Source organism: Gammaproteobacteria bacterium (assembly GCA_028819075.1).
In the GTDB taxonomy this organism is placed as follows: domain Bacteria; phylum Gemmatimonadota; class Gemmatimonadetes; order Longimicrobiales; family Gaopeijiaceae; genus BD2-11.
On the sequence record JAPPMM010000047.1, the window covers coordinates 1 to 115,343 of the forward strand.

Annotated in this window: 78 protein-coding genes (1 of these 78 running past the window's edge); 38 read left to right on the plus strand and 40 right to left on the minus strand. The window is 66.7% G+C overall.

Annotation, left to right across the window (positions count from 1 at the left end):
- The first annotated feature begins 525 nt into the window (after nucleotides 1-525).
- The 3 genes from OXU32_12480 (at nucleotide 526) to OXU32_12490 (ending at nucleotide 2,996) form a co-directional block, all read left to right on the plus strand.
- Nucleotides 526-1,185, plus strand: a complete 660-nt coding sequence (locus OXU32_12480; GenBank protein MDE0074764.1) for a peroxiredoxin family protein — start codon at nucleotides 526-528, stop codon at nucleotides 1,183-1,185.
- Between the two features lie 214 nt (nucleotides 1,186-1,399).
- A complete protein-coding gene (locus OXU32_12485; GenBank protein ID MDE0074765.1) occupies nucleotides 1,400-1,714 on the plus strand; it encodes a helix-turn-helix transcriptional regulator in 315 nt (104 codons plus the stop codon).
- Complete coding sequence (locus tag OXU32_12490) at nucleotides 1,707-2,996, plus strand: type II toxin-antitoxin system HipA family toxin (GenBank protein ID MDE0074766.1); 1,290 nt, start codon at nucleotides 1,707-1,709, stop codon at nucleotides 2,994-2,996. The genes OXU32_12485 and OXU32_12490 overlap by 8 nt, the downstream gene beginning before the upstream one ends.
- A 2-nt stretch (nucleotides 2,997-2,998) precedes the next feature.
- On the opposite strand, the gene OXU32_12495 is transcribed toward OXU32_12490, so the two are convergent.
- From OXU32_12495 to OXU32_12515, 5 genes are all read right to left on the minus strand, one after another.
- The gene (locus OXU32_12495) at nucleotides 2,999-5,263 is read right to left on the minus strand and encodes a pitrilysin family protein (GenBank protein MDE0074767.1); all 2,265 of its coding nucleotides are present in this window, start codon (nucleotides 5,261-5,263) and stop codon (nucleotides 2,999-3,001) included.
- Between the two features lie 5 nt (nucleotides 5,264-5,268).
- Nucleotides 5,269-6,150 (minus strand): dienelactone hydrolase family protein, encoded by an 882-nt coding sequence (locus OXU32_12500; GenBank protein ID MDE0074768.1) that lies wholly within the window; start codon nucleotides 6,148-6,150, stop codon nucleotides 5,269-5,271.
- 76 nt (nucleotides 6,151-6,226) lie between these two features.
- The gene (locus tag OXU32_12505; GenBank protein ID MDE0074769.1) at nucleotides 6,227-6,802 is read right to left on the minus strand and encodes a hypothetical protein; all 576 of its coding nucleotides are present in this window, start codon (nucleotides 6,800-6,802) and stop codon (nucleotides 6,227-6,229) included.
- A gap of 32 nt (nucleotides 6,803-6,834) precedes the next feature.
- Nucleotides 6,835-7,587, minus strand: coding sequence for a class II aldolase/adducin family protein (locus OXU32_12510; protein MDE0074770.1), 753 nt, complete (start codon nucleotides 7,585-7,587; stop codon nucleotides 6,835-6,837).
- A 44-nt stretch (nucleotides 7,588-7,631) separates the two neighbouring features.
- A complete protein-coding gene (locus OXU32_12515; protein ID MDE0074771.1) occupies nucleotides 7,632-8,099 on the minus strand; it encodes a DUF1640 domain-containing protein in 468 nt (155 codons plus the stop codon).
- A 218-nt stretch (nucleotides 8,100-8,317) separates the two neighbouring features.
- Here OXU32_12515 and OXU32_12520 point away from each other — a divergent pair, with 218 nt between their 5' ends.
- Entirely contained in the window at nucleotides 8,318-9,178 is an 861-nt protein-coding gene (locus OXU32_12520) for a creatininase family protein (protein MDE0074772.1), read from the plus strand.
- Nucleotides 9,179-9,293: 115 nt separating this feature from the next.
- Complete coding sequence (locus OXU32_12525) at nucleotides 9,294-12,557, plus strand: sialidase (GenBank protein ID MDE0074773.1); 3,264 nt, start codon at nucleotides 9,294-9,296, stop codon at nucleotides 12,555-12,557.
- 23 nt (nucleotides 12,558-12,580) lie between these two features.
- Here the strand turns inward: OXU32_12525 and OXU32_12530 are convergent, their stop codons facing one another.
- Nucleotides 12,581-13,378 (minus strand): HNH endonuclease, encoded by a 798-nt coding sequence (locus OXU32_12530; GenBank protein MDE0074774.1) that lies wholly within the window; start codon nucleotides 13,376-13,378, stop codon nucleotides 12,581-12,583.
- Between the two features lie 330 nt (nucleotides 13,379-13,708).
- Here OXU32_12530 and OXU32_12535 point away from each other — a divergent pair, with 330 nt between their 5' ends.
- The 3 genes from OXU32_12535 to OXU32_12545 are packed head-to-tail and all read left to right on the plus strand — an operon-like array spanning nucleotide 13,709 to nucleotide 17,345.
- Complete coding sequence (locus OXU32_12535) at nucleotides 13,709-14,539, plus strand: peptidylprolyl isomerase (protein ID MDE0074775.1); 831 nt, start codon at nucleotides 13,709-13,711, stop codon at nucleotides 14,537-14,539.
- A complete protein-coding gene (locus tag OXU32_12540) occupies nucleotides 14,536-15,618 on the plus strand; it encodes a HupE/UreJ family protein (protein MDE0074776.1) in 1,083 nt (360 codons plus the stop codon). Before OXU32_12535 ends, OXU32_12540 begins: the two co-directional genes overlap by 4 nt.
- Nucleotides 15,619-15,635: 17 nt before the next feature.
- A complete protein-coding gene (locus OXU32_12545) occupies nucleotides 15,636-17,345 on the plus strand; it encodes an amidohydrolase family protein (GenBank protein ID MDE0074777.1) in 1,710 nt (569 codons plus the stop codon).
- Between the two features lie 4 nt (nucleotides 17,346-17,349).
- On the opposite strand, the gene OXU32_12550 is transcribed toward OXU32_12545, so the two are convergent.
- Complete coding sequence (locus OXU32_12550; GenBank protein ID MDE0074778.1) at nucleotides 17,350-18,816, minus strand: CapA family protein; 1,467 nt, start codon at nucleotides 18,814-18,816, stop codon at nucleotides 17,350-17,352.
- Between the two features lie 155 nt (nucleotides 18,817-18,971).
- Here OXU32_12550 and OXU32_12555 point away from each other — a divergent pair, with 155 nt between their 5' ends.
- The 5 genes from OXU32_12555 to OXU32_12575 all read left to right on the plus strand — a co-directional run bounded on the left by OXU32_12555 (nucleotide 18,972) and on the right by OXU32_12575 (nucleotide 28,400).
- Entirely contained in the window at nucleotides 18,972-19,499 is a 528-nt protein-coding gene (locus OXU32_12555; GenBank protein ID MDE0074779.1) for a hypothetical protein, read from the plus strand.
- A 270-nt stretch (nucleotides 19,500-19,769) separates the two neighbouring features.
- Nucleotides 19,770-22,808, plus strand: a complete 3,039-nt coding sequence (locus OXU32_12560) for a SusC/RagA family TonB-linked outer membrane protein (protein MDE0074780.1) — start codon at nucleotides 19,770-19,772, stop codon at nucleotides 22,806-22,808.
- A 9-nt stretch (nucleotides 22,809-22,817) separates the two neighbouring features.
- Complete coding sequence (locus tag OXU32_12565; GenBank protein MDE0074781.1) at nucleotides 22,818-24,065, plus strand: hypothetical protein; 1,248 nt, start codon at nucleotides 22,818-22,820, stop codon at nucleotides 24,063-24,065.
- Nucleotides 24,066-24,128: 63 nt separating this feature from the next.
- Nucleotides 24,129-26,234, plus strand: coding sequence for a S9 family peptidase (locus OXU32_12570; GenBank protein ID MDE0074782.1), 2,106 nt, complete (start codon nucleotides 24,129-24,131; stop codon nucleotides 26,232-26,234).
- Nucleotides 26,235-26,327: 93 nt separating this feature from the next.
- Nucleotides 26,328-28,400: a S9 family peptidase gene (locus OXU32_12575; protein MDE0074783.1), complete on the plus strand. Its 2,073-nt coding sequence runs from the start codon at nucleotides 26,328-26,330 to the stop codon at nucleotides 28,398-28,400.
- Here OXU32_12575 and OXU32_12580 read toward each other — a convergent pair.
- Entirely contained in the window at nucleotides 28,360-31,455 is a 3,096-nt protein-coding gene (locus OXU32_12580) for a hypothetical protein (protein MDE0074784.1), read from the minus strand. The genes OXU32_12575 and OXU32_12580 overlap by 41 nt on opposite strands.
- Before the next feature lie 154 nt (nucleotides 31,456-31,609).
- On the opposite strand from OXU32_12580, the gene OXU32_12585 reads away from it, so the two are divergent.
- On the plus strand, nucleotides 31,610-31,993 hold the full coding sequence (locus OXU32_12585) for a hypothetical protein (protein ID MDE0074785.1): 384 nt from the start codon (nucleotides 31,610-31,612) through the stop codon (nucleotides 31,991-31,993).
- A complete protein-coding gene (locus tag OXU32_12590; GenBank protein MDE0074786.1) occupies nucleotides 31,990-33,138 on the plus strand; it encodes a DUF3179 domain-containing protein in 1,149 nt (382 codons plus the stop codon). The genes OXU32_12585 and OXU32_12590 overlap by 4 nt, the downstream gene beginning before the upstream one ends.
- 93 nt (nucleotides 33,139-33,231) lie before the next feature.
- Here OXU32_12590 and OXU32_12595 read toward each other — a convergent pair whose 3' ends face one another.
- From OXU32_12595 to OXU32_12605, 3 genes are all read right to left on the minus strand, one after another.
- A complete protein-coding gene (locus tag OXU32_12595; protein ID MDE0074787.1) occupies nucleotides 33,232-34,701 on the minus strand; it encodes a SusD/RagB family nutrient-binding outer membrane lipoprotein in 1,470 nt (489 codons plus the stop codon).
- A gap of 70 nt (nucleotides 34,702-34,771) precedes the next feature.
- Entirely contained in the window at nucleotides 34,772-37,981 is a 3,210-nt protein-coding gene (locus tag OXU32_12600; GenBank protein MDE0074788.1) for a SusC/RagA family TonB-linked outer membrane protein, read from the minus strand.
- 38 nt (nucleotides 37,982-38,019) lie between these two features.
- Nucleotides 38,020-38,613, minus strand: a complete 594-nt coding sequence (locus OXU32_12605; GenBank protein MDE0074789.1) for a hypothetical protein — start codon at nucleotides 38,611-38,613, stop codon at nucleotides 38,020-38,022.
- A gap of 207 nt (nucleotides 38,614-38,820) precedes the next feature.
- Here OXU32_12605 and OXU32_12610 point away from each other — a divergent pair, with 207 nt between their 5' ends.
- The 3 genes from OXU32_12610 (at nucleotide 38,821) to OXU32_12620 (ending at nucleotide 44,223) form a co-directional block, all read left to right on the plus strand.
- On the plus strand, nucleotides 38,821-41,157 hold the full coding sequence (locus OXU32_12610) for a DUF5916 domain-containing protein (GenBank protein MDE0074790.1): 2,337 nt from the start codon (nucleotides 38,821-38,823) through the stop codon (nucleotides 41,155-41,157).
- Nucleotides 41,158-41,277: 120 nt separating this feature from the next.
- Complete coding sequence (locus tag OXU32_12615; protein MDE0074791.1) at nucleotides 41,278-42,528, plus strand: cytochrome-c peroxidase; 1,251 nt, start codon at nucleotides 41,278-41,280, stop codon at nucleotides 42,526-42,528.
- Nucleotides 42,529-42,639: 111 nt separating this feature from the next.
- The gene (locus OXU32_12620) at nucleotides 42,640-44,223 is read left to right on the plus strand and encodes an amidohydrolase family protein (GenBank protein MDE0074792.1); all 1,584 of its coding nucleotides are present in this window, start codon (nucleotides 42,640-42,642) and stop codon (nucleotides 44,221-44,223) included.
- Between the two features lie 47 nt (nucleotides 44,224-44,270).
- Here OXU32_12620 and OXU32_12625 read toward each other — a convergent pair whose 3' ends face one another.
- On the minus strand, nucleotides 44,271-45,164 hold the full coding sequence (locus OXU32_12625) for a dienelactone hydrolase family protein (protein ID MDE0074793.1): 894 nt from the start codon (nucleotides 45,162-45,164) through the stop codon (nucleotides 44,271-44,273).
- A gap of 756 nt (nucleotides 45,165-45,920) precedes the next feature.
- On the opposite strand from OXU32_12625, the gene OXU32_12630 reads away from it, so the two are divergent.
- Complete coding sequence (locus OXU32_12630; GenBank protein ID MDE0074794.1) at nucleotides 45,921-47,582, plus strand: DUF222 domain-containing protein; 1,662 nt, start codon at nucleotides 45,921-45,923, stop codon at nucleotides 47,580-47,582.
- Nucleotides 47,583-47,704: 122 nt separating this feature from the next.
- Here OXU32_12630 and OXU32_12635 read toward each other — a convergent pair whose 3' ends face one another.
- The 4 genes from OXU32_12635 to OXU32_12650 all read right to left on the minus strand — a co-directional run bounded on the left by OXU32_12635 (nucleotide 47,705) and on the right by OXU32_12650 (nucleotide 55,688).
- The gene (locus OXU32_12635) at nucleotides 47,705-50,584 is read right to left on the minus strand and encodes a TonB-dependent receptor (protein ID MDE0074795.1); all 2,880 of its coding nucleotides are present in this window, start codon (nucleotides 50,582-50,584) and stop codon (nucleotides 47,705-47,707) included.
- A 2-nt stretch (nucleotides 50,585-50,586) separates the two neighbouring features.
- Nucleotides 50,587-51,957 (minus strand): ABC transporter substrate-binding protein, encoded by a 1,371-nt coding sequence (locus OXU32_12640; GenBank protein MDE0074796.1) that lies wholly within the window; start codon nucleotides 51,955-51,957, stop codon nucleotides 50,587-50,589.
- 370 nt (nucleotides 51,958-52,327) lie between these two features.
- Complete coding sequence (locus tag OXU32_12645) at nucleotides 52,328-53,218, minus strand: hypothetical protein (GenBank protein ID MDE0074797.1); 891 nt, start codon at nucleotides 53,216-53,218, stop codon at nucleotides 52,328-52,330.
- Between the two features lie 229 nt (nucleotides 53,219-53,447).
- Nucleotides 53,448-55,688, minus strand: coding sequence for a S9 family peptidase (locus OXU32_12650; protein ID MDE0074798.1), 2,241 nt, complete (start codon nucleotides 55,686-55,688; stop codon nucleotides 53,448-53,450).
- Nucleotides 55,689-55,861: 173 nt separating this feature from the next.
- On the opposite strand from OXU32_12650, the gene OXU32_12655 reads away from it, so the two are divergent.
- Nucleotides 55,862-56,308 carry a hypothetical protein gene (locus OXU32_12655; GenBank protein ID MDE0074799.1) on the plus strand — a complete coding sequence of 149 codons (447 nt, stop codon included), beginning with the start codon at nucleotides 55,862-55,864 and terminating at the stop codon, nucleotides 56,306-56,308.
- Between the two features lie 19 nt (nucleotides 56,309-56,327).
- On the opposite strand, the gene OXU32_12660 is transcribed toward OXU32_12655, so the two are convergent.
- From OXU32_12660 to OXU32_12680, 5 genes are all read right to left on the minus strand, one after another.
- A complete protein-coding gene (locus tag OXU32_12660; protein MDE0074800.1) occupies nucleotides 56,328-57,875 on the minus strand; it encodes a hypothetical protein in 1,548 nt (515 codons plus the stop codon).
- Between the two features lie 73 nt (nucleotides 57,876-57,948).
- Nucleotides 57,949-61,239: a SusC/RagA family TonB-linked outer membrane protein gene (locus OXU32_12665; GenBank protein ID MDE0074801.1), complete on the minus strand. Its 3,291-nt coding sequence runs from the start codon at nucleotides 61,237-61,239 to the stop codon at nucleotides 57,949-57,951.
- A 232-nt stretch (nucleotides 61,240-61,471) separates the two neighbouring features.
- A complete protein-coding gene (locus OXU32_12670) occupies nucleotides 61,472-62,431 on the minus strand; it encodes a TonB-dependent receptor plug domain-containing protein (protein ID MDE0074802.1) in 960 nt (319 codons plus the stop codon).
- 13 nt (nucleotides 62,432-62,444) lie between these two features.
- Nucleotides 62,445-63,080 carry an outer membrane beta-barrel protein gene (locus OXU32_12675; protein ID MDE0074803.1) on the minus strand — a complete coding sequence of 212 codons (636 nt, stop codon included), beginning with the start codon at nucleotides 63,078-63,080 and terminating at the stop codon, nucleotides 62,445-62,447.
- Between the two features lie 158 nt (nucleotides 63,081-63,238).
- Nucleotides 63,239-64,660, minus strand: a complete 1,422-nt coding sequence (locus OXU32_12680) for a CapA family protein (GenBank protein ID MDE0074804.1) — start codon at nucleotides 64,658-64,660, stop codon at nucleotides 63,239-63,241.
- A gap of 181 nt (nucleotides 64,661-64,841) precedes the next feature.
- On the opposite strand from OXU32_12680, the gene OXU32_12685 reads away from it, so the two are divergent.
- From OXU32_12685 to OXU32_12705, 5 genes are all read left to right on the plus strand, one after another.
- Nucleotides 64,842-65,189 carry a hypothetical protein gene (locus OXU32_12685; protein ID MDE0074805.1) on the plus strand — a complete coding sequence of 116 codons (348 nt, stop codon included), beginning with the start codon at nucleotides 64,842-64,844 and terminating at the stop codon, nucleotides 65,187-65,189.
- Nucleotides 65,190-65,201: 12 nt separating this feature from the next.
- Nucleotides 65,202-65,789 (plus strand): toxin-antitoxin system HicB family antitoxin, encoded by a 588-nt coding sequence (locus OXU32_12690; GenBank protein MDE0074806.1) that lies wholly within the window; start codon nucleotides 65,202-65,204, stop codon nucleotides 65,787-65,789.
- Nucleotides 65,789-66,202 carry a HEPN domain-containing protein gene (locus OXU32_12695; protein ID MDE0074807.1) on the plus strand — a complete coding sequence of 138 codons (414 nt, stop codon included), beginning with the start codon at nucleotides 65,789-65,791 and terminating at the stop codon, nucleotides 66,200-66,202. Before OXU32_12690 ends, OXU32_12695 begins: the two co-directional genes overlap by 1 nt.
- A 195-nt stretch (nucleotides 66,203-66,397) precedes the next feature.
- A complete protein-coding gene (locus OXU32_12700; GenBank protein ID MDE0074808.1) occupies nucleotides 66,398-66,805 on the plus strand; it encodes a hypothetical protein in 408 nt (135 codons plus the stop codon).
- Between the two features lie 3 nt (nucleotides 66,806-66,808).
- The gene (locus OXU32_12705) at nucleotides 66,809-67,312 is read left to right on the plus strand and encodes a sigma-70 family RNA polymerase sigma factor (protein MDE0074809.1); all 504 of its coding nucleotides are present in this window, start codon (nucleotides 66,809-66,811) and stop codon (nucleotides 67,310-67,312) included.
- Between the two features lie 483 nt (nucleotides 67,313-67,795).
- On the opposite strand, the gene OXU32_12710 is transcribed toward OXU32_12705, so the two are convergent.
- Nucleotides 67,796-69,214: a Xaa-Pro peptidase family protein gene (locus OXU32_12710; GenBank protein MDE0074810.1), complete on the minus strand. Its 1,419-nt coding sequence runs from the start codon at nucleotides 69,212-69,214 to the stop codon at nucleotides 67,796-67,798.
- A gap of 110 nt (nucleotides 69,215-69,324) precedes the next feature.
- Between OXU32_12710 and OXU32_12715 the strand changes: the two genes are divergently transcribed.
- The gene (locus OXU32_12715) at nucleotides 69,325-72,690 is read left to right on the plus strand and encodes a glycosyl hydrolase (protein ID MDE0074811.1); all 3,366 of its coding nucleotides are present in this window, start codon (nucleotides 69,325-69,327) and stop codon (nucleotides 72,688-72,690) included.
- A gap of 7 nt (nucleotides 72,691-72,697) precedes the next feature.
- On the opposite strand, the gene OXU32_12720 is transcribed toward OXU32_12715, so the two are convergent.
- The 7 genes from OXU32_12720 to OXU32_12750 all read right to left on the minus strand — a co-directional run bounded on the left by OXU32_12720 (nucleotide 72,698) and on the right by OXU32_12750 (nucleotide 80,610).
- Nucleotides 72,698-74,344, minus strand: coding sequence for a SulP family inorganic anion transporter (locus OXU32_12720; GenBank protein ID MDE0074812.1), 1,647 nt, complete (start codon nucleotides 74,342-74,344; stop codon nucleotides 72,698-72,700).
- Nucleotides 74,341-76,155 carry a DNA helicase RecQ gene (gene recQ, locus OXU32_12725; GenBank protein ID MDE0074813.1) on the minus strand — a complete coding sequence of 605 codons (1,815 nt, stop codon included), beginning with the start codon at nucleotides 76,153-76,155 and terminating at the stop codon, nucleotides 74,341-74,343. The genes OXU32_12720 and recQ overlap by 4 nt, the downstream gene beginning before the upstream one ends.
- 41 nt (nucleotides 76,156-76,196) lie before the next feature.
- Nucleotides 76,197-76,583, minus strand: a complete 387-nt coding sequence (locus tag OXU32_12730; GenBank protein ID MDE0074814.1) for a type II toxin-antitoxin system VapC family toxin — start codon at nucleotides 76,581-76,583, stop codon at nucleotides 76,197-76,199.
- 6 nt (nucleotides 76,584-76,589) lie between these two features.
- Entirely contained in the window at nucleotides 76,590-76,823 is a 234-nt protein-coding gene (locus tag OXU32_12735; protein MDE0074815.1) for a type II toxin-antitoxin system Phd/YefM family antitoxin, read from the minus strand.
- A gap of 64 nt (nucleotides 76,824-76,887) precedes the next feature.
- Nucleotides 76,888-78,456: an amidase family protein gene (locus tag OXU32_12740; protein MDE0074816.1), complete on the minus strand. Its 1,569-nt coding sequence runs from the start codon at nucleotides 78,454-78,456 to the stop codon at nucleotides 76,888-76,890.
- Complete coding sequence (locus OXU32_12745; protein ID MDE0074817.1) at nucleotides 78,456-79,424, minus strand: Gfo/Idh/MocA family oxidoreductase; 969 nt, start codon at nucleotides 79,422-79,424, stop codon at nucleotides 78,456-78,458. Before OXU32_12745 ends, OXU32_12740 begins: the two co-directional genes overlap by 1 nt.
- Before the next feature lie 7 nt (nucleotides 79,425-79,431).
- Nucleotides 79,432-80,610 carry a RidA family protein gene (locus tag OXU32_12750; GenBank protein MDE0074818.1) on the minus strand — a complete coding sequence of 393 codons (1,179 nt, stop codon included), beginning with the start codon at nucleotides 80,608-80,610 and terminating at the stop codon, nucleotides 79,432-79,434.
- A gap of 333 nt (nucleotides 80,611-80,943) precedes the next feature.
- Between OXU32_12750 and OXU32_12755 the strand changes: the two genes are divergently transcribed.
- Nucleotides 80,944-82,314, plus strand: a complete 1,371-nt coding sequence (locus OXU32_12755) for an Npt1/Npt2 family nucleotide transporter (GenBank protein MDE0074819.1) — start codon at nucleotides 80,944-80,946, stop codon at nucleotides 82,312-82,314.
- 32 nt (nucleotides 82,315-82,346) lie between these two features.
- Here the strand turns inward: OXU32_12755 and OXU32_12760 are convergent, their stop codons facing one another.
- Nucleotides 82,347-83,441 (minus strand): NAD(P)/FAD-dependent oxidoreductase, encoded by a 1,095-nt coding sequence (locus OXU32_12760; GenBank protein MDE0074820.1) that lies wholly within the window; start codon nucleotides 83,439-83,441, stop codon nucleotides 82,347-82,349.
- Nucleotides 83,442-83,589: 148 nt separating this feature from the next.
- Here OXU32_12760 and OXU32_12765 point away from each other — a divergent pair, with 148 nt between their 5' ends.
- Nucleotides 83,590-86,130 carry a prolyl oligopeptidase family serine peptidase gene (locus OXU32_12765; GenBank protein MDE0074821.1) on the plus strand — a complete coding sequence of 847 codons (2,541 nt, stop codon included), beginning with the start codon at nucleotides 83,590-83,592 and terminating at the stop codon, nucleotides 86,128-86,130.
- Nucleotides 86,131-86,249: 119 nt separating this feature from the next.
- Nucleotides 86,250-88,010, plus strand: coding sequence for a purine/pyrimidine permease (locus OXU32_12770; protein MDE0074822.1), 1,761 nt, complete (start codon nucleotides 86,250-86,252; stop codon nucleotides 88,008-88,010).
- 35 nt (nucleotides 88,011-88,045) lie between these two features.
- Here the strand turns inward: OXU32_12770 and OXU32_12775 are convergent, their stop codons facing one another.
- A complete protein-coding gene (locus tag OXU32_12775) occupies nucleotides 88,046-89,023 on the minus strand; it encodes a transporter (protein ID MDE0074823.1) in 978 nt (325 codons plus the stop codon).
- A 75-nt stretch (nucleotides 89,024-89,098) separates the two neighbouring features.
- On the opposite strand from OXU32_12775, the gene OXU32_12780 reads away from it, so the two are divergent.
- The gene (locus OXU32_12780; GenBank protein ID MDE0074824.1) at nucleotides 89,099-90,142 is read left to right on the plus strand and encodes a class I SAM-dependent methyltransferase; all 1,044 of its coding nucleotides are present in this window, start codon (nucleotides 89,099-89,101) and stop codon (nucleotides 90,140-90,142) included.
- On the opposite strand, the gene OXU32_12785 is transcribed toward OXU32_12780, so the two are convergent.
- Complete coding sequence (locus OXU32_12785) at nucleotides 90,139-93,321, minus strand: efflux RND transporter permease subunit (protein ID MDE0074825.1); 3,183 nt, start codon at nucleotides 93,319-93,321, stop codon at nucleotides 90,139-90,141. The two genes, OXU32_12780 and OXU32_12785, sit on opposite strands and share 4 nt — an antisense overlap.
- 255 nt (nucleotides 93,322-93,576) lie before the next feature.
- Here OXU32_12785 and OXU32_12790 point away from each other — a divergent pair, with 255 nt between their 5' ends.
- Both OXU32_12790 and OXU32_12795 read left to right on the plus strand, forming a co-directional pair.
- Nucleotides 93,577-95,604: a cytochrome P450 gene (locus OXU32_12790; protein ID MDE0074826.1), complete on the plus strand. Its 2,028-nt coding sequence runs from the start codon at nucleotides 93,577-93,579 to the stop codon at nucleotides 95,602-95,604.
- Nucleotides 95,588-96,619, plus strand: coding sequence for a spondin domain-containing protein (locus tag OXU32_12795; GenBank protein ID MDE0074827.1), 1,032 nt, complete (start codon nucleotides 95,588-95,590; stop codon nucleotides 96,617-96,619). Before OXU32_12790 ends, OXU32_12795 begins: the two co-directional genes overlap by 17 nt.
- A gap of 419 nt (nucleotides 96,620-97,038) precedes the next feature.
- Here the strand turns inward: OXU32_12795 and OXU32_12800 are convergent, their stop codons facing one another.
- The 3 genes from OXU32_12800 to OXU32_12810 are packed head-to-tail and all read right to left on the minus strand — an operon-like array spanning nucleotide 97,039 to nucleotide 99,552.
- Complete coding sequence (locus OXU32_12800; GenBank protein MDE0074828.1) at nucleotides 97,039-98,250, minus strand: oxygenase MpaB family protein; 1,212 nt, start codon at nucleotides 98,248-98,250, stop codon at nucleotides 97,039-97,041.
- Between the two features lie 25 nt (nucleotides 98,251-98,275).
- A complete protein-coding gene (locus tag OXU32_12805) occupies nucleotides 98,276-98,443 on the minus strand; it encodes a hypothetical protein (protein MDE0074829.1) in 168 nt (55 codons plus the stop codon).
- Nucleotides 98,440-99,552, minus strand: coding sequence for a Rieske 2Fe-2S domain-containing protein (locus OXU32_12810; GenBank protein ID MDE0074830.1), 1,113 nt, complete (start codon nucleotides 99,550-99,552; stop codon nucleotides 98,440-98,442). The genes OXU32_12805 and OXU32_12810 overlap by 4 nt, the downstream gene beginning before the upstream one ends.
- 307 nt (nucleotides 99,553-99,859) lie before the next feature.
- Between OXU32_12810 and OXU32_12815 the strand changes: the two genes are divergently transcribed.
- Nucleotides 99,860-101,527 (plus strand): amidase, encoded by a 1,668-nt coding sequence (locus OXU32_12815; protein ID MDE0074831.1) that lies wholly within the window; start codon nucleotides 99,860-99,862, stop codon nucleotides 101,525-101,527.
- Between the two features lie 236 nt (nucleotides 101,528-101,763).
- Here the strand turns inward: OXU32_12815 and OXU32_12820 are convergent, their stop codons facing one another.
- The gene (locus tag OXU32_12820) at nucleotides 101,764-102,042 is read right to left on the minus strand and encodes a type II toxin-antitoxin system prevent-host-death family antitoxin (protein MDE0074832.1); all 279 of its coding nucleotides are present in this window, start codon (nucleotides 102,040-102,042) and stop codon (nucleotides 101,764-101,766) included.
- A gap of 173 nt (nucleotides 102,043-102,215) precedes the next feature.
- Here OXU32_12820 and OXU32_12825 point away from each other — a divergent pair, with 173 nt between their 5' ends.
- From OXU32_12825 to OXU32_12835, 3 genes are read left to right on the plus strand one after another with little or no spacing between them, the layout of a single operon-like run.
- On the plus strand, nucleotides 102,216-103,064 hold the full coding sequence (locus OXU32_12825; GenBank protein MDE0074833.1) for an ABC transporter ATP-binding protein: 849 nt from the start codon (nucleotides 102,216-102,218) through the stop codon (nucleotides 103,062-103,064).
- Nucleotides 103,061-103,900: an ABC transporter permease gene (locus tag OXU32_12830; GenBank protein MDE0074834.1), complete on the plus strand. Its 840-nt coding sequence runs from the start codon at nucleotides 103,061-103,063 to the stop codon at nucleotides 103,898-103,900. Before OXU32_12825 ends, OXU32_12830 begins: the two co-directional genes overlap by 4 nt.
- Complete coding sequence (locus OXU32_12835; protein ID MDE0074835.1) at nucleotides 103,897-105,717, plus strand: CIA30 family protein; 1,821 nt, start codon at nucleotides 103,897-103,899, stop codon at nucleotides 105,715-105,717. Before OXU32_12830 ends, OXU32_12835 begins: the two co-directional genes overlap by 4 nt.
- A 77-nt stretch (nucleotides 105,718-105,794) precedes the next feature.
- On the opposite strand, the gene OXU32_12840 is transcribed toward OXU32_12835, so the two are convergent.
- From OXU32_12840 to OXU32_12850, 3 genes are all read right to left on the minus strand, one after another.
- Nucleotides 105,795-106,181, minus strand: a complete 387-nt coding sequence (locus OXU32_12840; protein MDE0074836.1) for a hypothetical protein — start codon at nucleotides 106,179-106,181, stop codon at nucleotides 105,795-105,797.
- 507 nt (nucleotides 106,182-106,688) lie between these two features.
- The gene (locus OXU32_12845) at nucleotides 106,689-110,780 is read right to left on the minus strand and encodes a hypothetical protein (protein ID MDE0074837.1); all 4,092 of its coding nucleotides are present in this window, start codon (nucleotides 110,778-110,780) and stop codon (nucleotides 106,689-106,691) included.
- Nucleotides 110,777-111,931 (minus strand): ATP-binding protein, encoded by a 1,155-nt coding sequence (locus OXU32_12850; GenBank protein MDE0074838.1) that lies wholly within the window; start codon nucleotides 111,929-111,931, stop codon nucleotides 110,777-110,779. The genes OXU32_12845 and OXU32_12850 overlap by 4 nt, the downstream gene beginning before the upstream one ends.
- On the opposite strand from OXU32_12850, the gene OXU32_12855 reads away from it, so the two are divergent.
- On the plus strand, nucleotides 111,923-112,978 hold the full coding sequence (locus tag OXU32_12855) for a class I SAM-dependent methyltransferase (GenBank protein MDE0074839.1): 1,056 nt from the start codon (nucleotides 111,923-111,925) through the stop codon (nucleotides 112,976-112,978). The two genes, OXU32_12850 and OXU32_12855, sit on opposite strands and share 9 nt — an antisense overlap.
- Nucleotides 112,979-112,994: 16 nt before the next feature.
- On the opposite strand, the gene OXU32_12860 is transcribed toward OXU32_12855, so the two are convergent.
- Nucleotides 112,995-113,519: a hypothetical protein gene (locus OXU32_12860; protein ID MDE0074840.1), complete on the minus strand. Its 525-nt coding sequence runs from the start codon at nucleotides 113,517-113,519 to the stop codon at nucleotides 112,995-112,997.
- A 762-nt stretch (nucleotides 113,520-114,281) separates the two neighbouring features.
- On the opposite strand from OXU32_12860, the gene OXU32_12865 reads away from it, so the two are divergent.
- Nucleotides 114,282-115,343 carry the beginning of a DrmE family protein gene (locus OXU32_12865; protein ID MDE0074841.1) on the plus strand. Its footprint extends 1,500 nt past the window's final position, so 1,062 of the gene's 2,562 nt are visible here — the first part of the coding sequence; the start codon lies at nucleotides 114,282-114,284; the stop codon falls past the right edge of the window.

The window sequence follows — 115,343 nt, forward strand, 5'->3', positions numbered from 1 at the left end:
CCATCATCGGTGAATTGTGAGGCTGTCGGGAGGGGGCGTCCATTCCATCACATCTTACCTCGCCGCTGTGTTGTCCGTGAAGCCGAACTACGACCTCGATCTGGCCTTGACTCTGGAGTTCCTCGGAGGCCCTTTGCAATCAGACGAGGTGGATGGCCTGCTACGCTATGCTGGACCCACCTCGGTAACCTTCGGTCCAGATGGAGAGGTCGTGGGTTTCGAGTTGGATGCATTCTCGGACAACTTTCTTCATGCTGACAGGAGTGCAGGGTCAGGATCAGCCCTCCGGGCAACCGTGACGACGGCAGGATTCCCGCCAATCGACCCCGATCTTACAGCCATATGGACACGATGGAGTCAGTTCTCGTCGAACGGCGAGGACGGCAGATCGTGCAGCCCTGATTGAACTTACATGTTTCCTTGCCGTTATTCGTCTCCCCTTGACTCCGCCGTAACGTCAGGCTTTATTCGACGCGATTGCAGCCCGCTGCGGCTTCGCGCCGCACCCATCCCCGGAGGAAGATGATGTCGCGACGTACTGGAATCGCGATCGCAACAGCCGTGGTGCTGCTGGGCGGCTACTACCTGCTGGCCGACCGCGAGGGCGCCGCGCCGACCTCGCCCGGGAGCGCGCCCGACGACGCCGGCCAAACGGCCGACCTGGGCCCCGCCGACGGCCGCGACCTGCCCGGCCAGGACACCGGCCGGGTGGCGGTCGGCGATGCCGCCCCCGATTTCTCGCTGCTCGCCTACTCGGGCGACGTGATCACCCTCTCGGACTTCCGCGGACAGCAGAACGTCATTCTCGCCTTCTACCGGGGCCACTGGTGACCGTGGTGCGCCGGTCAGCTCGGGGAGCTGAGTGAACTGCTGGACGTCGACCAGGAAGCGGACGCCGAGATCCTTGCCATTTCCGTGGATGAACGCCCGGAACAGCAGATGATGATCGACCGGGTGGCCGCCGAACAGGACCGCACCCTCGACTACCACATCCTCGCCGATCCGGACCACGCGGTGATCGACCGCTACGGCCTGTTCAACGCGGACAGCCGGCGCCCGGTCCCCCACCCCGCCGTCTACGTCATCGACATGGAGGGCGTCGTGCGCTGGAAGTTCATCGAGGTCGACTACCGCATCCGTCCCAGCAACGAGGACGTGATGGCGGCGCTGGCGAAGATCGGCTGAAGGGGATCACCGCGCTCGGGCAGGCTTGGGCAGAAGGCGTTTCGGGGCTCCGGGGGATCGGTTGGACGGCATCGCGGGATCCGCAGTGCAGGTGTCATAACACGACGAGTATGGCGGGGTATCTGTGTAGTTCAATTTTGTACGTCATATCTGGCGTCGTGGACAAGCAGGCTGCCATGGCCTATCTTCGATGTGTTGAAAGGAGGTCGTCGCCATGCCTGCGATCGTTGCTACAAGCCGCACGCCCGACGTCCTGCGTGAGTTGGGCGCGCGCCTGAAGACGCTCCGGCTCCAGCAGAATCTGCGCGTCCAGGACCTGGCTGCCGATTCGGGCGTTAGCCCGCGCACCATCGACCGCCTCGAAGCCGGGCACAGCGTCGGCACCGAGAACCTGATTCGCGTCATGCGCGGACTGGGTCGCCTCCAGTCCTTCGAGGCGTTCGTTCCGGTGCCCGAAGTGTCCCCGTACGAGATCGCGAGGCTGAGGGGCAAGGTGCGCCAGCGCGCGTCGAGGCGTGTTCGTGACTGACTATGCGGTTGCGCGGGTCCGATTATGGGGGCGGGATGTCGGCATTCTGGGAGAGTCCTCGACCGGCCGTGTCACCTTCGAGTACGACCCGGATTTTCGTCGATCAGGGCTCGACATTTCCCCCCTCCACCTGCCACTGAACCGACGCGGTCCCGTCTCGTTTCTGGAGCTTGCCCGCAAGCCCGCCTTCATCGGTCTTCCAGGCGTGTTCGCCGACGCTCTGCCGGACCGATTCGGCAACGCCATCATCCGTCGCTATTTCGCGGACCGTGGACGCTCGGGAGATGCCATGTCACCGCTCCAGCGACTCCTCTACATCGGAAGCCGGTCGATGGGAGCTCTTGAATTCCATCCTGCGCTAGATCCGGGAGAGAGCACGGAGGAAGCCCTCGAGCTGCGCGCCCTGGTCGATCAGGCGCGGCGCGTCATCGAAGGAGACGTGTCGGTAGCTGTTCCGGAGATCATGCAAATCGGGGGCAGCGCGGGCGGTGCCCGTCCGAAGGCGCTCGTTCTCTGGAATCGGTCGACCAACCGCATCCGCTCGGGATTCGCTCGTCCCGACCCCGGCGATGAGCCATGGCTCATCAAGTTCGATGGGGTTACGCGGGACTCGGCGGGACAGGGCATGCGCAGCGAAAGGCAACCCGGCCCCTGGGGCCGCATCGAATACGCATACTCGCGCATGGCGACGAAGGCGGGCATCCACATGGCCGAGACCCACCTTCTACGGGACGGCAACTTCGCTCACTTCATGACCCGCCGCTTCGACCGTGTGGCAGGAAGGGCAGGCGAGTCCAGGCTCCACTTCCACAGCCTCGGCGGGCTTCAGCACATCGACTTCAACGACCAGTACGTGTTCAGCTACGAGGGCTACCTCGATTCCATCCGTGCCCTCGGTCTGGGGCAGGAGTCGGTGAACGAGGCCTACCGGCGGATGGTCTTCAACGTGGCGACCGTGAACTTCGACGACCACGTGAAGAACTTCGGGTTCCTGATGGACCCCGGAGGCCGCTGGCGGCTGGCGCCCGTCTACGACGTTACTTACGCCGAGAACGAGGCGTGGACGCGGCAACATCAGATGTCCGTCAACGACAAGTTCCGCCGCATCACGCGGAGCGATCTGCTGCAGGTGGGAAGGAACTACGATCTGCCGGAAGACGGGAGCGCGGTCATCGACCAAGTCGTCGATTCATTGAGCCGCTGGCAGGATTTCGCGTCAGCGGCCGGGGTGCCCGACCGTATGGTGGAGCACCTGGGGTGCAGGTTTGAACGGTTCCGGTAAGCTCACCCGTCCTCTCCGAGCAGCTCCCGCATCTCCTCCTCCGTAAGGCCGATGCTGTCGAAGTCGATGTCCTCCCCGGGGTCGGCGGGACCGGGAGGAGGAGGGGGCGTGGAGCCGCGGGCGACTGACCCGGATGTGACGCCGGGTGCCGTGACGGCGCGCGTGGTTCGGGATGGCGTTGCTGCCGGTGCTGGCCTGGGCGCCGTGGCCTCGGGCGCGGCCTGAGTTCCTGTCGCCGCCTCGTCGGCCTTCCTCGACTGCCTGCGCTTCTTCAGCGGGCGCTGTGAGATCGGCCTGCCCAACCACGAACCCAGCACCTCGGCCAGTTCCGTCGTGTCTCGGCTACGGAAGAAGTAGCTTCGTCCGTTGACGGGACGCAGGTGGATGCCAGGGCCGATCAGCCCGAACGCTAGCGGAGGGCTCCGCAGGATCCCGCGGCTCAGCCAGGCGCCGAAGCCGCGCTCCAGCACAATCTCCTCGATGTCATCGGCCTTGAGGATGCGCGAGCGCCACGCGCGCGACTTGATGCGGATGTGGTCCTCGAAGATGAGCAGCTTGCGCGGGGGCCACGCTGCCAGGATTGCGGAGCCGGCGAGCAGGATGACGAAGACGCCGCCGATCCCGGCATGTTGGATCACGTAGTCATCGACGGGCAGGAGCCAGCGGTCCAACCCCAAGCCGATCCCTGCCGCGGCGATGCGTCCCAGAGCGAGCGTGACCGCGATCAACCCGAGCGCGTACGCGGTTCGCAGCACCACCGGCAGCCGGAAATGAGCGACGTAGCGGATGTCCTTCATCCGGACAGGCCTGGTCAGCGCCCACGCGACCAACTTCAGCGTGATCCAGACCAGAACGGCCACCGCCAGCACGGCCATCCCCTGGCTGACCGGCTGCGGTCGCGACACCGACAGGACCTGGCGAGACGCGTCGAAGGCGCGCGCGGAAAAAGACGCGACCTGGCTCTGGCTCAGATTCTGGTAGAAAGAGAGGACGTCGGGAAAGTCGGTGAAGGTGGCCGGGTCGTAGAAGACCTGGCGGGTCCAGGCGTTCAGGGCGTCCGCGGTCTGATTTGCGCCGCGCAGCCGTTCGATCACGGCGGCACGATCCGCTTCGAACTCGGCCGTGGCGAGCGAGCCCGAACGCAGGTATTCGATCTCCTCTTCGATGATCGCGCTGGCGAAGTCGAAGTCGTCTTCGTCGATGCGGCTGCTCACCTGCAGATACGCCGCCGGCCCGCGCATCACCAGGTTGGCGCTCGCGCCGTACACGGCCTTGCGCTCGCCGTAGCGCAGGCGCTGGTTGAGCCGGCGGTTGAGCAGGTCGCGGACGAACATCGCCGTCAGCAGCTCGTCGGAGCTGGCGTAGAAGAGCTTGTGGCGCGACTGGTAGCCGGCCGTCGACTGGAATCCCCACCGGTACATGGACCGCACGCGCCCCGGGTCCTCGGCTGTGGTCGCCCACCGCTCCGCCGGCCGCGCGGGGATCGACCCGAAGGTGCGCCGGGCGCGTTCGAGCGCGTCGTCCCGGTCGAGGTCGCCGACGATCGTGACGGTCATGACCGCGGGCGAGTAGTACTGGTCGTAGAAGCCGCGCAGATCCTCCGGGGTGATGCCCTGCAGGCTCCGCCACATGTCCGGAAAGGGGGCGCGCAGCCGTTCGACGCCGAACTCGCGCTCCCAGAAGTCGGGGAACGCGAGCCACCCCGGGTTGAACGCGGCCACGAGGTGATCGAAGAGCTCGCGCGGGCGGGCGCGGATCTCGTTCTCGACCGGCTGCCGCCCGCGGTCCACCACGGCCGGGTCCATCTCGTGCGGGGAGAGGATGCCGGCCAGCCACTCGATGGCGAACAGCCCGTGCTCCTGGCCGATGGTCACGTAGTACCAGGTGCGGTCGCGGTAGGTGAAGCCGTTGCGCCGCCCGCCGATCCCTTCCACCGCGTCCTTGATCTCCTGCTCGGTGCGGCCGTCGTGGTCGGAGAAGAGCATGTGCTCGGTGAAGTGGGCGAGCTGCTCCTTGCCCGGCGGATCCGCGTCGGAACCCACCGGCACCCCCACGCTCACTGAGACGTTGGGCGCGCCGGGAAGCTGCTTGAACCAGACCTTGACGCCGTTGGAGAGGAAGTGGGTCTCGAAGCCGGCAAAAGGGTTGGAGGGTGCGGCCTGTTGGGCCTCGACCCCCGCGCCAGGCAGCACGGCCAACGCCAGGAGGACGACAGGCGGACCGGACCGCGACAGGCCGGCGAGAAGCCGGGCCGGCCGTAGCCGCACCGGCATCAGCCCGCGAGCGTGCGCTCGAGGTAGGCCTTGAGCCGGTCCCATGCATCCTGCGCGGGAGCTGTGCGCAGGTCGGGATCATCGTCCACGCGCAGCCAGAAGCCATGGTTGACCGCGTCGTAGATGTGGACGTCGTTCTCGATACCCTGGGCGCGCAGCGCGTCCACGAACTGGTTCACCTGGTCGGGCGGGGGGCCGGTGTCCATCTCCGCGAAGGTGCCGTACACCTCGTGGTCGATCGCCGCCAGCACCTCCGGATCGGTGACCAGCCGCCCGTAGAAGATCGCGGTGGCGTCGTGATGCTCGCCCCCCAGCGCGTAGCTGAGCGCGATGCCGCCGCCGAAACACCACCCCATGGTGCCGACAGCTCCGGTTACGTCGCCGCGCGCGCGCAGGAAGTTCACGGCCTCGTTCAGGTTGGCGATGACGGCGTTCGGATCGGCGTTCGCCTCCGCGATCAGCGCCATGTTCTCGTCGGGATTGGAGCCGGTCCGGCCCTGGAAGAGATCCGCGGCGAGCGCCACGTACCCTTCGTCGGCCATGGCGTCGGCGACCTGCCGCACCCGGTCCACCAGCCCGTTCCATTCGTGGATCAGCACCAGCGCGGGAAAGGGGCCCTCCCCTTCGGGCACGGCAAGGTACCCGCGTGTGGCCTCGTCTCCCGCGACGTAGTGCACGCCCTCTCCGCGCGGCGCGGGCGCGGTGCCGAGGATCGCGGCCGGGAGGCCGGCATCATCCGCGGAGCCCATCTCGATGCGGACCTCCATCCCGCCGGAACCATCGGAGCCCGCGCCGCCGTCCGACGCGGGCGCGCAGGCAAGGAGTGAGAAGAGGAGGCTGAAGCCGAGGACGCGTGACGGATGGAGCGTGACGGAGTTCATCTTCCCTCCCTGGGGATATGACTGCGGGGCGGCCGGCAGGAATCGAAACCACGGTAAGGCGCAGCCGTCGACGACGTTATCGAGGCTCGGCGCGCTCTCCCCTGTACTCCACGTGAAGCCGCGGCGTTCGTTCGTTCACGCGAATCCACATGCGAACTTCGTCATACGGCGGGTCCGGGTTTCCGAATCCCATGCGCCATTCTTCCCGATGATAGTTGTAGACGAAGTACTCGCAGTCGGACTCGTAGACGGGCCGGTGCGCGTTCCTGCGCGAGGGCAGCTCGCCCTGCCGCTCGAGGCCGGGATAGGTGCGCTGGATATCGCGGCTCAGGAGATCCCAGATGGTCTGGCAGCTCTCGAGCGGCATCACCATCACGTAGGCGCCTTCGACCAGCTCGCCGGTATCGGGATGGAAGTAGTAGCCGGCGAGGGCCTGGCGACCCAGGAGCCGGGCTTCCGTCGAGTAGATGCGAAGCCCTTCGCGTTCGCCCACCTGCTCGTTGCCGGCAAGCTCGGGGATGTCCTCGACCCGGCTGCCCCAGGGGTTTCCCCGGAAGCCATCGACGATGGGTTCCTGAGCGGCGGCGGGAAGCGCGACCGCGGTCAGGACCACGACGAGAACGATGCGACGCATGGTGTAGGGCATGTTCACAAAGCTAGCGCGTTAACCGCGGTCCCGTCGAATCACTCGGCGTAGTCCTGGCCCTCCGCGTCCAGAACTTCCTTCATTCCTTCGAGATAGCCGGCTTCGCCCCAGGACTCGATGGATAGTTCGGCGTTGTGTTTCGCGGCCGCGATCGGGATCGGGCGCAGCTTCCGGCCCGCCTGCAACACGAGCAGTTCGTTCATGCAGGCGCGCTCCAGCTGATAGAGCCAGAGCATCGTCTTTTCGATGGTGTCCCCGACGACGAGCACGCCATGGTTCGCGAGAAAGAGCACCCGCTTGTCGCCGAGGGCTTCGGCCATGCGCCCGCCCTCGTCGGATTCGGTGACCAGCCCCTCGTATCCGAAGTAGGCGCAGTTCCCGTGGAATACGCCCGCGTTCTGGCTTCCGCGCTCATCGAACCTCCACCCGTCGATGGAGGCAAGCGCGGTGCTGTACGGCCCATGCACGTGCAGCGCGCACACGATATCGGGCCGCGCGCGCTGGATGGGAGCGTGGATCGCCCACGCGCTCACGTTGAGCCGCCCTTCCCTGCCGAACGGCGTGCCCTCCGGGCCCACCTCGACGAGGCTGCTCGCCGTCACGCGCGAAAAATGCGTCTGCCCGGGCGTGATGAACAGGTGTCCGGGTCTGCCCGGGACCTTGCAGCTGAAGTGGTTCCAGGTGCCCTCGTGCATGTTCTCGTGCACCACGATGCGGTGCACGGCGGCAAAGTCGACGCGCGTTCGGCGGATCGCGATCTCGTCGATGCCGGCCTGTGCCGCCGAGCCCATCTCAGTCGCCGACGATGCCGGCGCGACAGAGTCCGTGCCGACAATCAAAAGACCAGCGTCTCCAGCGCGACGAGGATTCCCAGCGCCAGGCTCACGATGCCACCCAGCTTGATCGTCATGCGGTGTTCGAGCGCGCGCATGTCGGATCGCAGGGACTCCTCCATCCGCTGCATGTCCCCCCGGAGCGACTTCTCCATCTGCTCCATATCCCCCCGGAGCGCCGCTTCCGTCTGCTCCAGGTCCCCGCGAACCCCGGTGATCTCCGCCCGCAGCGACGCCTCGGTCTGCTCCAGGTCCCCGCGCAAAGACGCCAGGTCCCCGCGCAGCGACGCTTCCAACTGCCGCATTTCACGACGTAGCGCCTCTTCGGTTTCCTTCACATGGCGCTTGGTGGCCAGGCTCTCGTCCACACACTGCGCGAAGGTGTCCACGAGCACGCGAGCCTGATCCTCGCTGAAGCCCGCTTCCTGCCGCAGTCTGGTGGCTGCGCTGAGCGTGTCGAAAGCGATCATGGTCTCCCTAATGTTGTCGCTTGCTGCCGCAATTGCCAGAACGCGGCCCCAAGGCGAGATCGGCGAGCAATGGGCGATTCGCAATCTGGCAGTCCATTCCCGGCGTACAAATGGCTGAATGGGACCATTCCGCCGACCGGTCTTGCCGGTACGCTTCCGCGCGCGCATGGTCATGACATGCCCGTCACGCAGCCGTTGTTCCGCCCTGGAGGCTTGTCATGAGAACATCATCGCTCACCACGTTCGCGCTCGCCTTCGCCGTATCTCTCGCGGCAGCTCCCGCACCGGCCGCCGCGCAGGGAGAGAACATGGTCGACATGATGGAGTTCGAGCGCCCCATCGCGGCTCTCGACAACATCTGGATCGAAGAATTGACCATGCTCGAGGTCCGGGACGCGCTGCGCGAGGGCACCAATACCGCTCTCATTCTGACCGGCGGCATCGAGGAGAACGGGCCCTACCTCACCACCGGCAAGCACAACCACGTGCTGCGGGTCATGGGTGACGCGATCGCGCGCCGACTCGGCAACACCCTGGTCGCGCCCATCGTCACCATCGAGCCGGGCAACCCCGAGACCGCCAGTTCGCCCGGCGGAATCCGCTTCTCGCAGGAGACCTACCAGGCGGTGCTGCGCGACATGGCGGTCAGCCTCAAGGCCCAGGGGTTCACGCGCATCTTCATGCTGGGCGACAGCGGGGGGAACCAGCGTGGCCTGGCCGCGGTGGCCACGGAGCTCTCGCAAAGATGGGCGGACGAAAATGTCGTGATCGCCCACATCCGCGAGTACTACAACTACGGCGACGTGCTGACCTATCAGCGCGAGGAACTCGGGATCGACGAGGATCCCCGGCTTGAAGGCCTCCACGACGACTACTACATCACGTCGATCATCATGAACGACGATCCGCAGCATGTGCGGCTCCAGCAACGCATCGCGGCCGACAAGGCGTCGATCAACGGCATCAGCATCCTGCCAGCCGAGCGGACGATCGAGCACGGCAGGAGGCTGATCGAGTTCCGCACCGATGCGACCGTGGAGGCGATTCACAGGGTGCTGATGGCGGCTCGCGGTGGGTGAAGTCTGCCATTATGGCAGAGTTTTCGGTGTTGGCCGCCTCAGAAGCCTTCATCTTCTGACATTTTGGCAGACTTTTCGCGATTCTCGGTGCTTCCAATCCGGTGGAGCCAGGACCATGACCGTATCCCGTAAGACCGCATCCATGGGCGTTTTCCGCATGATCGCGCCCGCCGCCGCAGTTGGCTTCGCGCTGGTCGCACTCCTCGCGCTCCCGACAGTCCCGCTCTCCGCCCAGGAGGTCCCGGAAGAACATCTGAGCGGCCTCCGCTTCCGCCACATCGGCCCGGTGGGCAACCGGCTCGCGTCGGTGGTGGGAGTGCCCGGCAACCGGAGTATCTACTTCGCGGGAGCGGCCAGCGGCGGCATCTGGCGAACCGAGGACGCAGGGCTCAACTGGGAACCGGTGTTCGACGACCAGCCCGTGCACTCCATCGGCGCGCTCGCGGTGGCGCCCAGCGACCACGCCATCGTGTGGGCGGGGACGGGCGAGTCGTCCATCCGGTCGAACGTCTCCATCGGCAACGGCATGTGGAAGTCCACCGACGGCGGCGACTCGTGGGCGCACGTGGGGCTGGAAGGGACGGGGCGGGTCGGCCGCATCCTCATCCATCCCGCCGATCCGGACATCGTCTACGTCGCCGCGCTGGGGCACGCGTACCAGCCGTCCGAGGATCGGGGCGTGTACCGCACCCTCGACGGGGGCGAGAGCTGGGAGCGGGTGCTGTTCGTCGACCCGGGGGCGGGCGCATACGAAATGGTGATGGACCCGAACAACCCGCGGAAGATCGTGGCCAGCATGTGGGACCTGGACCTCAAGACCTGGAAGCGGGACAGCGGGGGCCCCGCGAGCGGCATCCACGTGACCATGGACGGGGGCGACACCTGGCGCGAGATCGAGGGCAACGGCCTCCCCACGCGCCGCATCGGCAAGATCGGGCTCTGCATGTCGGCGTCCGATTCCGACCGCATCTACGCCCTTATCGAGACGGGAGACGGGGTGCCCATCGACGGCGAGGATACCGACTCGGGCGAACTCTGGAGCACGAGCGACGGGGGTGACAGCTGGCGCCTTGCCTCATACAGCCATGACCTCGCCACGCGCCAGGCCTATTACACGCGCTGCGGCGTGGCGCCCGACGACCGCGACGAGGTCTACTTCCTGTCGTCCAGCTACAGCGTGAGCCGGAACGGCGGCGAGACCCACGAGACCACCAACTTCCTCTTCGCCGGGGACGCGCCCGGATGGGACCATCACGACATCTGGAGCGACCCACTGAACGCCGACCGGATCGCAGTCGCCCACGACGGCGGATTCTCGGTCAGCGAGAACCGGGGACGCTCCTGGTTCCGGGTGCAGTTGCCGATCGCGCAGATGTACCACGTGACCGCCGACAACGCGATCCCGTACAACGTGCTCGGCAACCGCCAGGACGGTCCTTCATTCCGGGGCCCCTCCAACTCGCGCATGGGCGGGCTCTTCTCGAACGGGCGCATCCCGCGCGGCGAGTGGCGCGGCGTGGGCGGTGGCGAGAGCGGATTCGCGACCCCCGATCCGCGCGATCCCAACATCGTGTGGTCGAGTGCGTCCGGTGCCGGAGCCGCGGGCGGGATCGTGGTGCGCCACGATGTCGCCAGGGGACAGTTCCGCGACGTCGAGGTATGGCCCATGTCCACATTGGGATGGCCGGCGGAGGACATGCGCTTCCGCTTCCAGTGGACCTTCCCGCTGCTGCTCTCGCCGCATGATCCCAACACCCTCTACGTCACCAGCCAGCACGTCCATCGCACCCGCAACAACGGGCAGAGCTGGGAGGTGATCAGCCCGGACCTCTCCACCAACAACAAGTCCCGGCAGACCATCTCCGGAGGACTGACCCCGGACAACATCGGCGTGGAGTTCTGCTGCGTGATCTACGCCTTCGACGAATCGCCGGTGGAGGCGGGCGTCCTGTGGGCGGGCACCAACGACGGGCTCATGCAGGTGAGCCGCGACAACGGAGCCAGCTGGACCAACGTGACCGAAAACATCCCCGATCTGCCCCCCGACGGCGTTGTGCGCAGCATCGACGCCTCGCGCTGGGACGCGGGACGCGCCTACATCACCATCGAGCACCACCAGGTGGGCGACTTCGAGGCGCGCGCCTACCGCACCGACGACTTCGGTGAGAGCTGGACGCGGATCACCGACGGGGTCGATAACTATCCCGTCGACTATACGCGGTATCTGCTGGAGGACGCGGTGCGCCCGGGGCTGCTCTACCTGGGAACCGAGAGCTCGCTCTACATCAGCTACGACGACGGCGACAGCTGGCAGCGCTTCATGCCGGGCCTGCCGCCGACGCCGTACTACGGCATCTTCCAGCAGGAGCACTTCAACGACCTGGTGATCGGGACGTACGGGCGCGGCTACTGGATCCTGGACGACCTGGGGCCGGTGCAGCAACTGACCGACGAGGTGTCCGCGTCGTCCGCGCACCTCTTCGAGCCGCGCAACGCCTACCGCTTCCGCCCCGTGACCGAGCCCGCGACCATGCTGGACGACTGGTCCGACGGCGAGAACCCTGAGGGCGAGGCCCCGCTGACCTACTGGCTGGGCGAGGGCGCCGGCACGGTGCAGCTCCGCATCGACGATAGCGCGGGAGAGGAAGTCACGACCCTGGACGGCACCAGCAGCGCGGGCTTCAACCGCGTGTGGTGGGACCTGACCGGCGACGGGCCCACCGAGATCCGCCTGCGCACGAAGCCGCTGTATTCGGACTGGTTCCCGATGCCGGACGAGGGCTATCGCGTGGGCGGTGGGGGCTTCGGTGGGGGCGGCGGGCCGCTCCAGCCGCCGGGCACCTACATGGTGACTCTGCTCGTCGACGATGAAGAGATGGGCAGCCAGACGCTGACCGTGTTGAAGGATCCCAACTCGGAAGGGTCGCTCGCCGACATCGCGGCGCAGACCGAGCTGGTGCGGGAGATCATGGCCGACCGCAACCGCGCAGCGGACATGGTGAACCGCATCGAGCTATTGCGCCGCCAGATCTACGACCTGCGGCCGGTTCTGGAGGAGGAAGAGGGCGCGGAGGATCTGATCGAGGCCGGGGAAGCGCTGGACGCCGCCCTCATAGAGGTGGAGCACGAGCTGATCCAGCTGATCGACACCGGGAGCGACGGGGTGCGCTGGCCATCGAAGATCGTGGGGAGGCTGCGTTACCTGCAGGGAGCGGTCGCGACGGCGGACTTCCGGCCGACGGACCAGCACGCGGAGGTGTCGCAGGTGCTGAGGGTGCAGCTGGGGGAGGTGGAGGAGGCGCTTCAGGAGGTGTTGGCAGAGGACCTGGAGAACTTCAACAGGATGCTGCAGCAGAGGATCGGGAGGGTGATTACGTGAGTTGATGCCGTTGGCCTGCCGGCTTAACCGCGGAACCGGTTCTGGTTGTGCCACTCCAGGTAGTCCCGACCTGGCCGATGCTTGGCGCGGGTAGGAACCCACAACCCCTTCCCATGCAGCTTGTAGTAGTTCTCGCCGTCATCGAAGTCGGTGTGGATGTGTTTGCTGACTTCGAAGTGGTGGTCCGGCGTGACGGTCACGTAACCTGCGTCGAAGAGCCTGTGCACATCGGACCGAAGCAGCATTCCGTTCTGGATGTAGTTCTCCGGGACCTCGCTGAAAGGCTGGATGTGGGCCGCGTCGAGAGCCGGAAGCGCCTTCTCGCGCGTTAGTGCGCACTGGCGCTCGTATACGTCGGTGACGACGCTTCGGAAGATCCCCTGTCCCACTCGATGCCTCACCGGCACGGGATCGGCATAGCCTCCCGGGAGATCCAGCCAGCCTTCGGGCTTCGGTTCCGCCACGATGGTTCCGTGGAGGCGATCGGTCACCTGCCTCCATAGCTCGCGCCCGATGCCGGTCCGCAAGTCGTATCCCTTCCCCCGCTGAATGCTTGGAGCCCAATCGGTGGGCTGGCGAAACCAGTCCTTCTCATCCCAGAAGAAAGGTTCAGCCAGGAGGATGCACCCGATCACGTAGTTCGATGACCGCGGACGATCCCTGCGGAGATGAGCGGTGCGGTGCCGAACCGCGTCAAGGCTCGGAGCACCGTTCTTCTCCCCGAACGCCTGCCATGCCAAGCCGATCGGGAGTTCGGTGTAGTGCTCGAAGAACCCGCCGCCGGCGATCACGTTGTGCGGGCTCTTCAGCTTGAACAGCAACGGTTGGCCTCGAGTGAGCACGCGGAAGTGACCACCCCAAGGCTTCGGAGTCCAGAAGTTGACTTCGTCTACCTGCTCGCGACGAGAAAGCCCTCTGAGGTGATCGAACCAATTCTTGTCCGTGACAGCTGCGTATGCGTTCAAGGCTGAGTCGTCGGTCGCCGTGGCGGAAGCCTCAAGAGCCGGGGATGGCGTAGTTGTAGCAATCTACGCGTCTCAGGCTCATCCCGCCCCGCCGTTTGTCCGGCCCATCCCCACCCCCGTAACTTGCTCGTATGCCCGTTGGAATCCTGCCGGCCTCGATGCACGCGGCCGGCGAGGTGGATGCGCATGGCTGAACCGATATCCGCAACGCCCCTCTTCCGCCGCATCCTGCGCGAGCCGACATCCCACTTCGTGCTGCTGGCGGCAGTGCTGTTCGGCGCGAACGCGGCGCTCGAGTCGTGGCGCGGCAACGTCATCACGATCGATCGCGTGCAGATCGAGGTCCGGATCGCGGAACTGGAAGCGCTGCGCGGCGCTCCGCTTAGCCCGGAGGAGCGGCAGCTCGTCGAGGATGCGTACATCGACGAGCAGGTTCTCGTGCGCGAGGCTCTCGACATGGGGCTCGAAGCCGATCGCCGGATCGACGACATCCTGGTGCAGAAGATGCTTCACGTCCTGAGCGGGGACGTCATCCAGCCCACGGAAGACGAGCTCAGGGATTTCTACGAGGCGAACCGGACGAGCTACACGCCCGAGCCGACACTCACCATCGAGGAGGTCGTCATTGCCGCGGGCTTGGGGGCGGCTGGAGACCTGGTGGGTCGGCTGCAGGCCGGCGTTTCCGCCCAGGAGCTCGCCGACAATACCGACGTGCGAGCGTCCGTGTTGCGCCAAGTGACCGGCGGCGACCTGAGGAGGCTGTTCGGGCCTGTGACGGCCGAACTCATCCTCAGTGCGAACACCGAAGGCTGGATCGGGCCTCACGAGACGGTTCGCGGCCAGCACTGGTTCCGGATCGTCGAGCGCGCCACTCCAGAGCTTCCGCCCCTCGAAAGCGTGCGCGAGAGAGTACGTCTCGACTGGGTCGCCGATCAGGAAGCCGCGCGGCTCGACCAGGCGGTCGGGGGGCTGCGCGAGCGCTACAACATCGTCATCGACGAGCCGGAGGGACGATGACGAAAGCCGTTGGCCTCGCGGCGGTCCTTGCGCTCATCGTCGCGTCCTCGACGCCGGCGCCCGGCTATGAGGCGGACTTCACGCGGACGACCGCGCCGCGCCCTGCCGCGGCCACCGCCCCTGCCCCCCTCCCCACCCACGACGTGGACGTGACCTCGGTCGCCCGCGTCTACCTGGACCAGATCGGCGATGCCCGGTACGTATTCTCCATCGTCGATACCCAGGTGTCGCCCATCATCGACCTGCGCGGGGTGCTGCCGGAGCGCTGCACGCCGATTGGCTCGGAGGACGCGGGCGTGCTCGTGAGCGCGGGCTTCGCGTTCGAATGCGCCTCCGAACTGACGTTCGACGACAGCCTGGAGCTGCCCTGGTCGCTGGCCGGCGTGGTCGCGCTCGTGCGCTGGAGCGACGGCTCCCAGGCGTCGGCCTACTTCCGCGGCGATGGCCGCTCGGTCCCCATCCGGCTGGCGGATCTGCGCGCGGGAGGCGGGACGACCGGCCGACTCGCGGGCACGTACTTCATTCTCGGGGGGGAGCACATCCTCTTCGGGATCGATCACCTGCTTTTCGTGCTGGGACTGCTCCTGCTCGTTGGGGGATTCTGGTCGCTGGTCAAGACCATCACCTCCTTCACCTTGGCGCACAGCATCACGCTGGGGCTGGCGGTGCTCGGCTACGTGCCCGTGGATCGCGCACCGGTCGAAGCCGCGATCGCCCTCTCCATCGTGCTGCTGGCCCGCGAGATCGTGGTCGGGCGCCAGGGCCAAGAGAGCCTCGTGCACCGGTATCCGTGGCTGGTGGCCTTCGTTTTCGGGCTGCTGCACGGGCTGGGATTCGCCGGCGCTCTCGGCGAGATCGGGCTCAGGTCCAGCGACGTTCCGGTCGCCCTTCTCTTCTTCAACCTGGGCGTCGAGGCGGGACAGCTCGCGTTCGTCGTGGCGCTGATCGCGCTGGCGAAGATCGCTGGACGGGCAAAACGCTTCGCTGTGCAACGGGTCGAGCCCGCCCTCGGATATGCCCTGGGCGCCTTCGCCACCTTCTGGTTCCTGGATCGCCTTCCGGCGCTATGGGGTGCGTAACGATATCGGAGGAAACCATGCGTCGCTTGCTGACTGGCCTCTTCGTGCTCTCGCTGTTCGCGCCCGTCTCGCGCCTACAGGCGCAGGAGTCCTCATTCGACGTGCTCATCACCGGGGCTCAGGTCCTGGACGGCACGGGAAACCCGTGGATCTACGCCGATGTCGGCATCCGGGACGGGATGATCGCGGCCGTGGGCGACCTGGCCGACGCGCCGGCCGAGCGGGTCATCGACGCCCGCGGCAAGGTGGTGGCGCCCGGCTTCATCGACCTTCATTCGCACGGCGCTGGAGGTCTGGCGGCGCCGGACGAGCGCCGCCGCGCCGCCGCCAACCTGGTCACCCAGGGCGTGACTACCGTCGTCATCAACCAGGACGGCCGCAGCCCGGTGGACATCGGTGCGCAGAGGTCGCTGCTGCAGGACCTGCGCATCGGTCCCAACGCGATCCTCATGGTGGGCCACAACTCGATTCGCGCGGAGGCCATGGGCGACGACTACCAGCGTCTCGCGACGCCCGCGGAAGTGCAGCGCATGCGGGACCTCGCGCGCGCAGGGATGGAAGCGGGGGCCTTCGGGATGTCGGCGGGCCTCGAATACGTCCCCGGCCGCTGGAGCAATACCGACGAGGTCGTCGCGGTCGTGGAGGAGATCGTGCCGTACGGCGGCGTCTTCATCGAGCATGAGCGCAGCAGCGGCACCTCGCCGATGTGGTGGAGGCCGAGTCAGGACGAGCCCGGGCCTCCCACCATGCTCAACTCCATCCAGGAGACGATCGAAATCGGCGAGCGCACCGGGGCCACGGTGGTGGCGACCCACATCAAGGCCCGGGGCGCCAACTACTGGGGCTCGAGCGGCGCCATCATCGCGGCCATCCGCCGGGCCCGGGACCGGGGCGTCGCCATCTTCGCAGACCAGTACCCTTACGCGACCAGCGGGAGCGACGGCAACGTTAGCCTGATTCCGGAATGGGCCGTGGGCGCCGACGATGAGCCGCCGGGCGGTGGTCCGGGCGCGACGCCCGATTACACGGAAGCCTTGCGCGCGACCCTGGCCGATCCCGAGCGCGCCCGCATGCTCAGGCAGGACATCGCCTACGAGACGGAGTTCCGGGGCGGCGCGGAGAACATCGTGGTCTTCGACTACCCGGATCGCACGCTGATCGGCAAGAGCGTCGCCGAGATCGCGGACGAGCGCGGGATCTCAACCGTCGAGACCGCAATCCAGCTCCAGCTCGAGGGAATGCGTGACCGGCGCGGCGGCGGGCGTCTGCGCAGCTTCTCGTTCTCCGAGGAGGACATCGAGAACTTCTCCGCGCAGCCCTGGGTGGCAACTGCCTCCGACGGCGGCATCTCACTGCCCGAGGACGGACCGGCCATCCACGCCCGCTACTACGGCACCTTCCCGCGCAAGATCAGGCAATACGCCCTCGACCGCGGCGTCCTGTCCGTCGAGAACGCCATCCGCTCCATGACCACGCTGCCCGCCCAGATCCTGGGGTTCCGTAACCGGGGCCAGGTGCGGGAAGGCTTCGTGGCCGACGTGGTCGTCCTCGACCTCGAGCAGGTCCGCGACATGGCCACCTTCACCAATCCGCACCAGTACGCGACCGGAATCGACTACGTGCTCGTCAATGGCAGCTTCGTCGTGGACGAGGGCGCGCCCACAGGGATGCTCCCCGGAATCGTGATCACGCCCACCGAGGGAAGAAGGCCGCCCGCGACGGACTGAGGCGCTACCGCCGACCCGAACTATCCGTCCTCAACGCCCCCGGCCCGCGGATCACGCCCTCATCTCCAACCACCTCGATTTCCGTGCCGAACGGGTCCGAGAGCGCGGCCAGGAGCGTCAGGATCCGTTGCGCGTCCTCGCCCGAGGCCGCCACCGGCCGGCCACGCTGCGGGCGCGGCAGTCCGTACCCCAGGACCGTCGGCACCAGTCGGATTTCGTAGAGCTCTCCGTCGCGAAAGTCCGAAACCGCCACGACTCCGTCCCACCAGTAGTCCGCCGCGGGACGCCCGCCTCCTGACGCCACTTCCCTGCCATCGTAGAAATCGGACGGCAGCCCCCTGAACTCGTCCACGTCATAGCGGGCATAGTTGTCCCAGGGCTGGAACGGCGGGGTCTCGTTCTGGAACAGGAAGTCGTCCAGGGAATAGAAGATCGGCTTTTCCTGATAGATCTCGATGCCGCGCAGCACGTGCGGACCGTGCGCGTAGAAGGCATCGGCCCCGGCATCGATGGTGGCCCGGGCGAACGTCACCAGCGCGTCCGCGGGCACATAGCTGCCCTCGTTGCATTCGTCCTGATAGAGGCCCAGGCAGCCCGGCTGGTCTCCGGCCCGGCTCGGAATGTAGTTGTTGCCACCCCCCTGGTGGGTGTGGCTGGTCACCACCACCCAGTTGGCCTGCCGGCGCGCATCGCGGACCGTCGCCAGCAGCTCCTCCAGATCGCCCTCGTGCGGGGTCGTGATGGTGCGGTAGCCATCGCCGGGTTCGAAGTTGCCCTCGATGCCCCCTACCTGGGCGCGCGCTTCGTCCAGGCTCTCGTAGACGTCGCGTGGCACCGTGTACGTGGTCTCGAAGCGCATCGGCGCGAGGCCGGGCCGCCCGCGCATGTCCGGACGCTGGTGGCCGGCTCTCATGTGCTCGGAGAAGCTCGACGACACGGCGATGAGCGCCACCCGGCCATCCATCGTTTCCAGGTAGGCAGGGGCCCTGGCGAGCGCGAGATTCTCGCCCGAGCCGGCGACCTTGATTCCGGCCGCGGCAAGCGCACGCTGAGTCGAGCGCATCCCGCCCGCGCCCCAGTCCATGGTGTGGTTGTTGGCGAGCCCCAGCATGTCCAGGCCGATCCAGGCCAGATCCTTCGCCAGGTCCGGATGCCCCGCCATGTACGTGCCCCCGCTCTGGGCTGAAGGAATGATGTCGGGACCGTACTCGTGCAGCAGCATCTCCATGTTGCCGAGGCCCACGGTACTCCCGCCGATCACGTCCCTCAGCTTCAGAAACTCGGGCTCGTCGTAGGGCATCAGCGCCCGCGTGATGATCAGGTCCCCCACCATCGCCATGGTGATCTCCCCTTCCCCATCGCGATGCTGGGCCTCGGCGGGTAAGGCCGTCAGCAGGGGCGAAAGGAAGAGCGAGACGCCGAGAGCCCGGCGGGCAAGAATTCCGGTTCGGGTTGCAGTCGATCCGCGCATGTTTACCTCCTGCCGCAGGGAAGATCTGACTTGCAACAGTGAGATTACGCCGCGACGGGATAGGGGGGCAAGCGGGTTGGCGGCGGGCTTACGATGGCAGCGTTAGCCACGGGTTCGGGCTGGCATGGCCGCCACGCGGAGGCTAGGCTTTCCCGATGGCCTCGCAGATTCTGAAGTGCGCGAGTTTGCCGGCACTGCTGGTGCTGCTTGCCGGCTGTTTCAGCTACGCTCCCCTGGCTTCCGTCCCGCCGCCGGGAACCGACGTCCGGGTTCGTTTGACCGTCGCGGGCGCCCTCCGTCTCGACGACCTCGATATGACGGCCGAGCGGGAGTACGAAGGGGAGCTCGTCTCCGTGAGCGAGCGTGAGATCATTCTATCCGTCGCTCGGGTAACCAACGCTGCCGGCATCGGCGGGGGCCGCGTCCTTCAGGACCACATGGCGTTCCTGCGGGATGAGATTGAACGCGTCGAGGCGCGGCGGGTGTCCGTCTGGCGCACCAGCCTCCTTACCACCGCCCTGGCTACCGCGCTCGGCATGCTGATCCACCAAGCCATTGGTTCGGGAGGAGAGGAAAACGCCCCGTCTCCCACCAACCCCGGAACAATCGGCGCTGTGAGCCCTCCGGCGTTGGGACCCTTGCCGGACGCGATTCCACGACGCGGTGTTGTGACACCCGTCTGATCTGCGACAGGTACGCGGTTCACGCGGCCGCGCTCGCAACATTCCACGCGCAGAATCGCGGTTGACGGGGGCGGATTCCGACCGCGACGGCACTTCCGGAAAGGCCCGGATCTGGTCAACGATTCCGGAAAGGTCTTCATCCTTGCCGATGAAGATGGTAGCTTGTAGGATTTAACCTGATCGTCCGGGAGACCCGCTGTAACAGCTCAGGCTTTTTTGGCGCCTTCCACCACGGCACCCGCCGTTCCCCATCCCTCGGACGGAGGTTGGATGATGTCTTTCACTCGTTGTACTCGTCCGTTTTCTTCTTCAGCGGCAGGCTCCGTCCTGCTCTTCTTGGCGCTGGCTGGTCCGGTCCAGGCGCAAGAGGGCAGGATCACCGGACGCGTCACTGCAGCCGGCACGTCACTACCTCTCCCTGGCGTCCAGGTACACCTCCCGGGCACAGGACGGGGAACGCTGACGAACGCCAGCGGAACCTTCGTCATCATCAACGTTCCCGTCGGTGAAGTGACGGTCCGCGCCGAGAGGATCGGATACCATACCGGGGAACAGACCGTCACCGTCGTACTTGACGAGACCGCCATTCTCGACTTCGAGCTGACCGTGTCAGCGATCGGACTGGATGAGATCGTTGTGACCGGTACGGCCGGTCAGAGTCTGCGACGGTCCCAACCGGCGCAGGTGTCGGTCGTCGATGCCGCGGAAGCGATCGAGCTGGCTCCGATCAACAGCGTCTCCGAGGTTCTCCAGTCGCGGATCCCGGGAGTGTCCGTAACGCACGGATCGGGTGTCTCCGGCTCGTCACAGAAGATTCGAATACGGGGCTCCTCCTCGATATCCCTCTCCAACGAGCCGCTCATTTTCATCGACGGGATTCGTGCCAACGGCACGATCGAATCGGTGAACCGGCCGGGGGAAGGCTCCGGCAGCGGCACCGGAACGGGAGGACAGGCAACCAGCAGGCTGAATGACCTCAACCCCGAGGACATCCAGAGCATCGAGGTGGTGAAGGGACCGGCAGCCGCAACGCTCTACGGGGCGGACGCTTCCGCGGGCGTGATTCAGATCATCACGAAGCGCGGGTCGGCCGGCGGTTTCCGGCAGACGCTCACGGCGGAATACGACGCCATCTCCCATGACAACTTCACACCGCCTTCCAATTGGGGCGTGTGCGCTCAGACTCACATCGACCGTGGCGCCACGCTCTGCCAGGGAGTGCCCGTCGGCACCGTGGTCTCGGACAATCCGCTTGAGCGGTACGGCGCTTTCAGCACCGGCAACCACAAGTCCCTGAGCTGGTCCGGAAGAGGGGGAACGGACACGGGAGACTTCACATACTATCTCTCCCTCTTCGCCTCGGGCGAGGACGGCACCCTCCCTGCCAGCGACTGGGACAAGCGGTCGGGCCGCGTCAATGTCACGTGGACCCCGCACCCGGTCCTGACGCTGAACGCCGGCTATACACTGCTGACCACGTACAGCCGGCAGCCCGACAACAACCATAGCCTTTACGGGATGGTGACCAACGCGCTCCTGGGTTCCCCCCTGACGGTGGGCACGGAACCGAACGACGGTTGGCTTGGTCCCCGCCAGGTCGACGCCATCGCGGCCATCAAGAACGAGGTCGATGTCGTCCGGCACATGCCCACGCTCGAGCTCGGCTTCCAGCCTTTCGACTGGCTTTCGAATCGGCTGATCGTGGGCGGCGACTACACGGCGAACGAGAAGGTTCGCCACATCCCCAGGACCGATCAGAATCTGTATCGATCCACCCACAATCCCGGGCTGGTGCGTGAGACGCGCAGAAGCCTCCAGTATGTCACCCTGGACTACATCACGAACGCGACGTTCCGCTTCGGCGGAGCCAGCCAGTGGTCGACCAACGGAGCAGTCGGGGTCCAGGTGGTCGACATCCGGGACGACTTCCTGTGGGGTGACGGCCTGGGCCTCGCCACCAACTCCGCCAGCGTGGTTTCCGCCGCTGCCGAGAGCGCCGGGGGACAGCGCTTCCTGCGGGAGAGGTCGCTCGGGTACATCGGGCAGGGGGAGGTCGGTTACCAGGATCGGCTGTTCTTCCAGGTCGGCATGCGCGTCGACCGGAACTCTTCCTTCGGCGAGGAAGTGGGTGCCGTCTACCTGCCGAAGGCCGGAGCTTCGTGGGTTGTTTCGGAGGAACCGTTCTTCGGAGGCGGCCTGGGCTTCATAAACACACTCCGCCTGCGCGCGGCGTATGGAGCAACGGGACGTGCGCCGCCACCGGGAGCTACGCTGGAGACACTGGATCCGGTTCCGTACGCCACCAGGGCCGGAAATGTCGAAGTGGGGCTCGGTCTGCTGAACCCGGGCAAGCTCGAGCTGAGACCCGAGCGGGGAACGGAATTCGAAGCCGGTGTGGATGCAAGCTTTCTGGACGACCGACTGGGGATCGAACTCACCTATTTCAACAAGGTGACGAAGGATCTCCTCCTTCGCAGGGAACTCCCGCCCTCGGTCGGATTCAGGGAAGACCCCTTCGACAACGTCGGCGAGGTGCACAACCGCGGTCTCGAAGCCCTCGTGAATGCCCAGGTGATCACCACACCCGACTTCTCCTGGGACGTGACCCTGTCCGCCAGTACCCTCACCAATGAGCTCGTCGATCTGGGAGATCTTCCCGCCTTCGGGCAGTTCGAGCGCTTCGTCGAAGGGCGTCCCCTCTCGTCGTTCTTCTCGCCGAAGATTCGCCGAATCGATGTGGCAGGCAACCAGGTCATCGTTTCGGACACGCTGGAGTTCATCGGCGGGAAGTTCCCGGGGCACGAGGGCAGCATCGCCTCTACCATGACGATCTTCGGCGATCTTCGTGTAGCCGCGCAGCTGGATTGGAAGGGCGACTACTACATGAACAACAACCAGCGGCGGTACCGCGAAATCCAGCTTGCCCGGGCTCGGGCAGCGTTCGACCCGAACTATCTCCCGCCTGAGGAGCAGCTCCGCCGCTTCGGCCCGTTCGTGAACGAGTCGGGACAGGAAGTGAACAAGGCGGAGGTCCGCGAGGCCTGGTACGAGAAGGCGGACTTCCTCCGGTTCCGGGAACTCGCGCTGGTGTATGCCCTCCCTGCGCAACTTGCAGGCCAACTCGGGGCCGATCGTGCGACGATCACCCTTTCGGCACGCAACCTTGCCCTGTGGACCGACTACAGCGGGCACTCTCCCGAAGCCATCTCCGGCCCTGCCAGAGACCTCGGAGAGGGATTCCAGGTCTATGACTTCTTCAACGTGCCCCCGGCACGCCGCTACGGCATAAGGGTGAATCTCGGATTCTGAGGGGGAACCATGAGAACCATGATAGAGAATGGAACGCGAGGCCTGGCCACGATCGCACTTGTGGTCGTCGGCCTGGGACTTTCCGGGTGTGATGACTTTCTGACGGTCCCCAACCCCAACGCGGTAATTGCCGGGGAAATAGACCCGGTGAGTGACGCTCGTGCGCTGGCGTTGTCCACCCAGCAGAACTTCAAGCAGGCATGGGGAGACTTCATCGTGGAGGGTGGATGGTTCACCGGAGAGATCCTCAGCGCCGACATCAACGCGCCGGGCAATCTCTGGGCCACGCGTGTCGTAGATCAGACGCTCTCCAGTGAGTTCCCGGAACTCGCCCAGGCGATAGCTCTCGGAGCCCGAGTTTCCGAGCAGCTCGAGGGAACGGAGGTAGCCGGCAGCATCCACGCGGCGAGAGCCGCGTTGTTCACGGGCTGGTCCTTCCTGGCCATGGCGGAATTCTATTGCCAGGGAGCAGTGGGCGGCGGGCCTGCTCTCAGCACGGCGCAGATGCTCGAGTCGGCCGCCGATCGCTTTTCTCACGCCATCGACATCAGCAGGGGACTTGGGCCCGGGGAGGCCCAGGACTTCGTCAATGCCGGTCTCGTCGGACGAGCTCGGGCCAACCTTCAGCTCGGGCGCGCGGGCGAGGCCAGCGCGGACGCCGGTCAGGTAGCGCAAGGGTTCGTGTATAACCTCACCTTCGTGGACGACATCGCCAATCGCACGCGCCTGTCGAACCGGGTGTGGGATCGCACCTTCGGACAGTCGGTCGTCTCGGTGCACCCCGACTTTCGCGACCTGGACGATCCTCGCGTAACCGTGATTCCGCCGGAAGTAAACAGGCATGTTCCCATGGATGGGCAGACCGAGATCTTCAGCCCGGGGAAATACACGAGCTACAACGATCCCATCCGGCTCGCGTCCAGGCTCGAAGCCGACTACATCGCGGCGCATGCGCAGGGGAATGCAGCCCAGTTGAGCCTGGTGCAGGCGCGGCGCGAAGCCAACGGCCAGCCGCCGTACGACGGTCCAATGGACGATCAGAGCGTCTTCATCGAGTTCATGGACCAGTACTCACTGGACTTCTATCTCGAAGGGAAGCGGATGCTCTATTTCCGCACCGACCCCTTTGTCCTGCGAGGAGTCCAGTCTCCCGGGACGCCGTATCACAAGGTCGGATATGAGCCGTACTCCGCCACGACGTGCTGGCCGTTGCCGTTCAAGGAGCTCGCGAACAATCCGAACTTCCAGGGAGGGTAGGTTCCCGCGCTGAGCCCATCAAGAAACGTGAACGGGAAAACACCCCCTTCCGAGGAGCGCACCATGCGTACGGCGCAAGCAGGCATCGCCACAACCATTCTCCTTTGTGTGCTCATCCCGGCACCCGCGGGAGCGCAGACACGAGGCGTCGAGCCAGCGGACTACTACCGGATGACTTTCCCGGGTGATGTCGCAGTCTCCCCTGCGGGTGACCTCGTGGCCTTCGTGGCCACGACGATCCTGGAGGAGGAAAACCGGCGGCACCGGGAAATCTGGATACAGCGTCTGGAGGAGGGACAACCGGTCGGAGGTCCCCGCCGGTTCAGCGACCCCACCCGGGAATCCTCTTCGCCAAGCTGGTCTCCGGACGGCACTGTAATCAGCTTCCAGTCCGAGCGCGGTGACGAGCGCAGCTCGACCTGGTTCGTGCCCGTGACCGCCCCTGGCGGCGAGGCTTATCGAATCGATGGAGTCAATGGCCCGCCGACCTGGTCACCCGACGGACAGTGGATCGCGTACACATGGACGGAGGACCAGGAGGACGAGAACGGGCGCGCAGGGTGGATCGCTCCGAACGCGATCACCACCACTCTTGATCGTGAACGGTTCGACGGGCGGGTGATCACCCACTTTCACTACAAGAGCGACGGCATCCTGCCGTTGCAGGCCGACCCCCCTTCCACTCCGAAGCAGCAACTCTACGTCGTGCCCTCGGAAGGAGGGGCGCCCAGGAAGCTCACCGATTTCCCCGTCGACGTGGGCCAGGTGACCTGGTCGTCGGACAGCGAGACCATCTTCTTTTCGGCCGATCCCGGTCAGTTCGAACCTGAAGTCGAGGTGATCCGGGACATCTATACGGTCTCGCGCGCGGGGGGCGAGCCCCGGGCGATCACGTCCAATCCAGGGTCCGAATCGAATCCGGCGGTCTCCCCCGACGGAGGATCTCTCGCTTACGTATCGACGGCCGTGTACGGAGGGGAAGAAGAGCTCATGGTGGTGGCGGTGGACCCGGACGGAACGTTCCGCGGCGAGCCCCGCAATCTGACCCCGGACTGGCGGCTGACGCCCGGCGCTCCGGCCTGGACATCCGACGGCCGGGCGATCCGGTTCGAAGCCTCCATCGGGGGGAACAGTCATCTGTTCGAGGTGGCTGCCTCGGGAGGCGAGGTCCGACAAGTGACCATGGGGGACCGCCGCGTAGCCTCGGTGTCAACGTCCAAGGACGGGCGGGTCATGGCCTACACCTCCACGGACGCCGCCACGCCGGCCGAGGTCTACGTTGCCCGGACCGACGGAACCGGTGAGCATCGGATCAGCTCGTTCAATGACTCCTGGCTCGCCGGGGTTACGCGCATGCCGGCGGAGCGCCTCACGTGGACCGTCGCCGACGGGACCGAGATCGAGGGGTGGGTGGTGAAGCCGGCGGGATACGAGCCTGGCCAACGGTATCCGATGGTCCTCAAGATCCACGGGGGACCGCACGGCGCCTACGGCAACACCTTCTTCCAGACATTCCACGTCCTGTCGGCTTCCGGCTTCTTCGTCCTCTATCCGAACCCCCGGGGCTCGGCGGGCTACGGACACGATTTCGAGTATGCCACGCGCGGCAACTGGCATGTGATGGATGAGGAGGACTTTCTCACGGGCGTGGACGCGGCCCTGGCGAAGTATCCGGATATCGATCCGGACCGGCTCGGCGTGTCCGGTGGAAGCTATGGCGGCGTGAGCACGAACTGGCTCACCGCCCGCTCGGACCGCTTCGCGGCTGCGGTGACCAGCAGATCCATCTCGAACTGGTACAGCTGGTGGGGCACGTCCGACATCCCCAACATGACCGAGTTCGAGTTCTACGGGCCTCCCTGGGAGCAGCGCGAGCTGTACGATCGGCTCTCACCCCTTTCGTATGTGGAAAACGTCACCGCACCCACGCTGATCATCCACTCCGAGCAGGACTGGCGCACTCCCATGGCGGACGCGGAGCAGTGGTTCATGTCGCTCAAGAAGCTCGGCGTACCCGTGGAGTTCGTGCGCTACCCGAGGTCGTCACACGGCCTGTCACGGACTGGCGAGCCCTGGCTCCTCGTCGATCGCCTGGAGCGTCTGAGGTCCTGGTTCGTCCACTGGCTGATAGACAACCCTGCCGGGGCGGCGGACGAACGACCGGATTGAGAGCCTGGTCGGCGTCATGATGTGCCTGCTCCGGCCGACCCCTGACTTGCCAGGGTCGATGCCATATCGCTCTCCATTACCCCGGAGGCCCTCATGAGACCGTCGATCATCCTTTCGGCGCTGCTTCGCACCATCGTGCACTCCACCGCGCTCCTGGTGTTGAGCGCCCTCCTGATCCCGGTCGACGCCGGAGCCCAGGATCTCTCGGACCGCCTTACGGTTGACCGGTATCTGGACTGGGAGTTCGTGAGAAACCCCCAGCTGTCTCCGGACGGGCGGCAGGTCATCTACGAGCGGGAGTGGATCGACAAGGTTCACGACGGACACGTTTCCGATGTCTGGATCATGAATGCGGATGGCAGCCGGAACCGCTTCCTGGTCGACGGCTCCTCTCCGCTGTGGTCGCCCGACGGCACGCGCATCGCCTACGTGGCGCAGGGCGAGCCGTCCGGAGCCCAGATTTTCGTTCGCTGGATGGACAGCGAGGGCGCCACTTCGCAGATCACGCGGCTCACGGAGAGCCCCTCCGGAATCACGTGGTCGCCGGACGGCCAAAGCATCGCCTTCAATATGCTGGTGGACGCTCCCCCCGACCCCGAATGGCGCATTGACATGCCGACCGCTCCCGCCGACGCGGAGTGGACGGCACCGCCGCGCATCGTGGAGCGCCTGGTCTACCGGCGAGACGCCCAGGGCTGGGCGCCGATCGGCTTCCGGCACATCTTCGTGGTCTCCGCCGACGGCGGGACCGCCAGGCAAATCACCGACGGACCCTACGATCACGGCTCCCCGACGTGGACGCCCGACGGCTCGCGCATCCTGTTCTCCGGCCTCCGCGCCGAGGACGCCGAGCACCAGTACCGGGAATCCGAGGTCTACGCCGTGGACGTGTACACCGGTTCGGTGGAGCAGCTCACCAGCCGCCGCGGACCCGACGGCAATCCCGTGCCTTCACCGGACGGCCGATACATCGCGTACCAGGGCTTCCCCTTCACAACCGACACGTACCGGGAGAACGGGCTGTGGGTGATGAATGCCGATGGCTCTGACCCGCGCCTGGTCGCCGACGAGCTCGGACGCGCACTGGGGACAGTCACCTGGTCGAACGACAGCCGCGGACTCTTCTTCACGGCGTCGATCCTGGGCACGTCGAATCTCTGGTACGCACCGCTGGACGGAGAGCCACGCGCGGTCACCGAAGGCAATCACATGCTCTCCGTGACCAGCATCGGCTCCGACGGCACCGTGGTGGGGACCCGTACGGCGTACCACGAGGCGGGCAGCATCGTGCATTTCGACCTGGAGCGCCCGAGCGACATAGAAATGCTGAAGTCCACCAACGACGCGGCCCTGACCGACGTCGAGCTGGGTGAGGTGGAGGAGATCTGGTATCCGTCCGTCGACGGGCTGCAGATCCAGGGGTGGATCAACAAGCCACCGGGGTTCGACCCTTCACGGAAGTATCCGCTCATCCTCCGCATCCACGGTGGTCCGCACTCGATGTACAACGCCGGGTTCGACTTCAAGAACCAGAACCACGCTGCTCACGACTACGTGGTCCTCTACACGAATCCCCGTGGAAGCTCCGGCTACGGGAGCGAGTTTGGCAACGCGATCAACTACGCGTATCCGTCCATGGACTACGACGATCTCATGGTGGGTGTGGACACCATGCTGGCGCGCGGCTACATCGACGAGCGCAATCTCTTCGTGTACGGCGGCTCGGGCGGGGGTGTTCTCACGTCCTGGATCGTCGGGCACACGGATCGATTCACGGCCGCCGTGGCCAAGGCCCCGGTGACGAACTGGATCAGCTTCGTGGGGACGACCGACGGATCGAGCTGGTACTACGACTTCGAGCAACTCCCTTGGGATGACCCGGCGGAGCACCTCCAGCGATCGCCCCTCATGTACGTGGGCAACGTCACCACCCCCACCATGCTCATGACCGGGGAGCGCGACCTTCGCACACCCATGGAGCAGACCGAGCAGTTCTACCGCGCGCTGAAGCTCCGGCAGATTCCCACGGCCATGGTTCGCCTGACGGACGGATGGCACTCGAGGAGCCGCCCGCCCACGAACTTTCTGCGGGTACAGTTGCTGCTCCGCAACTGGTTCGAGCGCTTCATGGTGAAGGACGGAGAGGTGGCAGCGAGCGGACGCTGATCGGCTCGCTCGGGATCGGATGGATTCCATGGTCGCTGAGCTGCCGGTAGAAGTCTGGCAGTGTGCTGTCGATGGACGTATTCACCCGACCGACTAGGTCGTTCAGCTCCGCGCGGAACAGCTCGAACTGATCCGACTGAATGGCCGTGGGCAGCGACTGCGATCCCATGAGCGCGGCTTTCAGGCGGTCAATGCGATCGCTCAGCGCAGACGACCCGAACCCTCCTCCTTCGGCTCCCGTCAGCTTCGTGCGGAGATCTGCGATCTCCTCTTCCACTGCCTCGGCGGAGGTCATCACGGCGTCGGGGGGGCTCGGATGTTCCGCGAGCGTCTCCGACACCCGCTGGACCTCCTCAGTCATCTTTCCGATCACGTCCGCGGCAGACTCGGTCGTCCTTTGCATCCCGGTTAGCGACAACAGCATGGCATGGAGTTCCCTGCGGTCGGCGTCGGTCATCTCGACCAATGGATCTCCGACGACACGGACGGTCTTCGTATGATCCTGCCCGCCCGCCGACAGACGTACGGAGTATTCGCCGGGAAGCACGAACGGACCCAGGTCGGTCAGATTCAGCGCTCCGGCGAGACCCGTGGCCGGAGGTCCGCTGGGCTCCGCACGCAGGTCCCACACGACCCGATGAATGCCGGCGTCCTTCGGTCCCGTCAGTTCGCGAACAACGGTGCCGGCAGCGTCGCGGACCGTGATCTCGACATCGTCGTCCAGGGAGTCACTCAGATAGTAATGCACGTTGGTGCCGGCTTCGGGGTTCTCCGCCCTGTAGCTGCGTCCACCGAGAAACCATCCGTTCTCGTTCGGAATGAACTGAGTGCCGGGTCGCATGTCGAACAGATGGCTGCCGGACGCGAGAATGGCGTCGTTGAGCTGTTGAAGCGGCGAGATGTCGTCGTAGACGATGATGCTGCGGCCATGCGTCCCCAGCACCAGGTCATTGTCGCGAGGGTGGACGACCAGGTCGTAGACGGCAACCGTTGGGAGGTTGTTCCACCGCGTCCAGTTCAACCCCTGATCGATTGAGGCGAAGAGGCCGAACTCCGTGCCAAGGTACAGGAGGTTCGGGTTCCTCGGGTCTTCCTCGACCACGTAGACGGAGCCCGTTGGCAGGTTGGACGCAATGGACCGCCAGGAGGCACCATGGTCGTTACTCACGTAGACGTAGGGTCGGAAGTCGTCGCTCCGATGACCGTCGAACGACACATACACGGTTCCTTCGCTGAAGGCCGATGGCCTCAGCCGGCTCACGTAGATCATTTCGGGTACGCCCGAGATCCTGTCGGTCAATTCTGTCCACGACGTCCCGCCGTCGCGGGTCACGTGCACCTTGCCGTCGTCCGTGCCGACATAGATCAGTCCGGCCAGCTGTGGAGATTCGGCGAGTGCAGTGATATTGCCGAACGATGATACGCCGTCGTTTCTCGATAGCGTAATATCCTCGCCGCGGACGCCCATCAACGTCAGTTCGTCGCGGTCGACCTGTCCGGTGAGGTCCTCGCTGATGGCCGTCCAGCTGTGGCCACGGTCGGTGGACCTGTAGAGTTTGTTGGCTCCGGTGAACAGAGTCGTGGGATCGTGAGGCGACACGACGATGGGCGTGGTCCAGTTCCACCGCAGAGTATCCTCGCTGGACACCGGCTGCGGCTGAATCGCCTTCCGCTCCCCCGTCGCCTGGTCATAGCGCACGATGCGGCCGTTCTGACAGTTGGTGTATATCGAACGGCCGTCGCTGGGATCGACCGCTACATACATTCCGTCGCATGCCAGCATCTGGGTCCAGTGTTCATTGGCGATGCCCTGGCGATCGCGAACCATGCTCGGTCCACCCCATGTGGCGTTGTCCTGCATGCCGCCGTAGATGCGATAGGGCTGCTGCATGTCCACTGTGACGTGATAGAACTGACCCATCGCGTAGTTGTTCAGGTGTTCCCAACTTCGAGAGCGGTCACGGCTCACCCAGACGCCGCCGTCGTTGCCGTCGATCAGGTGACGGGAATTCGCCGGGTTGATCCAGAGCGCATGGTGATCCGAGTGAACTTCCGGGTCGCCCTCGAAGAACGTCCTGCCCGCGTCATCGGACACGGACAGTTCGGTGCCCAGAACATAGATCCGCTTTTCGTCATTCGGATCGATGCGGATCTGGCTGTAGTACATCGGCCGCGGATTCAGGTCGTTCACCTTTGTCCAGGATTCGCCCTTGTCTGCGGACCGGAATATGCCGCCTTCCTCGTGCTCGACAGTCGCAAACACGACGTTGGAGTTGCCGCGGAAGATGTCGAGGCCGATTCTCCCCACGACACCCTCGGGAAGGCCGGCGCCAAGCTTCCTCCAAGTGCGCCCACCGTCGACGGTCTTGTAGATGCCGCCATGGGGACCGCCACCGTTGAAGCCCCACGCACTGCGTCGGCGTTGATAGGCCGCGGCGTACAGCACCTTGGGATTGGCCGGGTCGATCGCGAGATCCACCGCGCCGGTGTCGTCATTCAAGCTGAGCACGTGCTGCCAGTTCTGTCCGCCGTCGACCGTCATGAACACGCCGCGTTCCGGGTTGGCTCCCCACAGGTGTCCGAGCGCAGCCACGTAGACGATATCGGTGTCCTGCGGATTGACGATGATTCGACCGATATGGTGCGATTCACGAAGCCCCATGTGTTGCCAAGACCGTCCACCGTCGGTCGACTTGTAGATGCCATCGCCCCACGAGGAACTCTGCCGATTGTTGGCTTCGCCCGTGCCGACCCAGATCACGCTGGGATCGGCAGGGTTGATGGCCACGTCGCCAATGGACACCGTTGACTGACGATCGAAGACGTTCTCCCAGGAATTGCCCCCGTTCACAGTCTTGAGCAAGCCCCCCGAAGCCGTCGCGGCGTAGAAGATCGCCGGATCCTCCTCATATACCGCCAAGTCCACTATGCGTCCCCCCATGAAGGCTGGTCCGACTTCCCGGGGCCTGAAGTTGTCGAGAAGCGTCTCCGGCATCTGGGCCAGGACCGGGGTCGCGGAGACGAGAAGAAGGAGGATCAGCGTTCGCAGCGTCATCAACATGGCTACCTCCCGAGTAGCGGATGGGCGCACCAACAGTCGATTGCGCCCTACCGGAGGGTAGAGCGGTCTCTCCGTGGCGCGCAAGGATCAGCGCAGAGGCCTCAAGGGTGCTACGTTGAGGAAGCTCCCCTCGCCCATGGAGGACCCCATGCGTTACTTCGTCCTCTCCCTCCTCCTCGCCGTCTCCCTGCAGGGATGCGCGTCCACCGGCAGCGGCCCTGGCGGCTCCCGAAACCTCATCACCCGCGCGCAGATCGAAGAGTCGCAGGCGATCACGGCGCACGATGTCATCCGCGCGCTGCATCCCCAGTGGCTGCGCGCCCGGGGCCAGACCGTGGGCCTCGCGAATGCGACGCCTGTGACTCCGACGGTCTTCATGGACGGGACGCGAATCGGTGACATCAACGTCCTGAACGCGTATCAGGTGCGGGACATCCAGGAGATTCACTACCTGGATCCGGGCAGGGCGGCGAGCCGCTACGGGATGGGGTATCCCCGGGGCATCATCGAGCTCATCTCGCTACGGCGATGAACGGCCTCGCGCCGGGACGGCCGGGACGCGCCGCCTTCTGCGCCATCGCGGGCATCCTGACCGCGTGCAGCCTCGTCGAGACGACCTCGCCATTCGACGACCAGGGGGGTGGCGTGGCGCCGTCCTTGCCAGACGACTCCTTCTGCAGCATTCCCGAGGAGTTCATCGTCTCCGGAGGCGTAGGCCGGGACGGCATTCCGGCACTCGTGAACCCGTCGCTGGTCTCCAGCGACCACGCCGAGGCCACCTATGTCCGGGAAGCGGACCGGGTGATCGGGCTCGAGGTGGACGGGAAGGCCCTCGCGGTGCCGCACAACATCCTCTGGTGGCACGAGATCGTGAACTTCGACGACTTCGGGCGCCCGTTCGCGGTCACCTACTGTCCGCTCACCGGGTCGAGCATGGTCTTCGATCGGTCTTCCGTCGAGGGTGTCGATTTCGGCGTATCGGGCCTCCTCTTCCACAACAACCTGATGATGTTCAACCGCCGGCTCGACGGAGCCGAGGAATCGCTCTTCCCGCAGATGATGCAGGGCGCGCGGTGTGGGCCGATGGACGGACAGCCACTCGAGCCGCTGCCGGCGATCGAAATGCGCTGGCGCACCTGGAAGGATCTGCATCCCGAGACGCTGGTGGTCTCGGGCCTCCAGCCGCGGGGCCGGGATTATGAGAACTATCCCTACGGCGACTACGAGGTAGTCGACAACCCCCAGACCCTGTTCCCGAACCCCGAGTTCGACACGCGCCGCCCCCCCAAGGAGCGTGTCCTGGGCATCCCGCGCGAAAACGGCTTCGGGATGGCGTTCCCGTTCATCGTGCTCGAGAGCCGGGGCGACGTGGTGGTGGTGCACGACGACGTGCAGGGCACGCGGCCGGTAGTGGTGTTCTGGTCCACCCGGGCCCAGGCGGCCGTGGCCTACCACCCGACATCCGGCGGCCGGGATCTCACCTTCGCGGTGCGGGACGGCGGGTTCTTCGACGTGCAGACGGGCAGCAGGTGGAACATCGAAGGCCGTGCGGTCGCGGGGCCTCTCGAAGGCTCGGCGCTCCCGCAGGTGGCGGACGCCTACATCGCCTTCTGGTTTGCCTGGGCGACCTTCCACCCCAACACCGACGTGCTGTCGGGCCCGCTGCGGGTATCCTGAACGCGAAACCGGCCGGCCCATGCCAGGCGCCGACCGGTTTCTCCTCGCCGCCGGGCCTGACCCGAACCGAGGGTCAGACCCTGGGGGCTCGGCTCAGCTCGGATCCCAGAACAACCGCGTGTTCCAGGGCTCCGGTCCCAGCCCCTGCGCCGACTGCGCGGCCGACAGGTTGGCGTTGTTCACCGACTCCTCGCTCTGCGGATACGGCAGCCGCACCGGGATGAGGTTGTTGTTCAGGTTGTCGGGACCCGCCACCAGACCGGGGTGGTCGGCGCGCCTGAAGTAGGCCCACGCCTCCGGCCCCTGGTCGTACAGCGCGAACCACATCTGCTGGGCGATCTGCTGCAGTTGGGTTTCCATGTCCGAAGCGAACGCCACCATCGGCTGCGCCAGATAGGCGTCAACGTCGTCCGACGAGACGTCGTACGTCTCCATGGAAGCGCGCACCCCGGCCTCGTAGAGAGCCGCCGCATCGCCACCGGCATACCCTCTCACCGCAGCCTCCGCCTGAAGCAGCGCCACCTCGGCGTAGGACTGGATCCACGTCGGCGTGCTGGGCCGCAGGAACCACTTGCCGACACGCGACACCTGCTCGAACTCGATCCCGTGGCTGTCGTCCATGCCGTTGGGCATGCCCCGGAACTCACCCGTTTCCCTCGCGGGATCGGCGTAGATGGAGAGCCTGGGGTCGTTGTGCTCGATGAGCGCGTCGACCATCGCCGCGCTGATGCGGAAGTCGCCGGGACGGGCGATGAAAGCGGGCGCCATCGGGTTCTCATTGGGCGGAGAACCCAGCCACACCAGCTTGGCCTCGTCATCGCTGCTTGCGAAGACGCCCGCCGAGATTGCGCTCGAGGCCTCGGACGCGCTCTGGATGCGCATCGCCATGCGCAGCCGCAGCGAGTTGGCGAAGCGCTGCCACTTGTACATGTCGCCTTCGAAGATCAGGTCCGGGTTTCCGACCGTTCCCCGGAACACGTCCGGGAAGAGCCCGTTCATGGGGGCGATCTGGGAGCTGGCGGCGGACAGCTCGGCCAGCAGCGAGCTGTAGATGGTCTGGGCGTCATCGTACACGGGCGTGATGTTGCTCTGGGCCAGCCCGCCCAGCGCCTCGCTGTAGGGGATATTGCCCCACAGGTCCACCATGTTGTGGAACATCCATGCCCGCAGGATTCGGCCGACCGCCTCCTGGTTCGCGTTGCCTCTCTCGGCGGCCTTCTGGACGACTGCGTCGAAATCCACGATGGCCCCCGTGTAGAGGCCGGCCCAGAGCCCGTCCGAGAAGCTCCCGTCGATCTCGTAGCGATCGATCGAGCCGTACTGGAGGCGGGCGTAGTGCTGCACCCAGACCGAGGCCGTGCCCCGGTCGAAGCCGGTTCCCAGCAGGGAGGTCACGGCGTTCACGATGCCTGCGGGCAGCAGGTACTGAACGCCCACGTCGGTGGGTGCGTTGGGGTTGGTGTTGATCCCTGTGAAATCCTCCGTGCAACCGGAGACGCCCAGGCCCATTGCCACGATCAAACCGGCCGCGAGGCCGCGATTTGTCCTTCTCTTCGTATTCATTCTCGGTCTCCCGCTCGAATCAGATGTCTTCGGCATCATCGGTTTCTCCTGTCGAAGCATGTTCATCACCTCAATGCACGACGGAGATGTTGATTCCGAAGGTCCGCGGCGTCGGGAACTGCTTGTCTTCGATGCCGGCGAGATTCGCTTCGGTGGTGCTGCCCTCGATGGCTGCGGTCTCCGGATCGATGTGCGGGATCCCGGTCCACAGCCAGAGGTTGCGGCCCACGAAGGTGATGCGCGCCTGCGATACCGGGAGCGCGTCCAGATACGCGGGCGGCAGATCGAAGGCGATCGCCACCTCGCGCAGCTTGGTGTAGTTGTTGTCGAAGAGCCACTCGGTGTCGACGTCGTCGAGGCGCGTGCCGAGGGTTCTCGGCGCCACCGCCACGGTATTCGCCGATCCGTTCTCGGTGACCCCGGGGAACACGACCGGGCCCCGGCCCGTGACGCGGTCGGGATCCCAGTCTCTGGGGGTCGGGTTGGCCGACTCGTACAGGACGCCGGTGCGGTAGCCCAGGCGGCAGGAGCCACAGAAGATCTGCCCGCCCCGGCGCGTGTCGACCTGGGCGCTGACGGTGAAGGAGCCGTAGGACAGCGTGCTGCGCACGCCGCCGATCCAGTCAGGCTGGTAGGAGCCGATGATCTCGGACGAACCTCGGATGGGAAGTCCGTTGCTGCCGACGATGATGTTGCCGGCGGCGTCCCGCCTCCACACCGGACCGAAGAACACCCCGTACGGGTGGCCGGGTCGAGCCTCAACCGCGCCCCGGATGCCGCCGGCCCGCCCGATCACGATCGACTCGAGGCCGGGGGCGAGTTCAAGCACCTCGGAGTCGTTCTTTCCGAAGTTGAACGACATGTCCCAGGCCAGCCCGCGGGGCTGGTTCAGCAGGTCGACCGTCAGCAACGCTTCGAAGCCCTTGTTGCGCACCGAGCCCGCGTTCAGGACCTGGCGGTTGTAGCCGCTGGCTTCCGACACGTCCACGGCGAGGATCTGATCCCTGGTGGTCGAGTTGTAGTAGGTGAGGTCGAGCGCAGCTCGGTCGAACCAGAAGCGCAGGTCCGCGCCGATCTCCCAGGAACGGGTCTCCTCGGGCCGCAGATGGGCGTTGGGGATGGTGTTGCTGGTCGTGTAGCCGGGGATGTTTCCGAACTTGTCGACCTCGGAGTAGACCGAGGTGAGCTGGTACGGATCCGCGTCGTTTCCGACCTTCGCCCAGCTTGCCCGGAGCTTCCCGTAGGAGAGGAAGTCGGAGTCGATCTGCAGGGCGTCGGTGAAGACGAGGCTCCCCGAGTAGGACGGATAGAAATATGAGAGATTGTCTTCGGGGAGCGTCGAGGACCAGTCGTTGCGGGCGGTTACGTCGACGAAGGCGAAGTCCCGGTATCCGACGGTGAACAGGCCGTAGAGGCTGTTGACGTGCTTCTTCTGGATCACGTAGTTCAGCAGCGGTGGTGCCGCCGAGTTGCTCACGTTGTAGATGTCAGGAACGTTGAGCTTGCGGCTTCCCGCCTCCTGCAGGTCGAAGTCGTTGCGCCGCATGTTGGCCCCGCCGCTGACGTTGAGCGAGAAATCGCTGGTCAGCTGCCGGTTCGCGGTGACCAGCGCCTCCACGTTGGTCTCCTGATGGAACGAAGCGGCCTCCACGAAGCCCCCCTCGGGGGTGTCCTGGGAGTAGAAGGGGTAGACCTCCTTGTTGGACTGCTCGAACCAGTCGGTTCCCAGGCGCACGCGCGCGTTCAGCCACTCGCCCGCCAACTTGTAGTTGCCGGTGACCTGGCCGATGACCCGGTTGCGCCGGTCGTCGTTGTTCCGGTAGTTCTGGACCCAGTAGACGTTGTCGTGATAGTTGTGGTTCCAGTTGGGCGTGAGTACGCCCGACGTCGGATCCCATTCGGCGTTGGCCCGCTCCATGCGCTTGGCGTCGACCTGGCGCTGGAACCAGTTGAAGATGTGGATGGCGTAGTAGGAGCCGTTCCCGGGCGCGGGGCGGTTGTGCCCCTGCGTCTGCGTGTACTGGAACGAGCCGTCGAGGTCGAAGCGCTCGGTCACATCCACCCCGGCGTTCAACGCCAACTGGGTGCGCTCCAGTTCGTTCCGCGGAGCCATGCCGGTCGCGTCCATGCGCAGCGCGGAGAAGCGCACGTTGGAGCGCTCGGTGGCGTGCGAGATGGCGAAGTTGGTGGTGAGGTTGTTCCCGGTCTGGAAGTACTCCCTCACGTTCATGGGGGAGGGCAGCCAGGGCTGCGGGACCCCGTTCGACCACCACTGGGGATAGAGGCGCCCGTCGAGGGGCGGGCCCCAGCTTTCGTCCACGCCGTCGTTCTCGCCGCCGCCCCGCCCGTCGACCCAGTTGTAGCCGTCGTCGGTGGCGCCGCCGCCGTAGATGTTCTGGTATTTGACCATGCGCAGCGGCGATTCGACCACGAAGTTGCTGCTCGCCGTGATGGTGGTGGTGCCGAGCGAGCCCCGCCCGGACTTGGTCACGATCTCCACGACCCCGTTGGACGCGCGCGACCCGTACAGCGCGGCCGCGTTGGCGCCCCGGAGCACCGTGATCGACTCGATGTTCGAGGGATCGATGTCCTGGGCCATGTTGCCGTAGTCGATGCCGCTGCGGTTGCGGACCACCGCGCCCCGGGTGCCGCCGTTGGCGGCGGTCTCGCGCCGGCTGTTGTCGATGGGCACGCCGTCCACCACGATCAGCGGCTCGTTGTTGCCGGAGATGGAGGCGACCCCCCGCAGGATCATCTTCGAGGTCCCGCCCAGGACGGCGGGAGGCGTCACCACCAGCCCGGCCACCTTGCCGGCCAGGTTGCTGATGATGTTGTTGTCACGCACCTCGACCAGTTCATCGCCGTCGATGCCCTGGACCGAGTACCCCAGGCTTCGCTCTTCGCGGGTGATGCCGAGGGCCGTGACCACCACCTCCTCGAGCAGCAGGGCCTCGCTGTCGAGCGCGAAGTCGGCCACGGCGGCCGCATCGGCGGTTACCGTAACGACCATGGTCTGGGTCACGTAGCCCAGCCGCTCGGCCTGAATCGTCACCTCCCCCACCGGCACGCCGGGGATGAGGTAGCGGCCATCCGCGTTGGTCGTGCCGCCGATCCCCTGTCCCGCGATCGACACCTGGACGGCTTCGAGCGGCGCAAGCGTGCCCGAATCGGTGATCACGCCGGTGACGCTCCCGGTCTGCGCCCGAAGGAGCGAGGGAGCCGTGAGGAGCGCCAGCGCGAGGAGCGCGAGCGGCACTGTCCATACCTTGTTCTGCTTCATGGTTGACCTCCTTACAGATTACTGCCGCTTGCTCCCGGCTAACCGCCCCAGCGGTAGCCGAATCCCACACTGAACGAGGTGTCCATGTTGGACTCGTCCACGATGTGGTTCTGGTAGGTCCAGGTCGTGACGTCCGCGAACACGAACGCGTTGGATTCGAGCAGGAGCCTCACGCCTCCGCCCACGACGCCTGTAAACTCCGTCACGTCGTACGCGTAGCTGTTCATGTCCTGACCCTGCCGGTCCACCACAACCAGCCCGCCACCTGCATGGACGTACGGCTCCATGCTGCCGCCGGTCATGAGCAGAACCTCGACGCCGGCGCCGTAGAACTGGCGGCCGAGGTCGACCGACTCGTTGATGCCTCCGCTGGTGTCCGTCCCGGACTTCGACGTGAGGCTGACGTCTCCGCGGACCGAGATGCGCTCGTAGAGCTGAAGGTTGGCGGTTGCGCCGAAGCGGACGCCCATCCCGTAGGACACGATACGGTCGGCATCGTAGCCCGCAGGATCGTTGATGAGTCCGCCATGGGCGCCGAGGGAGAAGCTGCTAACGGGTTCCTGCGCGTCGGCGGGCAGTGCGGCGAACGCAGCCGTCAGCCCTGCGAGGACAAGCCTCCGTACACCTGACATGGAGTCCTCCTTACTGCTGTCGAGACGGACCTGAAACGGCTGGGAGGCCAGCCGGGTCGAGCCTCGGAAAACCTTGGAAAACCCACATTATGGGCTTAACGAGGTCCCCGCGTCAAGCGCGAAACGCATGTCGTGCTCCCACGCGGCTCGCGCTATACTTGTCGGAGAGCGCGTCGGGATGCGCTCTTCACACCAGCCGGGAACGCGATGCTGCCCATACTCCTCAGCGTGCTCGGAGCGGCGCCGGTGATGCAGGAAGCGCAGGCGGCGTATGCCGGGATCGCGGGCGAGACCGAGGTCTCTGTTCCGCGCCTGGAGCAGATCGCGAACATCGACGGGTTTCTGGACGAGCCCGCGTGGCGCGAAGCCTCCGTGCTCACCGGCTTCTCCCAGTACGAGCCCGTGGACCAGAGGCCGGCCGCCGACACCACCCGGGTCCTGATCTGGTATTCCCCGACCGGCATCTACTTCGGCATCAAGGCCTTCGACGCCTCGGGGTCGGTCAACGCCACGCTCGCGGACCGCGACCGGATCGAGGGCGACGACTACGTCCAGCTCCTCCTCGACACCTTCGACGACCGGCGCCAGGCCTTCCTCTTCGGCGTCAACCCGTTCGGCATCCAGCAGGACGGCAACCGCACCGAGGGAGAACAGGGGCGGGCCAGCCGGGGTGTCCAGGTGAGCGAGACCAACCTGACGCCCGACTACATCTTCGACTCGAGGGGCAGGCTCACCGACTACGGCTACGAGGTCGAGATCCACATCCCCTTCGAGAGCATCAGCTACCAGGCGTCCGACGTGCAGAGCTGGGGCATCAACGTCATCCGCAAGGTGCAGCACTCGGGGTACACCGACACCTGGACCGCCGCGCGGCGGGGCGCCGCCTCCTTCCTGGGCCAGTCGGGACGGCTGGTGGACCTGCGCGACCTCACCCGCGGCATGGTGGTCGATTTCACGCCCGCCGTGACGGCGGCGCTGAACGGAGCACCCGACGGGGGCGACGCCTGGAGTTACGGCTCGGACACGGAAATGGGGGGCAACCTGCGCTGGGGCGTGAGCGCCAACCTCACCCTTGACGCCACCGTGAACCCCGATTTCTCGCACGTCGAAGCCGACGTGGGGCAGGTCTCGAGCAACGAGCGCTTCGCCCTCTTCTTCCCGGAGAAGCGTCCCTTCTTCCTCGAGGGCATCGATCGCTTCGACGCCCCGAACCGGCTCATCTACACGCGCCGGCTGCAGAATCCGGTGACGGGCGTCAAGCTCACCGGGAAGGTGGCCGGGATGAACATCGGGCTGCTGTCGGGAATCGACGGGGCGGTCCCGAGCAGCGCGGGCGTCGACTCGAACCCCATGTTCAATGCGCTCAGGCTGCAGCGCGACGTAGGCGGGCAGTCCACGGTCGGGATGGTCTACACGGACCGCGTCGTGGGAGGCGACTTCAACCGGGTGGCCGCCGCCGACACCCGCCTGGTCTTCGGGGGCGTCTACACGATGTCCCTGCAGGGAGGCGCGAGCTTCACCCGGTCGGGAGGCACGACCACCGAGGCGCCCATCTGGGAGGCGGTATTCCAGCGCACCGGTCGCCGGCTGGTGCTGGACTATCGCATCAACGGCATCCACCCCGACTTCGAGACCCAGGCCGGCTTTGTCAACCGCCCCGGGGTGATCCACACCCGCACCAGCAACAGCGTGAACTTCTACGGGAGGCCGGGCGCCGTCATCGAGCGCTGGACTCCGGGGTTCAGCACCATGGGATGGTGGGGATACCACGGCTTCGGAAGCGATCCGCCCGAGGAAACCAAGACCTTCCTGTCGAGCACCTTCCAGCTTCGCGGCGGATGGTCGATGCGCGTGAGCCACGGATGGGAGAGCTACGCGTTCAAGCCCGAGTGGTACACCGACTACGGGGTGGTTCGGCCGGGACCGGCGGGCGCGGACACGGTGTTCTGGGACGCCCCGGACCGCATCACCGACGTGCGCGGGTGGATCACGAACGTCACCACGCCCGAGTTCTCGACGTTCTCGGCCCGGGTCGGCGTCAACGTGTGGCAGGACGTGGGCTTCGCCGAGGCGCGGGGCGTGTGGCTGTTCCGCCCCAACGTGACCGTCAACTGGCGCCCCACGGACCAGTTCCGCCTGAACTTCCTCTACAACCAGCTCACCCTCGACCGCCGCTCCGACGGGTCGAACATGTCGATCCAGCGGATTCCCCGGCTCTCGCTCGAGTACCAGATCTCGCGCTTCCTCTTCGTGCGCCTGGTGGGCCAGTACGATTCCTTCAAACGGGATGCGCTCCGCACCGGCGACACCGAGGAGCCCATCTTCCTCTTCGACCCGGATACGGGCGGCTGGATGCCCTCGCGCGCCACGGAGGACAACCAGTTCACGGGGGATGTTCTGCTGTCGTACCGCCCGACCCCCGGCACCGTCGTTTTCCTCGGTTACGGCGCCGCGCTGGACGAGCCCCAGGCGTTCAGGTTCCGGCGCATGGCCCGGGGCGAGGACCGTTTCTTCATGAAGCTGAGCTATCTGTTCCGGAGATAGGATGGCCCGAGGCGTGGGCCCCGACGCAGGCTTTGAGCGTGTCCGTGTCAGAGGGTGTCGTAGTAGTATGCGAGTGTCTGCAGGATTGGGAGCCCGCGCTCCCGTGGCCGGAGGAGTCTCATGAAATTATCTCGTCTTGCCCGGTTCTCTCGACGCCAGCCGAGCACCATCGCTTTCGCTTGTTTCCTCGTTGTGGCAGCCGTCGCGTTTCTCACCACCGCCTCGACACGGCCGTCGCCGGGCGACCCCGAGGAGGAGCTCGGCCGGCTGCTCTTCTGGGATCCGATCCTGTCGGGTCCCATGGACGTATCCTGCGCCACCTGTCACCACCCCGATTTCGCATATGCCGATGGGCGCGCGCTGTCGCTGGGTCCGGGGTCGGTGGGCCTGGGGCCCGACCGGGTCGACCTTGCCGGCGGCGTGATTCCCGTGGCGCAGCGCAACTCGCCGACGCTGCTCAACGTCGCGTACAACGGACTGGACAGGCAGCGCAGACGGCGCCGCGGACCGCGCTTCACCCCGCTGCCGGCCGACCTTGAGACGGTCAATTCCGAGCGGGCGCCCATGTTCTGGGACCGCCGGGCGCGAAGCCTTGAGACGCAGGCGCTGCTCCCGCTCACCATCCGCGAAGAGATGCGGGGCGATGCCTACCCCGAGGAGGTCGCGGTCGACTCGGTCCTGGCCCGGCTGCGGGAGATTCCGGAGTACGTGAACCTGTTCCGGGAGGTGTACGGCGAGGAGACCTCCATCGACGCCACGCAGGTTGCGCAGGCGATCGCCGCCTTCGAGCGCACCCTGATTGCGGGCAACAGCCCCTTCGACCGGTTTCTGGCGGGAGACGAGGACGCGCTCACCACGCAGCAGCGGCGGGGCCTCGACGAGTTCAACGAGGCCGACTGCTCGGATTGCCACCGCGGGCCGATGCTCTCGGACTTCAACATGCACGCCGAGGGAGTGGCCGAGAACCCGCTCCTGGCCGAGCCCGACGCGGGCGACGGGCGCTTCCGCTTCCGCACCCCGACCCTCCGCAACGTCGCGGTCACCGCGCCCTACACGCACAACGGGATGATCGGGACGCTGGAGGAGGTCCTCGAATTCTACGACCGCGGGCGCTCCGAGAACCCGAACGTGTCCAACCGGCGCAGGCGGCGCGGGGACGACGACCGCAGGGATGAAGCTCCGGCCACGCCCGGCAGGCTCTCGGGACGGTTCCGCGGGGTGGACGACATGACGGTGCAGGAGCAGGAGGACATCATCGCCTTCCTAGAAGCCCTGACCGACCCCGATTTCGACCGCACGATCCCGGCGCGGGTGCCGAGCGGCCTGCCCCCCGGGGGGAGCATCTCGACGCCGGAGGGCACGAATCGCTAGCCGCCGCGCCTGGCTCGTCTCCGGTCACACCTCGTCCCCACCGGCCAGTTCACCAGTATATCAACAGTGAGTTGTCACTATATAACCAGTAGACACCAGTAAGGGCTGATCATGGCGACATCCCGAGACGAGAACACGGTTCCGACACCACCCGCATCCCGCGGCCCCGGCCGTCTGACCCGCCGCGAGTGGCTGGCCGGTGCGGGAGCAGGCACGGCCGCCCTGCTGCTCGAGCGCGATCCTCTGCGGGCGGCGGCGCGGTCCGGTCCCGGGGTACCCTCGCAGCAGGCCGCCACAGTCGTGTTCACCAACACCACCGTCGCGAACCCCGACACCGTCCACGACGACGTGGCGCTCGCGGTCGAGGGCAACCTCATCGCGGCCATCGGCCCGACCGACGAGGTGCTCGAGCAGTATCCCGGCGCCGAGGTCTACGACGGGCGCGGAAAGGCGCTCTTCCCGGGCCTCATCAACTGCCACGCGCACATGCGGGCCGTCATCGCACGGGGATTCAACGAGGACTTCGGCTTCCCCAACACCGCCAACCTGGCCGTCTCGCCCGCGAGCCTCCTCCAGGGTGAAGAAGGCAACCTCATGGTGCAGGTGGCCGCGCTCGAGGCCATAACCACCGGAACGACGACCATCGTCGAGTTCACCGGCAACGTTGGACGCCAGGCCGGGGTGCTGGCCGACTCCGGCCTCCGCTGCGTCCTCGCGGAGGGGATCCGCGACACCGAGAACGTGCCAGGCCCGGTGTCCACCCGTTCGATGGCCCGGTCGTTCAGCGGGACGCCTCGCTTCTCCGAAGCGCTCCTCGACGATGGCATGCAGCGCATCAGCGACCTCTTCAGCACCTGGCACGGCGCCGAGGACGGCCGCATCTCGGTCTTCCCGGCAGCTTCGCTCACCGAGACCTCGTCGCCCGAGCTGCTGCGCGCGGTGCGCGACTTCGCCGAGACCCACGACCTGGGCTACACGATCCATCTGAACCAGAGCCGCGCCGAGTACGAGTTCATGGTCATGCACCACGGCCTTCGCCCGACGGAGTATCTGGACCGCCACGACTTCCTGGGTCCGCGCCTCTTCGCAGCGCACGCGCGCTACGTCAACCACGACGAAGTCGCGCTTCTGGGCCGCTCGGGCACCATCATCTCGCACCAGGCGGGGATGGCGGCGAACCGCGGCATCAGCCCTCCGATTCCGGAGCTGCGCACGGCCGGCTGCCCCATCGCGCTCGGCACCGACAACAACACCAACGACGTCTTCGAGGTGATGCGCACCGCCCTGCTCACCGAGCGCATCCGGCGCAATCGGGACGGGGACGAGGTTCCCGGCCTTCAGCCTCAGCCCGAGGACATCCTGGCGGACGCGACCCAGGGCGGCGCGCTGGCGGTGCAGCAGCCGGACGCTCTCGGGACGCTGGAAGTCGGGAAGAAGGCCGACCTGCTCGTGATCGACACGCTGCGGCCGCACCTGGTGCCGGCGGGACGCATCATCTCCGCAGTGCTCCACTGCGGCCACCCAGGCGACATCGAGTCGGTGATGGTCGACGGCCGCTTCGTCATGCGCGACCGCGAGGTCCTCACCATGGACGCGGACGCCATTCTGCGCGAAGCCGACGCGGTCGGCCGCAGGATCTGGGGCCAGGTGCTGGAGGCGAGCCCGCTGAACGTGCCGAGGTTAACGCGCGGCTGACGGCGGGTGCGGCGCGCGGGCTCAGGCGGCTCGCGGCGAAGTCTCGTTCAGCCTCTCAGATGCTCGTTGAAGAACGCGATGGTCCTCTCCTGCGCCAGGCTGGCAGCGTCCTGGTCGTAGCGTGGCGTGGTGTCGTTGTGGAAGCCGTGGTTCGCTCCCTCGTAGACATGCACCGCGAACTCCTTCCCGTTCGCCTCGAGCGCCTCCTGGTACGCCGGGTAGGCGGCGTTGATGCGCTCGTCCAGCCCCGCGAGCTGGATCATGAGGGGCGCCTGAATGGAGGGAACGTCCTCAACGGCCGGCGCCGACCCGTAGAACGGCACGCCGGCGCCCAGATCCGGAAGCCGGACCGCGAGCTGATTCACGACCCCGCCGCCGTAGCAGAAGCCGACGGCCCCGACTCGCCCGGTGGTCGCCTCGTGGTCCCGCAGGAACCGGAACGCGGCCACCCAGTCCTCCATCATCACGTCCCTGTCGAGCTGCCGCTGCATCTCCCGGCCCTCGTCGTCGTTGCCGGGATAGCCACCCAATGGGGTTAGCGCGTCCGGCCCCAGCGCCACGAAATCCGCGGCGGCGAACCTGCGCACCACGTCTTCGATGTAGGGGTTGAGGCCGCGATTCTCGTGGATGACCAGAACCGCGGGCCTGGCTACCGTCGCGCCGGCGGGCGTGGCCATGTAACCACGCATCGTCCCCGAGCCACTCGGCGACGGGTACGTGACGTATTCCTGCTGGATCCGGGCATCCTCCGGTTCCACCTGCCGGGCCCACGCGTAGTTGGGACGAAGCGCCTCGAGGACTGCCAGAGCAGCCGCGCCGCCACCCAGCACCTTCCCGGCTCCCTCCAGGAAGTCCCGGCGCTGAATAAACCCGTGCACGTAGCCATCGAAAAGCGCCAGCACCTCCTGGGGGAAATCGCTCGCCTGCTTTCGTGTGGTCATTGGAGTCCTCCGCAAAACGTGTGATGAAAGGTGGTGCGCCCGGGCCCCAGGTTGGGGCTGCCCGGACCGCTCCTGCCGCGGCTCACCCGCGATGACGGTCTCGGGGAATCTATCGGGGTCAGGCTGCTTCGCGCACGGGCCTACGGCAACGCTTCGGCAACCGGAAGCGCACTCACGCGGAGCCACGCCGAATACGAGTTCATGGCCATGCACCGGCGAGCGCTTGCGCGGAAACCTGGACGGGAACGACTCGCCCCCGCCCACCAAGATCCTGACGGTTCCCGTCTTCCTGGGCGTCGACCGTTCGCGGCGCAGGCGGGCTGATCCCAGCAGCTCGCGGCCCGCGCGATCCCGACCAGCGTACAGCACCGAATTGCCGACGGACTCGCGGTTTTCGGCGCCGTCCCCAATTCACATGTGCGTGTCCCATTCTGCCATTGACGGGCAGACACGTCGGCCTCTGGGCGGTAGTCCGAGGGGTCGGCGACCACTCCCGCGCCGTGTCCCTAATTCACATGCGCGTATCCCATTCTGCCATTGACGGATTCGGGGGCCGCGATTCGGCGGAGTCCGAGACCCCGCGCGTTCCAGCCTTCCAGAGGCGCTGGCGCGCTCGTTGACGGCAGTCGCAGGCAGCTTCCTCGTCGGAAGGTCTCCCAACCCCTTTTCGGCCACTACAGGGCATCCTGAGAGGCCGATTTCAGTGGCGTTATATTTGTACGTAAGTCATTGTGCAATCTCACGTTGAAGGGACCGATGATCGCATCTGCGAACTTTCATTACGACACTCGCCGGAAGCCCCTTCCGGGGCCCGCGATGGTGCGGGAACCGACGGGCGTCCGACTCGACGCCAACCTCGCGCCCTCCGGTTCCGAGAACGCCCCGAATCGCGCCGCGGGCGATGACGACGACAACGAACTCCGCAAGCTGGGCGAGCGCATCGCCGAATTGGCGGCCCGCATCAACTCCGCCGAGGCGCGCATGATGACCCTCATCGCCGAGTTCGACCGGCGGGGCGGGTGGAAGGACGGCGGCTACTCCTCCTGCGCCGAATGGCTGGCCTGGAGGACCGGCACGAAGATCGGGACGGCCCGCGAACGGGTGCGGACCGCCCGCGCGCTCGAGCGCCTGCCTCAAACCGCGGACGCTCTGAAACACGGCACCATCTCGTACGCCAAGGTGCGGGCGCTCACCCGGGTTGCGACCCCCGAGCGCGAGGCGGAGCTGCTCGAGTTCGCCCGCGCGGGCTCGGCGGCGAAGCTGGAGCGGACGGTGCGCATGTGGAGGAAGCTGTCGCGCGACGCGGAGCTGACGGCCGAGCAGGCCCGGCGCCGCAGCCGCACCTTCTCGGTTTTCGTGGACGGCGACGGGATGTACGTGGTGAAAGGGCGGCTCGAGCCCGAGGTCGGGGCGGTGGTGATGCGGGCGGTGGAGGCGGCGTCGGATGCGCTGTTCCGGTCCGAGGGCGATGCCCGAGACGCGGCGCGAAGTGGAAGGGGTGTCAGTTGCGAGGCCAGCGATGCACGCCCCGAGCCGAAGCAGCGTCGGGCAGATGCGGTGGGGCTGCTCGCGGAGCGGGCGCTGGCCGCCGGGTTCGGAGGTGGCGAGCGCCGCGAATCGGAAGGCGATGTGGACGAGGTGGGTGGCGACCTCGATGAACTGGATGGTGCTCGGACCACCGAATCCAATGCAGCCCTGCGGGGAGCGCCCGCGGCAACGCCGGGCGCCAAAGCGGAGAATGCGGCGAACACCTCAGCCCGCGTCGGGTCCGGCACCCGAGCCGAGCGCTACCAGGTCATGGTCCATTGCGATGCCGCAACGCTCGCGGCCGAGGGCGAGCCCGGGCGCTCGGACCTGGACGGGATTCGCGTTTCCGCGGAAACGTCCCGGCGCATGGCGTGCGACGCGGCGGTGGTCGCGATGGTCCACGCGAAGGACGGCTCGATGCTGAATGTGGGGCGGCGGACGCGCACCATTTCGCCGCGCATCCGCCGAGCGCTGGAGGAGCGCGACCGGGGATGCCGCTTTCCGGGGTGTGGGTGCCGGTTCACGGAGGCCCATCATGTGAAGCACTGGGCCGACGGGGGCGAAACGAGTCTCCGGAACACGCTGCTCCTCTGCCGGCGGCATCACCGAGCCGTTCACGAGGGACGGGTCAAGGTTTCCGTGAACGGTGACGGGACCGTGCTGTTCTTCACGCCGAAGGGGAGTATGCTGGTGGACGCGCCGAGAGCGCCCAAGGCGGCTCATGGTGGCGAGAGACTAGGCTTGCCACCGGTCCCATCAGCGCATCGCGGCGCCCCGCGAGTGGGCGAGGATCCTGTGCTCTCCAACGGAGCGGCGGTCTATCGCGATTCCGCCATCCCCTGGAGAATCGAGGCTGCGGCGCGCGAAGCGATGGAAGCGTCTCTTGAGTGACTCCTGGCTTCCGCCGTTCTCCGCGCGACGGGGCTGGAATAACGAGACCGAGCTGGGAACCGTGCCGGCGCCGAAAGATGTGGCGGGGCCGGAAGACGCGGGCAGAGCAGCGCCGCCTCAGCCTACCAGCTGTAGCCTAGTCGCGTGTAGTAGAAGCCGCCGTTGAACCCGAAGGGCGTGAACTGGCCGAAGCGGTTGCCGACGCCGGCTGCGGCGCCCGGATACTCCTCGGGGTAGGTGTTGAGCAGGTTCTGGGCACCGGCCGTGAGCGTCCAGCGCTCGGCCAGCTTTCGGGACGCCTCCACATCGAAGAGGATGCGGGCCGGGTAGTCGATGGTGTTTTCCGGATCCGACTCGTAGTAGGGCTGCTCGCCGTCGAAGTAGCCACCCCAGTAGCTGGCGCGCACGAGGAGGCGGGACCCGCCGGCGAAGGCGTGATTCATGGCGAGGTTGCCGCGTACGCCGGGGAGTCCCTGCTCGAGTATGCGGATCCGGTGCGAGGTGAGGGTCTTCGGGTTGAAATCCGTCACCGTGGTCCGGGTCCAGTTCCACGCGCTGCTGAAGGTTGTCGTGGCACCGCCCGCTCCCCGGAAATCGTACGCGCCCACCAGGTCGATGCCGTCCGTCCGGGTCGCGAAGTCGTTGATGAAGAAGCGGAAGCGCGCGAGCACACCGCCCGGCCGGATGATGTCCTGGGCGATGAGCTGCTCGATCTCCGCCGGGGTGAGCTCCCGGTCGGCGCTGGTCGTCAGGCGGTCCGAAACCCTGATCTGGAAGAAGTCCAGCGAAAGACTGAACGGGCCATCGTCGTACACCGTCCCCAGGGCCAGGTTGACCGACGTTTCCGGCTTGAGCGGCTCGCCGCCGAATTCCCTCGCCAGGGGTGACGTCGACGGGATCGTGCCGTTGTTGGTCAGGTCCATGATGGCGGGATCGTAGATCGTGGAGATGTTGAACGCGTTCTGCTGTCCCGGCGAAGGGGCGCGGAAGCCGGTGCTGACGCTGGCTCGCAGCCCCAGGCTCTCCGACGCACTCACGCGTGCCGCGAGCTTCCCGTTGACCGTCGTCCCGAAGTCCGAAAAGCGCTCGACGCGGCCCGCCGCACCGAACGTCCAGGCACCCTCGGGTTCGCGGACCTCCAGGTCGCCGTAGGCGGCGAAGTTGTTCCGGTTCCACGCTCCTTCGGTAAGGGGTCCGAAGCCGGTGAACCCGTTCGAACCGGGGGTGAATCCCTGCGTTGCGAGCGGGCCCTCGGTCCACGATTCCGTGCTGCCCCGGATGATCTCGAAGCGCTCGTTGCGCCACTCCGCGCCACCGGCGAGGTTGGTCCGCTCATTGAGCGCGTAGGACAGGTCCGCGTTGAAGTTGATCTCCTGCTGGTCGTAGATCCCCGGGTTGAACCAGGGGGTGCAGGGTTGATCCGGCACGACGAAGGAGATCTCCCGGCTCGCGCCGGCACAGGGCTGATCCGGCCCCAGCGAAGCGTTCACCGTGTTGTACATGTAGAAGTCCAGGTTGGATCTTCCCCAGGACGCGCTCGCGTCCCAGCTCAGATCGCCGCTGGCACCTTTCAGCCCGGCCACCGCGGATGCGTCGAGAAGGTATGAACCGAACTGCGGGGTGAATCCCCCGGGGAAGAGCTTCTGGAAGGTGAAGCAGTCGGGATCCGCCAGGACCTGGTCGAGCACCCGCTGGTCGAGCACGACACCTTCATCGTCGACCCGCACCTCGGGACAGCCCGCCGATCCGTCCAGCACGCCGTCCCGCGCGTCGAGCATGTCGCCGATGAGGAGGATCCTCTGGCCGTCGGCGTTCCTCGTCCCGAACACCCCGCTGCGCGTGCCCGGGTTGCGGAAGTAGAAGCCGCCCTCGACTTGCTTGCTCACGTAGTTTCCGTGGGAATAGAACTGCATTTCGTCGTCGAACAGGTATCCCATGTTCGCCCACAGCTTGAGCTCGTTGGACACCTGGGGAGCGCCCCAGACCTGCGCCGGCGCCCGGACGCTCGAGTTGCCCGACGCCAGCAGCGCCAGCGCGTCGTTGCGCTGCGTGCTGCGGTCCGTGGGATTGGCGTTGCCGTACTCGCCGGTCAGGTTCAGGAAGCCGGTTTCCCCGAGCGGCAGGCCCACGTTGCCGGACAGTGTGTACACCTCGCCATCCCCGGGGAACGTGCCTTCCTCGAACGGCTCGCTGGTCTCCCCCAGGGCGTACCCGCCGGTCTTGAAGTCGATGGAGCCGCCGGAACGGTCGTTCCTGAGGACGAAGTTCACGACGCCCGCGATCGCGTCGGAGCCGTACTGGGCGGAGGCGCCGTCGCGCAGGACCTCGGCCTGCTGCAGCACCAGCCCCGGGATGAGGGCGATATCCGGGCCCTGCGAGCCGTCGGAGAGGCCGTTGCCGTACCAGGTGATGACCGCCCCGCGATGGCGCCGTTTCCCGTTGACCAGGACGAGGGTGTGGTCCGGGGCGAGGCCGCGGAGGTTCGCGGGCCGCACGAAGGTGGCCGCATCGCTGATGGGCTGAATGTTCACGTTGAACGAAGGCACCACGTTGCGCAGCAGGTTGGCGAAGTCGGTGTCGCCCTGCTGCAGAATCTCGGCGGCCGGAATCACGTCGACGGGGACGGGCGACTCCGTGACGGTGCGGGGCCGCGCGCGGCTCCCGACCGCGACCACGCCCTCGAGTTCGAGCACGGTCTCGCTGAGCACAACGTTCAGTGTGGTCGGCTGGCCATCCGCTATGGTCACCTGCCGCCGTTCGGTCTCGTAGCCGATCAGCACCACCACCACTTCGTGGATTCCCGCCGGGACCGGCTCGACCTGGTAGGCACCGTCAGGACCGGTTATCGTCCCGATGTTCAGGCCTGCCAGGCTGACCTGGGCTCCGGCGATGGCACTGCCCGCGCCGGCTATGGTGACCGTTCCCCGCAGAGTTCCCTGCGCGGCGGCCGGACCGGCGTGCGCGAGGGCGAAGAACACGGCGATGGCTGCTGCTCTCATCATGGTCACACCACGCCGAATTTGGCTTGCCAGTTGTCGAGAAGCGCGAAGTGGTCACCGTCGGCAACGGTATAGTAGACTCTCTGCATCCCCTGCCGGCGATTGGGTCCGAACGACACCGACTCGCCGATTCCCAGGGGGAAGTTGCGCACGGTGAAGACCGCCTGCTCAAGTCCGGACCTGTCCGGCCGCCCGCCCAGGCGCCGCAGGATTTCCGTCATCAGTTTCGCGTTAAGAAACCCCTCCAGGCTGACGAAGCCGCGGGCAAGGGGTTGATACGATTCACCCTCGGTGAGTTTCTCGAGATCCTCGGGGAGTTGAGGGTCGTACTGAAACATCAGCCGATGGTACTCGTTCACGGACGGGAACGTCGCGTCGTCGAAGGCGGGCACGACCTGTGAATTGACCAGGAAGCGGGTGTAGGAATCCGGGTCGGAGCGTCTCTCGCGCAGGACCCGTTGCAGGTTTTCGCTCCCCACGAACGACAGGTTGGCCACCGGAACGTGCAGCCCCAGATCGACGGCGTCGCGCGCGAAGGCGGCGCACGCGGCGTAGGCGCCGATACAGATCACGGCGTCCGGCGACCCGGCCCCGAGGATCTCCACCTGGCGCCTCATGCTCGCGCCGAACGGGGTGCCGCGCGTGTAGGTGGCCTCGCCCGCGATCGTCTCACCGTGCCGTGCCAGTGCCTCTCGCACTCCTGCCCAGCCGCTTCGCCCGTACGCGTCGATTTGATAGAAGACCGCCACGCGCCGGCGTCCGATGCGGACGAAATTGTCGACCAGCCCGGCCGTCTCCTGCCGGTAGGAGGCACGCAGGTTGAAGGCGAACTCGCCGTAGGGAGGTTCGCGCTGCGGCTCCGCTCCCGTGAATGGAAAGAAGAGGTAGACCTGGCGGTCGCTGAATCTCTTCAGCAGCGGCAGCACCCGGGTGACGGTCGGGGTGCCGACGTAGCCGAAGAGCAGGAAGACGTCGTCGTCCTGCATGAGCCGGAGGGTATTCGCGACGCACATATCGGGCTGGTATCCGTCGTCGTAGAGCTTGAGGACGATCCGGCGGCCGTTGACTCCTCCATTGTCATTGATGTAGCTGAACCAGGCCATCGCGCCGCGATACAGCTCCGTGCCCAGACCACGAGAGGGACCCGAGAACGCAGCCGACACGCCGAGTACGATGTCATCGGCCTGTTTGACGACGTTGCGGCGGCTCCGGCGAATGGACGGGGCGGAAGCGGCCAGCGGCTTCGCGAAGGGGGCGGCGGCCAGCGCGGCGAACCCGGATCGCAGGAGCGATCGGCGGGTCAGAGGGTGCGAACTACGCGGGGTTCCGCTGGAGACGGGGGTATCGGTGTCCTCGCCCGATCGGGCCACAGTCACACTCTTGTCCCGCCGCCGAATCATGCGAGATGCCGCTCTTTGGTCTGTCCGGTACGGGCTCATTTGGGTCGCCCCGGGACCCATCCCCCACTGCCCTGCCTCCAGCGTACTCGCTGTTTTTATATTCCGCAACCGACCGGGCGGGCACCCGCTTCAGGGTGTTCGCGCGACCGACAAAAACGCGCAATCGGGACTGCGTTATTGTCACTATCAATGAGACGCCCGCAGCACAGGCGGGGTCACGCGCAGCCTTCTCGTGCGGGAGACCGGTGGATGGTCCGGGATCTCGATCTCCACTTCGATCTCTTACAAGCCGGGCCTCGGCCCCGGCGTGGCAAGGCTGAGCAGGAAACCGGCGAGACGAAGCAAGTCAGTCCTCGTCCTCCTCCGCGTGATGCCGGGCGATCCTGTCCAGCTTCGGCCCGATGGATGACATCACCGCCGCGAACAGCACGAGCGCCCAGCCCGCCGAGAGGATCAGGTGGGCGCCAACGAGCATCCTCGCACTGACGGAGACTGGGGCAACGGTCGTGAAGTCCTGGCCGAGGGCGGTGAAAAACGCAAAGGAGAACCAGTCGGCGATCCCGGCGCTGGCGCTGGAAAACGCGCCCGGGCGAAAGTGCTCGAGCATCCCGTAGAACCCGGAGAACAGGAGGATGATCGTCAGGTAGCCGACCGCGAACCCGCCGATCGGAACCCACATCACGCGCAGATAGTCGGCGAGATGACCGTATACACGAAGCCTCGGTTGGAGCCAGACAATGGCAGTGCGCCCCAGAAGAAACGCGGCCGCCGGAAGCACCACCAGCGCGAGGGTTGCCACAAAGACGACTATCAGGATGACGCCGATTTGCGAGATCCCGCTGATGCGAAGCTCGTCCGCCGTCAAGAGAGTCCCGACGACGAGCAGCGCAAGCGCGCCCAGTAACAACAGCCATGGAGGACGGGCGTCGCGCCATCCTTCCCGCCGGCGGCTGAGCATCCCGGCAACAAGCGCGACCATCGGTACGCAAACGATGGGCATCAACGACACAATCAGGATGGGGAGCCCCCCGAGACTGACCCGACCCAACAACGCGATCGTGGCAGGCAGGAGCCCCAGGGCAATCAGGACGGACAGGATGAACGTCTCCCGCACCACGTCGCGATACCCGGAGAGCGATGACCCGCTGAACCCGTCGATCAAGCCGACCGCCAGGGCAAGAATCGGCAGGATGAGAACTCCCCACCCGTCGAGGGGCACCGCGCCGGCGATCAGCACGGCGGTGATTCCGACAATCGACCCGACCAGGATGCCGGTCCACGGGCCGCTGGACGATCCCCCCCGGAGGCCAACCCCAACCGCGACTGCCAACCCGCAACCCGCGCCGATCAGAACATCCGTCTCGACGCCGGTCACGGCATAGCCGAAGGGTACGACGACAAGCGCTACGCCGGCCGCGATCCGGACCGTCAGCCAGGTCAGTCGGCTCGTCATTCCCTGCTATCGCCTACCGCTCGGGGTCCGACACCACCACCGGCCCGTCCTCCCCCTCCAGCGTCTCCAGCACCTGCCGCCACTCGAACTTCTCGCCGATGCCGCGCACGTAGTAGTCCATCCAGGACATCTCGCTCACGGCCTTGACCAGGCGGTTGCGCGGGTCCGGGATGCCGTGGCTGCGGCCGGGATACATGAACAACTCCGTCGGCACGCCCAGTTTCTTGAGCGCCATGTGCAGCTCGACCGACTGCGGGCTCGGCACGCGCGGGTCGCCCTCCACGACGTGGATCATGGTCGGGGTAACCGCGTTCGTGATGTACTTGAGCGGTGACTGGTCGAAGTAGGTGTCGAAGTCCTCGTACAGGAAGCCGTCACCGACGTAGAACTGCCGGTTCCGCTGCACGTCGCTCTGGGCGTACATGCTGATCCAGTTCATCGTCCCCGCGCCGGAGCTGATCGCCTTGAAGCGGTCGGTCTGGGTCAGGATCCAGTTGGACCAGTGGCCGCCCGCGCTCCAGCCCAGCGCGCCCATGCGGTCGCCGTCCACGATGCCCTCGGCGATGAGATGGTCCACGCCGGTGATGATGTCCTCGTAGCCCATCGTGAAGTAGTCGCCGACGATGTCCGTGCGGTGCGCGTTCCCGTAGTTGCGGGAGCCGCGGTAGTTGGGCTTGAGCACGGCGTAGCCCGCGCCCGCGTACACCTGCGCGTTGTAGCCGCCGTTGAAGCGAAGGACATCCGCCGACGCCGGTCCCCCGTGGATGGCCACGATGAGCGGATAGCGCGTCCCCTCCTCGTAGCCCACGGGATAGACCAGCACGCCCCCGACCATCTTGCCGTCCGACGAGCGCCAGTTGACCTCGACTTCCTCGCCGAGGGCGATCTCGCGGACCTGCGGGTTCACGTCCACGAGCTGCGTCCACGCCGAGCGGTCGGGCACGTCGTCCACGCTTGCTGCGGTGAACACGGTGGGAGGTGTTTTCGGGTCGCTGTAGCCGATGAGGATGGTGCCCGTGTCGTCGTCGCGGGACACCGAGAGCGCGGCCCGCTCCTCGGTGAGCTGACGCACTTCGCCGCTCCCCACGTCGAGCGCGTGCAGCTGCGTCGTCACCGTCACGCCGGCGTTGAAGTAGATGGTCTCCGAGTCATCGGACCAGAACCCCACGCTCGAACTCTGATCGAAGCCCGCGCCGAGCTTCCGGAAGGCGCCGCCGCGATCATCCACTTCGCGGATGTAGACGCGGTTCTCGGTCATCGAATAGCGCTCCATGTCGTCCGGCGCCGAGAAGGCGATCCAGCGGCCGTCCGGCGAGAAACTCATCCCGCCCTCGCCGATCTCGTAGTTGTCGGTGAGGCGCTCGATCTCACCCGTCGCGATCTCCTTCAGATAAAGATCCGCATAGAGCCGCTGCGCGGTTATGTTGCGCTCGTAGCGCTCCGGTGAGCCGCCCGTGATGCCGATCCAGCGGCCATCGTCGGAGAGCGTGAAGCTGTTGACGCTGTAGGATGCGTCGTTGGTCTCACGCCGCTCGGAGGCGGACGCGACGTCCACGCTCCAGAGGCTCGAGAGCGGGGTGACGGCGTTGCGCACGTCGACCGTGAAGCCCTGCTCGCGCCGCTTCACCTCGTCCTCGTCGAACGAGTCCGGGCGCGCGAAGTAGATGCGGCTTCCGTCGGGGGAGAAGTCCCACTGGTCGACCCCGGCCTCGCCGTCGGTGAGCTGCTCGGGTTCGCCCCCCACCAGGTCGCCGGCCGGCAGCCGATACAGTTGCTCCCGGTCGCTCTCGCCGGAGCGATACACCAGCCACTGCCCGTCCGGGCTGAACGCGAACCCCGACACCCCTTCCCCGGCGTCGGTGACCTTGCGTGCCTCGCCGCCGTCGTGGCGCATCATGTAGAGCTGGTTCTCATTGCCGTCGCGGTTCGACGAAAAGACGAAGAACGACCCGTCCGGCGCCCAGGCCGGGCTGGTCTCGTTCCTGTCGTCGGTGTAGGTGAGCTGCCGGCTCGAGGGGACGCCTTCGCCGAGCGACACCAAGTGGATGTCGGTCTGTGAATCGGCCGCATCCCAGTCCGGGGTCGTGACGGTGTAGAGCATCCACGCCCCGTCCGGGCTCGGCGTCCACGAGCCGGCGCGCTTCAGCTCCTGAACATCCATGAACGTGAAGGGGCGCTGCTGCGCGGCCAGCGGCGAGCCGAATGTTGCGAGCGCGGCGACGGAGACGGTGAGAGCGACGGAAAGCAAGCGCATCTGAACCTCGTGTGCGAGGGGGAACTGGCGTAACCCTTCATGATACCGACAGCGATGGTGGCGGGCGAGGACGGAAGGGCTCTGCTCGCTGCTACAGGGGTATTCCCCATACCTTACCCGAAGGTCAGGAGGTGTCGATGTCTATCTCGGGTGCAGGGCAAGCATGTTCGACCGTGGCCGCGATTGTGCTTCTCGCCGGCTGCGGAGCCTCCCTGGGAGGCCGCCAGCTGAGGGACGATATCGGGCGCGCGACCCTCCGGGACATCCAGCTGCACGTGCCGGAGGTCCTGGCCGACCACGGCTATACCATCAATCAGCGCCGGGAGACCCGCACGCGCATCTACTACGAGACCTCCTGGCTGTACCGGGCTCCGTTCGATGACGAGGCCGAGCGGGGCGTGCAGGAGGTGCGCACGCGGTTCATGGTACAGGGACGAAGAGGGGGCTCGGACTTCTTCGATGTCGAGATTCGGGTGGAGAACGCCGTCCGGGGCATCCTCCCCAGCGGAGAGTGGTCACCGCTCCTCACCCCCGACTTCCGCGATCACATGAGAAGCGTGTCCGACGAACTCATGATGAACATCAACGCGGGGGTGCGGGTTCGCGGAGGCTTGTTGTAACCGCCTGCGGAGGCTTTGGCTATCTCAGGCTCCACCCCGAAGCCGTACCCGGATTCCCCTCGCCGCCGAACGAGTAAACGTCCAGCTTGAGCGCCTCCAGTTCCTCGGCGATCACCGGCATGTGCAGCGGGGTCCCCATCCTCAGCGTCCCGAAGCCGCGCTGATCGAAGAAGTCGAGCCCGCCGGACTCGAAGAGCAGTTCCATGCTCTTCTCGTACCACATGGCGAACAGCACGCTGCCGCACGCGCCCGTGATGGTCCGGGGCACGCACCGGTCGCCCGACACTCCGTCGGCCGTGGCCGGCGGGAGTCCCGCGGCTTCCCGGCTCGGGTTGATGTAGGGAAGCGCCGCCTCCGGCTGACCCATTCTGATGTGCGCCTCCGCCATGAGGAACTCCATCTCGCGCACCGTCAGCTCGGGGATGAAGCCGAAGCCGGTGTCGGATTTGTCGCGCCACTTCCAGGTCCGATAGGGCGTGACGAACCAGATGCCGCGCTGCGCGTCGCCGAAGAGCGTGCCCGGAATCTCGACGAGTGTCCCGGAGGCCTGAGGGTCACCGGGCGCGTGGATCCGCCGATCGTCCGTCTCCACGTGGACGGGGAACCTCTCCCTCGGGCCGGCTGCCTCGTAGGCCTGCCACTGGCCGGACTGGTCCGCGGGGCCGAGGAACCGGACGGCGAGGTTATGGGGCAGGTTGTAGGCATCGTCCCAGATGTCTCCAGGCACGGTGTTGATGCCGTAATCGGACGTCACCCCGTCCCGGGCGAGACTCATCACCTCGCTCCAGTTGACGCTGGCCCGCTCCTCGGGGGTCCGGGCCACGGTGGTCATCAGACGGGCCTCCCAGGAGTTGATCATCCGGACCAGCTCGTCGCTCGAGACGCTGGTGCCCATCCAGCCCGCCGGGATCGTGAAAGAGTTCGATCCCGCGATCTGCCGGGCCGCCTGCAGATAGCCCCTCGCGGCCTGCGCGACCTCGCCATAGGGACGCAGGTCGGCGCTCTCCACCGCCGCCTCCGTGTCTACGGTTTCGTCGATGATGAACCCCTGGTCGAAGACGTTCGCGATATGCGCGTGGATCAGGCCCTGCATGAGCTTCGCGAACGCAAGGGTGCGTGGAGTGTCCTGGCCGTTCGCGCCGATCTCGAGGTTGCTCCCCTCAATGACCAGAACCCCGTCGCGGATCGCGGCGAGCGCCTGATTCAACTCCATCCACGGAGCCCGCAGTGAACGTCCCCACTGGTAGCCGATGGCGTTCGTGAGGTTGATCCGGGGCTGCTGATTGTTGTCGGAGGCGAAATGGTTCGCGGCCGCGGACGCGATGACCTCGGCGGCGCTGCTGAGGGCCCGCACCATGGCGAGCTCGTCGCTGGCCCCGTGCACTTGGTCCCACCAGGTCGAATAGGTGCCCGCGATGAGCGACTCGATGTCTCCCGGCTCAGAGAGCGCGCGGTCACGATCGGGCTCGTTGGGGTTCACCACTTCCAGTTCGCAAGCCGAAACCCCAACCAGACTCACGGCCCCGGCAACTGCCAGGATCTGCAGCTTTGACGGTAGGAATCTCACGTCTCACCCTCCTGCTCTACGAGTCCGTGTATCGCACGCCCTTCTGTGATGGCCCGGTGGCTCCGGCGCCGCATCAGAACACGAGCTCGACATCAATTCCGATCTGCCGGTAGTTCGGGTAGAAGTACTCGTCGATCCGGCCGATGGCGGCGGAACCTCCGAAGGTCGTCTTGCCCACTTCCGGATCGTGACCCTGGTAGCCGGTGAACGTGACCAGGTTGCGGCCGGCCAGGTTGACCGTGGCGCGCTCGAAGCCGACCTGGGACATGAATCCCGGGAGGTTGCTCTGGTCGAACGTGTACCGTACCGACAGCTCCCGCAGCTTCACGAAGTCCCCGTCCTCCACGTACCAGTCGTTTCGGTTGTTGCGGTCGTAGAGGAAGGCTGCCCCGTAGTAGGGGAGCGGCTTCTTGAGTTCCTCGGGCTTGCCCCGCTGATCGATGGCTCCGATGCCGCTCCGGGAGCCCCACTGGCGGGTCTGGTTCATGATCTGCGCCCCGAACTCTCCCTCGAACAGGAGCGTGACCCCCATGTTGCGGAACTGGAAGTCCTGCAGGAAGGAGACGTTCAGATCCGGCTGGGAAGAGCCCAGCGGGCGCGGGGTGTTGTCGAACCGGTTGTGCTTGATCGGCATGCCCCAGTCGAGGGTGGTGCCGTCGACATTCCCCGTCGTGCCCCATAGCGACTTCGCGGCGCCGTCCCGGTAGTCGTTGCCCGCACCGACGTAAACGAGCAGGCCGTCGTCGTTGACGTCGAACTGGTTGCAGTCCATTCCGCCGGGAAGCTCGCTGCAGCTCCTCAGCCAGTTGGAGCCGTAGAACGCGCCCAGCTCCTCGCCTTCCCGCACCATCATGCGCGCCCGCAGGTCCCGGAACTCGAACGGCGGCACGTTGAGCTCGGTGATCTCCTGGCGCGTGCGGTCGAGGTTGAGGCGAGCCGTCCAAACGAGATCCGGGCGCTCGACAAAGGCTGCCTCGAGTGAGGCTTCCCATGTTGTAGATGCGACCGTGCCCGCGTTCCGCCACTGGGACTCGAAGCCCAGGGCCGAGCTGAGCGGCACCAGCAGGAGCTGGTCCTTCACCTCGAGATCGACGTAGTTGAGCTGGATGCGATACCGGTCGACCACCATCATGTCGATCCCGTATTCCTGCTCCGTTGCCAGCTCGGGTTTCAGAGAATTGTTGCCGAGCAGCTTGGGGATGATGCGCCCGCGGTCGACCGCGTAGGTCTGGTACTGGTAGGAGAATCCGGGGCGGCCGCCGGCCGTGCCCCGCGAGTAGCGCGGCCTGAACTCGGTGAAGAAGTCGAGCGGCCACCAATCCTCCTCCGCCATCCGCCACGCGGCGGAGACCCGGTAGTAGTTCTGCCAGCGCTCGTCCGGGCCGAACAGCGAACTCCCGTCGCGACGGGCCAGGAGGTCCAGGATGTACTTGCTCCTCCAGGTCAGGGCGGTAATGGCGAACAGCCCCTGCGACCGAACCGTTTCCGCGTGAGAGCGCGTGTACAGCCCCGTCGTCAGGAGCCCCATCTGCGGCACTCCCACAACCGAGAAGGTGGAGCCTCCGGCGACGAAGTTGTCGGAAGACGTCTGCTCCGCCAGCCAGCGGAAGCGGGTCCGCATCGTAAGGTCTCCGAAGCTGTGCTGGATCGACGCCGTGAGGTTGCCGTTGATCTCCTCCCGGAGATCCTCCAGCCGGAACATCGCGCCGTCTCGGGGAGGCCGGGGCCAGCGTTGCTTCCACGGACTGGGCGTGATGTTCACTTCCTTCAGGTTGGTCCGGTCGTAGGACAGGTTGCCCTGGAAGGAGAGCCACGAGAACGGGGAATACTGTGTATCCAGTGCGCCCATGACGCGCAGCCGATCCCGGGTCCAGTCCTGATTCTCAAGTTGATAGAACGGGTTGTTCCTTCGCGTAATCAGATCACCGATGATCTCGAGCTCACCGTTCTCGTCCCGTGCGAAGAGGTCGGTGCCGGCGCGATAGTGATCGGTCCCGAGAAAGAGTCCGCGCGCGGCTGCGCCCCCGGAGGCCGTGGGATCGCGTGGCTCCACGCCCACCAGGTCCGTCAGGTCGCTCAGCCCGGCCCGCTCCTGCTGAAAGATCACGTCCTGTTCCCGCAGCGTCACGTAGGAACTCAGCGAGAACTGGAGCTGATCACCGATCGACTGATCGAGGTTGAGGCGCACGTTGGTCTGCTCCGCGCCATCGTGGAACTGCATGGCGCCTTCGTCGCGCTGGTACGCGGCCGAGGCGCGGTACTGCGTGCTTCCCTCGTTCCCGGACGCCGACACGTACGTGCTGTAGGAGTTTCCGGAAGAAAGCATGTGGTCCCAGACCGAACCGCCGTAGAGGTTGGGTGGGACCGGCTGGTCCTGGAACGTGGTCCACTGGTTGCGGCCGCTTCCTCCCGGCCGGCCGAAGTTGTCGTTAAGCGCGTACGATCCGGTGCTGATCTCCTGCTGACGGTTCCGGAGGTCGAGCTCGTTGCCGTTGCGGTCGAGGATGGCCGTACCGGCCGCGTTCATGCGGTACTCGTGGGACTCGGTCAGCCCCATGACGTACTCGATGTCGTTGGACAGGTACTGGCTGCGCACCGTGAACTCGTGCGTGCCCTCCCGGAGCGAGGCGCCTCGGCGGGTAGTCACCTCCATCACGCCGGCCTGCGCGCGCGAGCCGTAGAGCGATGCCGCCGCGGCTCCCCTGACGACCTCGATGCTTGCGATGTCGTTCGGGTCGATGTCCGCCAGCGATCCGGTAGAGATGACGCCATCGACGATCAGGAGCGGCGCCTGGCTCTGCATGATGCTCGTCGGACCCCGGAACTGTACGGAGGGCTCGTCCCCGGGCTGGCCGGTGCCCTGAATCACCCGGGTACCGGCCGTGCGCCCCTGGAGCAGGCTGGCCACGTTGAGCGCCGAAGCGATCTGCGCGGTCTCCACCTCGACCTGGTCGACGGTGAACGCCAGCTCGGTCTCGGGAGTCGCGCCCGCCACGCCTGTCACCACCACGGCGTCCATCGCCAGCACCCGCGACTCCAGCACGAAGTTCGCGACGGCGGTGGCCCCGGACGTGACGTCGATGACCTGGGCATCGGTCTGGCGACCGATGAGTTCCGCCCGGATCTCGTACTGGCCGACGGGCACGTTCGGGAGGGCGTAGGCCCCGTCGGCGTTCGTCAGCATTCCGAGTTGGAGCTCGGGGATGTGGACCTGCACCGTGGCAATGGGCTCGCCGGTGTTCGCGTCGGTCACCGTTCCGGTGACGATCCCCACCTGAGCCGCGAGACTGCCGGCGGCCATGGCCAGGGCGGCCACCAGACCAACCGCCGATGCCCAGAGCCTTCTAACGCGCGCTCCATCCATGATGAGCCCCCACGTGCAAACATTCAGACAACCCGCGCGGTCCGGACAAGTCCTGCGGCGCTCGGACAAACGCAAAAAGCCGCGCAGGCCCCTGCGAGTAGGTGGACCTACCCCAGGCCGACGCGGCATACAATACCGCCATTCTTCTGCATCCTTCCCTGAAGTACTACATACCGGCAGACTACGCCGCGCTGCGAACCGTTGTCAAGCAGAGGGCGCTCAACGCGACGACTCAACGGCGCAGATCCGCGGGACATTGGGCGATATTCCGGAAGTCGCGAGCGGTGGTTACGCGGATGATGCCCGCGCCTCCGCGGGGGCCGGCCACCAACGTCGCGGCAGGACCTCGGAGCACGCGGATATCGACGATTTCACGGGTGTCGATGTCTCCCAGGTCCGCGTTCGAAATATGACCGTCAACGACCAGCAGCGGCTGCGCTTCCACCGGCTCCGGGTCCGGCGGGCGACGCTTGGTGGTGATCTCGATCACGCCGCCCTGGGCTCGCGACCCGTAATGCGCCGCCGCGGCCGCGCCCTTGAGAACCTCGATCCGCTCGACATCCATGGGATCGATTCCGGCGGTGCTGTGGCCCGCGATGATGCCGTCCACCACGACCAGCGGTTGCTGCTCTGCCCCACCCAGCGTGGCGGGACCCCGCAGCAGGATGTCTGCCTCCTCTCCGGGAAGGCCGCTTCCCCGCACCACTCTCCCGCCGGCGATGCCTCGAAGAAGGTTGGCAACGCTCCCCGCAGCCGTCTCCGTCCGCAGTCGGTCGCCGCTCAGTTCCTCCACGGAGAACGGGAGTTCGGCCCGCGAACGCTCCGCGGGCGTGCCCGTGACCACCAGTTCATCGAGTGCGAAGGCGCGCGGACCTACCTGCACGGTGACCTGGGAAGTCTCTCCGGATTCGACTTCGACCGTCCGGGTCGCGAGCTCACACCCCAGCGCGTAGACCGTCAGCCGGTGCTCGCCCGGACGCACCACGTCCAGCTCGAATCGTCCCGCGGCGTCGGTGTCCGCGCGCAGTCCCAGTTCGGGGAAGAGGACCTGGACGCCGGGCACGACCGGGCCACCACTGTAGACCACCTGCCCGGAAATGCTTCCGGGGGCCTGCGCGGACGCGTCCCCCGAAAGCAGCGCAAACAGCGCGACGCTCGCGAGGAGCGCGCTCAACCGCTGGAGCGGGCCCATGCCCCGCGGCGCCTCAGAAGTTGATCAGCAGCGCGCCGGTGAGGACCCGGTCCTTGTGCGTGAGGTCTTCACCGAAGCGGGTAAACGAGGTCTGGAGCTGCCGGAACTCGCCGCGGAGCCCGATGCGGCTCTCCGCTCCGAAGCGGGCCTCGACCCCGCCCGCAAAGCTCCACGCGCCGTCGAACCCACGCGCATCGGGTCCGCCCTGCGGATCGAAGACCCACTTGTACGACTTCCATCCCGCCCCGGCGGCTCCGTACGGCGATACCGTCAGACCTCCGGCCGCCAGGGGAAGACGGACCACGAAGTCACCCTGAATGGTCCAGATGCGCGGATCACGACCCGATACGATCGACGAGCGTCCGTCGGAAGCCCCCAGGGTCCCGTGTTCCGTCGACAAGGCGTTGATCTGCACGCCCATGTGCCGATGGAACCAGAAGTTCAGAGCGCCGCCCAGCAGCGTGGTAGCGTCGAACCCTCCGCCGTCGCGGAACCGGGTCGTCGGGTTCATCTGTCCGAAGATCAGTCCCACGGACACGACATCGTCACCGGGTGCGGCATCGCCCAGCGAGCCGAACAGCTGTCCGGAGAGGTCGGTCGGAGGAAGGGCGAGGAATGAGAGGAAGGTGACCAACACGACGCGCTTCATATCGCCCTCCATACCAGAATGTGCCAATGGGCAGAGTACGGCGCGCGCGCGCGGTTTGTCAAAACGGCCCCGGGGGAAGGTGGCGAGAGACCCTCCACCCGGGGCCGAAGCATGTCAGCGGTTCGGGCCGACGGATTCAGCGAGCCGGCTCGACGGGCTCAACCGCCCGGACCGGACCTCCCGCCGTCCGTGGCGACCGCCGGGAGGCGCACGAAGCCGATGCCGCGCGCGTCGTCCCACTCGACCACGGTGCCGTGCGGCTCGGACGCGTCGATCAGGTCCTGAATGATCTTCCTGCCCAGCTCGCGGTCCGCGAACATCGGCCGGCCGCGCACCGTGGCGGGCTGCCCGAATCCGAGCGAGATGGGGTGCAGCTCAAGGCTTACCAGCTCCTCGCCCTGGAACGTCGGCATCGCGACCACCGACTCCCAGATCTCGGCCCGCGCGGGAAAGCCGGTGGTCTCGTTCTGGTAGCGGGTGGCGTTGAAGTCGGCAACCCAAGCGTTGGGATCGCCCTCCAGTCCCAGACCGGCGTAGTTGTCGTACGGCAGCCGCAGCAGGGTCTCGTTCTGGAAGATGAAGTCGCCCAGCGAGTACAGGATCGGCTTGCCCTGGTAGATGTCGATGCCGGTCAGGTAATGCGGTCCGTGCCCCACGAACACGTCCGCGCCGGCGTCGATCATCGCGTGCGCGAACTTCTTCAGGTACGGGCCCTGGTTGTGCGCGTGGATGGTCACCACCACGTACTCGGCCAGCCGCGAAGCGTTGTTCACGACCGCCGCGATTTCCGCCATGTCCTCGGGATCGGGATCGCTGTCGATGCCGGACTCGTCGGCCGGATGAAGCACCGTGCCGAACAGGTTGAGCGGCTCGCCGGGCGCCCCGAGTTCGCCCCGCTGCCCAAGCGCCTCCAGGTCCATGCCCTGGACCGACTGGCGCAGTTCCTCGAGCTGTCCCCGCTCCACGTAGCGCGTGGTGATCACGTGCAGCGGGTTCAACCCGGGACGTCCGCGCACCCCGCCCTTGGCCGGACCGGCGACCGAGTGGGGCGGGAAGGCCGACGACACCGAGATCAGCGCGACGCGGCCGTCGTGCGTCTCGAGGAAGCGGGCCTCGCGGGCCTCTGCCAGGTTCTCCCCCGTCCCCGCGGTGAGCAGCCCCGCCGCTTCCGAGTGCCTGCGCGTGATTCGGTGTCCGTCCGAGGAATAGTCGCCTGTGTGGTTGTTGGCCATCGACACCATGTCGAACCCGGCCCACACCAGCTCGCTGGCCAGGTTCGGGTCCGCGCGCATCCAGGTGCCGCCGCTGGAGGCGGCCGGATACGGCTCGTAGTCGTGGAAAAGCACCTCGAGATTGACGAACGAGGCGTCCGCGCTCCGCACGAGCTCGATCATGTCGAGGTACTGGGGTTCCTTGTACGGGGAGAGCCGCCGCGTGATGATGGCGTCTCCGGTGAGGGCCACGGTGAACATGCCGTCGGCGGACAGGCTTCCGGACGGGTCCTGGGCGGTGGCCTCGGTGGGGCCCGCGAAAGCGAACAGGGTGATCGCGCCGCCGATGAGCAAGGATCGCTTGAGCATGCCACTCCTCCTGAAAAAAACGGGTCGATGCTCGGGTGCCGGTTGGCCCGGCTGCCTCTGATGGGCATAGTAAAGGGGTTGTGGGTGTCATCGCGAGTCGGACGCAAGGCCGCCTGAGCGAGCATGTGATCCCTCTCGACTGAACATCAAAGGCACTTTTGGGCGGACGCCGATGCTCGGAGTGACGACATTCCTGGGGGCCGTCTGGCTCTGGCTGCTGCTGGTCGCACGTCACCGGGTGGAATCCGGCAGGCCGCCGAGCCACCCTGAAAGCCGCTCGTCGCGAGGATGGGTTCGCGCGGCGCAGGGCGTGGGCGGGTTCTTCGGGGGATTCCTGGGAACGGAGTTCGGAGGCTTTCTGGAGGTGATCGCGGCGGCAGTCGCCATGGCGATCCTGTCGGTCGCCATCGTCCCGCACCAGAAGCGAATCCTGTCGGGCACATCCCGGGAACATCGGATCGGACTCGCCGATGACGAGGCGGAGCAGCGCTGGGACGCGGATTCCGTTGATCGCATCGGGAACACGTAGTATCATCTCGACATGTCGTCTGATACTACTGTCGATCCCCGCGAGTCCCGCGCCCCCTCTGGTCGCTTCGTCCTCCGCATCGATCCCGGGCTCCATGGCACGCTGCGCGAAGCGGCGCGCTCGTCGGCTACGTCCCTTAACGAATACTGCGCCCGCAAACTGGCTGCGCCTGGTGTTTGGCTGGACGAGGAAGCCACCGCAATCGTCGAGCGGGCCGCATCCATCCTCGGCGAAGCACTGGTCGGCGTCGTGGCTTTCGGATCGTGGGTGCGTGGCGAGCACGATTCGACGTCGGATTTCGATGTTCTCCTGATTGCAGCCGACAATCTTTCCGTTTCGCGAAGGCTGTACCGGCGCTGGGACGACGCCCCCCGACTCTCCTGGCAAGGCCTCGACGTGGAGGCCCATTTCGTCCATCTACTGCCCGAAGGGAAGGTGCCTTCCGGCCTGTGGGGAGAGGTCGCTACCGAAGGCGTCATCCTGTTCGAGCGCGGCTTCGAGGTATCAACGCGACTCGCGGAGGTGCGAAAACGGATCGCGGACGGGGACATCGTCCGCCGCTTCGCGGAAGGGCAGCCGTACTGGGTGCGGGCCGGTTGATGCGAAACCCCGGGCTGGCCCCCGACTATCTCCGGCGGGCGAAGATCCGGCTTGCGGCCCTGGACGTTCTCTTCGAGGGAGAGAGCTGGGCGGACGTGGTCCGCGAGTCGCAGGAGATCGTCGAACTCGCCCTCAAGGGACTGCTGCGATTCCGCGGAATCGACCCGCCCCGGGTGCACGACGTTTCCGAGGTATTGCTCGCGGAGCGGGATCGCCTGCCCACCAGGATCGAGCGCGAGGTCGAATCGCTGGCCGAATGGTCCCGGCACCTGCGGCGGGACCGGGAGCTCGCGTTCCACGGGGCCGAAGACCTGACGCCTTCGGGGTTCTACTCGCGGGAGGACGCCGTCCAGGCTCGCGCCTGCGCGCGCGGCACGGTCGAGCTGGTGTATCCGGCCGTGATGGGGGCTTGACCTCGCACCACTGCTGACGGGATCAGGCACCCTCGCCACCCGCCTGTTCTGCCGCAGATGTTAACCGGTTGCGTGCATCGAACGTTCTAGATGGTGGAGAAACGGATCCCCGGCGGTGGAGAAACGGGGTATTCCCGCCGCCCCGGCACGATCCGTTGGACGATGGCCCCGCAAGCACGAGACGAGAGGTGACAGGTGAACTGGAGCGCGTTCGAGGACATAGTGATGACGCTGGGGCTGTTCGCAGCCGTCGTGGGGATCGTCTGGCTGAGGGCCAGGGTGAATCAGGCTCGACTGGCCAGGCAGGCCGAAACCCAGCAGCAGTTGCTGGCCAAGTTCCAGTCGGGCCGCGAACTCGCGGAGTTCATCGAAACGGACGACGGGAAGCAGTTCCTGGGTCAGTTCGAGTCCGACCCGCATCGCATGATGCTGGTCGTTCTTTCCGCGGGAGTCGTCTCATCCGTTCTGGGACTCGGTTTCCTCGTACTCATGATATGGGAGGACGGCTTTCTTTACCCCGGCGTCGGGACGACGGCGCTCGGGGTCGGTCTCATCGCTGCGGCCATCATCTCGAAGAAGCTGTCTGACCAGTGGCGTCAGTAGCGAATGCATGAGGACGAAGCCGCGTTCCGCCAGGTCTACGAGCGTACGGCGCCGCGGCTTCGAGCGTACCTGCAGCTTGCGGTGAGGGATTCGGCGCTGGCAGATGATGTTCTGCAGGAAGCCTACTACCGCCTGCTTCGCGCCGACATGAAGGATGCAGCCATCGGGCAGGTACGGTCCTACCTGTACAAGACGGCGCGGACGCTGGTTGCCGACCACGGGCGAAGAGTGGGTCGCGAGCGAAAACACCAACGGAGATGGAACTCGCCGGCTTCGGAGAGCCCGAGACATGACTTGGCTCTCGACATGGAGCGGCTCTTCGCGCGGCTCTCGGTGAGGGAACGGATGCTTCTCTGGCTGGCGTATGTGGAGGGGGCCAGCCACCGCGAGATCGCTGGTTCGATGGGCATCGGGGAGAACAGCGTCCGCGTCGTGCTGTACCGGGCGCGCAAGAGGTTGGCGGGGATTCTGGAGGGCCACGGGTGGGGCCCGGAGGAGGTGCGATGATGACGGATCCATGCCCCAGAGGGGAATCCGTGATCGAGGCGGCACGGGCGGGAAGATGGAGCGACGAGCTGACGGCTCATGTGGCGCGATGCCACTCGTGCAGGGAATCCAGCACCGCGATTCGATGGATGATCGAGCTCGGCCAAACCGTGGATTCGGCACCGGCTCCCTTGCCGGACCCCTACCTGATCTGGCTCAAGGCCCGGATTCGCAGGCGGTCGGAAGAGTCGTGGCGCACACTGCTTCCGATAGTGATTGCGAGCGGGGCGTCGGCCATCGGATTGGGGATGATCGTCGCACCCCTTCCGGGGAATGCCTGGAGGTCGCTTCGGGAGTGGCTGACGAGCGCAGGCATCGCGGGGTGGGAACTCCCGAGTCTCGCGTCCCCCGGGCCACTCGCCATCGCGTGGATGCCCGCCGCACTCTTGTTGATACTTCTCTTGTTGTTCACCGCCAGCGAAGCATAGGTCGGCCGCGCGCCGGTCACCGCATCAGCGCTTCCAGCTCCTCCGGCGATCGCGGCAGCGTGGCGGTCAGCACCTCGGCGCCGTCCTCGGTCACCAGGATCACGTCCTCCACGAAGACCGCGACGCCGATGTCGTGGTTGTAGTACCACGGCTCGACGGTGAACACCATGCCGGGCGCGAGCGGCTCGTCCATCAGCGCGGGATCGCCCGCTGAGAGGCCGATGTGGTGGCCGAAGAACGAACCCGTCTGCATGTGGGGCTCCTCTTCGTCGGGGATGGCCGCGTAGGCCACGCTGGTGAGGTCGCGCAGGGTGACGCCCGGCCGGACGGCTTCGATGATCGCGTCGGCAGCCCGCGTGCTGACCAGCAGCTTCTCCCGCTGGACGTCCGTGAACGTCCCGTTTACCGGGAAGGTGCGCCCGACATCGCTGATGTAGCCGTCCACCTCGCATCCGACGTCGAAGATGACCAGGTCGCCGTCCTCCATTCTGCGGTTGCGGCGGTCGTAGTGGGCAGCCAGCACGCGCCAGGGCCAGAGGCTGTTGGGGCCCGATTTGATGATGGGCGTAAAGGGCAGCGACTGGGACCCGAAGGTGCGGCAGGTGTTCTCGAATTCCCCCTGAAGCGTGCGCTCGTCGACCCCGGGACGGATGCGCCAGGCGGCCGACTGGATCCCCGCCATGGTCGCATCGGCGGCGACGCGCATGTGATCGATCTCGGCCGGGGTCTTGATCATGCGCAGGCGGGCGACGACGTCGAAGGCGTTGACGATTGCGGCGTCAGGATAATCGGTGCTCAACCGGAGGATCAGCGAAGCCGTCGCATCCAGGCTTCCGATCAGTGGGACGGCCGGGGGCGTGATCTCCCCGGTCGAGCCCGCGTTCACCCTCAGGGTCGCTCCGCCGCGCACCCGAAGCCGGAGGAAGTCGTCGAAGTCGTCGATATCCCGGTACTCGTCGATGCCCGCGATGCTGCGCAGCTGATAGTCGTCGAACAGCGGGCGCCCGGGGAAGTCGTTGGGCCGCCCCGGATTGTCGAAGCGCGGATCCCGCCGGGGCATGAAGAGGATGGAGCGGTCGCGCCCGGCGTCCAGAACCAGCATCGAATGCACGATTTCGAGGCCGGTCAGATACCAGAAGTCCTCCAGTTGGCGGAAGGTCTCGCCGTGGGTGAGCCCGTCGGAGGAGGGCGTGAGCAGGAGCCCGCCCCCGCTGGCGCGCAGGCCGTCAAGGATGCGCGCGCGGCGGTATGCGTACTCCTGGGCCCGGAACTCCAGCCGGGTCCAGTCGCGGTAGCGCTGCTCCGGGGTCTGGGCGGCAAGGGGCGCCGCCGGTGACGGGATGCCCCCGTCCGGACTGATTTTCACGGGCAGGCCGGGGCTCGCAGATGCGAGAATGAGCACGATGACGCCGCGGCGGAATACTCTGGCCGACATGATTCACGATCCTGGTCGAAGACGGATGCTGTACCGGCAACTTGGCGGTCGGGGCGTCCCCCGTCTACACTCTTTCCGTCCTTACACACTACCGCCCCAAGGAATACACGATGTACGACCTCCGTCTCCGAACCCGCCAGGCGTTCTCGCACTCCGGCCGCGTGTTCTTCCGCTGCTTCCCGGCGCTGTCGGTCCTGATTCTGCTTACGGCACTGCTGCCGGCAGCGTCCACGGCCGGGGGCGTGCCCGGCGCGCTCCATGCCCAGGAATCCGACGCGGACGCCCCGGCGGAACTGAACTCCGGCCTGCTCTCGTCGTTCAGGTGGCGGAGCATCGGACCCGCCGTCGCATCGGGGCGCATCGCCGACATCGCCATCGACCCGACCGATCGCAGCACCTGGTACGTGGCGGCCTCCTCCGGGAACGTCTGGAAGACCACCAACGCCGGGACCACCTGGACGCCCATCTTCGACGACTACGGCTCGTACTCCATCGGGGCCATCGCGCTCGACCCGAACGACCACCTGACCCTCTGGGTGGGCACGGGCGAGAACAACGGCCAGCGCTCGGTAGGCTACGGCGACGGCGTGTACAAGTCTGTGGACGGGGGGCGCTCGTTTACGAACATGGGACTCGAGACCTCCAGGCACATCGGCATGATCGCGGTGCATCCGGACGATTCGCGCACCGTCCTCGTGGCGGCGCAGGGGCCGCTCTGGAACGCGGGCGGCGAGCGCGGACTCTACCGCACGCGGGACGGGGGCGAGACCTGGGAGCTGGTGCTCGAGATCGACGAGCACACGGGCGTGAACGAGGTCTACTTCGATCCGCGCAACCCGGACGTGATGTACGCGTCCTCGTGGCAGCGGCGCCGGCATCAGTGGACCATGATCGACGGGGGGCCCGGCTCGGGCATCCACAAGTCCACCGACGGCGGCGAGACCTGGCGGGCCATCAACCGCGGGCTGCCCTCCGGGGACAAGGGACGCATCGGGATGGCGATTTCTCCCATCAACCCGGATGTGCTCTACGCCATCGTCGAGGCGTCGGGGAACGACGGCGGGACCTTCCGCTCGGAGAACATGGGCGAGAACTGGAGCCGCACGTCACGCTACCAGTCGACCGCGCCGATGTACTATCACGAACTCTATGCCGATCCGCATCGCTTCGACCGCATCTATGCCATGGACACCTTCCTGGAGATGTCCGACGACGGGGGCGAGACCTGGAGGCGGCTGCCCACTCAGAGCGTGCACGTCGACCATCACGCCCTCGCATTCGACCCGGACGATCCGGAGCATCTGATTCTGGGGAATGACGGCGGACTGTACGAGACCTTCGACTTCGGGGAGAACTGGAGCCACTTCACCAATCTTCCCCTCACCCAGTACTACAAGGTCGCGACCTCCAACGACGAACCCTTCTACTATGTCTATGGGGGAACGCAGGACAACAATACCATGGGCGGGCCGTCGCAGACGCTGGGGGGCGGCATCCGCAACTCGGACTGGTATGTGACGCTGGGCGGCGACGGCTTCGATCCGGTGATCGATCCGGAGAATCCGGACATCATCTATTCACAGTTGCAGCACGGCGTGCTGTCGCGCTTCGATCGGGGGAGCAAGGAGCGGCTCGATATTCAGCCCCAGGCCGATCCCGGCGGACCGCCGCTGCGCTGGTACTGGGACGCGGGGCTGATCATGTCGCCGCACGACAATCACCGGCTCTATTTCGGGGCCCAGATCCTCTTCCGGAGCGACGACCAGGGCTCGAGCTGGCGCGCGATCTCCGGGGATCTGTCGCGCAACATCGACCGCAACCAGCTGGAGGTGATGGGGCGCGTGTGGAGCGTCGACGCGGTGGGCAAGAACCGGTCGACGTCGGTGTTCGGGCACATCGTGGCCATCTCCGAGTCCCCGCTGGTCGAGGGACTGATCTATGTCGGTACGGACGACGGCCTGGTGCAGGTCACCGAGGACGGAGGCGAGACCTGGCGCGAGATCGCGAGCCTTCCGGGCGTGCCGGACACGAGCTTCGTGCACGATGTCGAGGCCTCGCTGCACGATCCCGACGCGGTCTTTGCGGTGGTGAACAACTTCAAGCGCGGCGACTTCCGCCCCTATGTCCTGAAGTCGGAGGACCGCGGACGCAGCTGGACCGCGATCACCGGCGGGCTGCCGGACAACAGCCCGTCCTTCTCCATCGTTCAGGACCACGTCGAGCCCGACCTGCTCTTCCTGGGGGCGGAATTCGGGGCCTTCGTGTCGGTGGACGGGGGCGAGTCGTGGATGGAGTTCGCCAGCGGGCTGCCCACGATTGCCGTGCGCGACCTGGAGATCCAGCAGCGGGAGGGCGATCTGGTGGCGGCCACCTTCGGGCGCAGCTTCTACGTAGTCGACGACTATACGCCGCTGCGGGAGCTGGCGCGGGGACCCGAGCCCATCCTCGCCTCCGCGGGACACCTGTTCGAGGTGGCCGATGGTGACATGTACGTGCCCTGGAACCCCGGCGGAGCGAACGGCGCCAACTTCTATGCGGCGGACAATCCGCCCGTGGGCGTGACCTTCACCTACTGGGTCGGCGAGACGCTGCGCACGCGGCGGGCCGAGAGGCAGGCCGAGGAGCGGCGGGCCGCGGGCCGGGGCGAGGACACCCCGTATCCGTCGTGGGAAGAGCTGCTCGAGGAGGACCGCGAGGAGGCGCCGCGCGTGTACCTGACCGTGCGCGATGAGGGCGGACAGGTGGTGAACGTGGTCAACGGCTCGACGTCACGCGGCGTTCACCGTGCGGTCTGGAACTACCGCTACCCCGCGTACACGCCCGTCACCGGCGGAGGTGGCGGGGGCGGCTTCGGGGGCGGCAACGGGCCGATGGCTCTGCCAGGCAGCTACACGGTGTCGCTGGCGCAGCGGGTGGACGGCGAGGTGACCGAACTGGCCGGTCCCGTTTCCTTCGAGATCGCCCCGCTGACCAAGCCCGCCATCGCCGCCCAGGACCGGGCGGTCGTGCTCGCCTTCCAGCGCGAGACCGGCGAACTCCTGCGCGCCGTCACCGGTTCGCAGCGCGCGGCCGCGGGGGCCGCCCAGCGCATCGGCGCGGTCCAGCAGGCACTCGAGCGCTGGCCCGCCGCGCCGGCCGCCCTCATGGGAGAGGCGCGGGCGCTGGAGCTCCGCCTGCTCGACCTGCGCGAAGCGCTCGATGGCTCACGCACGCGCACGTCGCGCGCCGAACCCGACCTGCCGGGGATCGCCGGGCGGGTCAACCAGGTCGTGCGCGGACACTGGAACGGCACCCACGGACCCACGGGCACCCACCGCGAGCAGTACCGCGTCGCGCGCGAGGCGTTCAGCACCATGTACCCCGAGCTGCAGCGGCTGGTGGAGACCGACCTTCCCGCGCTGGAGGGGCGGCTGGAGGAGGCGGGCGTGCCGTGGACCACAGGGCGGGCGCTGCCGAGCTGGCCGCCGGGGGGTTAGACCACTCTCAGCCGATCAGCTGTCCGGCACCCGAATCGCGCTTCTTGAGGAGTTCGATCGCGACATCGCGCGCGCTGTCGAGCGTCCGCACCCTATGCTTCCGGGGCACTCCGTCCAGGATGTCCAGGGTTCGCAGGGTCTCGGCCGGCGAACCCGAGAGGCCCATCACGATGACATCGGTCTCCTCGCGCTCGGCGACGTCGAGGAGCTGGCGAATGAGCATGGCGGCGCTGTCGTCGAGGTAGGTCACGGCGGTGAAGTCGAAGATGGTGACCTCGTGCTCCTTGATGTCTCCCCCGATCACGGCGACCAGCTTGTGCGCGGAGGCCACGGTGAAGCTCCCCTTCAGGGCCACCAGCCCTACCCGTGCCGAGTACCAGTCCAGCAACGCCGGATCCTCGTGTTCGCCGAAGAACATCTGGTCGAGCAGAGGCACGGACACCACGCTGTCCAGCTCCAGGTGCTCGAGCTGGCTGGAGTGCGCCATTCCCGCGACGATCAGCCCGATCGCGACCCCCGTCATCAGGTCCACGAACACCGTCAGTCCGAGCGTGACCAGCATCACGATCATGTGCTCGCGGCGCAGGTGATTGACGCGGACGAGGACGCGCCAGTCGATGATGTCCCACCCCACCTTCACCAGGATGGCCGCGAGCACCGCGTGGGGGATCGGCTCCACGTACTGGCCGAGGCCCAGGAGCAGGGCCAGGACCAGCACCGCGCGCAGGGCCCCGGACAACGGAGTGCTGCCCCCGGCACGGATGTTGACCACCGTGCCCATGGTCGCCCCGGCGCCCGGCAGCCCTCCGATGAGCCCCGAGGCGATGTTGCCGATGCCCTGCCCGATCAGCTCCTTGTTCGCCTTGTGGCGGGTGCCGGTGATCGAGTCGGCCACCAGCGACGTGAGCAGGCTGTCCACGGAGCCGAGGATCGCGAGGATCAGGGCCGGCTGCAGGGCGCTCACCAGGAACGCCGCGGAGGGAAGTGCGAACTGAAGCGTCGGCATCCCCGTGGGGATCTCGCCGATGACCGGAATGCCGCCGAGCCAGAGAACTCCGACCGCCGTGCCCGCCACCAGCGCCACCAGCGGCGGCGGAACCAGCTTCCTCAGCCGCGGCGGCCAGGCGACCGCGACCGCCAGGGTGATAACGGCGACCGCCACCGCGCCGGGGTCGAGGTTGGCCAGCGCGTCCGGAAGCGCCCGCAACGCGCCCATCGCTCCACCGGCGACCGGGGGCAGGCCGAGGAACGGCATGCTCTGGATCAGAATGATGATGATGCCGATCCCGGACATGAAGCCGGACACGACCACCGCCGGCGTGTACGCGACGAAGCGGCCGATCCTGAGCGCGCCCATGGCGATCTGCAGCAGCCCGGCCATGATCACCACGATCATGGCCTCCGCGAGCGTGGCCGAGTGCGTGGTGAGGATCGCCGCCATGGCGACGGTCATGGGCGCGGTGGGACCCGAGATCTGCGAGCGCGTACCGCCGAACACCGCCGCGAAGAAGCCAACCGCGATCGCGCTGTAGAGGCCGGCGGCCGCGCCCAGCCCCGACGCCACGCCGAAGGCCAGCGCCACCGGAAGCGCCACGATGGCGGAGGTCACCCCGCCGAAGAAATCGCCGCGCAACGCGTGGTAGTCGTATTTCATGCGCCCCCTTGCTCCGCTTTCGCGATCACGCCCAGGAAGTCTTCACCGTAACGCTCCAGCTTGGTTTCGCCCACCCCGGTAATGCCGGCCAGCTCCTCCGGCGTTCCCGGACGGCGTTCGACCATCTCGCGCAGGGTGGCGTCGTGGAAGATGACGTACGGCGGCACCCCCTGCGCCCGCGCGAGTTCCAGCCGATGCGCGCGCAGCGCCTCCCACAGCCCCTCGTCCCATGTTGCGGGATCGGGAGGTGGCTGCTCGGCCCGGGGTTTGCGCTTGCGCGCGGCAGCCGGCGGGCGCACGTCCCTCCGCATGTGCACCTGCGCCTCGCCCCGCAGGACAGGCCAGCTCTCGTCCGTGAGCCGGATCGAGCCGAACCCCTCCATGTCGACCCAGAGCAGGCCGCGCGCGACCAGTTGGCGGAACACCGAGCGCCACTCGTAGGGGCTCAGATCGGCGCCCACTCCGTGGGTCGGAATGCGGTCGTGCCCGAAGCGCTGGATGCGGTCCGTTTCCCTGCCCCGCAGGACATCGATGAGATACACGACGCCGAACCGCTGCCCGGTGCGGTACACGCACGACATGGCCTTCTGCGACGCCTCGGTCGCGTCCCAGGTATCGACGGGAGTCAGGCAGTTGTCGCAGTTGCCGCAGGGCTCGCGGAGGGTCTCGCCGAAGTAGGCGAGCAGCGTCTGGCGGCGGCAGGTGGTGAGCTCGCAGTAGCCCAGCATCGCATCGAGCTTGCGCACCTCCAGTCGCTTGCGCGCTTCGCCCGCGTCCGATCCCTCCACCATGTTGCGCAGGGTCACGACCTCCTTCAGCCCGTACACCATCCACGCGCTGGCCGGCAGCCCGTCGCGTCCCCCGCGTCCCGTCTCCTGGTAATAGGCCTCGATGCTCTTCGGCAGATCGAGATGGGCCACGAAGCGGACGTTGGACTTGTCGATGCCCATGCCGAAGGCGATGGTCGCCACCATGACCACGCCCTCGTCGCGCTGGAAGCGGTCCTGGTTGCGCCGGCGCTCGGCGGCCCCGAGCCCCGCGTGGTAGGGGAGAGCGTCGACTCCCTCGCCCTGAAGCCATTCCGCGGTGGCGTCCACCTTCTTGCGCGACAGGCAGTAGACGATGCCCGCGTCGCCCCGGTGACGCCGGTCGAGGAAGCGCCGGAACTGGGCGCGCGCATTGTTCTTCGGGACCACGCTGTAGCGGATGTTGGGGCGGTCGAAGCCGCTCACGAAGACGGGGGCGTCCCGGAGCCCGAGGCGGTCGACGATCTCGCGGCGGGTCAGCTCGTCGGCGGTGGCGGTGAGCGCAATGCGGGGCACGTCGGGAAAGTGCTCGCGCAGCGCGGAGAGCTGGAGGTATTCGGGGCGAAAATCGTGCCCCCATTGCGACACGCAGTGCGCCTCGTCGATGGCGAAAAGCGACAGCCGGGCCTCGGCCAGGAGGTTCAGCGTGCGCTCGCCGAGCAGGCGTTCGGGCGCGACGTAGAGCAGATCCAGCCGACCCGCGCGCACGGCGGCTTCCGCCTCCAGCACCTCCCGGTAGGAGAGGGAGGAGTTCAGGCAGGCGGCGCGCACCCCCAACTGGCGGAGCGCCTCGACCTGGTCGCGCATGAGGGCGATGAGCGGCGAGACCACGACCCCCGTGCCCTCGCGCACGATGCCGGGAATCTGGTAGCAGAGCGATTTGCCGCCGCCGGTGGGCATGAGCACCAGGCAGTCGCCCCCGTCCACCATGTGGCGGATGACTTCCTCCTGCTGCCCCCGGAACCCGGAATAGCCGAAGGTGCGCTCGAGGACGCGGCGGATCATCGTGCGCTCACCTCAACCTTCCGGACCGCTGGTGGGCGCTGCTACCAGATGCGCCGTATGCCATATCCGTCGAAGAGTGACTCGATGGAAACGAGCGGGAGATCGTGGGCGAGAGACTGGGCGATCAGCATGCGGTCGAACGGATCCCGGTGGAGACCGGGAAGTCTCCCCGCACGTTCGGCGTGCGCAACCGTGATCGGGAGCTGCTGAAAGCCCTGGTCTTCGATGGAAGCCTGGACATCGGCCGCGACCACATCGGCTCCCGGCAGCCTGCCCAGGCGGTGCTTGGTGGTAATCTCCCAGGCCGATGCGGCACTGACCAGGATGGCGTTGGCCGGTTCGGCGACCGCGATCCGCGCGGTCTGGGACATCCTGTCGCTCCCGGCGAGCCACCACAGGAACGCATGCGTATCGAGGAGAATCCGCAAGGGTCGTCAGGACTCCCACGACGCCAGCTCGGACTCCGGCAGGGGATCGAAGAAGCGGTCATCAACGACGAGCCGCCCCCGAAGGGCGCCGAAGCGTCGTCTGCCCCTTCCGCTCCGGTGCGCAACGAGCCTGGCGACCGGCTTGCCATTCCGCGCAATCACGACTTCCTCGCCCTCTTCCACCCTCGCCAACAGCCGGGACAGATGCGTCTTGGCTTCGTGCACGTTAACGGCAACCATTGCCCTTCTCCCCGTACGGGTATGGATTAGTCATAATCATGACTAACTGGCGATCCCGCCAGGGTCAAGGAGGCCCGAGCTCCGGGAAGCCCGGCGGCGCGCGCCGATGGTGCGTCCCCTGCTCGTACGCGTAGGCGAGGCGGAAGAGCAGGCCTTCGTCGTACGGGCGGGCGAGGATCTGCAGTCCCGCCGGGTGCGTGCCCTCGGTGAACCCCATGGGCACGGTGATGGCGGGCATCCCGGTGGCGGGCGCGACCCGCTGGCTGTTGTCGCCGCTGTACTCCTCGTTGCCGCGGTCGATGTGCGCGGGCGGGCTGAGCCAGGTGGGGTAGACGACGGCGTCCACTCCGGCGGCATCCATGGCCTCGGTCAGGTCGGCCAGGTAGCCCTGCCGCTGCTCGTTGTCGAGGTAGTCGGGACAGGGCGGATCCCACTCGGCCGGGGGGACGTCCAGCGGCATGCCCTCCGAACGGCGCAGCCCGCTCTCCGCGTCGCCCCCGAACTCCCCCGTCTCGAGCACGGCCAGCACGTCGGTGAACGGGGCCGCGTCTCCCAGCGACTGCAGGTAGACGTACATGTCGTACCGGAAGCGGCGGCAGGACATGCCCTCGCGCTCCAGTTGAGCCTGCAGATCGAAGCCGAGGGGATCGACGATCTCGGCGCCGAGCCCGGCCAGCTCCCCCAGGGCGTTCTCGAAGACGGCGACGACCTCCTCGTCCGCGTCTTCGGTATCGACCAGGGCGCGCAGGACCCCGATGCGCGCGCCCTCGAGGCCGTTCGGGTCGAGGAAGCTGGTGTAGTCGTCCTCCTTGCGCCCCCGCCCGGCCTCGGTGTAGGGATCGGCCGGGTCGTAGCCCGCAACCGCGTTGAAGAGCCGGGCCACGTCCTCCACGCTGCGCCCCATGGGACCGGCGATGTCGCGGTCGAAGGCGAGCGGCACCACGCCGTCCCGGCTGGTGAGGCCGATGGTCGAACGGATGCCCACCAGCGCCAGGCGCGACGAGGGGCCGCGGATGGAGTTGCCGGTATCGCTTCCGAGCCCGATCAGGCCGAAGCTGGCCGCCACCCCCGAGGCGGTGCCCCCGCTCGACCCGGCCGGAACGCGGTCCAGCGCGTAGGCGTTGCGGGTGGTGTCGAACGACGAGCTCACCGACTGGCGCGGGCTGAAGGCCCACTCGGCCATGTTGGTCTTGGCCACCACGATGGCGCCCTCCTCGCGGATGCGGCGAACCATGAACGCGTCGTCGGGCGGCACGCTTTCGGCGAGCCCGATCGAGCCGGCCGTGGTCACCATGTCGTGGGTGTCGAAGTTGTCCTTCACCAGCACGGGCACGCAGAAGAGGGGGGCCGGCTCCTCGCCGGCGGCCAGCGCCGCGTCCAGCTCGTCGGCGCGGTCGAGGGCGGCCGGGTTCACCACCGTGATCGCGTTGATGCGCTCCTCGTAGGCCTCGATGCGGTCGAGGTGGGCCTCGACCACCAGGCGGCAGGTGGTCGCGCCCGAGAAGATCGCCTCCTGCACGCCCGCGATGGTGGCCTCCACCACGTCGATGGGGGCTGGGGCGGGGACGTCGCAGGTGGTCATGGCCAGCGCGGCCGCCAGAGCGGCGGCCGTCGTATGGGATCGTCGAGCCATCAGTTGATCTCCTCCAGCAGTTCCACGTTTCGGAGGCCCTCGCGCGCGTCGACCGCCGGGGGGCGTCCGTTGCGCACCGCCGCGGCAAAGTCCGCGAGCTCGCCCACATAGGGGTTCTGGACTACGTAGGGCACCATCCCGGCCCTGGTGAAGACCGTCCCCGCGCCCCGCGGTCCCAGGGTGTGGTTGCCGATGACGTACCCTTGGTCGCCGTAGACCTCCACCCGTGAGGGCGACTCGAACTGCACCGAGGAGCAGAACTCCGCGGTGGCCCCCGACTCGAAGGTCAGCGCCACAAGGGCGGTCTCGTCGCGGGGCCCGCCCCACACCGCGTTGCTGGTAGCGGACCGCACTTCCACGACCTCGCCGCAGCCCGGCACCATGAACCAGCGGACCATGTCGAGGCAGTGGGTGCCCACCCCGGCGAGGCTCCACCAGCGGCCTACATCCGACCCCGCGCGCCAGTTGGAGTCGTCGGGCGCGGGCCAGGTCCACTGCACCCGCATGTGCCGCAGTGCCCCGAGCGCCCCTCCCCTGACGAGACGCTCCATGGCGCGGTGACCCCCGTGCCAGCGCAGGTGGTAGGCGACCCCCACGGTCACGCCCGCGGCTGCGGCGGCCTCAACCACCCGTCGGCCGTCGGCCGAGGAGGTCACCATCGGCTTCTCCACGAAGACGTGCTTGCCCGCCGCGATGGCCGCCAGCGCCTGGTCGGCGTGCAGGGCGTCCGGCGTCGCGATCAGCACGGCGTCGAGCCCCGGATCGGCCAGCACTTCGTCCAGGCGGTCGTAGCCCGGCTCGCGCGACCTCGCCCGATGGCGTCGCGCGAAGTCGGCGGCCCGTCCGCGGTCCCGGCTCAGCACGCTCCACAGACGAAGCCCGGAGGCCGAGGCCAGAGCCGGCGCCAACTGGGTCTCGGAGATGCGGCCGGTGCCCAGCAAGGCAACGCTGAGGGGCTTCGGCTTCATGCCCATGTCAGCGGACCGCCATCATCTGGATCTCCACGCCGAGGCGCCCCACGAGCGGCAGGCCCGCCACGGTCGGCTCCGGGGCCCCGTCAGGCATCACTTCGCCCAGAACCTCCAGCACCGTTTCCGCGTCGCGCACGTCCGTGAGGTACACCCAGACGTTGGCCACGTCGGAAAAATCCAACCCGGCCGCTTCCAATGTTGCATTCAACCTGTTCAGCGTGTTGCGCGTCTCCGCGGGAATGTCCTCGCCCGCCGCCAGCATGCCCGACAGCCACAGCCGCTCGCCCGTATCGATCGCCGGCGAAAGCGGCGCCCGCCCGGGGCCCTGTCCGGCGGGACGAACCACCGCGCGCGCGTCGGAGGCCTCCGCGACGCACTGGATCTCGACCAGGAAGTCGGAGTTCATGAGCCCGCCGCGCACCGCTGCACGGGCCGGCGGATCGTCCGCGGTCACGAACTCGCGGTAGGCCTCGTTCATGTCGCCCCAGAGACGCACGTCGTCGAGGAAGACCTGACAGCTGACCAGGTCCCCGTAGTCCATGCCCGCCGACTCGAGAATCATCCCGATGTTGCCGAACACGCGCCGGGTCTGCACCTGCACGTCGCCCGGCACCGGCTGGTAAGTGTCGGGATCGCGGCTCGTGGCCCCCGCGATGAACAGAACATCGCCCGCCCTGATCCCCCACGAGTAGGGCAGCGCCGGCGACTGCAGCCCCGATGGAGAAATGACCTCGGTGTCGTCCGGGGTGGCCACCGCCGAGATCTGAATCAGCGCGCCCACGTCGGGCAGGTCTGCCCTCACGGTCGCGCGCGTGGGCGCATTCTCCGTGAAATAGGTGCGATAGACGCCGTTCATCCCCTGGAAATGACGTGTGTCCCGCAGGAAGACGTTGACGGCGACGACGTCCTCGTATCCGAGCCCGTGCCCGGCGAGCTCCGCCCCCAGGGCATCCAGCGTGGCCGTGGTCTGCTCCTCGATGGTGGTGATGGCGCGGTCGCCGTCCGTGGTCCCCGTGATGTTGGAAAGGAACACGAGTTCGGGCGCCTGCGCGGAGGCCGCAGGCGCGCACGAAAGGGCGAGCGGAAGGGCCAGCAGGACGATTGGGAGAGGGCTCGCGGGTCCGGCGCGGACGCGCGATCGAGGGCTCCGGACGTGGAGAAGGCGCGGGGTGGAAAGCTTCATCGGGTGACCTCCGGGATGGGCGATGGAAGGCTCGCAGTCCTGATGGTAGCCGCAGCGGGCGCGCGCGCAAAGGGACTCGGCCGAAGTCGTCCCAACGGCCCATGAATGCGCCCTTTCGGGGTAGCCTGAGCCCTCGCGGAGATGCCCCATTCACACATGGCGACACCCCGTGCGAGGACGCCCGTCGGCTTGACTTGATCCGGCACCCTCCCTACATCGAACCCCAATCACCGCCCGGGCCTTCCGGGAGGGCCATCCAGGCCTCCCGGCGTGCTTCGTCTTGTCGACGAGGCACGGTGCGAGGCGGCACCGTCGCGGAGCATCGGGGGGCGCATGGCAGACTCGACGACGCAGGATCAGGGCATCGCGGCGCGCCTCCTCAACATGGAACGAGGGGAGCTCCCTCTCGCCGTCCTCTCCGCGATCTTCTTCTTCTTCGTTCTCTGCGGATACTTCTTCCTGCGGCCGGTGCGCGAAGCCATGGGCGTCGCGCGCGGCATGGACGAACTGCGCTGGCTCTTCGTCGTCACCTCGATGGTCTCGCTGCTGGCGGTGCTGGCCTTCGGCGGAGTGGTGGCGCGCATGAACCGGCGCCGCTTCATCCCCGTGGCATTTCTCTTCGTGATCGCCTGCCTGTTCGTCTTCTCGGGGCTGATCATCCAGGACGTGCGCGCCGGCGGCGGGCTCATCGGCACCGATACCGAAACCGCCCTCGCACGCGGCGTGGGCTACACCTTCTTCGTTTGGCTGACGGTGATCAACCTTTTCACCACCAGCCTCTTCTGGGCCTTCATGGTCGACATCTTCGACGTGGACCAGGGGAAGAGGATGTTCGCCTTCATCGGCATCGGCGGCACCCTGGGGGCGCTGGCCGGGGCCGAAGCCACCAGCATCATCAGCGGGATGACCGAGTCGTCCTACCTGCCCGCCGGGCTCATGCTGCTCGCCTGCGCCTGCTACTGCATCGCGATCGCGACGGTGCTGTGGCTGGATCGGATGGCCCTCCGGTCGCGCGCGTCCCGCCTGGAGGCGCTCCCGAAAGGTCGCCGCGACATCGCCGCGCCCGACGGCAGCACCCGAATCGGCGGCACCTTCTGGGAGGGCGCCAAGGCGGTGGTGGCCTCCCCGTACCTGCTGGGGGTCGGGCTCTGGGTGGTGTTCATGGCCATCTCCAACACCATGATCTACTTCACCCAGGCCAACATCATCCAGCAGGCCACCGACACCTTCAGCCAGCGGGTGGAGAGCTTCGCCAACTTCGACTTCCTGGCCCAGTTCGCGACCCTGCTGACCCAGATCTTCATCACGACGCGTATCATCAGGAAGCTGGGCGTGGGCTGGACGCTCGCCATCCTGCCGCTGGTGACGGTCGCCGGATTCGCGGTGCTGGCGGTGTGGCCCCTGTACGGCGTCATCCTGATCTTCCAGGCAGTGCACCGGGCGACCCGTTACGCCATCTCACGGCCCTCGCGGGAGACGCTGTTCAGCGTCGTCACTCCCTCCGAGAAGTACAAGGCGAAGCCCGTGGTCGACGTGTTCCTGTATCGCGCCGGGGATGCGACGGGCGCCGGGATCGACGCCACCTTCGCCGCCCTCGGCATGACGCTGGCGCTGGTGGCGGCGTCGACCGTGCCGCTGGCTGGCATCTGGATCGCGCTCTCAATCGGGATGGGGCGGGCGCAGGCCAGGCGGATCGGGGAGTAGCAGCCCGCGGACCGCAGCATGGCGGGGCCCGGCTACAGCCCGAAGAACACCTTCGCCGCCACCTTTCGGAACATGCTCCGGGTGAGCAGCCCGGCCTCGAGCGCCCGCGCCACCGGAAGGCGGTCGTAGCCCCAGCGGGCGGCGTGCTTCCAGACCGGTTTCGGGTATGCGCGCCGCACCACCGGACCGGGATGCGCCCCGCCCGCGAGATGGTCCGCCAGGGCGTCTCCGGCGATCTTCCCGAACCGCCAGGCGTGGTGGATGCCCCCGGCCGTCAGCGGCGACACCATTCCGGCCGCGTCCCCGATGAGCATCACCCGTTCCCCGTAGAAGTTGCGAAGCAGTCCTCCGAAGGGGATCATGCCGCCCCGCTTCTCCACCACCGTTTTCCGCGACAGCCCGAAGAGCGGGTCGAGCCTTGCGACGAAACCGGGCAGGTCGGCCTGCCGGTCGCGGTGAAGCGCCAGCCCGACCTGCGTCGTCGCCACCCCCGGCACCACCCACCCGATGTACCCCGGGGCAAACTCGGGATCGATGAAGCAGTGCAGGCAGTCGGCGACGCCGTCCACGGGCTCGAATTCCCACTCGACCCCCTTCAGGAGACGGCGGTTGCGGTCGAGGCCGAAGCTCCCGGCCACTGCGGAGCGCGCGCCATCGGCTCCGACGAGGAATCGGCAGGTGACTCCGGAACCCCGGAGCAGCAATGAACCCCGTCCCGGCGTCACGCCGCGGTATCCTTGTCCGAACCGGATCTCGACACCCGCGCGCCGGGTCTCCCGGGCCAGATGGCGCATGAGCCGGGCGGTATCGGTGGCCATGAAGAAGTACCCGTTCCGCTCGAGCTCGATATGGTCGTGCGCGGGGGTGTAGACCCTGACCCGGTTGATTCGCCGCACCAGCGGGGCCGGCACCTTCCATTCGGCCCACGCCTCATGCACGAGAATCCCGGTGGTGTGGATGCGGGCGCCGGGTCCGGACTGCCGCTCGAGCACCAGAACCGAGAGGCCGCGCCGGGCCGCCTGGCGCGCGCAGGCGAGACCCGCGAAGCCGGCCCCGGCCACCACTACATCGTAGTTCTCCGGCAAGCCATCTCCCCCGTTGCGAACGACGCCGTCGGAATCATGCATCACGGCGCCCGGCGCGACACCGCCACAGAAGATATGTCACGGAGGGTTCCGGGTTCCTGAAACGGCTTGCGGCGACCTCGCCGCGTGGGCCACCTTCAGCCCGAATCCGCCATCCCGCCTCACCGGCGCCCGTTCCCAGGAGCCAACCATGAACCCGCACAGACGCCCTCGACCTTCGACCTGGACACTGCCGATCGGCCTGTTCCTGGCGCACTTCTGCCTGGTATCGCCGCTCTTCGCCCAGGATTCCCGCGACGGACTCGACATCGATCAGGGATACATTCTCCCCGACCAGGCCATCCAGGATCTCTTCGCGACCGATCCCAACTACGCCACCCTGGACCACGTCAGCCCGGACGGCGACCGCTTCGTCATTCCGCTCTCGACCGAGCTGTCGACGCTCGCGGAGGTGGGCGAGGAGACCCTGCGCCTGGCCATGCTCGAGCTCCGGGCCGCCACCGACCGGCCCTGGCACCTCGACATCTACGGGCTCTACGGGTTCCGCTTCTATTCGCTGAGCGAGCGCTCGTTTACGGATGTCGAGCTGCCCGACGGGATCTACGTGAGCGACCTGATGTGGTCTCCGGACGGCGGGCGGCTGGCCTTCCTCGCGCACCTGGAGGAACGGACCGAAGTCTGGATCGCGTCGGCCGAGGACGGCAGCGTGACCGCGGCGGGCGACGCGCGCGTGATCGCCAGCCTGGGCACCTCGTCGGGGGGCCAGGGATCGGCGCCGTCCGAAATGCTCCAGTGGACGCCCGCCGGATCGATCATCACCCTCGCGGAGCCGGCGGACCGAGGCGCCGCACCTCCCGCGCCCGCCCTGCCCGACGGGCCCACCATACGGCACACCCGCTCGGAGGCCACGCCCACGCGCACGATGCCCTTCCTGCTCGAGGGCGACCACGACTCCGACCTGTTCGAGTACTACACGCGCAGTCAGATCGTCGAGCTGGCGCCCGGACGGTCTCCCCGCCCGATCGGGGACGCGGGGATGTACGAATCGGTCTCGCTCAGCCCCGACGGACGCCACCTGATCGCCACCCGCATCGAGCGGCCCTTCTCCTTCATCGCCAGCTACAGCGGCTTCCCGCGCGTGACGGAGGTGCTGGACGTCGAGAGCGGCGATGTGCTGGCGACCCTCGAAGAGCGGGAGCTGCGCGAAGGCCGCGGCGGCGGCTCGGGCGACGGCCCGCGCGACTGGCAGTGGCGCCCGGATGGGGCCGGCGTCGCGTATCTGCATCGCGCCGCCCCCGACGATGACGCCGGCTCGGACGCGCCGCGTCCCGACCGCATCATGCTGCTGCGCGCGCCCTTCGGCGACGGCGACGAGGAAGAGGTGGCGTCGAGCGACGACCCGATCAGCGAGGTGACGTATTCGCTGGACGGCCGCCACGCCTTCGCCTCGGTGCGCCGGGACGGGGAGAGCGCTCTCGCCCACTTCGCGCTGGACGACGGGGCCCGGGCCAACATCATCGTGCCCTTCCACGACCCCGCCGACGCGGTCTCGCTCCCCGGCGACCTGCTCACCGCGCGTACCGCCAACGGGCTCGACCATGCCTGGGTGTCCACCGACGGCGGGAGCGCCTACCTGCGCGGCGGCGGCCTGAAGGAGGACTTCCGTCCCCAGCCCTTCGTCGACCGGGTCTCCCTGGCCGACGGATCCATCGAGCGGCTCTTCGAGGGCTCGCGCGACAGCTTCGACCGGCCGCTGGTCCCGCTGGACCGCGACCTCGAGCGCATGATCGTGAGCCGCGAGGGCAGGAACACCTTCCCCGACAGCTATCTCTGGACCGGGGGCGGCGAGATGGAGAATCTGACCCGCAACGTTGACCCCTTCCCCCAGCTCACTGCCGCGCGCCGCATCGACTTCGCGTTCACGCGCCGCGGCGACGGCCTCGAGATCCAGGGCCGGGTTTCGCTCCCCATCGACTATGTCGAGGGCACCAGGGTTCCGGCCATCTTCTGGACCTATCCCCGCGAGTACAGGAGCGAGGAAGCCTTCAACAACGCCACCATCCGCGCGCGCAACCATAACGCGTACACCCGCCTGACCTGGCTCCGCTGGTCCGACATATGGCTGACCCAGGGATACGCGCTCGTATATCCGGATATTCCCATCGTCGGCGAGAACTATAACGACTACTATATTTCAAATATGGTCGACGGGATGTACGCCGCGATGCGCGCGGTCGATGGGCTCGGGGTGATCGACATGGACCGGATCGGGCACGGCGGCCACAGCTACGGGGCCTTCGCGACCGCCAACTTCCTGGCTCACACCCCCTTCTTCAGGGCGGGCATCGCCGGCGACGGCGCGTACAACCGCTCGCTCACGCCGATGGGCTTCCAGGCCGAGCCGCGCGACATCTGGGAGGCGCCCCACGTCTACATGGAGATGTCCCCATTCTTCAAGGCGGACCAGATCAACACGCCGCTCCTCCTGTACCACGGCGCCGACGACAACAACTCGGGCACCTATCCCATCCAGTCGCGGCGCATGATCCAGGCGCTCACCGGGCTGGGGAAGACGGCGGCGCTCTTCGAGTACCCGTTCGAGTCGCACACCCCGCGAGCCATCGAGAACAACCTCGACATGTGGGCGCGCTGGGTCGACTGGTTCGACACGTACGTGAAGGGCGAGGGAGCGGAGACGCGGCCGGTGTCGGAAGGAGGATCGACGCGCTAGCTACATCCCGGCCATGACCGCGGCCGACGCTTGACCATCGGCCGCGGTCCGAGCCCGGGCATCGCCCGCGGCGGCCACCAACAAACCGGCAGGAAACTACGGGGAGGAGGGAGAACCGCATGGCATCGCACGAAGCCGGGTCCGGGTCCACCGTTCGCTACCAGCCCGACGAGAGGCCGCCGTGGCCGCTGGCGGTCGGGCTCGCGCTTCAGTACAGCATCCTCGCGCTCGGAGGCGTCGTTCTCACGGTCGCCATCGTGCTGCGGAGCGCCGAGAGCAGTGATGCGTACCTCGCCTGGGGCGCGTTCGGCGCGCTCATGGTGAGCGGTCTGACCAGCATCGTCCAGGTCATCCGGCTGGGACGCGTGGGGTCGGGATACGTCCTCATCATGGGCACTTCGGGCGCCTTCATCGCCGTCTCGGTGGCCGCGCTGGTGCAGGGGGGCCCTGCCCTGCTGACGACGCTCGTGATCGCCTCGTCGCTCTTCCAGTTCCTCCTCGCCGGGCGCCTCTCCATTCTGCGCCGCATCATCACGCCGACGGTCGCCGGGACCGTGATCATGCTGATCGCCGTCAACGTGATGCCCTTCCTGTTCGATTTTCAGGACAACGCCCCGCCCGGCGCCTCACCCTTTGCGGCGCCCGTCACCGTCCTGGCCACCCTCGCCGTAACCCTCGCAGTGATGCTCAAGTTCACCGGGCCGGTTCGCCTCTGGGGGCCGATCATCGGCATCGCCGCCGGGTGCGTGGCCGCCGCCTCGTTCGACCTGATCGATACCACCGCGCTCGCGCAGGCCGCGTGGGTGGGCGTGCCCGCTGCCGGCTGGCCGGGGCTGGGTTTCGATTTCAGCGCCGCCTTCTGGGCGATCCTCCCCGGCTACACCTTCGTCACCCTCGTGGGGGCGATCGAAACCGTGGGCGACGCCGTGGCGATCCAGCGGGTGTCGTGGCGGGAGCCGCAGGCCACGGACTACCGCGCGGTCCAGGGAGCGGTCGCGGCCGATGGCCTGGGCAACCTGCTCTCAGGACTCTTCGCCACCGTCCCCAACACCACCTATTCGAGCAGCGTCTCCATCGTCGAGATCACCGGGATCGCGGCACGGCGGGTCGGCATCTGCATCGGGTTGATCTTCTGCGCGCTGGCCTTTCTTCCGAAGCTGACGGCGCTGCTGCTCATCATCCCCGATCCCGTGATCGGCGCCTACGCCATGGTGATCATCGCCGTGCTGTTCGTGCTGGGGACCCGGATCGTCCTCCAGGACGGCATGGACTACCGCAAGGCCACGATCGTGGGGGTCTCGTTCTGGGTCGGGGTCGGGTGCCAGAGCGGCGAGATCTCGACGGCGGCGCTGAACCCCTTCCTGCAGCAGTTGCTCGGCAACGGCATGACGGCCGGCGGCCTGACGGCGCTCGTGCTGACGGCGTTCATGGAGCTGACCGGGCCGAGGCGCGTGCGCATGCAGACGACGCTCGATGTGCAGTCGCTGCCGAAGATCCAGGAGTTCCTGGAGAGCTTCGCCAGCCGCAAGCGCCTCGGGGCCGAGACCGGGCTCCGGCTGGGGCACGCCGCCGAGGAGACGCTTCTGCTGCTCATCGAACAGGGCGAGGGCAAGCCGTCGGCCGAACAGCGGCGCCTGCGCCTGACCGCGCGCACCGACTCGGGCGGGGTCGAGATGGAGTTCCTGGCCGCCAGCGGCGAGGGCAACATCGAGGACCGCATGGCCGTGCTCGGCGGACGCGCCGCCGAGGAGCCCGGAGAGCACGAGATCTCGCTGCGGCTCCTGCGCCATCTCGCGACATCGGTCCATCACCACAAGTACCAGGATGCCGACATCGTGACGGTGCGGGTGGACGCCGTTCCGGCCCGGGCCGGGGCGTAGTCGTCGCTCGTGGCGGGCCATGAGAATGCCCCCGCTCAGCGTATTCTGATGGCCGCCCCGACGCCCGCGAAGAAGTCCTCGGCGGCTTCGTTCAACCCGACGCCGATCCGGATGTCCCATTGGGAATCGTCGGCTGTGAGCCAGGTCAGGCCCGCGTTGAAGTAGTGTTCCCGCGGGGCATCCGCCCCCGTGGGCAGAAACGCATACCATTCGCCGTACACGCCCCCGCGCGTTCCGAGACCGGCTCCCGCGACCGCCGACTGGGCCCACTCGGCGTAGCTGCCGTCGTCATCCCCGGCGGCCATGTTGATCTGCGTGCTGCCCGCCAGGGAGAGTCCTCCGGGCGCATCCCAACTGTAGACGAGGTTCACGCCCGGCAGCGCGCGTCCGCCGGAGAACAGCGTGCTGCCCGTGGGCAGGGTCATCTGCGGCAGAAGCGCGAGCGCCGGAAGGCGGCCCGCCTGCTGGGTGAGCTGGACCTTGGCGCCCAGGTAGAGGTCCTCGATCCCGCTGTCGCTGGCTCCGCTTCCCTCGGAGCTCACGCGGGTCACCGGGCTGGCCGCCACCCGGACTTCCAGCCAGTCCGCCGCAACGCCCGCGCGCAGCAGCAGTTCACCCAGCGTATGCGTCTGGACCGAATTGCCGCCGGACCAGTCTCCGCCGAACGTGTAGCCGAACTCGATCTGGAGAACACCCCGGCCCACGGTGGATGCCGCTTCCGTGAAATCGGGGCGATCGGCGGACAGGGAACGGGACGCCGGGGAGGCAGCCGGCGCCCTGGCCAGCTCCTGTGCGGATCCATGCACCGGGCGCCCGAGCATCGCGCCAACCGCCAGGGCGGCGAGCAGAACGCCGGGAACCAGTCGAGTCGTCATCTCCAGCAGCTCTCGCAGGTAGTTGGGACGCGAAACGTACCGGAACGCGCCCCCTCGCGGAACCAGAGGGCTCGCGGCACTCCTCCGCCCCGGCGCCGCCCGCCCATCGCCATCGCCGTCCCCCTTGCCTGCAGGCACGGTGTGCCTCCACTTTAGTTCGCGCCAACGACTGTTGCGGACGACTCTAACGCCAGTGCCTCTCCAGGACCTGCCATGCATCTGCGTCGACTATCCAGGGGACTGAAGGCCGCGTTCGGCAACACGAACGTCAGCCGCCGCGTGCGGGGTTTCGAAGGATGGACGGACAGAGCGTTCGCCGCTGATGGCCGCGCAGCCGACTACGACCACACCCGGACCGTAACGGAGTACTACGACCTTTGCAGCGAATTGATGGTCTTCGGTTGGGGAGAATCCCTGCATTTTGCGCCGCTTTCGCCCGGCGAGAGCCTGAAGGACTCAAAGATCCGGCACCAGCGGCAGATGATCGCCAAGCTGGAACTGCGTGAAGGCATGACGGTGGTCGACATCGGTTGCGGGATCGGGGGTCCAATGCGCCGCGTCGCCCGCGAGGCCGGTGTCCGGGTATTGGGAATCAACAGCAGTGATGTCCAGTTGAGCAGGGCAAGGTCGCTGAATGCCGAGGCGGGGCTCGATCACATGATCGACTGCCTCGCTTGCAGCTTCATGAATATGAGCTCCATCGCGGACGCGACCTTCGATCGGGGCTACGCAATCGAATCAACCTGCCATGCTCCCGACAAGGCACGGGCGTTTGCCGAAATCCACCGTGTCCTGAAGCCCGGAGCCCTTTTCTGGGGCCAGGAAATGTGCATGACGGAAAAGTACAGCCCCGACGACGATCGCCACCGGGCCATCAAGCGGGAACTGATGCACGGCATCGCGCTCCGGGACATCGCAACGTTCGAGGAGACGGACGGGGCCCTCGAAACCGCGGGATTCGAGATCCTGGAGGCGACGGACCTCGCTGTCGACGAGACCGGTCCGGCCACGCCGTGGTATCAGCCCATGGAGGCCCGGCGCGGGTGGCTCGGCAACGCTCTCGTCCAGGCTCCCATGGGTCGCAGGATGTTTTTCTGGGGATCCAGGCTGGCCGAGTTGCTGCGGGTGTTCCCCAGGGGATCGGCGGAGGTTGTCGAACTCATGGATCGGACTGCAGACGCCTATGTCGCCGGCGGCAGGACCGGGATCTTCACGCCGCTCTACTGCTTCCTGGCGCGCAAGCCTCTTCAGGGCTAGGCATCCCGGGTGGTCAAGTGCAGGCGCAGCGAGGAAAGCGCGGGCACCAGGAACATCAGGATGGCCGTGGTAAAGAGGATGCCGCACCCGATCGAGGCGGAGAAGGGAACGAAGAACTGCGCCTGAATGGCATCTTCGAGAATCAGCGGCGTAAAGCCGAGGAAGGTGGTGAGTGAAGTCAGCATGATCGGACGAAAACGGCCCTTGGCCCCCTCGATGATCGCCTCGCGCGCCGGAAGGCCCTCCTCGAGTTCCTGATCGATGAAGTCCATCATGACCAGGGAATCGTTCACCACCACGCCCGCCAGGCCGAATATCCCGACAAAGGACTCCGCGCTCACCGCCACTCCCAGGATCCAGTGGCCCAGGATCACGCCGACGAACCCGAACGGGATGATGGCCATGATGATGAACGGCTTGGTATAGGAACGCAGCGGAATGGCCAACAGCGCGAAGATAATCAGCAACGCGATCGCGAAACCGCGGTAGAGCGCACCCAGAGAGTCGATCTGCTGCTGTTGTTCGCCACCAAAGGTGTAGGTCAGGTCAGGGTTCGCATCGACCAGTCCCGCGAGGATGGTGTTCTCCAGGATGCCATTGGCTTCCCCGGCGGAAATCACATTGGGGTCTACATCGGCAGTGACCGTGGCGACGCGCTGGCCGTCCTGGCGACTGAGGGCCGGCGGCGACATGGCCGCACTCAGTGAAGCCACACGGCTCACCGGCACCTCGGCGCCGTTTGCCGTGCGGACGAGGTAGCTCTCGACGTCGGTGATCGAGTTGCGCTGCTCCTCGGGCAGCCGGACGTAGACCCGGACTTCGTCGCGTCCCCGCTGCACCCGCAGGGCCTCCGCGCCAAAGAAGGCGGCTCTCGTCTGCTGGGCAAGCGCGTCGAGCGTAAGGCCGAGGGTGCGTGCCTCGGGCAGCAGTCCCAACTGGACTTCCGGGATGCCGGGCGTGTGGTCCGAGCGAATGTCAAAGACACCCCCCACTCGACGGAGCTCATCGACCACGGACGATGCGATCGCGGCCAGACGCTCCGGATCCGGATGGGACAACACGGCTTCCACCGGGTTGCCCAGCGTGTAGATCTCGCTCATGAAGGTGATCCCGCGCACCTGGGGCAGGATGCCCACCTCCTCGCGCCAGGCCTGCATGACCTCTCCCGACGTGATGCGCCGCTGCTGCGCCGGCAGAAGCTTGAACTCGATGGTGGCGATGTTGGCTTCGGGGTTCAGGGTGGGCGAGGGGTTGAGACCTCCGGTCTCGATCCGCGACCGCTGGCCGACGACAACCGTAACGCCTGATAGAAGCGGGGACGCATCTTCGGGCCGGCCCTCGGAAAGACGCCGGATGACCCGGTGACCGGCCGCCTCCAGTTCCCGTGCCACCGCGTCCGTCTGCTGCGCGGTGGTTCCGTCCGGCATCTGAAGGGTGGCCGTTACGAAGTCCCCCTCGACCTCGGTCGCGAAGGTGGTGGGCACGATGCCGGCCGGCAGCAGGGAAACGGTGAGTATGAAGAGGGCGACGGCTGCGGAGAGCGTCACGCCGGGCCGATCGGTCGCGAACCGCATCCCGTGATCCAGGGGGCCCTGTATGAAACTGTTCAGCAGGGAGTCGACCCGACCCTGGATGCGGGCGACGAACCGTTCCGCGCCCGTGCGGGGCGCCCAGTCGGGGCCGTGCAGATGGTGCGACAGGTGGTTGGGCAGCACCAGCAGCGATTCGATCAGTGAGATCACCAGCATGGCGATCACGATGATGGGCAGCGCCTTCCAGACTTCTCCGAACCCCGCGGGAATGAAGAGCAGGGGGACGAACGCAACGATGGTGGTGAGCACCGCGAAGATCAGCGGCACCTTGATCCGCCGCGCACCGCGGATGGCGGCCACGGGGCCCGGCGAGCCTCGCATTCGTTCCAGATGAACATGTTCGGCGACAACGATCGCATCGTCCACGATGATTCCGATGGCGAGTACGAAAGAGAAGAGCGAGACAGCGTGGATCGGGATGTCGAACACCATCATGGCGGCCAGGGCGCCGACCCCCGCAACGCCAAGGCCGACGGCTACCCAGAAGGCCAGTCGGACTTCCAGAAACAGGCCCAGCGCGATCAACACCAGCAGCAGCCCCAGAGCCCCGTTCTTGAGGAGGAGGGCGGCCCGCTCCGTGAACGCGGTGGAGTCGTCGTTCCAGATGGTCACGCCCACGCCGCCGGGGGGGAGTGAAGGCACCACCTCGTTCGCCACATGCTCCTTGACGGCACGGGCCACGCTCATGACCCTTTCGCCCTCGGCCTGCGATACCTCGACGAAGACGGCGGGCCGGCCCTGATGCCGCACGATCAGATCGGAGTCCTGGAAACCGTCGCGCACCTCGGCGACATCACCCAGACGCACGACCGTGCCGTCGTCCCGGCTGAGGAGAACGATTTCCTCGAAATCCTGTTGGTCGTAGCTCTGGCCAAGGGTGCGCACCCGCACCTGGGACTCCCGGGTGTCGATGCTCCCCGCGGACAGGTCCAGTGAGTTACTGCGAATCGTGTTCGCGATATCGGTCAGGGTCAGGCCGAGAGCCCTGAGACGCTGTAGCGGCACCTCGATCGAAACCTCGTAGTTGCGCACTCCGCTGGTCGCGACCTGGGAGACGGAGGGAAGCGCAGCGAGTTCGTCTTCGATCCGGTACGCGAGTTCCTTCAGCGAGCGCTCGGGAACGTCGCCGTAGACGACCAGGCGAATCATGCTCTGGGCGTTGGTCATCTCGCGTATCTGGGGCCGCTCGGCTCCGCCCGGAAACGTCTGAATACGCCCGATGGCCGACTCGATCTCGTCTTTCTTGGCTCCCATGTCCGTGCCGGAGTTGACTTCAACCCTGACGGACGCCATCCCCGGGGCGGCTATGGACCTGACCGCCTTCACATCGGCGAGTCCCCTGACCTGGTCCTCGATCTTGACGACGATGGCCTCCTCCACCTCCTCGGGGGTTGCGCCGGGGAAGGGCACGGAGATCTCGAACTGGTTGAAGGGTACCTCGGGCCATCCCTCCTGCTCGAGACCGGTCAGCGACACCAGACCCGCTGCGATGATCCCGAACATCAGCAGATTGGCGGCGACGCCGTTGGTCGCCATATAGGCAATGGGGCCGCCCGGTTCGCCGTGGTTGTTCGAGTTCCGACTCATCTGTGCTGGATCGGCCTGGGTGTGGACGAGGGACGCGCACGGACAGGATACTCATTGGGTACTCGCCGTGCACCATCAAGGCACCCCGCGGTGCGCGCGATACCGCCGGCGGACGCGATCCGGGGATCGGCCCTCGAAGAATCGTCGGGTGTTGCGTCACAACGACGCTTTCTCGCGACAGATTCCGTTTGACGCAGCCGCGCCCATGAAGCTATGCTCATGTTCAAGTGTACCTTAGCTGGAGGAAGCTCGGGTTTGGCTGTTGCGACAGAGAGTGTCTCCACCCAGGCGCTGACGCTGCCCGAGGAGCTCATCCTGATGCTCCTCAACGAGGAAAACGGCTACTTCCACCAGGTGCCCGGCTGGCGGCTGCATTGCGCCGTCATCGGCGCGGTGCTCGCGGAACTCTCGCTCCTGACGCGCATCGACACGGACATGGAGTCACTGTTCCTGGTGGACGCGACGGAAACGGGCGACCCCGCGCTGGACCCCATTCTGAAGGAAATCGCAGACGAGCAAGTTCAGCGGAACGCCCAGTACTGGATCGAGCACCTCGCGCACCGTGCCGAGTCGATCATCGATCTGACGCTGGACCGCCTGGTTGAACTCAAGATCCTGCAACATCACGACGGCGAGTTCTGGACCCTGGCTCGCAGGGTCTGGCAGACGGAACTGTACGGCGACACCGAGGAAGGCACCGCACGCCAGTTCATCAGGACGCGCATCGGCAAGGTCATCTTCACAGAGGAGATCCCCGACCCGAGAGACATCATCATCATCTGTCTGGTGAACTCATGTGATGTCTTTCGTTTCATATTCCAACTGGACGACGAGGCCCACGAGCGCATCGAGTTCATCTGCAGGATGGACCTGATCGGCCGCTCGATCGCGGCTGCGGTGGTGACCAACCTCGGTGGCCCGGTGGTTCAGCGGTCCCGCCTCGCGAAGCAGATTCCGCGTGTCCCGCTGCGCAAGTTGCTGTTGAATCCTCACCTGCGCAGTGGCAACCTGCCCGCGCTCGTCGCGGATCTGGCCAGGGAGTACGGCCCGGTGTTCGAGCTCCGGCCACCGTTCTCGCAACCCATGATCTTCCTCGCCGGACCGCGGACAAACCGCCGGGTCAATCGGCACGGGCGCAGATATCTGAGAGCCAGGGACTATTTCGCCGACTTCGAGCAAGTCTATGGTGCGTCCGGAGTCCTGCCCTCCCTCGATGGCGCAGACCACTTCCGGCTTCGCAAGTCCATGGCGCCAGGCGTCTCGCGCGCGAGGCTGGCAGGACAGGGAGACCAGTTGTTTCGTCAGGCCCGTGCATACATGGCGGATTGGACGGTGGGTGACACCTACCCGGCAAGACGCCTTTGCCGACGCATGATCAACAGCCAGATCTCTCCTCTCATGTTGAGCGTGGATTCGCAGGATATCATCGACGATCTGATCGTGTTCAAGGAACGCGCACTCAACGTCCACATCCTGAATGGTCTTCCCAAGTTCATGCTGAAGACCCCGGGAATGAAGCGCCGGGCGCAGGCCGTGGAGACGTTGCTGGAACGGGTCTACAGCGTCCATACTCCCGCCCAGCGGGCCGGCTGCCCGCGCAGCCTTGCCGATGACTGGCTGAGCCTGCACGCGAGCGATCCACAGTTCGTACCGGAGTCGAATCTGCGGTTCGCCCTGTCGGCCGCGCTGGTTGCCAGCGTGTATCTCGGGGATGCATTCAACTGCGCGCTCTATGCCATGGCGTCACAGCCTGAGCTCTATGCCAGAATCCGGGATGAGGCCGGTGTCTTCTTCGAAGACGGCGAACCGGGTGGCGACGACCTCAACCTTTCCGCGATGGACGTCACCAACCGTTTCATCAAGGAATGCCTGCGGATGTACCCGATCGTCCCGATGTCCATGCGGAACGTGATGAACACCTGGGTGGTCGAGAACTACGAGATACCGATTGGAACGCGGGTCGCCATCGCCCAGACAGCCTCGCACTTCATGGACGACGTTTTCCCGGACCCCTTCACCTTCAATATCGACCGCTACAAGGATCCCCGCAATGAGCACCGCAGCCCGGGGTACGCCCCCTATGGCCTGGGCACGCACAGGTGCCTCGGCTCCCGGTGGATGGGGTTGCAACTGGGCGTCAACCTCCTTTTGGTCGCGCACTACTTCACGATCCAGGTGTCCCCGGCGAACTACAAGTTCCGGTTCAGCCCCTTTCCGTCGATGAAGCCGAGCAAGGACCTCAAGTTCCGCATCGCAGAGCAGGTGCGTGAGCTGCCGTCCTGAGGTCACCCGCACCTCCGTCCACAGCCACGGCGTGCCGCCCCTCCTCCGAAGCATCCCCGTCGTCGCGGCCCTGGCCGCCTGCGGCGACTCCGGCACCGAACCGCCCGGGGAGCCGCCACGCGCCCCCGCCGCCATTGTGGTCGTGTCGGGGGGCGGGCAGGAGGGGATGGCGGGCAGCACGCTCGCCGAGGCCGTGGTGGTGAGGGTGGACGACGCGGGCGGCTCGCCGTTCGCGGGCGCCACCGTGACCTTCTCTGCCGCCGCCGGGCACGGATCCGCCGACCCCGCCACCGCGGCCACCGACGCGGCCGGCCTGGCCGCCACGACCTGGACGCTAGGCGACGCGGCCGGCGCCCAGACCCTCACGGCGTCGGTGGCCGCAGGAGTGTCGACCGACATCCGCGCGGCCGCGGGAGAGCTCCCCGCCCCACCCGACTCGGCCGTCTACAGCGTAGCCTTCAACGCCACCTGGAGCGCCGCCACCCACCCGACCGACTACCCGGGTGGCGCGCACTTCTCGCCGCTCATCGGGGCGGTGCACAACGACGGCATCCGCTTCTGGGCGAGCGGCGAGACGGCCACCCCCGGCATCGAGAGCATGGCCGAGACGGGAGGGACCAGCACGCTCAGGTCGGAAATCCGCGCGCACATCCCGGCCGCCGCCCACTCCGTGATCAGCGGACCCGGACTCAGCACGAGCCCGGCCCGCACGACCATCTCCCGCGTCGTCGTCCGGGGGGACTACCCCCTCGTCACCCTGGTCACCATGATCGCGCCGAGCCCGGACTGGTTCGTGGGCGTTTCCGCGCTGTCGCTGATGGACGACCTGGGGCAGTGGGTGGACGAACTCCAGGTCACCCTCTATCCCTACGACTCGGGCACCGACGACGGGACCACCTACACCTCCGCCAACGCCGACTCCTCGCCCAAACGGCCCATCCGCAGCCTCCGCGGCATGACCCCGTTCTCGGACGCGCCCATCGGAACGTTCACGTTCACGCGAGTCGGGGGCTAGGCGCATCGGGGGCTAGGCGCATCGGGGGCTAGGCGCATCCGGGGTTAGGCGCATCGGGGGCTAGGCGCATCGGGGGCTAGGCGCATCTTCAGCGTTCCGCGCTGAGCCGACCGCCGGGTGAGCGTCTTCATCTCCGTCCACACCCCTCCGCACGGTGTTGCATTCTGGAGAAAGCAACGATTTGTTGCATCATGGAGAATGCAATGATTTGTTGCATCATTGGATGCGCAACGATTTGTTGCATTTGTCGGTTTGCAACACGCTGCGGAGGGTCCCGACAGAAGAATATCCAAGGATCGACCCCGCCGGCTCACCGTGGGCTGGCGCCTGCGATGAGCGGCGGTGTCCCGGCCCACCCGCATCCCGAATCCACATCCGAGCGCCCGCGCCTTCCGGCGGACAGACTGCCAGCGCCCGAGCTACCAGTCCGACGACTGTTCGTCGTGCAGCGCGGTCGGCAACCGGTACGAGTACCTCAGCTTCTCGAAGCCGGCGAACTCCATGAGGGCATCGAACCGGGCGCGATCCTGCTTCGCCCCCAGACGGGGAAGCACCTTGCGGATGACGCCCCGGGACCGGTTCTGAATCCGCATCCAGGGGATCACCTTCCGCCTGCGGGTGGGAAACAGGAATGAATCGGCGAGCTCCTCGCCGATCAGCTCCCGCGACGCCTGGGTCACGACGCGGGCCATCTTCCGGCGCTCGGCGGGGTCCGTGACACCGATGATGACGGGCGCGCTGTTCACGATGCTGTTGGCCATGATGATCGCGTCCAGGTCCGCGGGAGGTTCGCACATGGAGCCGATCTCGAACGCCCGGCAAGCCGAGGCTTCGTCGTCGAAGATGAGATCCTCCGGGATGCCCATGAGCAGCCCGGTGTAGCGCCAGACGTGGATGTAGGCTTCCCGCTCCTCCCTGCTGAAGTCGCCCCCGAGCGTGGCCACGTGCCGCATCAGCCGGCCCGAGAAGGCCGCCCCGGCCAGGAGCACGTGCGCGGCGCTGATCGGTTCTCCCAGCCGGTCGTGATCCCATTCATCGGACTGGTTGATCAGGTATCGGGACTGGGCGTGCACCAGCCGGACGCGCAGGGTGAGCCTCCATCCGTCCCCTCCGGGCTCCATTCCCCCCGGCAGGTACTGCTCGACGAGCTGCATCCCGTTCTGCTTGAGGCGCCGCACACCCGAGTTGGTGACCCGTCCCCGGATCCGGAACGACTTGCTGATCAGGGTGGAGAATCCTTCGACGATGCTGCCGCCCACCAGGGCCGCGAGGACGATGTCCGAGTTTCGCAGAAAGGCGCGCGAGGCCATGCGGGCGATGTCGGCGTCGAACCAGTCGGGCACGGTGGTCGAGTAATCGACGAACGCGACGAGGGAATCGGGGGCGCCCGTCTGCGGTTCGTGGGGATTGTCCAGTGCCTGCGCCAGCGTCTGGTGCAGTTCCCCGGGATCCAGGTCCGAAAGATCCCGGACGACGGCATCCGCCAGCGGATCGCCGATCATCGTGTTGCGGACGTAGGCCTCCGCGAGCTCCGGATCGTGCTGGCGGGCGGCCTCGTATCCCGCGACGTAGGCACCGGGTACTTCCAAATCCTCTCCCGAATCGGCTCGCGGCGGCGGCTGGCGGATCATCGTCTTCCGAGGAAGAATCCGCGTCTCAGACGGGCACCTCGCACACCTTCCCGGCGATGCGGAACTCCAGCTTCTGGCTCGGCTTCATCGACGGGAAGGGGCTGATCCGGTGCTCGCAGCTCGTCGGCGCCACCTCGAGCGTAAAGTGATGCGCCATCATCAGTACGTTCACCATACGCTGCGGTTCCATCATGTCCCGTTCCCCTCCGGCAGATGCCCGGATCCAATTCGATCCGCCCACGCGCGGCGTGGACCACCCCGTCGCTCTAGAGCTAATTGCGGATAGAACTGACGGCAATACAGGCGGTACTTGCCGATGGGTCCGTCGGCCCGGCAGAGACGCGGCGGGGACTGGTAGCGCTTCCTTTCCCAGATGACCACGTCCTGCGCCACGAACCGCCGCTCCTCGTAGATCAGGATGCGGTTCATCAGCCTGTTGCGGAGCTTCCTCGGCAGGAACCCCAGCCCGACGACGTACCGCCCGGGCCTCGCGACCTCGCGCGACTGGCTGACCAGCGTCAACTCGACGAGTTCGCCGTCGACCGGGGTCGAAAGCACCCACAGTCTCGAGTCCATGCCGATCGTCTTCTCGCGAACCTCGACGAACGAGAATCCCAGACCATGGACGTGGGTGACGGCCGATACCTCGGACACGATGTCGATCAGCCCCGCGACGGTGCGGACGTTCCTGAATTCGAAGCAGCTCTTCAGGTAGGCGCCGTCGATGGAAAAGGCGGTCGGTTCGACATCCCGGTAGCCGTGCGTGTACTCCAGGTGCTCCACGTCCACGGAGTTCTCGGTCGTCTCCTGGGGATGGCCCCGGAAGCGCATGGTGGCGGAACGCAGCCCGCTCCAGTCCGCGCCCGTGGGGGGCTCCTCCGGCAGATCCCACTGCGGCGCCCGCCCGCCGGCGCCATACCACGCGAAGACCATGCCCAGGATCTCGCGGGTCTCGTAGAGCTTCAGCTTCGCGGCCCTGGGGGGTGAGGCGTTGGGCGTGGCCACGCACTGGCCGGTGGCATCGAAGGTGAACCCGTGGAAGGGACACACCAGGCAGCCGTCCCGGATGGTGCCGCCGGCCGTCGGCCCCAGGTGCGAGCCCAGATGGGGGCAGAACGCGTCCGCCACGCAGACGCGGCCCTCGCCGTCGCACCAGGCGACGATCTGCTCGCCCATCCAGGTCTTCTCGATGAGCTTTTCCTTCAGCAGGGTGTCGCGGGTCGCGATGAAGTACCACCCCTCCGGGAACGGAGGAAGTCGATCGACGCGGCGCGGGATCCGCCCGTTGGCTTTCGTAATCATGCGGCTCCGGGTTGCTGAAGGGTCGATAATCGCACCGGGGCTCATGTGATTCGAGCTAACTGCTGCCTTGTTCCGCCGTTACGGACTCTGCAAATGTCGCGCCGCGGGAGCGGTTTGGCAAATGAGCGTGCGACAAAATACCGTAGAAATGCGACGATTTCTCATCTGCCTGTCGAATGACGGGCCGGATAACCCGCGGAGATGTTGCCTGAACGTCACGCTGAACTCACCGTGGATGTTCAGCCGCTACGCTTGTGGAAGCGGCTCGCGAGACCGGCTTGACCGTATGAGGTGACCCATGTCCGAAATGAATCGACGCACGTTTCTCGGCACCGGCGCGGCAGCCGGCGCTCTGGTCGCGCTCGGGGGCTGCGACGCCCCGGGCGGCGACGCTGGTTCGGGGCCCGGTGGCGCGGGGCAGGAGAGCACCCCGGGCGGCGTGCCGGACTTCGCCCTCGACGAGATCACGATCGACGAAGTCCACGAGGGCATGCGGACGGGCGAGTACACCTGCCGCTCGATCACAGAGATGTACCTCGACCGCATCGAGGCGCTGAACCGGCAGGGGCCGCGGCTGTTCGCGGTGCTCGAGGTGAACCCGGACGCCCTCGAGATCGCCGACGCGCTCGACCGCGAGTTCCAGGCGTCGGGGCCCCGGGGGCCGCTGCACGGCATCCCCCTTCTGTTAAAGGACAACATCGATACGGCGGACGGAATGACGACCACCGCCGGCTCGACGGCCCTGGCCGGGTCGATCGCGCCGCAGGACGCCTTCGTGGCCGCGCGGCTGCGCGATGCGGGCGCGCTCCTGCTCGGCAAGGCGAACATGAGCGAGTGGGCGGGCTGGAAGTCGTTCGAGTTCGGGGCGTCGGGCTGGAGCGGCCGCGGCTGGGACGGCGGCCGGGGCGGATTCTGCAAGAACCCTTACGCGCTCGACCGGACGCCGGGCGGGTCGAGCTCCGGGTCCGGGGCGGGCGCGGCGGCCAACCTGGCGGTCGCGACGATCGGCTCGGAAACCGACGGCTCCATCGTCGGCCCGTCTTCGCGCAACTGCCTGGTCGGCATCAAGCCCACGATCGGCCTGCACAGCCGGGGCGGCGTGATCCCCATCGCGCACAGCCAGGACAGCACCGGCCCAATGGCGCGCACCGTGCGAGACGCCACAATCATGCTCGGGACGATGGTCGGCGTGGATCCGCGCGACCCGCTCACCGCCGCGAGCGCGGGCAACTTCCTCACCGACTACACCGGTGCGCTGGACCCCGCCGGCCTGAGCGGCGCCCGGGTCGGCGTCCTGCGCGAGTACGCCGGCTTCGACAGCCGCGTCGACGCCCTGTTCGAAGAGGCGCTCGACGTCATGCGCGCGGAGGGCGCGACGGTGGTCGATCCGGTCACGCTCCCGGGGGAGCTCCGCTTCGGCAACGAGTACGAGATGGAGGTGCTGTACCACGAGTTCAAGGCGGATCTGAACGCCTATCTCGCCTCGCTGGGCCCCGACGCGCCGATCAAGTCGCTCGCCGAACTCATCGAGTACAACGAGGCGAACGCCGATCTGGAGCTGGCCCTCTACGGGCAGGAACTCCATGTGCGCTCCCAGGAGCGCGGGCCGCTGACCGACCAGCGCTACATCGACGCGCTGGCAGCGAGCCATCGACTCTCGCGCGACGAGGGGATCGACCGCGCGATGAACGAGCACCAGTTGGACGCGCTCGTCGGGATCACGTCGGGGATTCCCGCCATGCAGGACCCGCTCGACGCGTCGGGCGGAGGTGGGGGCGGATGCTCGACGCCCCCGGCCATGGCGGCCTATCCCAACATGTCGGTGCCCATGGGGTTCATCCACGGGCTCCCGATCGGGATGTCGCTCTGTGGCCGCGCCTGGAGCGAGGCGACGCTGATCCGGCTCGCGTACGCGTTCGAGCAGGCGACGAACGTGCGGCGGCCGCCGACGTTTCAGGCGACGGTGCGGGTATGAGGGGAGGCGATTGACGACCTGCAAACGGGAAAAACGAAAGTTGCGCTTTTGATTTTCCCGGTTGGACGTACGCGGAAGCGGATCAGGTTGGACCGTTGCGCGTTGGCCCGACGTTGACGACCTATGACACCTGATTCCTCAGGTCGTCCTCTACTGTACAAGCCTTCGGGCGCAGCAAGACGCTGAGGTAGGAGCCTCGAGGGTAGACATCCCTCGGGGCTCTCGTGTGGAGTAGCTCAAAGCTCCACGCCGAACTCAGCCGCCAGGCTGTGGATCGCATCGTTGGCCGGGACGCCGCGTTCACCTGCCCTATAGGCTCGGATGGCTTCACGCCACAGGTGACCCCGTTCGGCGGAGTGAACGAGGAAGTCATACCGTTCTGGACTCATCACGACCATCGCGGCCTGGCCGTTCTGGGTGATCGTCTCAACCCGGCCATCGCGGATCCGCTCGAGGTGCTCTCCCGTGCGCTGCCGGAAGTGGCTCAGCGGGTAGGTGTCCTGAGTGCGGTGCATGTGGCGTCTCCATATGTTATTCGTACTAAATTCAGTATGGCACGCGTCGCAACGGCTTGTCCACCCCCGAAACAGCCCCGACCGCCGGCTCGTAGGCTGGCCCTATGCAAGCCGCTGTAACGCATAGCCCTGCCCTAGCCAGCCTTTCCCGCGTAACACATCGATACGGACCGGTGCTGGCGCTGGACGATCTCGATCTGGAGGTCCGGCGTGGCGAGGTGTTGGGGGTGCTCGGCCCCAATGGCGCCGGCAAGACCACCGCCATCAGCCTCCTCCTCGGGAGCCTGCAGGTGCAGGAGGGCGCGGCGAGCGTCTTCGGCTTCGCTCCGGGAGCGCCGGAGGTGCGGGTGCGGCGGGGCGCGATGCTCCAGATCTCGGGCATCTCCGCGAATCTGACGGTCCGCGAGCATATCGAGCTCTTCCGCGCCTACTATCCCGCGCCGATTGCGGCTTCGCGCCTGCTCGCCATGGCGGGCCTCGAGGATCTCTCCCGGCGCAGGTACGGGAAGCTCTCCGGAGGTCAGCAGCAGCGGGTGATGTTCGCCCTGGCGCTGGCGGGCGATCCGGAGCTGCTGTTCCTGGACGAGCCCACCACTGGGCTCGACGTCGATGCGCGGCACCGGCTGTGGAGCGAGATCCGGGCGCTCAGAGATTCCGGGCGCACCACCGTGCTCACCACGCACAACCTGGACGAGGCCGACGCGCTGGCGGACCGCGTGGTCGTGATCCATAACGGGCGGCGGATCGCGGAGGGCACCCCGGCGGAGATCAAGTCGCGCACGGCGGGGCGGCTGGTGCGCTGCGTCACGCGGATCGCGTCCGATGAAGTGGCCAGCCTGCCCGGCGTCGTCGAGGCCAGGACGCGAGGGCAGCATCTGGAGGCGTTGACGACGCGGCCCGAGGACCTGGTCCGGGAGCTGCTCGCCCGCGACGAGGCGCTAGCGGATCTCACGGTCGTGGCCGCAGGGCTCGAAGAGGCGTTTCTCGCGCTGACGCGGGATGGTAAGGAGGGCGCGGCATGACCGGCGGGGCGGCAACGGCCAGCGCGGGCGCTTCGATGCAAGCTCGCGACACCCATCGCCTGACCCCCACCCGCCGCTTCCGCATCTACCTCCTGGAGGCCCGCTTCCAGTTCGTGGAGGTGTTGCGGGAGCCCATGTTCGCCATCCCCACGCTGGCGTTCCCGCTCATCTTCTACCTGTTCTTCGGCGTGATCATGGGCGCGCGCGGGGTGTCGCTGGCCGTGCCGACCTACGTGCTGGCGACCTACGGGGTCTTCGGCGTCCTCGGTCCGGCGCTCTTCGGATTCGGAGCCGGGCTCGCGAACGAACGCGACACCGGCGTCCTGCTTCTGAAGCAGACCACGCCCATGCCCGCGGGCGCCTACCTGTTCGCCAAGGTCATGGCGGCGCTGATCTTCGGCGCGGTGGTCGTGGCGGCGCTGTTCCTGATGGCCGCCCACGCGGCGGGGGTAGCGCTCTATCGCTGGCAGTGGTTCGCGCTGGCCGGGGTGCTGCTCGCGGGCGTGATCCCGTTCTGCGCCCTGGGCCTGGCGATCGGCGCGTGGGCCCAGGGACGCTCGGCCGTCGCCGTGGTCAACCTCGTCTTCCTGCCCATGGCCATGCTCTCCGGGCTCTGGCTCCCCATCTACATGTTCCCGGATGTCATGCAGGACATCGCGCTCGCGCTTCCCGCCTATCACCACGCGCAACTCGCGCTCAAGGTCATCGCGATGGACGGCGGGCAGCCGGTCCCGATGCACCTGGCGGTTCTGGCGGCCGAAACGCTCGTCTTCCTCGCCGTGGCGGCGCTCGGGTTCCGCCGCGCGGACAGTTTCTCGATGAGGAGATCCCGATGAAGAGTGCACGCCATCTCGTTGGCCGCAGCCTGACCTGGCTCGTGGTGGGAGTCGCGGTCTTCACCGGCGTGCTCGCGACGCTGCCGGTGCCGGAGGCGGTGGAGGGCCCGGCCCGTGGCGTTCCCGAGGAAACGTTCGCGATCGTGGACGTCACGGCGTTCGACGGCGAGGCCTTCCGGCAGGGATGGGACGTGTGGGTCGAGGACGGGAGGATCCGGCACGCCGGCCAGAGGCTGGACCTGCCCGAGGATCTCCCGCGCGTCGACGGGCGGGGCCACACGCTGATCCCGGGGCTGATCGACGGCCACGTGCACAGCTTCCTCTCGACGCTGGGGGACGCGCTCCGTTTCGGGGTGACCACGGTGCTGGACCAGTCCACGGACCCGGCCTTCGCCGCGGCGATGCGGCCCGCGCGCGAAGAAGTGGCGCGCGGCACCCAGGCGGACCTCTTCTCCGCCGGCATGACCGCGACCGCCCCGGACGGGCACGGCACGCAGTACGGGATCCCCGTGGAGACGCTGACCGGCCCGGACGAGGCCGCGGAGTGGGTGAGGGCGCGCAAGGCCGAGGGCTCCGACTGGATCAAGATCATCTACGAGGACGGCAGCGCCTTCGGCATGGAAATCGCGTCGCTCGATGGGGAGACGGTCGCCGCAGTCATCGCGGCCGCGCACGCGGAGGGACTCGCCGCCGTGGTGCACGTGAGCACCCTCGAAACCGCACTTGAGGCGATGGCCTTCGGCGCCGACGGGCTGGTGCACGTGTGGCGCGACGAGGTCGTCTCCGAGGCGGATGCCCGGCGCTTCGCGGAGGCGGACATCTTCGTGGTCCCGACGCTCTCGGTCATGGTTTCGGCCGATGACCCGGCGGTGGCGGAACTGGTGCGCGAGACCGACGAAGCGATGCTCTCGCCGATTCAGCGGCAGACGCTCGACGGCCGCTTCCCGGGCGGGCTCGGGGAGGGCGGACGCGTGGCGATGGAGAACGTCCGCAGGCTGCGCGCGGCCGGAGTGCGGCTGGTCGCGGGCACGGACGCCCCGAACCCGGGAACCGGGGCGGGAATCTCCATGCACGGGGAGCTGCGCCTGCTCGCACGCGCCGGCATGGGGAGCGCGGAGGCGCTGGCGGCGGCGACTTCGGTGGCGGCGGACGCAGTCGGCGTCGCGGAGCGCGGCCGGATCGCCGAAGGCCATCTCGCCGATCTGGTGCTGGTGCGTGGCGACCTCGAGGAAGACGTGTCGCGCAGCCACGACATCGCCGCGATCTGGAAGGATGGGTACCTGGTGGATCGCGCGGTCGGCTCCGCAGGGACCGGGCCCCAGGCCGAGATCGCGCACGCTCCGGGCGAAACCTTGATCGCGGACTTCGAGGACGGCTTCGAGGCGAGCTTCGGTGCATGGGACGTGACGACGGACCAACTGACCGGGGGCTCCTCCACCGCCAGCGTAGCTGTACGCGACGGCGCGCTCGTGGTCACCGGCGAGATCGCCCCGGGAGTCCCCTTCCCCTGGGCCGGCGTGATCTGGATGCCCGGCGCGCAGCCCATGCGGCCCGTGGACTTCTCCGGCCGGGAGGCGATCCGCTTCCGGACGCGGGGGGATGGGCGGCAGTACTCGGTGATGCTGATCAGCAGCGCGGAGCCGGCCGGGCCGCCGCCCACCGTGACGTTCACCGCTCCCGAGGAGTGGACCCAGGTGGCGATCCCGCTGGAAGACTTCCCGACGGCCACGCCAGAGATCATTGCGGGGCTGGCGTTTGTGGCGGAGGGGCCGGTGGGGGGGTTCGGGTTCGAGGTGGATGATCTCGAGCTTCGGTGAAATCGAGCGTCAGGAATTCGACGAACCGCTGACGTCAAATCTTGCCCCCTGCTCAGCCATCACCGATGTCCGCGACGCTACTTCGTCGGACTCACGCGTCCAAGGCGCCTCAAGAGTTTCCGCACCCGGTCCGCGTAGATCGGAGTCTGCGCTCTCCGTCTCCAATCCGTCCCGCGCGTCGTCTTCTCGAACTCGCCGAGGGCGGCTTTGACCTGTTCCTCGGTCGGTCGGACCACAAACCACACCATCGCATCATATTCCCTCGGCATCTTGAAGCTCGGCCTGGTGTCCAGACCGAACTTCTGAAGTTCCTTGTCGATAAACCACTGGACCTGGTATCCCCGCCTTCTGGTGCCGAACAGACGGAGAAGCTGTCTTACCGTCATCCCGACGGTTTCCCCGGCCTGGGTCCGTTCGGCGATTTCCCGCAGTTCTCGGCGGTTGATCGTGTTGTGCCTGATCATAACGTGGCTCCCTACCCACTTGCTTGGGCGGCGTGGCGTCGAGTCCGGCCAAGCTTCGAGGTGGGAGCGTGGTCACGGACCTCACGCAGTCAAATTAACACGTCAACAAGGCTGTGTCCAATGGCGCAAGTTACTGAAATAGCAATCATTTATGCAATTTGCAGTTTCGGGTGGAAGCTGCGGTTTTTCGATGGAGCTACGTAAGACGGCAGCATCTAGCGTCAAATGGCAACCCAACAAGCCCGTTTGGCAGAGCCCCCCTCAGAAAATCCGGGAATTGTCAATTGCCGCGGGACTCTTTGGCATACAGGGCATCCTGCACGCGCAAATGCGACAGCGATGCCGTTCGTTGATGGGTAGAAACACGAAGACCCGCGCCGGAGCGCGGGCCTCGGAAAGGGGGCAGTGCGATGGCTTCGCCATGCGCAGGTGCGTCCCGACCGGACGCTAGCAGCCCGCTTTTGTGCTTGTCAACGGGTCTGCCCCTGGTGTGGCGGTGAGGGAACTTCAGGAATCCACCGATCCACTCACGTCGATCACCGTCACCCTGACCTTGTGCCGGTAGGGGCCTTCGAGTTGCTCTTCGAGGCGCTCCCGCAGCGCCTCCGGCGTCTTCGGACGGCGGCCCGTGGGAGGAACAGGCATCTTCTCGAGCCCGAACCATAGCACGAGATAGATGCCGTAGCCGGACGAGTCGGGATCGATCGTGTACTGCCGCACAAGCTGGTCGGCTGCGGCACTCCAGAGTTTCCGATGGGAGTCCTTCTTGATTTCCACCGGGATGGCGGAGCCGTTGAAGTAGACGCGGATGTCCGCCCGCTTGTCTCGCGCATAATGCCCTTCGGGCTGAGCATCGACGCCATCGGGCAGAAGTTGCCGCAGATCGGATAGAAGCGCGTCCCGGCACGCATCCTCGTGCTTTGGTCTGGGCAACGAGCTGCTGCTGCCTTCGTTCCAGTACTGGCGCCAGTCATCCGTATTGCGGCGCGGGATCCGCACGGCGAGAAGCTTCAGCCTATCGGCCACTAGCGCGGCCAGGTCGGCAGGACTGGCGGGTCGGTCGTTCGCCAGCGTCACCTGGATCGACTTGAGTTCCGGGACCGCGAAGGTGGCGTTTCGGCGTGCAACTATCTGCTGGCTGCGTTCCTGTGTGAGAGACCACCTCCAACCTTCCAGGGCCGGGTCGTCAACAAGCGACTCAAGAGTATTACAGGCGTCAGGGTCGGTGCGTGATGCCAGGTCGGCTACCCATCGCGTGATCAACCCCTCCACCTTGACTCTGTCTTCATCTACGAAGGACCCGACCCCAGAGGACGGGGCCCTCCAAGGCGAGTAACGAGATCCCAGAAGCCTGATCAGTCTCCCGAGTGCGCTAGTCCGCCACGACGGTTGCGGGATCTCCACACCGCCCGGCGCCAAGAACCCTACTACCTGCCGTGATCGCGCCTCCTCGCCGTCCTCTACGAAGGTCGCTAGTCGGCTCAGGTACTCGTCCGGCGACAGGAACAATCCCGCCGCGAGCCACAGTGCCTGCTGTGAGACATCCATGCCGGGTCTGGTTGCACGAGCCCGAATGGCTTCTTCGATTCCGGAGGGCTGCCATCTGACTGCCGCCAGCAGCACCTCGTGCAGTGCCGACACCTGGGGCTCGGCGCATCGTGTCGGAAACGCGCGCAACAGCGGAGCCGTTGCCAATCCAGCCACAGCGCGATACGACGGTTCGCGTGCCAGGTGCCAAAGATAGGAACAGTCGAGCCGCCTGCGAATCCGGGAACGGGTCACCTTGATCAAGGCCTCGGAAACCGCTCGGGGACGGCGTTCCAGTGTCCGCAGGAACCACTCCGGGTGGCCGGAGAGATTGACGGGAGTCAAGTACACAAACGCCGCCGCTCTAGTGATCTCGGCGGACGGGCACGAATCCAGCGACTCCGGCCTCATCTGGTCAAACCCCGCGAGTACTGGCAGGTCATAGAGCGACCTTTGGCCTTGTTCGTTAAGGCGAATGATCTCCCGCATGGTAGGACGGTCCCGGCGCTTGGCTACCCGGCGGAATCCAGCGAGCGACGCCTCTACCAGGTCCGCATGTTCGTCGAGGAGTTTGGTCAGTCGCGCTCGGGGCGTGGAAGCGGCCTCGTCGTCAAAAACATCGTGATAAGGCTCTGCGATGTGGTGCAGCAGTCCCGGAGGGCACGTCCCTTCCTTGAGTTCCGGAGCATGCTTCCGGACGTACGCAACAAACTCGGCCTTCTCGCGATTGTCTTCCGCCAAGTATTCGCTGGCTTGCTCCTTGACCCGCATCTCCATGGCTCGCGTGCGAGCTTCTGACTGCTTCTGTGCGTCGAAGAACGATTCGACTTCGCGGCCGAGGCCCGTTACGCCTTCCGTCGCCGTTCGAACCTCCTCGATCGAGATGCCCGAATCCGAATCGCCGTCGTGCCAGGGTCGGCTCCATTCCAGCAGCGAAAGCGCGATGTTCATGCAGGCCGGGGCTGCTTCCACAGCCTGTTGCAGGCACCATTGGGCAAAGTCACCAGGCAGGGTGTCTCCGAAGACGATGCGCCGGACCTTCCATGCGCGTCCTCGAACCTCGTCCGGATCAACGTCGCGTAGCTCTCGACGCAGACCTTCGAGGGCAAGCTCCCTCTGGAGAGCAGGACGTTCCGCAAGTGATCGACTGACGCCCGAAGATCCGGGTCTGCGAGTGCGCGGCCAGCGGAGCTCAGGAGAGCTGATGAATTCCAGCCCGCCGTAGACGGTTGAGATCCCGCCCTCCTCACCTGCCGCAGCCAGCGCGGCGCGTAGCAGCTTCAACGTGACACCGCCCAGCCTGTGATCCGAGATGCGGGCCCGGAATTCGGTGTCGCGTATTGTGAGATTCCGAAGCAGGGTGATCACATCACCTTCCCTGGTCTTTTCCAGGAGGCGTTGGGCCCAGAATCTGCGATACTCGTAGCCACGTTGGATCCCAGGCGCAGGCATCAGGAAGTCCCAGATCTCCGCGGGCCCGACGTGGTCCGGGTATAGCGCGCTCAGCAGTGTGCCGGCCAACTCGCCGTCACGATCCTCGATATCTCCGTCCCTGATGTCGTCGAGCAGCGCCCTCAGGGTTGGTACCCCCTCTTCCCCGCTTCCGGAATGGCTGAGCAACGCGCGCAGCGCCAACTGTCGCACCCACGGTTGCCAGGTCACATCGCGCACCGCCTGTTCCAAACGCTCGCAGGACGGGTGGAGCCCGCTGACCTGATCAAGGCCGCAGAGGAGCAGGCTCACGACGGCCTGCCGTCCGTCTCCCCTGTCTTCATCCCCGAGATAGCCGTCCAGCAACTGGAGAGTGTGACTGTCGATCAATGACGCCAGCGCGACCGGGGGCCACGACCACGCCTTGATCTCGTCGGCCCGGTCCGCGAACGCGCGAAGGAGGTGCTCCTTTTCGTCGCTACGGAAACCTTGGACGTCCCCGTACAGTGCGATTCCGACGGGATCCGTCCGGATGAGAGCGCGTCGCGACGACCTGTCGAAGGCCGCCAGCCACGCGGACAGTCCGCGCAACTCGGTCACAACCACGCCGTCTTCTCCGGTCATGAGCGCGAGAACCCGGCTCGCCGGGACTCCGGAATCGATGCGGGTGTGCAGGAAACGCGCGCCGAGGAACTCGGCCAGCTGACGATGCGGGGGTACGAAGCCGCCGTCCGGGTCCACGCTGAACAAGTTGGACCTCAGCGCCCGCAGAAACGCGGGGTGGTCACCCTCGGGAATGTCCTCGAGACAGAGACTGTCGACGTCCTCCGAAGCATCGATGGAGACACGCTCCTTGTCGGACAGCAGGAGGAGTGCCGAGAGGTGGCCGGCCGCAGCCATGATCCGGTCGAGCGAGAGGAGTGGCGGGGAGCGCTGAACCGCGCGGTGCTCATCGTTGCGCTCGCGAGCCAGGGCACGGCACGCACTCTCGAACGTGGTGTGGCGGTCGCGGGGCCATTCGTCACGCCCCTTGGCCTTGACCAGCAGCCGGAGCGAGTGCGGGTTGGCGAGCAGCCCCCCCAGGCCGCGCTCACCGGCCTCACGCACGAAACCGCGCCGATCAGGGACGCGGAGGTCCTTGAGGATGCGCAGGATGTCCTCGCCCCGGAGGGGTTCGAGGTGCAGGACGCGAACATCCCCGTACCCGGCGGTCGAGACGATCTCCTGCAGGTCGTTTCGCCCCAGCCAGTCCGCCGCGCGGCACGAGAGTCTGAAGTTGGGGCTCCCGAGGCGTTCGAGTCGCTCGAGGATCAGGTCCATGGGCCTGCGGGCGTCGGGGCGGCCCGCACGGACTTCGTCCAGTCCGTCGATGAAGAGCGTCTCCGCGCGCCACTCCGGATACCTGTCGAGACTTCGGGAGATGAAGCGGCGCGCCGTGACCCGTATGCTGCCTGGGACGGCACGGCTCTCGGTCCTGAACGCTTCCGTCTTCCCCGCCCCCGGATCCCCCAGCAAAACGTAGGCGCGTTCGGAGCGGAAATCCGCCAGCGGGGCCGAGCGGCTGTGGTCACCACCCGCTCCCAGGCGTCCATCCCGCCCTTCCCCGCCCACGGTCACGGAGCGTGGAACGATCAATCTCACCCGTCCCTCTCCAGCCAATGGGATGCGGGTTCGGCGAGAAACTCGTTCAGGGGAACCCCTCGCTCCCCACCGACCAGCAGCGTCCGCGCCTTCGGAAACCTCTGCTTGAAGGCCTGGAGCCCGCGCCCGGGACGTGCCCGTGCCCCGCTCTTGACCTCGATGCCGAGGACGCGGGGTCCCTGCGCGAGTACGAAGTCGACTTCGTCGGGATCGTCCCTCCAGTAGCTGAGGCTCATGGCCGCTTCGAGGGTGTTGTAGAGGTGCGCTCCGATCGCGCTTTCGACCACGCGGCCCCAGAACGTGCGGTCGGCGAGGGCCTGATCCAAGCAATAGCCCGACAGCGCCGTCATCAGCCCGGTGTTGAGCACGTTCAGCTTGGGGCTGGAGCGGGTTCGATGGACGGCGCTCCCCGAGTAGTTGGGCAGGTGGGCCACGATGCCGGCGTCGGACAGGAGGTCGAGATAGTGGCCCACGGTCGTCACGTTCCCGGCGTCCCGGAGCCGCCCCACCAGGTAGGTGTAAGTGACGATCTGCCCCGAGTACTCCGGGACCAGGTCCACGAGCTGGCGCATCAGCGCGGGCTTGTCCACCCGCGTCAGCGTCAGGATGTCGCGCCCGAAGACCGGCGCGATGATGGCATTCACCACATATCCGCGCCACATCCTCATGTCCCGGATCAACGCCGCAGCGCCCGGGTAGCCCCCGAAAAACAGATACTCGTTGAGCGTCAAGTCGAAGGCGATTACCATTTCCTGCAACGACCAGTGACGCACATCGAGCGGCATGAAGCGTCCGGCCAGGCTCTCGCCTCGTCCCGTGAGCAGGCTCCAGGGCGCGGATCCGAGGATGATCACCTTGAGCGGGCACCCCGTCTCGCGATCGCGGTCCCAGAGTCCCTTCACCACAGCCGACCAGCCCTCCACGTACTGGATCTCGTCGAGGGCCAGGACAAACCCGCGCTCGTGCCGCCATGCCCGGTCGCGGGCCCAGTCCCAGACGCCGACGAGCCAATCGGCGTTGCGTAACCCAGGATCGATGCGGACGGTGGCTGTCTCCGATCCCGCAAAGGGTACGCCTGCTTGAGGGTCGTCCACCCCGATGTGGCGGCCGGGGAGCCCGGACGCGCGCAGGCGTCTCAGCGCGTGCCGCACGAGCGTCGTCTTGCCGGACTGGCGCGGTCCGGTGACGGCGACGATCCGCGGCGGCAGCTCGTCGGTCAGGAGACGGACAAGGTCGTCGACGAGGGGGCGTTGGAAGCTGTTCATGAGTTTTATGATAACTTTCTGTGCTTGTCTGCTCAAGATATCATATGTTTCTGGAACCAAGCAACGAACGTTGGCCGGCAATCAAGGAGGCCATTGACCGTGACCAAGGGAAACGGAGAGGCGGCCGCGCGCGCCACGGCCCACTACTGGGACACGCTGGCGCCGCATCACTGGCGCCTCGAAAACAACTACCTGAACGTGCCGAGCGTGCGTCTGATCCTCGGCGACATTCGCCCACCCGTCATGGTCGTCGGTTCCGGGCAGGGGCTGATCGTCGAGGAGCTTCGGCGTCAGGGGCTGCGATGCGACGGCATCGATCTGAGCGCCGAGATGATGGAATACGCCAGGTTGCGCAGAGGCCTGTCCCTGGTTCGCGCGAATGCGACCGCGATGCCGTTCGCTGATGGGACCTATGAGACGGTCATCGTTGCGACCGGCGTCATCGACTTCATGGCCGATGCGCAGCAGATCGAGACGATCCTGCGCGAAGCGAACCGGATCGTTTCGGGGACGGGCAACGTCTTCGTCGCGTTCTACAGATACAGTGCGGCGCAGCAGCGCTTCCTGACCTCGCTTGGACTCCTGGGGGATAGCACGTTGCACATGCGGTCGGCAATGGTGCTGAGTCGCCTCGGCTTCGGTGCGCTGGTGGCGTGGGTGGCGAAGACGGCCGGGATCAGCACGCTCCAGGCCGTCCTGTTGTGCATCAGCACGGCCCTCGGATCGACGAAACGTGAACGCGCAGTAGCCCTCGCGATTCGGCGGGTGCTCGCTCAGGCCGGGGATCCCGACGCCTTCATCGAAGCGACGCCGGAGACGCAGCCGTACCGCGACAAGGCGGCGATCGGACGCCTGTTCGACAGCCTGTCGATGAGAATCGAGGACTGGCAGTCATCGAGCAGCTGCCATCTGGTGCGGGTGTCGCGGCAGTGAAGGTCACGACCACCGGTTACGGGGAATCGGCCGGCAGGATGCGATACTGGAAGGACACGCCCAGGCTGATACGCGCGCTCGGATCGGCTCGGTCTTCGGATCCGACAGCGGCTTCGGTCGAGATGGTCATTCGGCGGACAGTCCAACCCACCCCCAGTCCGAATCCTGTCACGTTGTACGTGTCTCCACGCATGGACTCGGGTTCCGTCTTGATCACGCCGGTCCCGTATTCCACGAGCCCGTAGACGATCGGCCCCTCGCCCTGGCCCAGGCCCAGGCGGACCCGGCCGAGATACTGATGATCACGCCGGGTCTTGTGGTCGTACTGCACGTTCCAGCGAACCATCTGGGCCAGGAATCCCATGGACGCCCAAGCGGCGGTATCCGGGAAACGCACCACGACATCCAGATTGGCCCCCGGAGAGAACAAGCCGACGAGCTCTCCCCTCATCCCAACGAGCACGTCGGGCAGCGGACGGTCCTCCTTTGAGCCGTCGCGCTCCCCGTTCACCTCCTGAGCCTCCAGGATGGACGCGGTCAACGCTCCCGCGGCAAGCGCGACGATGCCAAACCTTGCTCCACGCCACTCCACGCTAGTCTTCCCCCGCGCATTCTGCATGCGTTCTGGAGATGCTACATCTGGAAGCGTCGGACTCCGACACCTCCATCTTTCCTTATCCCCGGCGTACCTCGCAACGGTTCGAGGAGGGGATCGCCTAGCGCTCAGGATGATGGAGATGATCGAGGGCTACGACCCGGAGGAGTGCGAGGGGATTAATGGGGGAGTAGGTCCTGTCCGAGGTGAGAACACACGAAGACCCGCGCCGGAGCGCGGGCCTCGGAAAGGGGGCAGTGCGATGGCTTGGCCATGCGCAGGTGCGTCCCGCACCGGATGCTCGCAGCCCACTCTTGCGTGTGTCAAGGGGTCGAACCGGATGCGATGGTACTGCTGCTTGCAGACGTGCGCAATGAACGGGGAAAGCAAGCGTTGTCGCGGAGCGGTTTCTTCGATGATCCGATGTAGGAAGGGCCTGGGGAACCATCTGCGGGCGTGAGGACGCGGAATGGTCTCCGACCCTAGGCCTGTCGAATTGACGGAACGGATGACGTTAGGCATCATGGGGCTCGTATGCCCTTCGACGAGCACGCTAGGATTTGAGAACGAAGCGAGGCACAACTCGGGCAGAATGGGAAGGGCACAACCAGCTGAAATGCGGACAACGAAGGGGATGTGACCCCACACCCGTCGCTCACGACGCCTTGCGGGTGCCTCGCAATGACCATGGAGGAGGGACAGGCCTAGATGGAAGGCGCCACCTGGGAGAACCCCAGCAACGAGTCTCTGGTCACACAGAACGTCTGGAGGCACTACCCTTGGCTCAAGGACTTGTTCGTGTCCTCAGGCAACGCTGCAACTGGAGCACCTTTCCCACCCTTTCTCGGGGCACTCCTTCACACGATGGACCGCGGCTCTCTGGCACCGAGCTGCATCGTACTACCAGCCAAGGACGGTTGCGCGTTCTCCTTGGCGCTCGCTAGCGCCTTACATGCCATCTGGGAGCAATTTGAACACGTCGAACTGGATCAGTTGACCACTCCCTTGAAAGCTGGAATCAAGGTGAAGGTCGCCCCAGAAAACCGCGTTTGGTTAGTAGAACGCGACGGAGTTGTCCTTTTCGGCGAGCGTCGGATCGCGCTTAGGAATCCAGTTGACGACCAGATCAGCTACATGAAGGAGAGCGAAGCGTTTCGCCTCACGACCACAGAGAGCAAAGGTCCAAAGCCAAAGAAAGGCAGCAGGATCAGTCCTTGGCAGGCTTCGCCGGTCGATCAGCTGCTGGGGATCAACACTGGAGGCAATCTTGACGTCTTCGGAACCCAAACGGTATTGGTGGCTCCACAACAGAAGACCCAACTCTTGGCGGACACGACTGTCGTCTCCGGATCCGGTCGCCTACGTCCACACGCATCTGAGCTCATTACATGGGGAAGAGTAAAGAAGAATGGTCGCACTGTTGCGAAGGACCAGTCCGTCGAGCCAATTGTTGCCGTCACGCATTCTGTTGCTCTCATGGCAGAAGCGTGTCGGCGTTTCAAGGATGACGAACGAAGAGTTGTTGTAAATGGGGCTGCCGGACTCGCTGGGGACTCTAGCGCTTTCTACGAGACGTCCGAGAGACATAAACTAATGATCCTGAGCGATCACTCGGAGCTTGATGAGGTACGACTTCTCCAAGATCGAGGTTGCGAGGTATGGGCACCGGATCCAGAAACGGTGTTGCCTCTCCTTGGAAATGTCGATCAACTGGCATCCCCGGTGACGCGAACGCATATTATGATCCGCAACTGTCGCGATCTCGCAGTT

What these genes read in the sequence shown, in the direction of transcription:
- OXU32_12485 (MDE0074765.1), top strand. Translation starts at nt 1,400, where the DNA reads ATGCCTGCGATCGTTGCTACAAGCCGCACGCCCGACGTCCTGCGTGAG.
- OXU32_12500 (MDE0074768.1), bottom strand. Translation starts at nt 6,150, where the DNA reads ATGAACTCCGTCACGCTCCATCCGTCACGCGTCCTCGGCTTCAGCCTC.
- OXU32_12510 (MDE0074770.1), bottom strand. Translation starts at nt 7,587, where the DNA reads ATGGGCTCGGCGGCACAGGCCGGCATCGACGAGATCGCGATCCGCCGA.
- OXU32_12515 (MDE0074771.1), bottom strand. Translation starts at nt 8,099, where the DNA reads ATGATCGCTTTCGACACGCTCAGCGCAGCCACCAGACTGCGGCAGGAA.
- OXU32_12520 (MDE0074772.1), top strand. Translation starts at nt 8,318, where the DNA reads ATGAGAACATCATCGCTCACCACGTTCGCGCTCGCCTTCGCCGTATCT.
- OXU32_12525 (MDE0074773.1), top strand. Translation starts at nt 9,294, where the DNA reads ATGACCGTATCCCGTAAGACCGCATCCATGGGCGTTTTCCGCATGATC.
- OXU32_12535 (MDE0074775.1), top strand. Translation starts at nt 13,709, where the DNA reads ATGGCTGAACCGATATCCGCAACGCCCCTCTTCCGCCGCATCCTGCGC.
- OXU32_12540 (MDE0074776.1), top strand. Translation starts at nt 14,536, where the DNA reads ATGACGAAAGCCGTTGGCCTCGCGGCGGTCCTTGCGCTCATCGTCGCG.
- OXU32_12545 (MDE0074777.1), top strand. Translation starts at nt 15,636, where the DNA reads ATGCGTCGCTTGCTGACTGGCCTCTTCGTGCTCTCGCTGTTCGCGCCC.
- OXU32_12550 (MDE0074778.1), bottom strand. Translation starts at nt 18,816, where the DNA reads ATGCGCGGATCGACTGCAACCCGAACCGGAATTCTTGCCCGCCGGGCT.
- OXU32_12555 (MDE0074779.1), top strand. Translation starts at nt 18,972, where the DNA reads ATGGCCTCGCAGATTCTGAAGTGCGCGAGTTTGCCGGCACTGCTGGTG.
- OXU32_12560 (MDE0074780.1), top strand. Translation starts at nt 19,770, where the DNA reads ATGATGTCTTTCACTCGTTGTACTCGTCCGTTTTCTTCTTCAGCGGCA.
- OXU32_12565 (MDE0074781.1), top strand. Translation starts at nt 22,818, where the DNA reads ATGAGAACCATGATAGAGAATGGAACGCGAGGCCTGGCCACGATCGCA.
- OXU32_12570 (MDE0074782.1), top strand. Translation starts at nt 24,129, where the DNA reads ATGCGTACGGCGCAAGCAGGCATCGCCACAACCATTCTCCTTTGTGTG.
- OXU32_12575 (MDE0074783.1), top strand. Translation starts at nt 26,328, where the DNA reads ATGAGACCGTCGATCATCCTTTCGGCGCTGCTTCGCACCATCGTGCAC.
- OXU32_12580 (MDE0074784.1), bottom strand. Translation starts at nt 31,455, where the DNA reads ATGACGCTGCGAACGCTGATCCTCCTTCTTCTCGTCTCCGCGACCCCG.
- OXU32_12585 (MDE0074785.1), top strand. Translation starts at nt 31,610, where the DNA reads ATGCGTTACTTCGTCCTCTCCCTCCTCCTCGCCGTCTCCCTGCAGGGA.
- OXU32_12590 (MDE0074786.1), top strand. Translation starts at nt 31,990, where the DNA reads ATGAACGGCCTCGCGCCGGGACGGCCGGGACGCGCCGCCTTCTGCGCC.
- OXU32_12595 (MDE0074787.1), bottom strand. Translation starts at nt 34,701, where the DNA reads ATGAATACGAAGAGAAGGACAAATCGCGGCCTCGCGGCCGGTTTGATC.
- OXU32_12600 (MDE0074788.1), bottom strand. Translation starts at nt 37,981, where the DNA reads ATGAAGCAGAACAAGGTATGGACAGTGCCGCTCGCGCTCCTCGCGCTG.
- OXU32_12605 (MDE0074789.1), bottom strand. Translation starts at nt 38,613, where the DNA reads ATGTCAGGTGTACGGAGGCTTGTCCTCGCAGGGCTGACGGCTGCGTTC.
- OXU32_12610 (MDE0074790.1), top strand. Translation starts at nt 38,821, where the DNA reads ATGCTGCCCATACTCCTCAGCGTGCTCGGAGCGGCGCCGGTGATGCAG.
- OXU32_12615 (MDE0074791.1), top strand. Translation starts at nt 41,278, where the DNA reads ATGAAATTATCTCGTCTTGCCCGGTTCTCTCGACGCCAGCCGAGCACC.
- OXU32_12620 (MDE0074792.1), top strand. Translation starts at nt 42,640, where the DNA reads ATGGCGACATCCCGAGACGAGAACACGGTTCCGACACCACCCGCATCC.
- OXU32_12625 (MDE0074793.1), bottom strand. Translation starts at nt 45,164, where the DNA reads ATGACCACACGAAAGCAGGCGAGCGATTTCCCCCAGGAGGTGCTGGCG.
- OXU32_12630 (MDE0074794.1), top strand. Translation starts at nt 45,921, where the DNA reads ATGATCGCATCTGCGAACTTTCATTACGACACTCGCCGGAAGCCCCTT.
- OXU32_12635 (MDE0074795.1), bottom strand. Translation starts at nt 50,584, where the DNA reads ATGATGAGAGCAGCAGCCATCGCCGTGTTCTTCGCCCTCGCGCACGCC.
- OXU32_12650 (MDE0074798.1), bottom strand. Translation starts at nt 55,688, where the DNA reads ATGCGCTTGCTTTCCGTCGCTCTCACCGTCTCCGTCGCCGCGCTCGCA.
- OXU32_12665 (MDE0074801.1), bottom strand. Translation starts at nt 61,239, where the DNA reads ATGGATGGAGCGCGCGTTAGAAGGCTCTGGGCATCGGCGGTTGGTCTG.
- OXU32_12670 (MDE0074802.1), bottom strand. Translation starts at nt 62,431, where the DNA reads ATGGGCCCGCTCCAGCGGTTGAGCGCGCTCCTCGCGAGCGTCGCGCTG.
- OXU32_12675 (MDE0074803.1), bottom strand. Translation starts at nt 63,080, where the DNA reads ATGAAGCGCGTCGTGTTGGTCACCTTCCTCTCATTCCTCGCCCTTCCT.
- OXU32_12680 (MDE0074804.1), bottom strand. Translation starts at nt 64,660, where the DNA reads ATGCTCAAGCGATCCTTGCTCATCGGCGGCGCGATCACCCTGTTCGCT.
- OXU32_12690 (MDE0074806.1), top strand. Translation starts at nt 65,202, where the DNA reads ATGTCGTCTGATACTACTGTCGATCCCCGCGAGTCCCGCGCCCCCTCT.
- OXU32_12695 (MDE0074807.1), top strand. Translation starts at nt 65,789, where the DNA reads ATGCGAAACCCCGGGCTGGCCCCCGACTATCTCCGGCGGGCGAAGATC.
- OXU32_12705 (MDE0074809.1), top strand. Translation starts at nt 66,809, where the DNA reads ATGCATGAGGACGAAGCCGCGTTCCGCCAGGTCTACGAGCGTACGGCG.
- OXU32_12710 (MDE0074810.1), bottom strand. Translation starts at nt 69,214, where the DNA reads ATGTCGGCCAGAGTATTCCGCCGCGGCGTCATCGTGCTCATTCTCGCA.
- OXU32_12715 (MDE0074811.1), top strand. Translation starts at nt 69,325, where the DNA reads ATGTACGACCTCCGTCTCCGAACCCGCCAGGCGTTCTCGCACTCCGGC.
- OXU32_12720 (MDE0074812.1), bottom strand. Translation starts at nt 74,344, where the DNA reads ATGAAATACGACTACCACGCGTTGCGCGGCGATTTCTTCGGCGGGGTG.
- recQ (MDE0074813.1), bottom strand. Translation starts at nt 76,155, where the DNA reads ATGATCCGCCGCGTCCTCGAGCGCACCTTCGGCTATTCCGGGTTCCGG.
- OXU32_12735 (MDE0074815.1), bottom strand. Translation starts at nt 76,823, where the DNA reads ATGGTTGCCGTTAACGTGCACGAAGCCAAGACGCATCTGTCCCGGCTG.
- OXU32_12740 (MDE0074816.1), bottom strand. Translation starts at nt 78,456, where the DNA reads ATGGCTCGACGATCCCATACGACGGCCGCCGCTCTGGCGGCCGCGCTG.
- OXU32_12745 (MDE0074817.1), bottom strand. Translation starts at nt 79,424, where the DNA reads ATGAAGCCGAAGCCCCTCAGCGTTGCCTTGCTGGGCACCGGCCGCATC.
- OXU32_12750 (MDE0074818.1), bottom strand. Translation starts at nt 80,610, where the DNA reads ATGAAGCTTTCCACCCCGCGCCTTCTCCACGTCCGGAGCCCTCGATCG.
- OXU32_12755 (MDE0074819.1), top strand. Translation starts at nt 80,944, where the DNA reads ATGGCAGACTCGACGACGCAGGATCAGGGCATCGCGGCGCGCCTCCTC.
- OXU32_12760 (MDE0074820.1), bottom strand. Translation starts at nt 83,441, where the DNA reads ATGCATGATTCCGACGGCGTCGTTCGCAACGGGGGAGATGGCTTGCCG.
- OXU32_12765 (MDE0074821.1), top strand. Translation starts at nt 83,590, where the DNA reads ATGAACCCGCACAGACGCCCTCGACCTTCGACCTGGACACTGCCGATC.
- OXU32_12770 (MDE0074822.1), top strand. Translation starts at nt 86,250, where the DNA reads ATGGCATCGCACGAAGCCGGGTCCGGGTCCACCGTTCGCTACCAGCCC.
- OXU32_12780 (MDE0074824.1), top strand. Translation starts at nt 89,099, where the DNA reads ATGCATCTGCGTCGACTATCCAGGGGACTGAAGGCCGCGTTCGGCAAC.
- OXU32_12785 (MDE0074825.1), bottom strand. Translation starts at nt 93,321, where the DNA reads ATGAGTCGGAACTCGAACAACCACGGCGAACCGGGCGGCCCCATTGCC.
- OXU32_12800 (MDE0074828.1), bottom strand. Translation starts at nt 98,250, where the DNA reads ATGATCCGCCAGCCGCCGCCGCGAGCCGATTCGGGAGAGGATTTGGAA.
- OXU32_12805 (MDE0074829.1), bottom strand. Translation starts at nt 98,443, where the DNA reads ATGATGGAACCGCAGCGTATGGTGAACGTACTGATGATGGCGCATCAC.
- OXU32_12810 (MDE0074830.1), bottom strand. Translation starts at nt 99,552, where the DNA reads ATGATTACGAAAGCCAACGGGCGGATCCCGCGCCGCGTCGATCGACTT.
- OXU32_12815 (MDE0074831.1), top strand. Translation starts at nt 99,860, where the DNA reads ATGAATCGACGCACGTTTCTCGGCACCGGCGCGGCAGCCGGCGCTCTG.
- OXU32_12820 (MDE0074832.1), bottom strand. Translation starts at nt 102,042, where the DNA reads ATGCACCGCACTCAGGACACCTACCCGCTGAGCCACTTCCGGCAGCGC.
- OXU32_12830 (MDE0074834.1), top strand. Translation starts at nt 103,061, where the DNA reads ATGACCGGCGGGGCGGCAACGGCCAGCGCGGGCGCTTCGATGCAAGCT.
- OXU32_12835 (MDE0074835.1), top strand. Translation starts at nt 103,897, where the DNA reads ATGAAGAGTGCACGCCATCTCGTTGGCCGCAGCCTGACCTGGCTCGTG.
- OXU32_12840 (MDE0074836.1), bottom strand. Translation starts at nt 106,181, where the DNA reads ATGATCAGGCACAACACGATCAACCGCCGAGAACTGCGGGAAATCGCC.